96 protein-coding genes, 1 pseudogene and 2 riboswitches are annotated in these 115,343 nt (G+C 63.3%); of the genes and pseudogenes, 56 read left to right on the top strand and 41 right to left on the bottom strand.

What is annotated here, in order from left to right; all coding sequences use genetic code 11:
- Positions 1–5: 5 nt before the first annotated feature.
- Entirely contained in the window at positions 6–1,886 is a 1,881-nt protein-coding gene (gene thiC, locus H040_RS12750) for a phosphomethylpyrimidine synthase ThiC (RefSeq protein WP_027920719.1), read from the bottom strand.
- A 154-nt stretch (positions 1,887–2,040) separates the two neighbouring features.
- Positions 2,041–2,147, bottom strand: a riboswitch (TPP riboswitch).
- A gap of 161 nt (positions 2,148–2,308) precedes the next feature.
- Here thiC and H040_RS12745 point away from each other — a divergent pair.
- Positions 2,309–3,742 carry a TolC family outer membrane protein gene (locus tag H040_RS12745; protein ID WP_079229939.1) on the top strand — a complete coding sequence of 478 codons (1,434 nt, stop codon included), beginning with the start codon at positions 2,309–2,311 and terminating at the stop codon, positions 3,740–3,742.
- Positions 3,743–3,856: 114 nt separating this feature from the next.
- Here the strand turns inward: H040_RS12745 and waaA are convergent, their stop codons facing one another.
- Together waaA and H040_RS12730 are read right to left on the bottom strand one after the other, a co-directional pair.
- Positions 3,857–5,128 carry a lipid IV(A) 3-deoxy-D-manno-octulosonic acid transferase gene (gene waaA, locus H040_RS12735; RefSeq protein ID WP_027920718.1) on the bottom strand — a complete coding sequence of 424 codons (1,272 nt, stop codon included), beginning with the start codon at positions 5,126–5,128 and terminating at the stop codon, positions 3,857–3,859.
- Positions 5,129–5,139: 11 nt separating this feature from the next.
- Entirely contained in the window at positions 5,140–6,030 is an 891-nt protein-coding gene (locus tag H040_RS12730; RefSeq protein WP_027920717.1) for a LysR family transcriptional regulator, read from the bottom strand.
- A gap of 87 nt (positions 6,031–6,117) precedes the next feature.
- Here H040_RS12730 and H040_RS12725 point away from each other — a divergent pair, with 87 nt between their 5' ends.
- The 4 genes from H040_RS12725 to H040_RS12710 are packed head-to-tail and all read left to right on the top strand — an operon-like array spanning position 6,118 to position 9,505.
- A complete protein-coding gene (locus tag H040_RS12725; RefSeq protein ID WP_027920716.1) occupies positions 6,118–6,450 on the top strand; it encodes a DMT family transporter in 333 nt (110 codons plus the stop codon).
- A 46-nt stretch (positions 6,451–6,496) separates the two neighbouring features.
- Entirely contained in the window at positions 6,497–7,672 is a 1,176-nt protein-coding gene (locus tag H040_RS12720; RefSeq protein ID WP_027920715.1) for an NAD(P)/FAD-dependent oxidoreductase, read from the top strand.
- The gene (locus H040_RS12715; RefSeq protein ID WP_027920714.1) at positions 7,669–8,481 is read left to right on the top strand and encodes an aldo/keto reductase; all 813 of its coding nucleotides are present in this window, start codon (positions 7,669–7,671) and stop codon (positions 8,479–8,481) included. The genes H040_RS12720 and H040_RS12715 overlap by 4 nt, the downstream gene beginning before the upstream one ends.
- Positions 8,482–8,536: 55 nt before the next feature.
- Positions 8,537–9,505 (top strand): hypothetical protein, encoded by a 969-nt coding sequence (locus tag H040_RS12710; RefSeq protein WP_027920713.1) that lies wholly within the window; start codon positions 8,537–8,539, stop codon positions 9,503–9,505.
- Positions 9,506–9,538: 33 nt separating this feature from the next.
- Here the strand turns inward: H040_RS12710 and hldE are convergent, their stop codons facing one another.
- The 3 genes from hldE to H040_RS12695 form a co-directional block, all read right to left on the bottom strand.
- Entirely contained in the window at positions 9,539–10,960 is a 1,422-nt protein-coding gene (hldE, locus tag H040_RS12705; RefSeq protein WP_027920712.1) for a bifunctional D-glycero-beta-D-manno-heptose-7-phosphate kinase/D-glycero-beta-D-manno-heptose 1-phosphate adenylyltransferase HldE, read from the bottom strand.
- A gap of 129 nt (positions 10,961–11,089) precedes the next feature.
- The gene (msbA, locus tag H040_RS12700) at positions 11,090–12,898 is read right to left on the bottom strand and encodes a lipid A export permease/ATP-binding protein MsbA (RefSeq protein WP_027920711.1); all 1,809 of its coding nucleotides are present in this window, start codon (positions 12,896–12,898) and stop codon (positions 11,090–11,092) included.
- Between the two features lie 15 nt (positions 12,899–12,913).
- On the bottom strand, positions 12,914–14,089 hold the full coding sequence (locus tag H040_RS12695) for an O-antigen ligase family protein (protein ID WP_027920710.1): 1,176 nt from the start codon (positions 14,087–14,089) through the stop codon (positions 12,914–12,916).
- 103 nt (positions 14,090–14,192) lie between these two features.
- Between H040_RS12695 and H040_RS12690 the strand changes: the two genes are divergently transcribed.
- Positions 14,193–14,798, top strand: a complete 606-nt coding sequence (locus H040_RS12690; RefSeq protein ID WP_027920709.1) for a hypothetical protein — start codon at positions 14,193–14,195, stop codon at positions 14,796–14,798.
- Between the two features lie 2 nt (positions 14,799–14,800).
- On the opposite strand, the gene H040_RS12685 is transcribed toward H040_RS12690, so the two are convergent.
- The 8 genes from H040_RS12685 to putP form a co-directional block, all read right to left on the bottom strand.
- A complete protein-coding gene (locus tag H040_RS12685; protein WP_027920708.1) occupies positions 14,801–15,892 on the bottom strand; it encodes a glycosyltransferase in 1,092 nt (363 codons plus the stop codon).
- 260 nt (positions 15,893–16,152) lie between these two features.
- Entirely contained in the window at positions 16,153–17,109 is a 957-nt protein-coding gene (locus tag H040_RS12680) for a glycosyltransferase family protein (RefSeq protein ID WP_027920707.1), read from the bottom strand.
- A gap of 38 nt (positions 17,110–17,147) precedes the next feature.
- Positions 17,148–18,551, bottom strand: coding sequence for a PIG-L deacetylase family protein (locus tag H040_RS12675; RefSeq protein ID WP_027920706.1), 1,404 nt, complete (start codon positions 18,549–18,551; stop codon positions 17,148–17,150).
- On the bottom strand, positions 18,548–19,444 hold the full coding sequence (locus tag H040_RS12670) for an antimicrobial resistance protein Mig-14 (protein WP_027920705.1): 897 nt from the start codon (positions 19,442–19,444) through the stop codon (positions 18,548–18,550). Before H040_RS12670 ends, H040_RS12675 begins: the two co-directional genes overlap by 4 nt.
- Positions 19,444–20,574, bottom strand: coding sequence for a glycosyltransferase (locus H040_RS12665; protein ID WP_027920704.1), 1,131 nt, complete (start codon positions 20,572–20,574; stop codon positions 19,444–19,446). The genes H040_RS12670 and H040_RS12665 overlap by 1 nt, the downstream gene beginning before the upstream one ends.
- A complete protein-coding gene (locus tag H040_RS12660) occupies positions 20,558–22,315 on the bottom strand; it encodes a carbamoyltransferase family protein (RefSeq protein ID WP_016501928.1) in 1,758 nt (585 codons plus the stop codon). Before H040_RS12660 ends, H040_RS12665 begins: the two co-directional genes overlap by 17 nt.
- A 238-nt stretch (positions 22,316–22,553) precedes the next feature.
- Positions 22,554–23,390 (bottom strand): 23S rRNA (adenine(2030)-N(6))-methyltransferase RlmJ, encoded by an 837-nt coding sequence (locus H040_RS12655; RefSeq protein WP_027920703.1) that lies wholly within the window; start codon positions 23,388–23,390, stop codon positions 22,554–22,556.
- Between the two features lie 183 nt (positions 23,391–23,573).
- On the bottom strand, positions 23,574–25,052 hold the full coding sequence (putP, locus tag H040_RS12650; protein WP_027920702.1) for a sodium/proline symporter PutP: 1,479 nt from the start codon (positions 25,050–25,052) through the stop codon (positions 23,574–23,576).
- A gap of 358 nt (positions 25,053–25,410) precedes the next feature.
- On the opposite strand from putP, the gene putA reads away from it, so the two are divergent.
- The 9 genes from putA (at position 25,411) to yccS (ending at position 41,214) form a co-directional block, all read left to right on the top strand.
- A complete protein-coding gene (putA, locus tag H040_RS12645) occupies positions 25,411–29,364 on the top strand; it encodes a trifunctional transcriptional regulator/proline dehydrogenase/L-glutamate gamma-semialdehyde dehydrogenase (protein WP_027920701.1) in 3,954 nt (1,317 codons plus the stop codon).
- A 197-nt stretch (positions 29,365–29,561) separates the two neighbouring features.
- Positions 29,562–29,777: a hypothetical protein gene (locus H040_RS27280; protein WP_143512521.1), complete on the top strand. Its 216-nt coding sequence runs from the start codon at positions 29,562–29,564 to the stop codon at positions 29,775–29,777.
- Between the two features lie 238 nt (positions 29,778–30,015).
- Positions 30,016–31,818, top strand: coding sequence for an acyl-CoA dehydrogenase (locus H040_RS12640; RefSeq protein WP_027920700.1), 1,803 nt, complete (start codon positions 30,016–30,018; stop codon positions 31,816–31,818).
- A gap of 31 nt (positions 31,819–31,849) precedes the next feature.
- A complete protein-coding gene (locus H040_RS12635; protein ID WP_027920699.1) occupies positions 31,850–33,292 on the top strand; it encodes a TldD/PmbA family protein in 1,443 nt (480 codons plus the stop codon).
- A complete protein-coding gene (locus H040_RS12630; RefSeq protein ID WP_027920698.1) occupies positions 33,292–34,611 on the top strand; it encodes a TldD/PmbA family protein in 1,320 nt (439 codons plus the stop codon). The genes H040_RS12635 and H040_RS12630 overlap by 1 nt, the downstream gene beginning before the upstream one ends.
- Before the next feature lie 109 nt (positions 34,612–34,720).
- Positions 34,721–36,148: a multidrug transporter subunit MdtD gene (mdtD, locus tag H040_RS12625; RefSeq protein WP_027920697.1), complete on the top strand. Its 1,428-nt coding sequence runs from the start codon at positions 34,721–34,723 to the stop codon at positions 36,146–36,148.
- A 112-nt stretch (positions 36,149–36,260) separates the two neighbouring features.
- A complete protein-coding gene (gene dbpA / locus H040_RS12620; protein WP_256208142.1) occupies positions 36,261–37,598 on the top strand; it encodes an ATP-dependent RNA helicase DbpA in 1,338 nt (445 codons plus the stop codon).
- Positions 37,599–37,720: 122 nt separating this feature from the next.
- Complete coding sequence (locus H040_RS12615) at positions 37,721–38,902, top strand: NAD(P)/FAD-dependent oxidoreductase (protein WP_027920695.1); 1,182 nt, start codon at positions 37,721–37,723, stop codon at positions 38,900–38,902.
- Positions 38,903–39,030: 128 nt separating this feature from the next.
- Complete coding sequence (gene yccS / locus H040_RS12610; RefSeq protein WP_027920694.1) at positions 39,031–41,214, top strand: YccS family putative transporter; 2,184 nt, start codon at positions 39,031–39,033, stop codon at positions 41,212–41,214.
- 124 nt (positions 41,215–41,338) lie between these two features.
- Here the strand turns inward: yccS and H040_RS12605 are convergent, their stop codons facing one another.
- The gene (locus H040_RS12605) at positions 41,339–42,076 is read right to left on the bottom strand and encodes a substrate-binding periplasmic protein (protein WP_027920693.1); all 738 of its coding nucleotides are present in this window, start codon (positions 42,074–42,076) and stop codon (positions 41,339–41,341) included.
- 168 nt (positions 42,077–42,244) lie between these two features.
- On the opposite strand from H040_RS12605, the gene H040_RS12600 reads away from it, so the two are divergent.
- Positions 42,245–42,718, top strand: coding sequence for a GNAT family N-acetyltransferase (locus tag H040_RS12600; protein WP_027920692.1), 474 nt, complete (start codon positions 42,245–42,247; stop codon positions 42,716–42,718).
- Here H040_RS12600 and H040_RS12595 read toward each other — a convergent pair.
- From H040_RS12595 to tkt, 9 genes are all read right to left on the bottom strand, one after another.
- Entirely contained in the window at positions 42,693–42,989 is a 297-nt protein-coding gene (locus tag H040_RS12595; protein WP_012312450.1) for a winged helix-turn-helix domain-containing protein, read from the bottom strand. The two genes, H040_RS12600 and H040_RS12595, sit on opposite strands and share 26 nt — an antisense overlap.
- Positions 42,990–43,001: 12 nt before the next feature.
- Positions 43,002–43,502: a M48 metallopeptidase family protein gene (locus H040_RS12590; protein WP_027920691.1), complete on the bottom strand. Its 501-nt coding sequence runs from the start codon at positions 43,500–43,502 to the stop codon at positions 43,002–43,004.
- A gap of 39 nt (positions 43,503–43,541) precedes the next feature.
- Positions 43,542–45,662, bottom strand: coding sequence for a putative bifunctional diguanylate cyclase/phosphodiesterase (locus H040_RS12585; protein WP_027920690.1), 2,121 nt, complete (start codon positions 45,660–45,662; stop codon positions 43,542–43,544).
- Positions 45,663–45,860: 198 nt separating this feature from the next.
- Positions 45,861–46,925 carry a class II fructose-bisphosphate aldolase gene (gene fba / locus H040_RS12580; RefSeq protein ID WP_008093958.1) on the bottom strand — a complete coding sequence of 355 codons (1,065 nt, stop codon included), beginning with the start codon at positions 46,923–46,925 and terminating at the stop codon, positions 45,861–45,863.
- Between the two features lie 100 nt (positions 46,926–47,025).
- A complete protein-coding gene (locus H040_RS12575; protein ID WP_027920689.1) occupies positions 47,026–47,355 on the bottom strand; it encodes an MliC family protein in 330 nt (109 codons plus the stop codon).
- A 76-nt stretch (positions 47,356–47,431) separates the two neighbouring features.
- A complete protein-coding gene (locus H040_RS12570) occupies positions 47,432–47,650 on the bottom strand; it encodes a hypothetical protein (RefSeq protein WP_027920688.1) in 219 nt (72 codons plus the stop codon).
- Positions 47,651–47,682: 32 nt separating this feature from the next.
- Complete coding sequence (locus H040_RS12565) at positions 47,683–48,846, bottom strand: phosphoglycerate kinase (RefSeq protein ID WP_027920687.1); 1,164 nt, start codon at positions 48,844–48,846, stop codon at positions 47,683–47,685.
- A gap of 12 nt (positions 48,847–48,858) precedes the next feature.
- On the bottom strand, positions 48,859–49,920 hold the full coding sequence (epd, locus tag H040_RS12560; RefSeq protein WP_027920686.1) for an erythrose-4-phosphate dehydrogenase: 1,062 nt from the start codon (positions 49,918–49,920) through the stop codon (positions 48,859–48,861).
- Between the two features lie 152 nt (positions 49,921–50,072).
- Positions 50,073–52,070 carry a transketolase gene (gene tkt, locus H040_RS12555; RefSeq protein ID WP_027920685.1) on the bottom strand — a complete coding sequence of 666 codons (1,998 nt, stop codon included), beginning with the start codon at positions 52,068–52,070 and terminating at the stop codon, positions 50,073–50,075.
- Between the two features lie 250 nt (positions 52,071–52,320).
- Between tkt and H040_RS12550 the strand changes: the two genes are divergently transcribed.
- The 4 genes from H040_RS12550 (at position 52,321) to H040_RS12535 (ending at position 56,881) form a co-directional block, all read left to right on the top strand.
- Complete coding sequence (locus tag H040_RS12550) at positions 52,321–53,313, top strand: ArsR/SmtB family transcription factor (protein ID WP_027920684.1); 993 nt, start codon at positions 52,321–52,323, stop codon at positions 53,311–53,313.
- A gap of 19 nt (positions 53,314–53,332) precedes the next feature.
- On the top strand, positions 53,333–54,523 hold the full coding sequence (gene metK / locus H040_RS12545) for a methionine adenosyltransferase (protein ID WP_027920683.1): 1,191 nt from the start codon (positions 53,333–53,335) through the stop codon (positions 54,521–54,523).
- A gap of 142 nt (positions 54,524–54,665) precedes the next feature.
- Positions 54,666–56,357, top strand: coding sequence for an NAD-dependent DNA ligase LigB (ligB, locus tag H040_RS12540; protein ID WP_027920682.1), 1,692 nt, complete (start codon positions 54,666–54,668; stop codon positions 56,355–56,357).
- A 131-nt stretch (positions 56,358–56,488) separates the two neighbouring features.
- Positions 56,489–56,881: a DUF1090 domain-containing protein gene (locus H040_RS12535; RefSeq protein ID WP_027920681.1), complete on the top strand. Its 393-nt coding sequence runs from the start codon at positions 56,489–56,491 to the stop codon at positions 56,879–56,881.
- A 30-nt stretch (positions 56,882–56,911) separates the two neighbouring features.
- Here H040_RS12535 and H040_RS12530 read toward each other — a convergent pair whose 3' ends face one another.
- Complete coding sequence (locus tag H040_RS12530) at positions 56,912–57,358, bottom strand: c-type cytochrome (RefSeq protein ID WP_027920680.1); 447 nt, start codon at positions 57,356–57,358, stop codon at positions 56,912–56,914.
- Positions 57,359–57,477: 119 nt separating this feature from the next.
- Here H040_RS12530 and mltA point away from each other — a divergent pair, with 119 nt between their 5' ends.
- Positions 57,478–58,629, top strand: a complete 1,152-nt coding sequence (gene mltA / locus H040_RS12525) for a murein transglycosylase A (protein ID WP_027920679.1) — start codon at positions 57,478–57,480, stop codon at positions 58,627–58,629.
- Positions 58,630–58,740: 111 nt separating this feature from the next.
- Here mltA and H040_RS12515 read toward each other — a convergent pair whose 3' ends face one another.
- Positions 58,741–59,127: an MAPEG family protein gene (locus tag H040_RS12515; RefSeq protein WP_027920678.1), complete on the bottom strand. Its 387-nt coding sequence runs from the start codon at positions 59,125–59,127 to the stop codon at positions 58,741–58,743.
- A gap of 27 nt (positions 59,128–59,154) precedes the next feature.
- Positions 59,155–59,988: an EamA family transporter gene (locus H040_RS12510; RefSeq protein ID WP_027920677.1), complete on the bottom strand. Its 834-nt coding sequence runs from the start codon at positions 59,986–59,988 to the stop codon at positions 59,155–59,157.
- A 311-nt stretch (positions 59,989–60,299) separates the two neighbouring features.
- Between H040_RS12510 and H040_RS12505 the strand changes: the two genes are divergently transcribed.
- Positions 60,300–61,535 carry a cation:proton antiporter gene (locus H040_RS12505; protein ID WP_027920676.1) on the top strand — a complete coding sequence of 412 codons (1,236 nt, stop codon included), beginning with the start codon at positions 60,300–60,302 and terminating at the stop codon, positions 61,533–61,535.
- 119 nt (positions 61,536–61,654) lie between these two features.
- Here the strand turns inward: H040_RS12505 and H040_RS12500 are convergent, their stop codons facing one another.
- Positions 61,655–62,056, bottom strand: coding sequence for an acyl-CoA thioesterase (locus tag H040_RS12500; protein ID WP_027920675.1), 402 nt, complete (start codon positions 62,054–62,056; stop codon positions 61,655–61,657).
- A gap of 179 nt (positions 62,057–62,235) precedes the next feature.
- Positions 62,236–62,332, top strand: a riboswitch (S-adenosyl-L-homocysteine riboswitch).
- Positions 62,333–62,352: 20 nt separating this feature from the next.
- On the opposite strand from H040_RS12500, the gene ahcY reads away from it, so the two are divergent.
- The 5 genes from ahcY to H040_RS12475 all read left to right on the top strand — a co-directional run bounded on the left by ahcY (position 62,353) and on the right by H040_RS12475 (position 68,889).
- Positions 62,353–63,762 (top strand): adenosylhomocysteinase, encoded by a 1,410-nt coding sequence (gene ahcY, locus H040_RS12495; RefSeq protein WP_027920674.1) that lies wholly within the window; start codon positions 62,353–62,355, stop codon positions 63,760–63,762.
- 136 nt (positions 63,763–63,898) lie between these two features.
- Positions 63,899–64,744 (top strand): methylenetetrahydrofolate reductase [NAD(P)H], encoded by an 846-nt coding sequence (metF, locus tag H040_RS12490; RefSeq protein WP_027920673.1) that lies wholly within the window; start codon positions 63,899–63,901, stop codon positions 64,742–64,744.
- A gap of 94 nt (positions 64,745–64,838) precedes the next feature.
- The gene (locus H040_RS12485; RefSeq protein ID WP_027920672.1) at positions 64,839–65,915 is read left to right on the top strand and encodes a hypothetical protein; all 1,077 of its coding nucleotides are present in this window, start codon (positions 64,839–64,841) and stop codon (positions 65,913–65,915) included.
- Positions 65,916–65,980: 65 nt separating this feature from the next.
- The gene (locus tag H040_RS12480; RefSeq protein WP_027920671.1) at positions 65,981–66,769 is read left to right on the top strand and encodes a substrate-binding periplasmic protein; all 789 of its coding nucleotides are present in this window, start codon (positions 65,981–65,983) and stop codon (positions 66,767–66,769) included.
- 218 nt (positions 66,770–66,987) lie between these two features.
- Positions 66,988–68,889 (top strand): DEAD/DEAH box helicase, encoded by a 1,902-nt coding sequence (locus H040_RS12475; protein WP_027920670.1) that lies wholly within the window; start codon positions 66,988–66,990, stop codon positions 68,887–68,889.
- A gap of 63 nt (positions 68,890–68,952) precedes the next feature.
- Here the strand turns inward: H040_RS12475 and H040_RS12470 are convergent, their stop codons facing one another.
- From H040_RS12470 to H040_RS12460, 3 genes are all read right to left on the bottom strand, one after another.
- Positions 68,953–69,531: a YceI family protein gene (locus H040_RS12470; protein ID WP_027920669.1), complete on the bottom strand. Its 579-nt coding sequence runs from the start codon at positions 69,529–69,531 to the stop codon at positions 68,953–68,955.
- 34 nt (positions 69,532–69,565) lie between these two features.
- Positions 69,566–70,117 (bottom strand): cytochrome b, encoded by a 552-nt coding sequence (locus H040_RS12465; protein WP_027920668.1) that lies wholly within the window; start codon positions 70,115–70,117, stop codon positions 69,566–69,568.
- 268 nt (positions 70,118–70,385) lie between these two features.
- Positions 70,386–72,158: a flavin monoamine oxidase family protein gene (locus H040_RS12460; protein ID WP_027920667.1), complete on the bottom strand. Its 1,773-nt coding sequence runs from the start codon at positions 72,156–72,158 to the stop codon at positions 70,386–70,388.
- 455 nt (positions 72,159–72,613) lie between these two features.
- On the opposite strand from H040_RS12460, the gene H040_RS12455 reads away from it, so the two are divergent.
- On the top strand, positions 72,614–74,020 hold the full coding sequence (locus H040_RS12455) for an adenosylmethionine--8-amino-7-oxononanoate transaminase (RefSeq protein WP_027920666.1): 1,407 nt from the start codon (positions 72,614–72,616) through the stop codon (positions 74,018–74,020).
- Positions 74,021–74,195: 175 nt separating this feature from the next.
- Positions 74,196–74,915: a 16S rRNA (uracil(1498)-N(3))-methyltransferase gene (locus H040_RS12445; RefSeq protein ID WP_027920665.1), complete on the top strand. Its 720-nt coding sequence runs from the start codon at positions 74,196–74,198 to the stop codon at positions 74,913–74,915.
- Here the strand turns inward: H040_RS12445 and trhA are convergent.
- The 7 genes from trhA to H040_RS12405 all read right to left on the bottom strand — a co-directional run bounded on the left by trhA (position 74,912) and on the right by H040_RS12405 (position 84,492).
- Positions 74,912–75,529, bottom strand: coding sequence for a PAQR family membrane homeostasis protein TrhA (trhA, locus tag H040_RS12440; RefSeq protein ID WP_027920664.1), 618 nt, complete (start codon positions 75,527–75,529; stop codon positions 74,912–74,914). The two genes, H040_RS12445 and trhA, sit on opposite strands and share 4 nt — an antisense overlap.
- A gap of 164 nt (positions 75,530–75,693) precedes the next feature.
- Complete coding sequence (locus tag H040_RS12430; RefSeq protein ID WP_027920663.1) at positions 75,694–76,167, bottom strand: chemotaxis protein CheW; 474 nt, start codon at positions 76,165–76,167, stop codon at positions 75,694–75,696.
- Positions 76,160–81,046, bottom strand: a complete 4,887-nt coding sequence (locus tag H040_RS12425; RefSeq protein ID WP_027920662.1) for a hybrid sensor histidine kinase/response regulator — start codon at positions 81,044–81,046, stop codon at positions 76,160–76,162. The genes H040_RS12430 and H040_RS12425 overlap by 8 nt, the downstream gene beginning before the upstream one ends.
- Before the next feature lie 9 nt (positions 81,047–81,055).
- Positions 81,056–83,080 carry a methyl-accepting chemotaxis protein gene (locus tag H040_RS12420; RefSeq protein ID WP_256208141.1) on the bottom strand — a complete coding sequence of 675 codons (2,025 nt, stop codon included), beginning with the start codon at positions 83,078–83,080 and terminating at the stop codon, positions 81,056–81,058.
- A gap of 47 nt (positions 83,081–83,127) precedes the next feature.
- On the bottom strand, positions 83,128–83,682 hold the full coding sequence (locus tag H040_RS12415; protein WP_008094837.1) for a chemotaxis protein CheW: 555 nt from the start codon (positions 83,680–83,682) through the stop codon (positions 83,128–83,130).
- A complete protein-coding gene (gene pilH / locus H040_RS12410; RefSeq protein ID WP_027920660.1) occupies positions 83,679–84,044 on the bottom strand; it encodes a twitching motility response regulator PilH in 366 nt (121 codons plus the stop codon). The genes H040_RS12415 and pilH overlap by 4 nt, the downstream gene beginning before the upstream one ends.
- 46 nt (positions 84,045–84,090) lie before the next feature.
- Positions 84,091–84,492 carry a response regulator gene (locus H040_RS12405; protein ID WP_027920659.1) on the bottom strand — a complete coding sequence of 134 codons (402 nt, stop codon included), beginning with the start codon at positions 84,490–84,492 and terminating at the stop codon, positions 84,091–84,093.
- Between the two features lie 196 nt (positions 84,493–84,688).
- Here H040_RS12405 and gshB point away from each other — a divergent pair, with 196 nt between their 5' ends.
- From gshB to H040_RS12335, 14 genes are all read left to right on the top strand, one after another.
- Positions 84,689–85,642, top strand: a complete 954-nt coding sequence (gene gshB, locus H040_RS12400; RefSeq protein WP_027920658.1) for a glutathione synthase — start codon at positions 84,689–84,691, stop codon at positions 85,640–85,642.
- 91 nt (positions 85,643–85,733) lie between these two features.
- Positions 85,734–86,639, top strand: coding sequence for an energy transducer TonB (locus H040_RS12395; RefSeq protein ID WP_027920657.1), 906 nt, complete (start codon positions 85,734–85,736; stop codon positions 86,637–86,639).
- A 173-nt stretch (positions 86,640–86,812) separates the two neighbouring features.
- Positions 86,813–87,382 carry a YqgE/AlgH family protein gene (locus H040_RS12390; RefSeq protein WP_027920656.1) on the top strand — a complete coding sequence of 190 codons (570 nt, stop codon included), beginning with the start codon at positions 86,813–86,815 and terminating at the stop codon, positions 87,380–87,382.
- A complete protein-coding gene (ruvX, locus tag H040_RS12385) occupies positions 87,382–87,807 on the top strand; it encodes a Holliday junction resolvase RuvX (protein ID WP_023378332.1) in 426 nt (141 codons plus the stop codon). Before H040_RS12390 ends, ruvX begins: the two co-directional genes overlap by 1 nt.
- Before the next feature lie 58 nt (positions 87,808–87,865).
- On the top strand, positions 87,866–88,384 hold the full coding sequence (gene pyrR, locus H040_RS12380) for a bifunctional pyr operon transcriptional regulator/uracil phosphoribosyltransferase PyrR (RefSeq protein ID WP_027920655.1): 519 nt from the start codon (positions 87,866–87,868) through the stop codon (positions 88,382–88,384).
- Between the two features lie 13 nt (positions 88,385–88,397).
- Positions 88,398–89,402, top strand: a complete 1,005-nt coding sequence (locus tag H040_RS12375; protein ID WP_027920654.1) for an aspartate carbamoyltransferase catalytic subunit — start codon at positions 88,398–88,400, stop codon at positions 89,400–89,402.
- On the top strand, positions 89,399–90,670 hold the full coding sequence (locus H040_RS12370) for a dihydroorotase (protein ID WP_027920653.1): 1,272 nt from the start codon (positions 89,399–89,401) through the stop codon (positions 90,668–90,670). The genes H040_RS12375 and H040_RS12370 overlap by 4 nt, the downstream gene beginning before the upstream one ends.
- A 213-nt stretch (positions 90,671–90,883) precedes the next feature.
- Positions 90,884–91,414: an ATP-dependent protease subunit HslV gene (gene hslV / locus H040_RS12365; RefSeq protein WP_027920652.1), complete on the top strand. Its 531-nt coding sequence runs from the start codon at positions 90,884–90,886 to the stop codon at positions 91,412–91,414.
- A gap of 73 nt (positions 91,415–91,487) precedes the next feature.
- Positions 91,488–92,831 (top strand): ATP-dependent protease ATPase subunit HslU, encoded by a 1,344-nt coding sequence (hslU, locus tag H040_RS12360; RefSeq protein WP_027920651.1) that lies wholly within the window; start codon positions 91,488–91,490, stop codon positions 92,829–92,831.
- Between the two features lie 88 nt (positions 92,832–92,919).
- On the top strand, positions 92,920–93,297 hold the full coding sequence (locus tag H040_RS12355; RefSeq protein ID WP_027920650.1) for a gamma-butyrobetaine hydroxylase-like domain-containing protein: 378 nt from the start codon (positions 92,920–92,922) through the stop codon (positions 93,295–93,297).
- Between the two features lie 353 nt (positions 93,298–93,650).
- Positions 93,651–95,330, top strand: a complete 1,680-nt coding sequence (gene phaC, locus H040_RS12350; protein WP_027920649.1) for a class II poly(R)-hydroxyalkanoic acid synthase — start codon at positions 93,651–93,653, stop codon at positions 95,328–95,330.
- Between the two features lie 62 nt (positions 95,331–95,392).
- Positions 95,393–96,244: a poly(3-hydroxyalkanoate) depolymerase gene (gene phaZ / locus H040_RS12345; protein WP_027920648.1), complete on the top strand. Its 852-nt coding sequence runs from the start codon at positions 95,393–95,395 to the stop codon at positions 96,242–96,244.
- A 68-nt stretch (positions 96,245–96,312) separates the two neighbouring features.
- On the top strand, positions 96,313–97,995 hold the full coding sequence (gene phaC, locus H040_RS12340) for a class II poly(R)-hydroxyalkanoic acid synthase (RefSeq protein ID WP_027920647.1): 1,683 nt from the start codon (positions 96,313–96,315) through the stop codon (positions 97,993–97,995).
- 13 nt (positions 97,996–98,008) lie between these two features.
- Positions 98,009–98,623 (top strand): TetR/AcrR family transcriptional regulator, encoded by a 615-nt coding sequence (locus H040_RS12335; protein WP_027920646.1) that lies wholly within the window; start codon positions 98,009–98,011, stop codon positions 98,621–98,623.
- A gap of 131 nt (positions 98,624–98,754) precedes the next feature.
- Here the strand turns inward: H040_RS12335 and H040_RS12330 are convergent, their stop codons facing one another.
- Both H040_RS12330 and H040_RS12325 read right to left on the bottom strand, forming a co-directional pair.
- Complete coding sequence (locus H040_RS12330; protein WP_027920645.1) at positions 98,755–99,525, bottom strand: phasin family protein; 771 nt, start codon at positions 99,523–99,525, stop codon at positions 98,755–98,757.
- A gap of 10 nt (positions 99,526–99,535) precedes the next feature.
- Entirely contained in the window at positions 99,536–99,955 is a 420-nt protein-coding gene (locus H040_RS12325; protein WP_027920644.1) for a phasin family protein, read from the bottom strand.
- 181 nt (positions 99,956–100,136) lie between these two features.
- Between H040_RS12325 and H040_RS12320 the strand changes: the two genes are divergently transcribed.
- Positions 100,137–104,831, top strand: coding sequence for a DUF6543 domain-containing protein (locus H040_RS12320; protein ID WP_027920643.1), 4,695 nt, complete (start codon positions 100,137–100,139; stop codon positions 104,829–104,831).
- Between the two features lie 20 nt (positions 104,832–104,851).
- Here the strand turns inward: H040_RS12320 and H040_RS12315 are convergent, their stop codons facing one another.
- On the bottom strand, positions 104,852–105,127 hold the full coding sequence (locus H040_RS12315; RefSeq protein WP_027920642.1) for a polyhydroxyalkanoic acid system family protein: 276 nt from the start codon (positions 105,125–105,127) through the stop codon (positions 104,852–104,854).
- Between the two features lie 124 nt (positions 105,128–105,251).
- On the opposite strand from H040_RS12315, the gene ubiE reads away from it, so the two are divergent.
- The 12 genes and pseudogenes from ubiE to H040_RS12260 form a co-directional block, all read left to right on the top strand.
- On the top strand, positions 105,252–106,022 hold the full coding sequence (gene ubiE / locus H040_RS12310; RefSeq protein WP_027920641.1) for a bifunctional demethylmenaquinone methyltransferase/2-methoxy-6-polyprenyl-1,4-benzoquinol methylase UbiE: 771 nt from the start codon (positions 105,252–105,254) through the stop codon (positions 106,020–106,022).
- The gene (locus tag H040_RS12305) at positions 106,022–106,645 is read left to right on the top strand and encodes a ubiquinone biosynthesis accessory factor UbiJ (RefSeq protein WP_027920640.1); all 624 of its coding nucleotides are present in this window, start codon (positions 106,022–106,024) and stop codon (positions 106,643–106,645) included. The genes ubiE and H040_RS12305 overlap by 1 nt, the downstream gene beginning before the upstream one ends.
- Complete coding sequence (ubiB, locus tag H040_RS12300) at positions 106,642–108,264, top strand: ubiquinone biosynthesis regulatory protein kinase UbiB (RefSeq protein WP_027920639.1); 1,623 nt, start codon at positions 106,642–106,644, stop codon at positions 108,262–108,264. Before H040_RS12305 ends, ubiB begins: the two co-directional genes overlap by 4 nt.
- 71 nt (positions 108,265–108,335) lie before the next feature.
- Complete coding sequence (gene hisI / locus H040_RS12295; RefSeq protein WP_023378315.1) at positions 108,336–108,728, top strand: phosphoribosyl-AMP cyclohydrolase; 393 nt, start codon at positions 108,336–108,338, stop codon at positions 108,726–108,728.
- A gap of 1 nt (position 108,729) precedes the next feature.
- Complete coding sequence (locus H040_RS12290; protein ID WP_027920638.1) at positions 108,730–109,065, top strand: phosphoribosyl-ATP diphosphatase; 336 nt, start codon at positions 108,730–108,732, stop codon at positions 109,063–109,065.
- A gap of 153 nt (positions 109,066–109,218) precedes the next feature.
- Entirely contained in the window at positions 109,219–109,491 is a 273-nt protein-coding gene (locus H040_RS12285) for a twin-arginine translocase TatA/TatE family subunit (protein ID WP_027920637.1), read from the top strand.
- 3 nt (positions 109,492–109,494) lie between these two features.
- Entirely contained in the window at positions 109,495–109,860 is a 366-nt protein-coding gene (tatB, locus tag H040_RS12280; RefSeq protein WP_027920636.1) for a Sec-independent protein translocase protein TatB, read from the top strand.
- Positions 109,857–110,648, top strand: coding sequence for a twin-arginine translocase subunit TatC (gene tatC, locus H040_RS12275; protein ID WP_027920635.1), 792 nt, complete (start codon positions 109,857–109,859; stop codon positions 110,646–110,648). Before tatB ends, tatC begins: the two co-directional genes overlap by 4 nt.
- Positions 110,645–111,352: a 16S rRNA (uracil(1498)-N(3))-methyltransferase gene (locus H040_RS12270; RefSeq protein ID WP_027920634.1), complete on the top strand. Its 708-nt coding sequence runs from the start codon at positions 110,645–110,647 to the stop codon at positions 111,350–111,352. Before tatC ends, H040_RS12270 begins: the two co-directional genes overlap by 4 nt.
- Before the next feature lie 100 nt (positions 111,353–111,452).
- Positions 111,453–112,514 (top strand): annotated as a pseudogene (locus tag H040_RS28105) (methyl-accepting chemotaxis protein); the annotation flags it as partial.
- Positions 112,497–113,369 (top strand): methyl-accepting chemotaxis protein, encoded by an 873-nt coding sequence (locus tag H040_RS28100; protein ID WP_425313691.1) that lies wholly within the window; start codon positions 112,497–112,499, stop codon positions 113,367–113,369. The pseudogene H040_RS28105 and the gene H040_RS28100, both read left to right, overlap by 18 nt.
- Before the next feature lie 133 nt (positions 113,370–113,502).
- Positions 113,503–115,343 (top strand): HAMP domain-containing methyl-accepting chemotaxis protein (locus H040_RS12260; protein WP_112312835.1); only part of this gene is annotated, 1,841 nt, incomplete at its 3' end.

Raw genomic sequence — 115,343 nt, 5'->3', positions numbered from 1 at the left:
CGTGCTTAGACTTTGTGGTAAAGCTGGCTGCCTTCCTGGCGGAACCGCTCGGCCTGCTCGCGCATGCCTTGCTCGACCGTCACGTCCACGGCCTCGATCTTGGCCGCGTACTCACGCACTTCCTGGGTGATCTTCATCGAGCAGAACTTCGGCCCGCACATCGAGCAGAAGTGCGCGACCTTGGCCGATTCCTTCGGCAAGGTTTCGTCATGGAAGGCGCGCGCGGTATCGGGGTCCAGCCCAAGGTTGAACTGGTCTTCCCAGCGGAATTCGAAACGCGCCTTGGACAAGGCATTGTCGCGAATCTGCGCACCCGGGTGACCTTTGGCGAGGTCCGCAGCATGGGCGGCGATCTTGTAGGTGATGATGCCCGTCTTGACGTCATCCTTGTTCGGCAGGCCCAGGTGCTCCTTGGGCGTGACGTAGCAGAGCATGGCGCAACCGAACCAGCCGATCATTGCCGCACCGATACCCGAGGTGATGTGGTCGTAGCCCGGGGCGATATCGGTGGTCAGCGGGCCGAGGGTGTAGAACGGCGCCTCGTCGCAGCATTCCAGCTGCTTGTCCATGTTCTCCTTGATCAGCTGCATCGGCACGTGGCCGGGGCCTTCGATCATGCACTGCACGTCATGCTTCCAGGCGATCTTGGTCAGCTCCCCGAGGGTTTCCAGCTCACCGAACTGGGCCGCGTCGTTGGCGTCGGCGATCGAACCTGGGCGCAGGCCGTCGCCAAGCGAGAAGCTGACGTCGTAGGCCTTCATGATTTCGCAAATCTCGTCGAAGTGCGTGTACAGGAAGTTTTCCTTGTGATGCGCCAGGCACCACTTGGCCATGATCGAGCCACCGCGGCTTACGATACCGGTGACGCGCTTGGCGGTCAGCGGCACATAGCGCAATAGCACACCGGCGTGGATGGTGAAGTAGTCCACGCCTTGCTCGGCCTGTTCGATCAAGGTGTCGCGGAACAGCTCCCAGGTCAGGTCCTCGGCCACGCCGTTGACCTTTTCCAAGGCTTGGTAGATTGGCACGGTACCGATCGGCACCGGCGAGTTGCGGATGATCCACTCGCGGGTTTCGTGAATGTGCTTGCCGGTGGACAGGTCCATGACGGTGTCCGAGCCCCAGCGAATACCCCAGGTCAGCTTGGCCACTTCTTCCTCGATCGAGGAACCCAGGGCGCTATTGCCAATGTTGCCGTTGATCTTCACCAGGAAGTTGCGGCCGATGATCATCGGCTCCACTTCAGGGTGGTTGATGTTGGCCGGGATGATCGCGCGGCCACGGGCGACTTCCTGGCGAACGAACTCTGGGGTGATTTCTTTCGGAATGTTGGCACCGAAGCTGTGGCCGGCGTGCTGCTCGTTCAGCAGGCCAGCAGCGCGGGCTTCCTGCAGCTTCATGTTCTCGCGGATGGCCACGTATTCCATCTCGGCGGTGATGATGCCCTGGCGGGCATAGTGCATCTGCGAGACGTTGGCGCCAGCCTTGGCACGGCGAGGGTTGCGCACGTGGGCAAAACGCAGCTTGGCCAGCTCCGCATCGTTCAGGCGCTGCTGGCCGAAGTCGGAGCTCAGGCCGCCCAGGCGCTCGGTGTCGCCACGCGCCTCGATCCAGGCCGATCGCACATCGGCCAGGCCCTTGCGCACATCGATGATGACGTTGGGGTCGGTGTACGGGCCGGAGGTGTCGTAGACCAGCACCGGTGCATTGCTTTCGCCACCGAAGTCGGTCGGGGTGTCGTCCAGGCTGATTTCGCGCATGGGTACGCGGATGTCCGGGCGCGAGCCTTCGACATAGACCTTGCGCGAACGCGGGAACGGTTGCACGGACTGCTGATCGACTTGCGCCGATTCGCTGAGGTTGATCGTTTTTTCTTGTTTGGTCATCACAGGCTCTCCAGACGGCTTCCTAGCAGTGGAATGTCGGGGTGAACCTGAACGACGCGGACGCACCCTTGACGGGTGCAGTGCCGGACATGGGGGTGCCTGAAGCTGCATGCAGCTGCGACATTCCCGGACCTGGCACAAGAGGCTCCCCGGGAAGGCGAGCAATCTTGTTCCCTACGCAGGCGCTAACCTGATCAGGTTCAACGGGATCCGCACCTCTGCGATCTCAGCCTTTGCTTCAAGGCACCCCGACAAGAACATGCGCAGTCTAGACTGGAGTGGTCGGCAAAGCCAAGCGGGTAAAACGCAGGGGAGATGAAAGGCGCAACCTATGATTGTTGGCGGGTGCGCATGGCACTACACTGGCCCGTCGCTCGATACTCAACAGTTCAGTAATTAAATTTCGTACAAGGATTGCCTCTATGCTGCGCAAACTTTCACTGGCGATAGCCGTGTCTTGTGCGTCCAACGGAGTGGCCTGGGCAGCGGATTTGCCGACTCCGGTAAAAACCGACCTGGTCAGTGTTTATCAGGAAGCGGTCGACAACAACGCCGATCTTGCAGCCGCCCGTGCCGATTATGGCGCTCAGAAAGAAATCGTGCCGCAGGCCCGTGCCGGCTTGCTGCCAAACCTCTCGGCTGGTGCCGAGATGCTCAATACCCGCACCAAGATCGACCAGCCTTCGGCTACCGCCAACCGCAGCGGCAATACCTGGAGCGCGACCCTCGCGCAGCCGATCTTCCGCGCGGATCGCTGGTTCCAGCTGCAAGCCGCCGAAGCGGTGAACGAACAGGCAGCCTTGCAATTGTCGGCTACCGAGCAAAACCTGATCCTGCAGACCGCGCAGGATTACTTCTCGGTACTGCGCGCCCAGGACAACTTGGCGGCTACCAAGGCCGAGGAAGCGGCCTTCAAGCGCCAGCTGGACCAGTCCAACGAACGTTTCGACGTCGGCCTTTCCGACAAGACCGACGTGCTGCAGTCCCAGGCCAGCTACGATACCGCCCGGGCCAACCGGATCATCGCCGAGCGCCAGGTACAGGACGCGTTCGAGGCCTTGGTCACCCTGACCAACCGCGAATACAGCTCGATCCAGGGTGTGGTCCACACGCTACCGGTGAAAGTGCCAACCCCCAACGATGCCAAGGCCTGGGTAGAAACCGCAGGCCGCCAGAACCTCAATCTGCTGGCCACCAACCACGCCGTTGCCGCCGCCGAAGAAACCCTGCGCCAGCGCAAGGCCGGCCACGCGCCGACCCTCGATGCGGTGGCCAAGTACGAAAAAGGCGACAACGACAGCCTCGGCTTCACCAACCCGTCACCGTTCGGCCAGCGCTACAGCGGAGATGTGGAACAGACCAGCGTCGGCCTGCAGCTGAATATCCCGATCTACAGCGGCGGCCTGACCAGCTCGCAAGTCCGCGAGGCTTATCAGCGCCTGAGCCAGAGCGAACAGCAGCGTGAGAGCCTGCGCCGCCAGGTGGTGGAGAACACCCGCAACCTGCACCGTGCGGTAAACACCGATGTGGAGCAGGTGCAGGCGCGCAAGCAGTCGATCATTTCCAACCAGAGTGCGCTGGAAGCCACTGAAATCGGCTACCAGGTCGGTACCCGCAACATCGTCGACGTGCTCGACGCCCAGCGCCAGCTGTACACCTCGGTGCGTGACTACAACAACAGCCGCTATGACTACATTCTCGACAACCTGAGCCTCAAGCAAGCTGCCGGGACCTTGAGCCCGCAGGACCTGCAGGACCTCAAGCAATATCTGAAACCGGACTACAACCCGGACAAGGACTTCCTGCCACCGGACCTGGCTGCTGCGGCAGCCAAGAACTTCGAGCGCAGGCCTTGAGATGAGCGCTGGATTCTTCGCGGGTAAACCCGCTCCCACAGGTATCACACAGGGCCTGAGGCCAATGGTGAACCTGTAGGAACGGGTTAACCCGCGAAGAAGGCCACACAAAAATCAGCGGATGAGCGCGCCCAGCCCATCCAGCAAGCGCTGCAAGGCGCCCTGGTTGGCCCGCATCACCGCCCTGCCCGCTTCGCCCATGCGCTGCGCATCCTGAGGCAGTTCGATCAAGCGCCGCACCGCTTCGGCCAGCCCGTCGGCATCATCAACCTGCTGCAACGCCCCCGCCTCGCGCAACATGGCGCTGATTTCGAGGAAATTGAACACATGTGGCCCCATGAGCACCGGCAATGCCAGTGCCGCTGGCTCCAATGGGTTATGGCCCCCCGTGGCCACCAGGCTGCCGCCGACAAAGGCGATATCGGCCAAGGCGTAGAGGAAAAGCAGCTCGCCCATGGTGTCGCCGAGCAATACGCGGGTCTGAGCTTCGACCACAGTTCCAACAGAGCGGCGCACAGTGGTGAACTGGGCGGCACACAACGCATGTACCGCATCGAAGCGCTCAGGGTGGCGCGGCACCAAAAGCAATAACGCATCACCATGTACCTGCAGCAGCTTCTGATGCGCCTGCAGGATCAGAGCGTCCTCACCTTCGTGGGTACTGGCGGCGATCCACACCGGGCGCTGCCCTGCGCCCCATTGTTCGCGCAACGCCTTGGCACGCGGCAACAGTTGATCGTCAATTTTCAGGTCGAACTTGATCGAGCCGGTTACCTGCACGCATTCAGCCCGTGCCCCCAGAACACGAAAACGTTGCGCCTCGGTTTCGGTCTGAACCGCAATCAGGCTCATCTCGGCGAGCATTGGGCGGGTCAGGTTGGCGAAACGCGCATAACCACGGGCCGAGCGCTCGGACAACCGGGCGTTGGCCAGGGCTACCGGAATGCCGCGTTTGGCACACTGGTGAATGTGATTGGGCCACAGCTCGGTTTCCATGATGATGCCCAGCCGGGGCTTCACATGATCGAGAAAACGCCCGGCCGCCCACGGCAGGTCGTAGGGCAGGTAGCAATGCTGGACGCGCGGTTCATTGGCGAACATCGCGCGAATGCGCTCGGAGCCGGTCGGGGTCATGCAGGTAAGCGTGATCGGCAAGTCCGGGTAGGCCTTGAGCAGCTCACGTACCATCGGTGCGGCGGCAATGCTTTCGCCGACCGACACCGCATGCACCCAGATCCCTCCTTGGCGCATGGCCGGCAGGTTGCGGGCAAAGCGCTCACCGATGCGCTGGCCGTAGGCCGGCGCCTTGCGCGCGCGCAGGTACAGGCGCAGCGCAACCAGCGGCAGGCCCAGGTGAAACAGCAAGGTATAGAGAGTTCTGTTCATGGCGGCGGAGTTTACCCGATCGCGCGCAGGTGCACCGCAAAGCGCTCGGCCAACCATTGCGCGGCCGGGCCCAGCGGTTCATCGCGGCGCCAGGCCAGTTCCGCCACCAGCGCTGGCGGGCGCCATTCGCTGTCGAGTTCGACCATGTGCGCCTGGTAGGTTGGATACTGCACCACATGCCGCGGCAACCAGGCCCAACCCAGCCCACGCATCAGCAATTCGGCCATGGCATAGAAGCTGTCGGCGCGCCACACGTGCGGGCTTATCGCCTCCCCGCCGGGATAACCACTTTGCTGCGGGGTGATCAGCAATTGCCGGTGCCGAGCCAGTTGCTGACGGGTAACCCGGCCCTCGCGCGCCAGCGGGTGGCCGGCCGCGCACACCGTGACCATTTCCACACTGCCCAGGGCTCGCCGCTCAAGCGCTGCCGGGATGCGCTCGTGATGGAAGAACAGCCCCAGGTCGGCACGCCGCTCGGCCAGCTTGCGCGCCACGTCGCCTTGGGCGCCGCTGGCCAGTTGCACCTCCAGATAGGGATACCGGCTGGCCAGTTCGTCGAGGCTGTCGATCACCGGCTGATAAGGCATGGCCTCATCCTGGGCGACCCTGAGCAGTGCTTCCTGGCCACGCATCAGCGCCAGCGCGCGTCCATCCAGGCGCTCGCACTGACGCAACAGTTCACGGGCATCCTCGAGCAACGCTGTACCGTTTTCGGTCAGTTTCGGCTGCCGCCCGCTACTGCGCTCGAACAGCGTGACACCCAGGTCGGCCTCAAGCAGCGCGATGGCATTGCTGATGGCCGACTGCGCCTTGCGCTGTTCGCGGGCCACTGCGGAAAACGAGCGCAATTCGGCAACACGCAGGAAGGTGCGCAGCTGTTCAAGGTTCCATTGCTCGGCCATAAACCTATCTCCAATTCGGATAGGTAATGACTTTACCGCATCTGGGCAACCGCTAGAATGCCGAGCCAGTTACCGGAGGATCCTGCCATGAACGCCTATACCTATCTCGCCATCGCCATCTGCGCCGAAGTCATCGCCACTGCTTCCATGAAGGCGGTCAAGGGGCTGAGCACGCCGTTGCCGTTGCTGCTGATGGTGGTCGGCTATGGGATCGCGTTCTGGATGCTGACCTTGGTGGTGCGCAGCATTCCGGTGGGCATCGCCTATGCGCTCTGGTCCGGGCTGGGCATCGTGCTGATCAGCCTGGCTGCGCTGGTGGTCTATGGGCAGAAGCTGGATGTGCCGGCAATGCTGGGCATGGCCATGATCGTCGGCGGCGTGGTGGTGATTCAACTGTTCTCCAAGACTGCCGGGCACTGAGGCAGGCTGTATACTTGCCAGCTGTCCCAGTCTTCGAGGTACCGCCATGCCATCCGCCATTTCCACTGACGTGCTGATCGTCGGCGCCGGGGTCGCAGGCCTCTGGCTCAATGCCCGCCTGCGTCGCCTGGGTTACTCGACAGTGCTGGTGGAGCGCGCCAGTCTTGGTGGCGAGCAGACCATCAAGTCCCAGGGCATCATTCACGGCGGTACCAAGTATGCCTTGCACGGCGCACTGACCGGCGCCTCGGAAGCCATCGCCGACATGCCGCGGCGCTGGCGCGAAGCGATCAGTGGCAGCGGCGAGCTGGACCTGACCCGCACCCGCCTGCTTTCGGATGCCCATTACCTGTGGTCGCCAGGCACCCTGGCCGGCAACCTGACCAGCTTCTTCGCCAGCAAGGCCGTGCGTGGCCGGGTCGATCAGGTAAAAGGCGAGCAATTGCCGCCGGCCCTGCAGGACCGCGCCTTCAAAGGCAAGGTCTACCGCTTGGCAGAACTGGTGATCGATGTGCCCAGCCTGCTCGCCAACCTGGCCGAACTGGCCGGTGACAGCCTGCTCGCAGGCGAACATATCGAACCGTTGCGCGAGGGCGACGAACTGGTCGGCCTGCGCGTCGACGCCCGCGAAATCCGCGCCCAGCGCATCGTGCTCAGCGCCGGTGCTGGCACCGCAGAGCTGCTGCATGCCCTGGGCCTGCAGCAACCTGCCATGCAGACCCGGCCATTGCACATGGTCCTGGCCAAGGGGCCAAACCTCAAGCCGCTGTATGCGCACTGCCTGGGCGGTGGACCAAAACCGCGTGTGACCGTCACCACCCACCCTGCCGCAGATGGCCAGTGGGTCTGGTACCTTGGCGGCGATATCGCCGAGGCCGACGGCGTAGCCCGCGAACCCGCCGCGCAGATTGCCGCCGCGCAAAAAGAAATCGCCAGCCTGCTGCCCTGGGTCGATCAAAGCCAGGTGCGCTGGGCGACCCTGCGCGTCGATCGCGCCGAGCCCGCGCAGTCCGGCCTGGTCCGCCCCGACAACGCCTTCCTCGCCGAGCAGCAGCGCCTGCTGGTGGGCTGGCCGACCAAACTCGCATTGGCACCGGACTTCAGTGACCGCGTACTGGCCAGCCTCGAGCGCGATGGTGTGCGCCCGGCGGCACAGGCCGACCTCGCCGGCTTGCCGCGCCCGGCCCTGGGTGTACCCGCCTGGGAGCAACTGCTGCCATGACCTTGCCAACCTTGCATGGCTTGCACCGCCCCCTGGGCAGCACCGGTTTCAAGGTTTCGCCGCTGGGTCTGGGCACGGTCAAGCTGGGCCGCGACCAAGGCGTCAAATACCCCAATGGCTTTACCATTCCCGGTGATGACGAAGCCCGCCTGCTGCTGGCCCAGGCCCGCGAACTGGGTATCAACCTGATCGATACCGCCCCGGCCTATGGGCGCAGTGAAGAGCGCCTTGGGCCGCTGCTGCGCGGCCAGCGTGATGAGTGGGTGATTGTCAGCAAGGTGGGTGAAGAGTTCGAAGACGGCCAGTCCAGCTTCAACTTCAGCGCCGCCCACACCCGCCGCTCGGTGGAGCGCAGCCTGCGCCGCCTGGAAACCGACCGCATCGAGCTGGTGCTGGTGCACTCCGATGGCAATGACTTGGAAATCCTCGAGCAGCAGGAGGTCTACCAGACCCTCGCCGAACTCAAGCAGGAAGGCAAGATTCTCGGTTATGGGCTTTCCGGCAAGACCGTCGCCGGTGGCCTGAAGGCGCTGGAACAAGGCGATTGCGCCATGGTCACCTACAACCTCAACGAGCAGGCAGAACGCCCGGTGCTGGACTACGCTGCCGAACACGGCAAGGCCATTCTGGTGAAGAAGGCGTTGGCCAGCGGGCATATCTGCCTTGCCCCTGGGGTCGACCCGGTGCAGGCAAGCTTCGAGCTACTGTTCGCCCACCCGGGCGTGAGCAGTGCTATCGTCGGCACCATCAACCCGTTGCATCTGGCCCACAATGTGGCCACCGTCGCCCGCATCCTGGGCCGGCATTGAGTTGCCACCCAGCCAAGCTGGGCCTGGAGACTGACCCGACGCAAGGAGGAGCCTCGTGGCGCGTACGCTGATCCGCAAGAACCCGAGCAACTTCAAGACACTGCCGCTGCATGTCGAAGCCACCCCCGAAGGCCTGGTTTACCAGAGCATCGGCATGCCCCTGAACTTCGCCCAAACCCAGCAGCGACGGCGCGCCATCCAGCTTGCCGACCAGCAGCGCTTCGTGGTCGAACTGGCCAACCTGGGTGTTTCCGTGCGCCTGACCCTGCATTGGCAGCACCGTGATTACTGGGTGCTGGTGAGGCAACGTCGCCAGGATCGCGGTGACGTGGTACTGAAGCTGATTTCCGGGTATGTCCCCGCCCAGGAACTCAACCTGCCGCTGCACACCGCCGTCCAGGAAGTAGCTGAAGAATGCTTGCTGGAGACCCCGGAAGGCTGGTTGAGCGGGCGCTTCAACGATACCTGGCTGCCAGCACCCTATGCTGCCGCACTGCATTACCGCGAAGCCTTGCCCTTCGTGCTGACGCCCGAGTCGGGGGCTGCCCGCCCGGTGCACTGCGGCAATCTGATGTTGCTGGAACGGCCACGGGCCTATGTGCACTTGCCGACCGCTTCGCTGCAGTTGATCTACGACATGCGCCTGCAGGTACCCAGGGAAGCCAAGAAACTCAGCCTGTTCCACGTCGATGAGCGGCTGGAAGGCGACCAGCTGGTAGCGCGGCTCAACCGCAAGCGGCCGGATCTGTACCTGATGCCGGTACAGGATGGGCAGCCTTTGGCCGAGCTGTACACGCTGAAAAAAGATGAGCTGGTGCCGGCGAGCACCCGCGGGCTGTACCTGGCCGAGAGCTTTGCCAGGCAGGAAGGCTGGGTGGTGGCCGATGAGCGGATTCGCTGGAAGGACTGGGTCAAGCAGCAGGGGCTGGTGGAGCGCAAGGTGGCGCCGGCTTCGCATCTGCAGCGCTTTGGTGACAAGGCTCGCGCATTGCTGGAGCGCGCCCGCACTTCACTTCACAAGTAACAAGCTGGGGCCGCTTTGCGGCCCAGCAATAGATCAGTTCTTGCGGATCTTCTCGACGATGGCCGTGGTCGAGCTGTTCTCGACCAGCCCCAGTACCTTCACGGTTCCGCCATAGGCCTTGACGATATCGGCACCCACCACCTGGTCGATGCCATAGTCGCCACCCTTGACCAGCACATCCGGCTTGACCTGGCTCAGCAGGTTCTCCGGTGTGCCTTCAGGGAAGCTGATCACCCAGTCCACCGCCCCGAGGCCGGCCAGCACAGCCATGCGCCGATCAACGCTGTTGATCGGACGGCCCGGCCCTTTCAGGCGGCTGACCGACGCATCGTCGTTGACCGCGACGATCAGCCGATCACCCTGCGCCCGCGCCTGCTCCAGATAGGTGACATGCCCGGCGTGCAGAATATCGAAACAGCCGTTGGTGAAGACGATCTTCTCGTTGTGCGCCCGCGCATCGTCGATGGCCAACAGCAGTTGCTCCAGGCCCAGCACACCGCGCTCGGAGCCTTCCTCACGCTGGATCGCCCGGCGCAGCTCCGGGGCGCTGATTGCCGCAGTACCCAGCTTGCCAACCACGATGCCTGCGGCCAGGTTGGCCAGGGCCACGGCGTGCGGCAGGTCTTCGCCTGCAGCAATGGCAGCCGCCAGGGTAGAGATCACGGTATCGCCGGCACCGGTCACATCGAACACTTCGCGCGCCCGGGCTGGCAGGTGCAGCGCAGGCTGAGCGGTGCGCAGCAGGGTCATGCCGTGCTCGCCACGGGTCACCAGCAGCGCCCCAAGGTCCAGGTCCTGCAGCAATTGCAGGCCTTTTGCGACCAGCTCGGCCTCATCGGCGCAACGGCCGACGATGGTCTCGAACTCGCTGAGGTTCGGAGTGATCAGGCTGGCGCCACGGTAGATGGAAAAATCCTTGCCCTTGGGGTCGGCCAGCACCGGGATGCCCTTGGCACGTGCGGCCTGGATCAGGCTCTGGTGGTTCTTCAGCGCGCCCTTGCCATAGTCGGACAGGACCAGGACCTTGACGCCCTCGAGCAACGTGTCGACTTCAGCACCCAGCGACAGCGGGTCGGTGGCGAACGGCTCTTCGAAGTCGATGCGCAGCAATTGCTGGTGACGGCTCATGACCCGCAGCTTGACGATGGTCGGCTGGTGGGCGATGCGCTGGAACACCGAACGCACACCAGCGGCCTGCAGGCTATTGGCGAGGCTGTCGGCAGCTTCGTCCTGGCCGGTGACACCGATCAGCGCGGCTGGCGCGCCAAGGGCGGCGATATTCAAGGCAACGTTGGCCGCGCCGCCGGGGCGATCCTCGATCTGATCGACCTTGACCACCGGTACTGGCGCTTCAGGCGAGATACGCGAAGTACCGCCATGCCAGTAGCGGTCGAGCATGACATCGCCGACCACCAGTACCGGGGCTTGATCGAAACGCGGCATGGACAACTTCATGGGCAACCCATATGAAAATAATGAACAGGGGCAGGATATTAGCACAGGGTAGGCGACGGCTTTACGGCCAGATACACCCTGGAACATTCCCGTGAAAACCGGGGCCGATACGGCCCCGATCAAGGCGGGTCAGGTGATATCGGCCTTGGCCGGCTCATCCAGGCCCATGGCATGCAGCCGGGCATAATGGCCATTGGCTGCGAGCAGTTCGGCATGGGTGCCGCGCTCGACCAGACGGCCCTGGTCCATCACCAGGATCTGGTCGGCCTTCTCGATGGTCGACAGACGGTGCGCGATCACCAGCGTGGTACGGCCCTGCATGACATGATCCAGGGCCGCCTGGATATGCCGCTCGGACTCGGTATCCAGCGCCGAAGTCGCTTCGTCAAGGATCAGCAGCGGTGCATTCTTCAGCAGTGCCCGGGCGATTGCCAGGCGCTGGCGCTGGCCACCTGAGAGCAGCACGCCGTTTTCACCGACTTCGGTGTCGAAGCCTTTTGGCAGGCGGTCGACAAACTCCTTGGCGTAGGCGTCTGCGGCTGCCGCTTCGATATCGGCACGCGGGGCGCCTGCCAGGTCGCCATAGGCAATGTTGTTGGCCACGGTATCGTTGAACAGGGTGACGTGCTGGGTCACCTGGGAAACATGGCGGCGCAGGTTGCGCAGGCGATAGTTCTCGATCTCCACGCCATCGAGCAGGATCTCCCCCTGATCGTGGTGGTAGAAGCGCGGGATCAAGGCCGCCAGGGTCGACTTGCCGCTGCCCGAGCGCCCGACCAGGGCAATCATCTGCCCAGGCTCGGCGACAAAGCTGATATCGCTCAGTACTTCGCGCTCGGTGCCAGGGTAAGTGAAGCTCAGGTTACGCACTTCGAGGCGGCCTGCCACACGGTCCTTCTCGACGGTACCGGTGTCGACCTCAGGCTGCTCGTCCAGTTGCTCGAAAATGCTTTCGGCACCGGCCAGGCCTTTCTGGATGGTCGAACTGACTTCCGACAGCTGGCGGATCGGCTTGGGCAGCAGGCCTGCCGCCGTGATGTAGGCCACCAGGTCACCGGCAGTGGAATCACCCCGCAGGAACAGTACCAGGAACATCAGCGCCGCCATGGCGGTGTAGATCACCAATTGCAGCAGCGGCGTGTACAGCGAGCCGGTCTTGGTCATGTGCAGCTGCTTGTCGGTGTTGCTCTGGCTGGCGTTGCCAAAGCGCTGCTGTTCGTAAGCCTCACCGCCAAAGCTGCGGACCACGCGGTAACCCTGGATGGTCTCGGACGCGACGTGCGTCACATCGCCCATGGCGGACTGGATTTTCTTGCTCTGCTTGCGGAATTTCTTGCTGGCAACGCTGACCATCACTGCGATCACCGGCAGGATGGCGACCATCACCAAGGTCAGGTGCCAGTTCATCCACAGCAGGTAACCGAACAGGAACACTACCGTCAGCCCTTCACGGATAACGACCTTGATCGCATCGGTAGCGGCACCGGTGACCATGGTCACGTTGAAGGTAATCCGCGAAATCAGGTGGCCCGAGTTGTGGTTGTCGAAGTAGCGATTGGGCAGCACCAGCAGCTTGTTGAACAGTTCCACGCGCAGGTCATGCACCAGGCACAGGGAAACCTTGGCCAGGAAATAGTTGCCCAGGAACGAGCCCAGCCCCTGCCATGCCGCGATCAGGATGATCAGCAGCGGCACCGCCTGCAGCAACTGCAGGTCGCGCAGGTAAGGGACGTTGGGAAACAGGACCGCTTCCGGGTTGCTCAGCCCATCGACAAAATATTTGAGAATCCCGGCCAGCATGGGCTGAGTCGAAGCAAAGATCACAAAACCGACAATGCTCAGCAGGAAAATGCCGACATAGGGTTTCACGTAGCTCAGCAGCCGGAAGTAGATCCTCAGGCTGGAGGTGTGCTCCGCCGGTAGCGGTGTTTCGGCCATCATCGAGCTCGCTGTTCAGGTTGAACCGGAAATTTTACCACAGGCGTCATTTTCGGCACGCATCCATGGCAACAACATGACCAGCCCGACTGGCAGCCAGCTGACGAACCACTCAGCCCGTGGCGTCGCGGTGAGGCTGGCAGCGTCGAACTGCATGGCCATGGTCGAGTACACCCAGAGGCAAAGCAGGATCTTGCCAAAGGCAGTGTGGCGAGCACGAATAATCTCCGCCAAGGTGAACAACCACACAGCTATCCACAGCAGCATCCCAGGCAACCCGAGCTCAACTGCAACATGGGTAAACATGTTGTGGGTGTGATCGAACTGCATACCTGCAACCTCAACCCTGTAGTAGGCCCCCAGCCCCAGCCCGCCCCATGGGTGCTCACTGATCATGTGCAGTGCCGAGCGGAAAATTTCAGGGCGGAAGGACGAGCCGCGCAGGGCGATCAGTTCATATACGGCGCAAAACGCCAGCCCTGTGGCCGCCACGGCGAGCAGCGCGATGAGCTGACTGTACCTGTTACGGAACCACAGAGGCGCCAGTATCACGGGAATGACCAGTGCCAGCATCGCGCCACGGCTCTGGCTCAAGGCGACAAATGCACCCAGGCAGGCCAATGCCAACAGCCAGCCCAGGCGCAAGGCGCACTGTCGCGGCCGATCGTAAAGCAGCAGCAACGCAGCTATTCCAACCACATAGGCACCAAGGATCGGGTGTGAAATCTCGCCAATACCTTCCAAGCGCGTAATCAGCGGCATGGCCTGGATGCCATAGAACCTGACAATCGATATCAGCGCGGCAATCGCGAGCAATACAGACCCTATGCGCAGCAACTGACGAATACGGGCCGTCCCCATTTGCCCTATCATTGGGAACGCCAGCAAGAACACCAGAATGTAAACCAGCCGTTTGCCCTCACGCCCGGATTCTTCATTAGTTGACCAGACCAGGCTCAGCGCCCCCCAAGCCAATAGCAACGCCAGCGCCCCCCAAAGCGCCGGCTGTTGCCGCCAGGCATCAGTCAGAATTCGTCTCGCCGACCATGCAATTACCAGAGTAGGCAACCACATGAACACGATCATGCCTTGCTGGTACAGCTTATTGCTGGGAGCCAAGGCAATGGCTGCCAGGAACCAGACAAAACCAATAGCTAGCCAGCCCTTGGCCCAGCTCTTCTGATACAACATCCAAACTCCCCAGTAACGCGAAATGACACCAGACATGGTGCAACAGCTTTATTTTCGGCATTATTGTCAGCCATTTTTGCTTGCAGACGACAAGGCCCTATACATGCAGTGCTCCCGCCTCTCCCAGGTCGACTTCGATCAGCTGACACTTGGAGCCCAGGTGCTAGAGGCAGATAGCCATGGCGCCAAAGTTTACCTGCTCGCAGATGGGAATTTCCTCAAGATATTCCGTAGGAAGCGCCTGATTTCATCTGCGCTGCTCCGACCTTACTCGCAGCGCTTCGTCGACAACGCCGCTCGCCTGAAGCAACTCGGCATCCCTACACTCGAAGTGATCAGCCAGCACAAACTGGATTTGCCCGGCAGAACAGCAGTGCTGTATCGCCCACTGCCGGGACGTACATTGCTGCAGTTATCGCGTGATGCCGGGTTCAGCTGGCATGCCTGGCTGCCCCGGCTTATCGAATTGATCCGTCAATTGCACCGCAGTGGCGTGTACTTCCGGTCGCTGCACCTGGGCAATGTAGTGGTAACACCTGACCAGCGCCTCGGCCTGATCGATGTAGCAGACATGCGTTTTCTGCGCCCGCCATTATCTGCACGGATGATCAGGCGCAATGTGCAACATATGGTGCGATACATCGAGCGAGAGAACCTGGGTGACCGGTTCCCCATCGCCGACTTCCAGGCGGCCCTCCTGGCTCGCTGACTTCACCCACGCAGCAGTTTCTGTGCCCCATCGCAAAACGCCTGCCATGCTGCCTCGGGCGCCAGCGCCTCGCGCTGACGAACGGCCAAGGCCTTTGCGCTAGGTGCATCGCAGCGCTCGATTGCCTTGGCCCAGGCTTCGACATTGCCAACCGGCAGGTAGCAGCCCTCTTGCTGCAACTGCTCACGAAACACTGGCAACTCGCTGCAAACCACCGGCAGATCCGCCATCACGGCTTCTTGTACCACCAGGCCCAGGCCTTCGGCACGCGACGGCACCAGCAGCCAGTCAAACGCCCGGTAGAGTCGCTGCAAATCGTTGTGGTGCCCGCATAGAATCACGCGCCCCGTAAGCCCCAGTTCAGCAACTTGCGCCTGCAAGCTGGCGCGCAGAGGGCCGTCACCGACAATCACCAGGCGCATGTCCGGCTTGCTGGCTGCACCCTTGGCGAATGCCTTGATAAGCGTTTCAAAGCCTTTGCTTTCCACCAGCCGCCCCACTGCTCCAAGCACCTGACCAGAGGTTTGGGGCAGCGCCAGCATCTGACGAGCCTGCTCGCAACTGAGCAACTTCCTGGCGAAAGCCTGCGGGTCGAATGCCATGCGCAGCGTCTGCACGGGACGACCGATGTCCCGCTCAAGCGACCGCGCCAAAGTCTGCGAGACCGCTGCGATACTCAGTCGGTCTGCAGGCAGCTCGTTCAACAAAAGCACATCATTGGCATTCAGCCGGGTCATGCCATGGAACAGCACCTTGGCCTGCAGCTGCGGGATGCGCTGCAGCACTGGCAGCACCAAGCGTGCGACCCCGACGCCGTCGAGCAAGATCACATCAGCTTGGGCCTCTCTCAGGGCCCTGTACAGACGCATGCGCTGCCAGGGCAGCAACAGGCGCCAAAAGCTCTTGCCCTTAAGTACACGCTGCGGCATGTGCCACGCGCGCGCGGGGCTGCGGCCATGGCACAGCTCACCACCGAGCATTAACCAATCACTGATACGGGCGTCAGCTCCCGCATGCGACAGCACCTGTTGGTGAACCTTGTGAATGGACATGTACGGCGAACCGCCTGCCCACATCATGTTGACAATATTCATGGGGGATAGAGCCCCTCTCCCGTGCGAGCCAGGTGGGACTGCAACTTCAATCAACAAGAAATGAAATTTCCATATGGGTAATGGCGCCATCAACCAGCGTCAATGCCAGTCTTACCCTCCACGCAACGTCGGGCAAGCGCCTTTTTCCAGCATAGGCTGGAAATGTTAGACAGATTTGGCACTCTCTTGGACACCCCTGAAATCACGGGTTAGTGCCCAGAATAGCCATGGTTTGAAGCCGTGATCGGCCACGCTTGCGATCAGAAGCCCAGCTTCAGCCGCAAACGTTGCCAACCGGACAACGGCGGGTGGGGCCTGAGCGCCGGGCGCATGTGCTCCACGATGCTCTGCCCGACGGCTGCGAAACTGAAACGCGAAACGGCCAGTTCGCGCCCATTGCTGGCAATCTGCCTAGCCAGTTCGGGATTTTCACGCAAGATACGCAACTTGGCCTGCAGCGTCGGGATGTCGCCATAAAACACGACGTTGTGCATGTCCTGCAGACCCAGCGCGCGGTTCTCTGCTTCGCCCTGGTCGTACGCCAGCAGCACGCAGCCACAGGCCATGGCCTCGAAATTCTTGATCATGTACTCGCCCATACCAACGTCGGCGCTGACAAAGAACTGAATACGGTTGAGTGTGTTGCAGTAGTCCTCACCCGACTTGGTGCGGGTCACCACCAGGTTCTCTACCCGCCCCAGCTCATCCAGCAGCGCCTTGCGCCCGCTGTAGGCGACACTGTTGGTGCTGCCGACGAATGCCAGCTCAATGTCACGCTCACGGCCTTGATCGGCCAGCAGTTGCTCGTCGTAGCCCTTGGGCACGAACACCGCGTCAAAACCTTCCTGGCGCAGGCGCTCGCTGACCATGTAGCCCGAACTGATCACACGTGCCCACGGCAGCTTGCGGTAATGCGCGCTGAACTTGCCGGTGTATTTGCAAGGGATGTAATTCTGGTAGGCGTCGTGCTCCAGAATGACCAGGTTTGGCACCGTACGAATGAAGGCGACCTGACGGATTTCTTGCTTGAAGCGCAGGAAAAAGACAATGCGGTCATAACGTTCGACCTGCACTTCCCGTTTGAAATAACGGCGCAGGTTGCGCTGGTCTTCGCTGGTCAACCAGCGCAGGTCGCATTCACAGTTGGCCGCGACACCATCGTACAGGCGATCGAGGATCGCACGCTGTTCCTTCTGTACTAGAAATAGGACTTTCATTGCTTTCCTTGGGCGCTCTGCGCCATCCCGGTCAGGTTTTACAGCTCACGCCGCCAGAACAATTCGTGCCGGCGCACGGCCTTGCGGAAGAACTCGTTCTCTCCGTAAGGCGACGCTCGGCGCCCTGCCAGCCAGCGCTGCAACAACCGGCGCAGGCGACGCTTGAACGGCGCCCGGGGCTGGAGGTCGTGCATCATGCCCAAGGCCATGGCCTTGTCACGCTGGGTAGCTACATCCAACAGCAACGTGCACGGCGCCCAGGCCTGCTCGGCGCTCAGTTGCGGCGGCAAGGCCACGCCATCGCCGCTGTCGCCCATTGGCCAGCGGTCGTTGTCATGCAGGTGGTTGGCGTAACACAGCAGCGTCTGCGGCTGACAGGCCAGGCCTTGCAAGGCCTCCATGACTGCTGCCTGGGCACAGACATGATCAGGATGCGGATCGAGCTGCGGATGCGGCATGACCAGCACTTCAGGCTTGGCCATTTCCAGCAGGGCCCGCAGATCAGCCAGCAGGTTGTGCCAGGTTGGCTTACCGTCGCGGTCGGCCGGCAGCGGGAACGGGTTGAACTGGCGGAACGGGCGAATATCGACCATGTCCGCTTCGCGGGACGCGGCAGGCTGATCAGGGGCCGCCTGCATGGCGGGCAGCTGCAGGCAGAAATACCCTAACTGCACGCAGCGGGACTCTGGCACGCCAGCCCAACGCGGTACGGCGATACTGTCCCAAGCGCGCAGGCGACCCTTCAAGCGGGCGGCCTCCGGCTTGCCAAGGCCCATCTGCTGATAGTGTTCGGCCTCGATCTCACCCGCAGTCAGGGTCACGACCCAGGTCTCGTCCGCCTGGCTGTACAAGCCATAAGCAGCCAGCTCGGCATCATCGGCATGCGGCGCGATGACCATCACGCGGCGACGCTGCAGCTCGACGCTGGGGGTTATCCACAGCCGTGGCTCACCCTGCAACCGGCAATATCGCCCGCGCAGACGTAGCGTGCCCGCCTGCAAAGGTGCGGCCATCCCGGTGAGGTTGAGGAAGCGCAGCCCATCGACACCGCGTTCGAACGTTTGCCGATCATCAGCTTCGCCGCCGCGCAGCTCTACATGTGGATCGAGGAAACGCCCCAGCCATCCACTTTTCACCCGCACTTCAAGGATCAGGGTCTCATCGCCCTGCAACGCGGTGTCCACCTTGAGCAGCCCATCGTGCAGCACAGCCGGCACTTCGTGGCTCAGTTCGCCGAAGCGGTAGGCGTAATCCTCGCCTGGCGCATAGAACAGGTGGTCGGCGAACCAGGCTTCGTGTGCAGCCCAGAGCAGTGGCAACAGCAACAGCGGCAGCCACCACCAGGTGAAGACGCCCAGCGCCAGCAGCACGGCCAGGCTGGCCAGCAAACCCAGGCGTTTGTTGCGCCGGTGGCGCTTGAGCAACTGCTGCTTGCGACTCACGCCTGGAATACCGGCACAGGGTTGCACCAACGGTCCTTGTACTCCCGGTCGGCACGGCCGAACGAGAAGCGCAGGGGTTTGTTACGCGCACGGGCATCTTCCCAGGCTGCCTGGGTATTGAGGAAGCTCAGCACGCTACCCGGGCTGAAGGCTTTGGTTTCCGGGTCGACGCCGCCGTTGATGTATTCGACGCTGATCCACTCGGGGGCCTCGACGCGATACACCAGTTGAATGGCGATCGGCTTGTCATCGAGCATCAGCACCGAGCCGATCAGCAGTTCACGCAGCCGCTCCAGCACATCGGCCATGCGCTCGGCACCGGTGGCCGGGAAGCCCCAGCGGCGCTGGAACAGGTCGCAGTACATGGCAGCGATGTGCTGCGCGCTGAAGTCGCTGATCGGGCGCACCACGCCACCCGCTTCTTCCAGCAGGCGCAATTCGCGGCGCTGGTTGTAGCGGAACTTCTTCGACAGGTCTTCATGGGCACGAGCCATGGCCAGCTGCTCCTTCTGCACCTTCAGGCCACTGAAACGGCCCTGGTTCAGTTCGGACAGGTAGCGTGCGGCATGGCGCAACGGCGCGCCGGCATCAGCTGCCGCCGGCAGGATGATCTCGGCATTGCCAAGGTCGAACAGGGCCTTCTTGCCCGCACGCTTGAGCACGTCTTTGGACAGCGCCAGATGACGGCCCCAGGTCGCAATGGCCGCGGTCAGCTCACCTGCCTGGTACCAGCCCAGATAACGCACGGGAATCTGCGCCAGATCCGCCAGTTGCTCGACCACCAATGGGTGGGTCGCTACGCTGCCACCAAAGCGCGCCCACGCCTCTGCATAGGCTGCCGCGTCGATGACCCGCCAGCCGCGCTCGCGGATGGCTTGAACATGATTGAGCATCAAGCCTTCCCCACCAACTCACGAACTTGTGGCAACTGCCAGAACGCTTCGCGCACAGCCTGGTCGGAAAAACGCTCGTGCAGGCGCCGCAGCATATGCATGGCACAGGCTTCACGTTGCTGTGCATCCAGCGCTGCCAGGTGCCGCAGCGCCTGCGCCAGTTGCGCGGCATCGGCCAGCGGAAACAGCACGCCAACCCCTTCGACCACTTCGCGTGCACCACCACAAGCCGTGGCCAGCACCGGTACGCCGGCGACCATGGCTTCGAGCAGGACCATACCGAACGGCTCATGGTCGGAACTCAAGGCAAAAACATCGAAGGCCCGGAAATAGCGACGGGCGCCCGCCACCTGGCCGAGAAAGTCCACCTGCCCGGCAATGCCAAGCTCGGCAGCCAGCGCCTTGAGCTCGGCCTCCAGGCGGCCCTTGCCAAGGATGGCCAGGCGTGCGCCAGCAGGCAGGCCAGGCAGTGCCTCGGCAAAGCCACGCAGCAAGGTCGCCTGATCCTTGTCAGGGTGCAGGCGACCGACATTGCCGACCACCCAAGCCTGGGCATCCAGGCCCAACGCCGCACGGGCCTCGGCACGGGGTACCAGGGCAGCTTGCAGGGCGTCGATATCGATACGGTTGTACAGCGTCTGGATTCGTTCGGCAGGCCACTGCGGCAGGCACCGGCGCATGTCGTCACGCACCGCATCCGACACGCCCAGCAGGCTCAGGCGCTTGCTGAACAGGTTGGCGAAAATCCGCCGGCCCTTGCGCTCGTAGTCGCCGAACGCATGGTGCACACCGATCACCGGCAAGCCTGTACCCAGCAGCGCGACATAGATCGGCTTGAAGCGGTGAGCAATGCAGAAGCTGAAATTGCGCTCGGCCGCGATGCGCCGCAGGGCACGAATTGCACCGAGTTTCAGACCACGCACGGCCTTGGAGCTGAATTCGAGAAACAGCACCTCGTCCGACGCACAACCGGCCGCAACCTGCGGGTCGGCGGCGCCAGTGAGGAACACAGTGGTGACCTTGTAGCCGCTGCCCTGGAACAGGCTGGCGTACTGACGGGCGCAGTCGAGGAACGGCCCGTCATAGCCATGGCAGAACTGCAGGATCCGCGCTTCAGAGCGGCTGGTCATAGGCGGCTGCGCCGTCCTTCACGACCAGGATATCTTCCATGATCAGGTACTGCAGGTCCGAACCGAAGAACATGTTCAGCGCATCGGTCGGCGAGCAGATCATCGGCTCGCCACGGCGGTTCAGCGAGGTGTTCAGCGACACACCGTTGCCAGTCAGGTCTTCCAGCGCCTTCATCATGTCGTAGTAACGCGGGTTGTACTCGCGCTTGAGCACCTGGGCTCGCGAAGTACCGTCCTCGTGGACCACTTCCGGCACACGGGTCTTCCACTCTTCAGCCACTTCGAAGGTGAAGGTCATGAACGGCGCCGGGTGGTCGACCTTGATCATCTGCGGGGCGACGGTGTCGAGCATCGACGGGCAGAAAGGTCTCCAGCGCTCGCGGAACTTGATCTGGTGGTTGATGCGGTCAGCCACACCTTCGACGCTCGGGCAGCCAATGATCGAACGGCCACCCAGCGCGCGCGGGCCGAACTCCATGCGGCCCTGGAACCAGGCCACCGGGTTGCCATCGACCATGATCTGGGCGATCTGCTGTGGCATGTTGTCGAGCTTGCGCCATTTCGGCTGGTCCGGGTGACGGGCACAGGCGGCGATCACGTCTTCATTGGAGTACGAAGGGCCGAGGTAGACGTGCTCCATCTTCTCGACCGGTACGCCACGGGCGTGGGACACATAGGCGGCCGCACCGACTGCAGTGCCGGCGTCGCCGGAAGCCGGCTGAACGAACAGCTCTTTCACGTCCGGGCGGGCAATGATCTTCTGGTTGAGCTTGACGTTCAGCGCGCAGCCGCCAGCGAAGGCCAGCTTGCCGGTTTCACGCAGGGTATCGCCCAGGTAGTGGTCGATCATCTGCAGCGCCAGCTTCTCGAACAACGCCTGCATGCTGGCCGCGTAGTGGATGTACGGCTCGTCGGCGATGTCGCCTTCGCGCTTGGGGCCCAGCCATTCGATCAGCTTCGGCGAGAAGTAGAAGCCCTTGCCCTTCTCTTTGTAGCGGCGCAGGCCGATGACGTTGGCGTACTCGGTGTTGATCACCAGTTCGCCGTTTTCAAAGCTGGCCAGGCGGGAGAAGTCGTACTTGCTGGCATCGCCGTAGGGCGCCATGCCCATGACCTTGAACTCGCCATCGAGCATTTCGAAACCGAGGAATTCGGTGATGGCGCCATACAGGCCACCCAACGAGTCCGGATCGAAGAATTCCTTGATCTTGTGGATCTTGCCGTTTTCGCCGTAGCCGAAGAAGGTGGTGGCGTACTCACCCTTGCCGTCGATGCCAAGGATCGCGGTCTTCTCTTTGAAGCCCGAGCAGTGGTAAGCGCTGGAAGCGTGTGCAAGGTGGTGTTCGACCGGCTCGATCTTGACCTTTTTCGGGTCGAAGCCCAGTTGCTCAAGGCACCAGACGATCTTCTTGCGGTAGCGCTTGTAGCGACGGTTGCCCATCAGGATTGCGTCAAGTGCGCGGTCCGGGGCATACCAATAGCGCTTGGCGTAGTGCCAGCGGGCCTTGCCGAACAGGCTGATCGGGGCGAACGGAATGGCCACCACGTCGACGTCGGACGGCTTGATGCCAGCTTGCTCCAGGCAGAATTTCGCCGACTCGTAGGGCATGCGGTTCTTCGCATGCTTGTCACGCACGAAGCGCTCTTCTTCGGCGGCGGCAATCAGTTTGCCGTCGATGTACAGGGCCGCGGAAGGGTCATGGCTAAGGGCGCCGGACAGGCCAAGAATCGTCAATGCCAAGGGATTAGCCTCTTCATTCGGTAGAGATGCGCCAGCGGCCTCATGGGCGGGTGGCGGCTAAAGGGCGAGATTATAACGCAAACATCGCAGGCTGCGCGGCCGTTGTAGGAGCGGCCTCGTGTCGCGAAAGGGCTGCGAAGCAGCCCCGGCAGTTTCTGCTGCGAAGCTGAAGATCCGGGGGCCGCTTCGCGCCCCTTTCGCGACACGAGGCCGCGCCTACAAGGGCTCGCACGGCCGGCTATTCGGCGATCAGCCAGTCCATGCGGAAGCTGCCGGCCGTCTGCGCCAGCTCCTTGGCCAGCCAGGGCAGCAGTTCGCGCAGCTCTTCTTCCAGCCCCCAAGGCGGGTTGGCGATTGCCAGGCCAGAGCCATTGAGGCCCTGCGGGCTATCCTGATGATGCACATACAGCTCGACCCGCAGCAGCTTCGGCGCGCCGGTACTGGTCAGGTCCTGGTAGAAGCGGGTCAGCGAGCGCTGGTCCTTGATCGGGTACCAGATGGCTGCGACGGTCTGGCGCATGCGGCCGATCGCCTCTTTCATCGAGGTGGTGCAGCGCTTGAGCTCGTCGGCCTGCTCGAACGGCGGGTCGATCAGCATGATCGCACGCTTTTCCTGCACGGGCAGCAAAGCCCGCGGCACATGCCAGCCTTCCCCCAGGTGCACGACCACACGCGGGTCTTTCTTCATGTTCTCTTTGAGCAGCGGCCCGTCTTCCGGGTGCTTTTCGTTGAGCAGTGCACGGTCCTGCTCGCGCATCAGGCGGCGGGCCAGCTCGGGCGAACCCGGGTAATAGCGCAGCTTACCATCGGCATTGAGGCGCTTGATGATACGCAGGTAGTCCGCGGCCATGGCCGGGATGTCATCGCGATTCCACAGACGCGCGACCCCCTCGAGGTATTCGCCGGTGCGGGTCGCCTGGTCGCCTTGCAGGTCGTACAGGCCTAGGCCTGCGTGGGTGTCGATGTAGGCGAACGGCTGCTCCTTGCGCGACATCAGGGCGATGAGGCGGGTCAGCACGATGTGTTTGAGGACGTCGGCATGGTTGCCGGCGTGGAAGGCGTGACGATAGTTCATGGCAACTCCTGCGAAGTCGGCAAGTTTACCTTGCCTTGCGGGCGGAGTCAGGTCCGGACTGCTGATCGGCGGCACCTGCTTCGCGGGTAAACCCGCCCCAGGGACTCCACGGCACTCAAGTGCTGCGCAGCTCCTGTGGGAGCGGGTTTACCCGCGAAGCAGGCGCCGCCGATTCAACGGCAATTACTTGTCGGCGTGGTACGCCGCATCAGCGGTTTCGAAGCGCTGCACCATCGCCTGCGACGGGCTGCCCAGCTTGCTCACCACGATGATGGCGATGCTCGCCAGCAAGAAGCCCGGGATGATTTCGTACAAGCCCCAGGTATCGATCTGCTTCCACAGGATCACTGTCAGCGCACCGACCACGATACCGGCCAGCGCACCATTACGGGTCATGCCCTTCCACAGTACCGAGATCAGCACCACTGGCCCGAAGGCAGCACCGAAGCCGGCCCAGGCGTAGGCCACCAGGCCCAGCACGCGGTTTTCCGGGTTGGCAGCCATGGCAATGGCGATCAGGGCGACGGCCAGCACCATCAGGCGGCCGACCCAGACCAGCTCACCCTGCGAAGCGTTCTTGCGCAGGAAGGCCTTGTAGAAGTCCTCGGTCAGGGCACTGGAGCAGACCAGCAGCTGGCAGCTGAGGGTACTCATTACCGCCGCCAGGATGGCCGACAGCAGCACACCGGCGATCCATGGGTTGAACAGGATCTTGGCCAGCTCGATGAACACGCGCTCATGGTTCTCGGTGACCGGGCCCGCCAGGTCAGGGTGTGCCGAGAAGTAGGCGATACCGAAGAAGCCCACGGCGCAGGTGCCGGCCAGGCACAGGATCATCCAGGTCATGGAGATGCGACGGGCGTTGGCAATCGACTTGACCGAGTCGGCGGCCATGAAGCGCGCCAGGATGTGCGGCTGGCCGAAGTAGCCCAGGCCCCAACCCATCAGCGAGATGATGCCAACGAAGGTTGCACCCTTGAGCATGTCGAAGTTGGCCGGATTCTGCGCTTCGATAGCGAGGAAGGTAGTATCGAAGCCACCGGTGGAGATCAGCACGATGACCGGCGTGAGGATCAGTGCAAAGATCATCAGCGAGGCTTGCACGGTATCGGTCCAGCTCACTGCCAGGAAACCGCCGACGAAGGTGTAGGCGATGGTTGCTGCAGCACCGGCCCACAGGGCGGTCTCGTACGGCATGCCGAAAGTGCTTTCGAACAGACGGGCACCGGCAACGATGCCAGAGGCGCAATAGATGGTGAAGAACACCAGGATGACGATCGCCGAGATGATCCGCAGCACGCCACTGCTGTCTTCGAAGCGGCTGGAGAAGTAGTCAGGCAAGGTCAGCGCATCACCATTGTGCTCGGTCTGCACGCGCAGACGGCCGGCGACGAACAACCAGTTCAGGTAAGCGCCGACGGTCAGCCCGATAGCGATCCAGGCTTCGGAGAGGCCGGAAAAGTAGATGGCGCCCGGCAGGCCCATCAGCAGCCAGCCACTCATGTCGGAAGCACCGGCAGAGAGCGCGGTGACCACGCTACCCAGGCTGCGCCCACCGAGGATGTAGTCGGAAAGATTGTTGGTGGAGCGATAGGCCGCGAAGCCGATCAGCACCATTGCCGCGATGTAGATCACGAACGTGATCGTGAGTGGATTGCCCATGCGTGTGCCCTGGCGTTTGTTTTTATCTCATGCGCAACCGCCCTCAAGGCGGTTGCACCCAGGCGGCGAATGCTATGCAACAACGCAAAGTCGGTGCAACCATTTTTCATTTGCAAGTTGCACCCGGCCGTGCCGTTTCGGAAAAGTCCTCCTCCTTGCTTCTTTTTGGAGCAAAAACGACGTTATCCATAAGAAAATGCACCGTAATGGTTTCTTTTTAGCCTGCAAGAAATATCAACAGACGAGTTGCACCTTTTCCTCAAAAAAATCGGGTTGCACCTGGTTGCACCCAAAAACGGCTACAGCTAATCTTGGCGCAGCTTAAGCCACAACCGTGGCAATAATGAGGATAAGAAAATTGGCGACGACCACCCTTGGGGTCAAACTTGACGACCCGACCCGTGAGCGACTCAAAGCAGCTGCGCAGTCCATCGACCGCACGCCGCACTGGTTGATCAAGCAAGCGATCTTCAACTACCTGGAGAAGCTCGAGGGTGGCGCTACCCTGACCGAACTCAACGGTCACGCCAACAACCTGGCCGATGACGCTGGCGAAGTGCAGCCAGACCACGCCCACCAGTGCTTCCTCGAATTTGCCGAAAGCATCCTGCCGCAGTCGGTACTGCGTTCCGCAATCACTGCCGCCTACCGCCGCCCCGAGCAGGAAGTGGTACCTATGCTGCTGGAGCAGGCGCGCCTGAGCGCCCCGTTGGCCGAAGCCACCAACAAGCTGGCGGCCGGCATCGCGGAAAAGCTGCGCAATCAGAAGAGCGCTGGCGGCCGCGCCGGCATCGTTCAGGGCCTCCTCCAGGAGTTTTCCCTGTCGTCCCAGGAAGGCGTTGCCCTGATGTGCCTGGCCGAAGCCCTGCTGCGCATCCCTGACAAAGGCACCCGCGACGCCCTGATCCGCGACAAGATCAGCAACGGCAACTGGCAGCCGCACCTGGGCAACAGCCCGTCGCTGTTCGTCAACGCCGCCACCTGGGGCCTGCTGCTGACCGGCAAACTGGTCTCTACCCACAACGAGGCCGGCCTCACCTCCTCGCTGACCCGCATCATCGGCAAGAGCGGCGAACCGATGATCCGCAAGGGTGTCGACATGGCCATGCGCCTGATGGGTGAGCAGTTCGTGACCGGTGAGACCATCGCCGAAGCCCTGGCCAACGCCAGCCGCTTCGAAGCCAAGGGCTTCCGCTACTCCTACGACATGCTTGGCGAAGCCGCACTGACCGAGCATGACGCACAGAAATACCTGGCGTCCTACGAGCAAGCAATCCACTCGATCGGCAAAGCATCCCATGGCCGCGGCATCTATGAAGGCCCGGGCATCTCGATCAAGCTGTCGGCCCTGCACCCACGCTACAGCCGCGCCCAGTATGAGCGCGTGATGGAAGAGCTGTACCCACGCCTGCTGTCGCTGACCCTGCTGGCCAAGCAGTACGACATCGGCCTGAACATCGACGCCGAGGAAGCCGACCGCCTGGAGCTGTCCCTCGACCTGCTTGAGCGCCTGTGCTTCGAGCCAGCCCTGGCTGGCTGGAACGGTATCGGCTTCGTTATCCAGGCCTACCAGAAGCGCTGCCCTTACGTGATTGACTATGTCATCGACCTGGCCAAGCGCAGCCGCCACCGCCTGATGATCCGCCTGGTAAAAGGCGCCTACTGGGACAGCGAAATCAAGCGCGCCCAGGTCGAAGGCCTGGAAGGCTACCCGGTCTACACCCGCAAGGTGTACACCGACGTGTCCTACGTTGCCTGTGCCCGCAAGCTGCTGGCCGTGCCAGAGGCGATCTACCCGCAATTCGCCACCCACAACGCCCACACGCTGTCGGCCATCTACCACATCGCCGGCCAGAACTACTACCCGGGCCAGTACGAGTTCCAGTGCCTGCACGGCATGGGTGAACCGCTGTACGAACAGGTTGTAGGCAAGATCGCCGATGGCAAGCTGAACCGTCCATGCCGTGTGTACGCCCCTGTCGGTACCCACGAAACCCTGCTGGCCTATCTCGTCCGCCGCCTGCTGGAAAACGGTGCCAACACCTCGTTCGTCAACCGTATCGCCGACCACTCGATCTCCATCCAGGAACTGGTCGCCGACCCGGTAACCAGCATCGAACGCATGGGCGCCCAGGAAGGCAGCATCGGCCTGCCGCACCCACGCATCCCGTTGCCGCGCGACCTCTATGGCAGCGACCGCGCCAACTCGGCCGGCATCGACATGGCCAACGAACACCGCCTGGCGTCGCTGTCCTGCGCCATGCTGGCCACTGCCAACAACGACTGGAAAGCCACCCCGCTGCTGGCCTGCGCCGCCAGCGAAGTTTCTGCCGTACCGGTACTCAACCCGGCGGACCACCGCGACGTGGTCGGCCACGTGCAGGAAGCCACCGTTGCCGACGTCGACAATGCCATCCAGTGCGCGCTGAACGCCGCGCCGATCTGGCAGGCCACCCCACCGGCCGAGCGTGCTGCAATTCTCGAACGCACCGCCGACCTGATGGAAGCCGAAATCCAACCGCTGATGGGCCTGCTCATCCGCGAAGCCGGTAAAACCTTCGCCAACGCCATCGCCGAAGTGCGTGAAGCCGTGGACTTCCTGCGCTACTACGCGGTGCAGGCACGCAACGACTTCAGCAACGACGCCCACCGCCCGCTGGGCCCGGTGGTGTGCATCAGTCCGTGGAACTTCCCACTGGCGATCTTCACCGGCCAGGTGGCCGCAGCCCTGGCTGCCGGCAACCCAGTGCTGGCCAAGCCTGCCGAACAGACCCCGCTGATCGCCGCCCAGGCCGTGCGCCTGCTGCTGGAGGCCGGTATCCCGGAAGGCGTGCTGCAATTGCTGCCAGGCCGCGGCGAAACCGTCGGCGCCGGCTTGGTCGGTGACGAGCGCGTCAAAGGCGTGATGTTCACCGGCTCCACTGAAGTCGCCCGCCTGCTGCAGCGCAACGTCGCTGGCCGACTGGACAACCAGGGCCGGCCGATCCCGCTGATCGCCGAAACCGGCGGCCAGAACGCGATGATCGTCGACTCCTCGGCGCTGACCGAGCAGGTGGTGATCGACGTGGTGTCCTCAGCTTTCGACAGCGCCGGCCAGCGTTGCTCGGCCCTGCGTGTACTGTGCCTGCAGGAAGACTCCGCCGATCGCGTGATCGAAATGCTCAAGGGCGCCATGGCCGAAAGCCGCCTGGGTTGCCCGGACCGCCTGGCCGTGGACATTGGCCCGGTGATCGACGCCGAAGCCAAGGCCGGTATCGAGAAGCACATCCAGGGCATGCGCGAGAAAGGCCGCGCGGTTTACCAAGTCGCAATCGCCGATGCAGCCGAGATCAAGCGTGGCACCTTCGTGATGCCAACCCTGATCGAGCTGGACAGCTTCGACGAGCTCAAGCGTGAGATTTTCGGCCCGGTGCTGCACGTGGTGCGCTACAACCGTCGCAATCTCGATCAGCTGATCGAACAGATCAACGCCTCGGGCTACGGCCTGACCCTCGGCGTGCACACCCGCATCGACGAGACCATCGCCAAGGTGGTGGAAAACGCCAACGCCGGCAACATGTACGTCAACCGCAACATCGTGGGTGCCGTGGTGGGCGTGCAGCCGTTTGGTGGTGAAGGCCTGTCTGGCACCGGCCCGAAAGCCGGCGGCCCGCTGTACCTGTACCGCCTGCTGTCGACCCGCCCGGCCGACGCGATTGGCCGCCACTTCCAGCAACAGGATGGCGAAGGCAAGCCGGACCGCACCCTGCACGATCAGTTGGTCAAACCGCTGCACGGGCTGAAGGCCTGGGCCGAGAGCAATCAGCTGGCCGACCTGGCGGCGCTGTGCGACCAGTTCGCCAGCCAATCGCAAAGCGGCATCGCCCGCCTGCTGCCAGGCCCGACCGGCGAGCGCAACAGCTACACCATCCTGCCGCGCGAGCACGTGCTGTGCCTGGCGGACAACGAAGTCGATCTGCTGGCGCAACTGGCTGCGGTACTGGCCGTCGGCAGCTCGGCGGTGTGGGCTGACAGTGAACCGGGCAAGGCCCTGCGTGCCCGCCTGCCGCGTGAACTGCAGGCCAAGATCAAGCTGGTGGCGGACTGGAACAAGGATGACGTGGCGTTCGACGCCGTGATCCACCATGGCGACTCGGACCAACTGCGCAGCGTGTGCCAGCAGGTGGCCAAGCGTGCCGGTGCGATCGTCGGTGTGCACGGGCTGTCCAGTGGTGATCACCAGATTGCGCTGGAGCGGCTGGTGATTGAGCGCGCGGTGAGTGTGAATACTGCGGCTGCCGGTGGTAACGCCAGCCTGATGACCATTGGCTGAGGCCATGGGTCGTTGATGAAAAGGAGAGCCTCGGCTCTCCTTTTTCATTTCACGCCGCGCTCGCGCTTTGCAGGCGCGCCCCTGCGCATGATCGAGCGACAAGCCTGCCCCGTCAGGCGTGGTTTCCAACTGCGTTGCCAAGCCAACTGAAGCGATTCTCGCCTGGCAACACACCCAAAACCACGGAGTACATGATCATGAAAAAACACTTCTACCTTTTCGCTTTCCAGTCGCCCAATACCGCCACTCGCTATGCACCTGTCACAGTAGGCCTACCCCACCCACGCGTTACAGCAAAGACCGTTGAATGGGCTAAAAAGCAAGTCAGGCCAAGCGGATACGTCACAGTACTGGTCAATGTCTCCTATTTGGGAGAGATGACCGATGAAGAGTTCAATAACGCTGAAAATTGATGCATCAGAGCATTGTCACCTCTCTGATAGAGCGGTTTGCTTAGATGCTGATGGTTGGCAGGGCCGGCGCGGTGCATAAAAAACTGACAGTCCCGTCTCTGCCCCCCCCCAGCACGGCATGGCAAGCACCCGCCCGCCATGCCACCTTCTACACACATATCACTCAAACCTATAAAACTGTCCCACGCTCTCACTGCGGCCCTAGACTCGCCCCAAGCCCGTTCAAGGACCGCCTCCCATGCCCGAGACCCTGCTCAGCCCCCGCAACCTCGCCTTCGAACTCTACGAAGTCCTCGAAGCCGAGGCCCTGACCCAGCGCCCGCGCTTCGCCGACCACAGCCGCGAAACCTTCGACGCGGCATTGGCCACAGCCCGCACCATCGCCGAGAAATTCTTCACCCCGCACAACCGCAAGGCCGACGAAAACGAGCCGCGATACGTAGACGGCCGCGCAGAGCTGATCCCTGAAGTGAAACCCGCCGTAGATGCCTTCCTCGAAGCCGGCTTCCTCAACGCCAACCGCGATTTCGACGTCGGCGGCATGCAATTGCCCAGCCTGGTCTCGCAGGCCTGCTTCGCCCATTTCCAGGCCGCCAACGCTGGCACCACGGCCTACCCGTTCCTGACCATGGGCGCGGCCAACCTGATCGAGAGCTTTGGCACCGACGAGCAGAAGCGCCTTTACCTGCAGCCGATGATCGACGGCCGCTACTTCGGCACCATGGCGTTGACCGAACCACACGCAGGCTCTTCGCTGGCCGATATCCGCACCCGCGCCGAACCCGCCGGCGATGGCACTTATCGCCTCAAAGGCAACAAGATATTCATCTCTGGCGGCGACCACGAGCTGTCGGAGAACATCGTGCACATGGTGCTGGCCAAGCTGCCGGACGCACCGCCTGGCGTTAAAGGTATTTCGCTGTTCATCGTACCGAAGTATCTGGTCAACGACGACGGCAGCCGCGGCCCACGCAACGATATGCTGCTGGCTGGACTGTTCCACAAGATGGGCTGGCGCGGTACCACCTCCACCGCACTGAACTTTGGCGACAACGGCCAGTGCGTCGGCTATCTGGTCGGCCAGCCGCATCAGGGCCTGGCGTGCATGTTCCAGATGATGAACGAGGCGCGCATCGGTGTTGGCATGGGTGCAGTGATGCTCGGTTACGCCGGTTACCTGTATTCGCTGGAATACGCTCGCCAAAGGCCACAAGGCCGCCTGGCGGACAACAAGGACCCGCAAAGCCCGGCCGTGCCGATCATCGAGCACACCGACGTAAAACGCATGCTGCTGGCACAGAAGGCCTATGTCGAAGGCGCCTTCGACCTGGGCTTGTACGCTGCGCGACTGTTCGACGACACCCATACTGCCAGCGACGAGAACGTACGCAAACAGGCCCAGGAGCTGCTCGACCTGCTGACCCCGATCGTCAAGTCCTGGCCCTCGGCCTTCTGCCTCAAGGCCAACGAACTGGCAATCCAGATTCTCGGCGGCCACGGCTACACCCGCGAGTACCCAGTGGAGCAGTACTACCGCGACAACCGCCTGAACCCTATCCACGAAGGCACCGAGGGCATCCAGTCACTTGACTTGCTGGGCCGCAAGCTGGCGCAGAACGACGGTGCAGGCCTCAAGCAACTGATCCGGCTGATCGCCGCCACTGCCGAACGCGCCAGCCATCATCCGGGCCTGGACACCCTGCGCCAACCACTGGAGCAACTGGTCAACCGCCTGCAGTCGGTAACGCTTGCCCTGCTCGGCGACCTGGCCCAGGGCAAGATCGCCGGTGCCTTGGCCAACTCTGCCCTGTATCTCAAGGCCTTCGGCCACTGCGTGATCGGCTGGCGCTGGCTGGAACAAGCCATCCACGCCGAACTAGGCCTGCTCAAGGGCAACCCGGTCGACCGCGATTTCTATCTCGGCAAACTGCAGGCCGCTCGTTATTTCCTGACCTGGGAAATTCCTGGCTGCCATAATGAGCTGGCATTGCTCGAGGCGCGCGACGACACGTGCCTTGCCATGCAAGACGGGTGGTTCTAGGGGGAGCCACCGTGAAAACGGAGGCTTGTGCATGTTCGATTCCAGCGCCCTGCTGCGCCAGCGCTTTGCTGCGCTACGCAGCACGGCCGAGTTGTTTTCCCTGCGCCATGTGAAACAGTCGCACCAGGCGCTTTCGGTTCGCCGCAATGTGGCCGAACCTCCACACTTCAGCCAGGACGAGGGCGCCATGCTCACGGTGCGGGTCAATGGCGTGGAGGCCTATGCGGCCACCGCCGACCTGTCACAGGCCGGCCTGCAGCGGGCACTGGAGCAGGCCGAGGCGCTGGCCCGGCAGGTCGCCCGGCACAGCCTGCTCGACCTGCGCGAGCAGCCGGTGACCAACGCCCGTCACGACCATGTTTCGCCCAATTTTGACCAACCCATGCCAAACCTGGCCGACTGCCTTGGCCTGCTCGCCGCCGAATCGGCCAGCGTGCCGACGGACAGCCGCCTGGTGGACTGGCAGGCCAGCCTGGGCCTGAGCCTGGTCGAGCAGACCTACCTGAACTCAGCCGGCGCAGAATTGCGCCATGCCCAGCGCTTCCTGTTCCCGGGCCTGAGCGTCACCGCCAGCGACGGCCAGGACAGCCAGAGCCGCAGCCTGGGCCGCGACAACTTCGGCCAGCAAGGTGGTTTCGAGATCATCGAACGCTGCGGCCTGGTCGGTGCCGCCCGTCAGGTCGCCGACCAGGCGCTGCAGCTGCTGCTGGCGCCGAACACGCCAAGCGGCCCGCGTGACCTGCTGCTGATGCCCGACCAGATGATGCTGCAGATCCACGAGTCCATCGGCCACCCACTGGAGATGGACCGCATCCTCGGTGACGAGCGCAACTACGCAGGCACCAGCTTCGTCAAAGCCAGTGACTTCGGCCACCTGCAATACGGCTCCCGCCTGCTCAACGTGACGTTCGACCCGACCATTGGCGAAGAACTGGCCAGCTACAGCTTCGATGATGACGGCACAGCAGCCAGCAAGCAGTTCCTGATCCGCGATGGCCTGCTGCTGCGCCCGCTGGGCGGCGCACTGTCGCAGTTTCGCTCGGGCCTGGACGGGGTTGCCAACAGCCGCGCCTGCGGCTGGAACCGCGCGCCGATCGACCGCATGGCCAACCTCAACATCGAGCCCGGCGATCAGCCCCTCGACCAGCTGATCCAGGGCATCGAGCACGGCATCCTGATGCGCACCAACCGTTCGTGGTCCATCGACGACGCACGCAACAAGTTCCAATTCGGCTGCGAGTGGGGCCAGCTGATCGAAAACGGCGAGCTCAAGGGCATCGTCAAGAACCCCAACTACCGCGGCATCTCCGCGCAATTCTGGCGCAACCTGGTGGCGGTCGGCGACCGCAGCACCTTCCAGGTCCTGGGCACGCCCAACTGCGGCAAGGGCGAACCCAACCAGGTGGTGCGGGTCGGGCATGCCTCGCCCGCCTGCGTATTCCGCCAGATCGACGTATTCGGAGGGGACGCCTGATGAAACACCTTTTCCAGACCCTGGTCGCCGCCGTGCAGGATGCCCTGCAACCTGGCGAGCAGTTCACCCTGGGCTTCAGTGCCGAACAGTCGCAGTTCGTGCGCTTCAACCACGCCAAGGTGCGCCAGGCCGGCGAGGTGAGCCAGGCCAGCGCGCAACTGCGGTTGATCCGTGACGGCCGCCAGGCAGAACAGCAGGTGACCCTCAGTGGCGACGCACAACTTGACCTGCAACGCCTGAGCGCAGCCCTGGAGCAGTTGCGCCAGACCCTGCCGCTGCTGGCCATCGACCCGTACCTGCGCCTGGATGACAGCGCCTGGCACAACCTCAGCCAGCAGGATCAACCGCTACCCGAGCTGGACCAGGTACTGGGTCTGCTCGACCGCGAGGCTGGCGACCTGGACCTGGTCGGCATCTACGCCGCCGGCCCGATCTGCCGGGGCTTTGCCAGCTCGTTCGGGGCATTCGGCTGGCACCAGGCCAACAGCTTCAATTTCGACTGGAGCCTGTTCCACAGCAATGGCCAGGCCGTGAAAGCCAACTATGCCGGCCAGCAGTGGAGCGCCGACGATTTCACCGCCCGCCTGCGCCAGGCTCGGGAGCAGCTGGGTTTCCTCGGGCGCCCGGCCGTTACCCTGAAACCTGGCAGCTACCGTGCCTACCTGGCGCCTGCGGCGATGGACGAAATCGCCGGCATGCTCTGCTGGGGCGGCTTCTCCGCGCAGGCACTGGCCACGGGCAACAGTGCCCTGCAGCGCCTGTACAACGGCGATGCGCAACTGCACCCGCTGGTCAGTTTCAGCGAGCAGGTCAGCGGCTCGCTGAGCCCGGCATTCTCCGACGAGGGCTCGCCGCGCCTGGATGTACCGTTGATTCAGCAAGGTAAAGCGTTGCAGCGGCTGGTCAGTGCCCGCAGCGCAGCGGAATTCGAGCTGCTGGCCAATGGTGCCGACAGCTACGAATCGCCCTGCGCGCTGAGCCTGGCGCCGGGCAGCTTGCCCAGCGAGCAGGTCCTTGAGCGGCTGGGCACCGGGCTGTACATCAGCAACCTGTGGTACCTGAACTACTCTGACCTGCCAGCGGCACGCATGACCGGGCTGACCCGCTTCGCCACGTTCTGGGTGGAAAACGGCGAGATCCAGGGGCCGGTGAGCACCATGCGCTTCGATGACAGCCTGTACAGCCTGCTTGGCAGCCAGCTGGAGGACCTGACCCAGGAGCGCGAGATGATCCTGTCGACCAGCACCTACGGGCAGCGTAGTACCGGGTCGAGCCATCTGCCGGGGGCGCTGGTCAAAGGGCTGACCCTGACATTGTGATTGGCATTACCGGCCCTTTCGCGGCTAAAGCCGCTGCTACAGGGGATACGCGATTCCTGTAGGAACGGCTTTAGCCGCGAAAGGGCCAGCACAGACAAAAGAGGACGTCATGCCTGATCGTGCACCGTTGGACCCCGTCACCGCCCGCTGGCTGCCCTGGGTGGTGGCCATCGCTTTCTTCATGCAGTCCCTGGACGGCACCATCCTCAACACTGCCCTGCCGGCCATGGCCCGCTCACTGGCCGAAGACCCGCTGCGCATGCAGGGCGTGATCATCGCCTACATGCTCACCGTGGCCCTGCTGATCCCCGCCTCTGGCTGGATTGCCGACCGCTTCGGTACCAAGCGCATTTTCTTCAGCGCCATCCTGCTGTTCAGCTTCGGCTCGCTGCTGTGTGCCACGGCCAACAGCCTCGGTTTCCTGATTTTCGCCCGCATCGTGCAGGGCCTGGGCGGCGCGCTGATGCTGCCGGTCGGGCGCCTGGTGGTGCTGCGCGCCTACCCGCGTACCGAGCTGGTGAGGATCATGAGCTTCATCACCATCCCCGGCCTGCTCGGCCCGCTGCTGGGCCCGACCCTGGGCGGCTGGCTGGTGGAAATCCTCAGCTGGCACTGGATCTTCCTGCTCAACCTGCCAGTGGGTGCGCTGGGCTGCTATGCGGTATGGAAGTTCATCCCCGACCTGCGCGGGGTCGAGCGCACCCGCTTCGACGGCCCCGGTTTCATCCTGTTCGGCGCCGCGATGGTGCTGATCACCATCGCCATGGAAGGCCTGGGCGAGCTGCACCTGCCACACCTGCGGGTGATGTTGCTGCTGTTCGCCGGCATGGCCTGCCTGGCCGCCTACTGGCTGCGCGCCGGGCGCGACCCAGAGCCGCTGTTCTCGCCCAGCCTGTTCCGCGTGCGTACCTTCGCCATCGGCATCCTCGGCAACCTGTTCTCGCGCCTGGGCAGCGGTGCCCTGCCGTTCCTGGTGCCGTTGCTGCTGCAGGTAGCGCTGGGCTATTCGCCGGCCCAGGCCGGCATGAGCATGATTCCGCTGGCCGCCTCGGCGATGCTCGCCAAGTCCGTCGCCCGGCCACTGATCGAGCGCCTGGGCTACCGCATCGTACTGACCGGCAACACCTTGCTGCTGGGCATCCTGCTGGCCAGCCTGGGCCTGGTCGACGAACAGACGCCCTATGCAGTGCTGCTGGTGCAGCTTGCCCTGCTCGGTGCGGTCAACTCCATGCAGTTCACGGCGATGAACACGGTGACCCTGATCGACCTCGACGACGCCAGCGCCAGCAGCGGCAACAGCCTGCTGTCGGTGGTCGCACAGCTGTCGCTAAGCCTCGGCGTGGCCTGCGCCGGTGCCTTGCTCGGCGGTTTCACCGCGGCGGGCAGTGCCGATGGCGTGGAGACCACCTTGGGCGCGTTCCAGCTGACCTTCGTCACCATCGGGGTGATGGCCATGCTGGCGGCAGCGATCTTCCTGCAACTGTCGCCGACGGACGGAAGGCGTGCCCGTCGTCCGGAACAACACATGGAGTCGTAGGGCGAATGGCCATGAGGCTGGTAGACTGTGCGGCATTTTTCGCTTCGCACCGCAGGCCCGCCTCGTGACCACCGAATCCACCGCCTTTGCCACCTTGCCGCTGTCCTCTGCCATGCTGGCCAACCTGGACGCCCTCGGCTATGCCTCGATGACGCCGATCCAGGCCCAGAGCCTGCCGGTCATCCTGCGCGGCCAGGACCTGATCGCCCAGGCCAAGACCGGCAGCGGCAAGACCGCCGCCTTCGGCATCGGCCTGCTCAACCCGATCAACCCGCGCTACTTCGGCTGCCAGGCGCTGGTGCTGTGCCCCACCCGCGAGCTCGCCGACCAGGTGGCCAAGGAGCTGCGCCGCCTGGCGCGCGCCGAGGACAACATCAAGATCCTCACCCTCTGCGGTGGCGTGTCGCTGGGCCCGCAGATTGCCTCGCTGGAACACGGCGCGCACATCATCGTCGGCACGCCGGGGCGCATCCAGCAACACCTGGACAAAGGCACCCTGGTGCTCGACGGCCTGAACACCCTGGTGCTGGACGAAGCCGACCGCATGCTCGACATGGGTTTCTTCGACGCCATCGCCAACATCATCGGCAAGACCCCGTCGCGCCGCCAGACCCTGCTGTTCTCGGCCACCTACCCGGCCGGCATCGAGCAGCTGGCTGCCGACTTCATGCGCAAGCCGCAACAGGTCAAGGTTGAAAGCCTGCACGCCGACAACCAGATCGAGCAGCGTTTCATCGAGATCGACCCGCAGCAGCGTCTGGATGCGGTCATCCGTGTGCTTGGCCACTACCGCCCGCAATCGTGCGTGGCGTTCTGCTTTACCAAGCAGCAGTGCGAGGACGTGGTTGCCCACCTGACCGCCAAGGGCATCGTCGCCCAGGCCCTGCACGGCGACCTGGAACAACGTGACCGCGACCAGGTGCTGACCATGTTCGCCAACCGCAGCAGCTCGGTGCTGGTGGCCACTGACGTGGCGGCCCGCGGCCTGGATATCGATGGCCTGGACATGGTCATCAACGTCGAGCTGGCACGTGATGCCGAAATCCATGTACACCGCGTGGGCCGTACCGGCCGTGCGGGTGAGAAAGGGGTTGCAGTCAGCCTGGTGGCACCGGCCGAAGGCCACCGTGCCCAGGCCATTGAAGACCTGCAGAAAAGCCCGCTGCGCTGGGACCAGCTGGACAGCCTGAAGAACCAGGGCGGCGCGCCATTGCTGCCGCTGATGAGCACGCTGTGCATCGCCGCCGGGCGCAAGGACAAGCTGCGCCCGGGCGACATCCTGGGTGCGCTGACCGGCGATGCCGGGATCCCGGGCAAGCAGGTGGGCAAGATCGCCATCTTCGATTTCCAGGCCTTCGTTGCCGTGGAGCGGCCGCTGGCCAAGCAGGCCATGCAGCGCTTGAACAGCGGCAAGATCAAGGGCCGGTCCCTTAAAGTCCGCATCATCTAAAAGCTTGGCAAGGTCCCTGTGGGAGCGGGTTTACCCGCGAATGCGATGGTGGGCTCACCGCCGCCTTCGCGGGTAAACCCGCTCCCACAGGGTTCAGCGATTCTTTCAAAAAGGTTTACACCGTGCACTCCACCGACGTGATCATCCTCGGCGCCGGCGCCGCCGGCCTGATGTGCGCCCAGCTCAGCGCCCGCCGTGGCCGCCGGGTGCTGCTGCTCGACCACGCCAACAAGCCCGGCAAGAAGATCCTCATGTCCGGCGGCGGGCGCTGCAACTTCACCAACATGTACACCGAACCGAGCAACTTCCTCTCGCATAACGCGCACTTCTGCAAGTCAGCCCTGGCCCGCTACACCCAGTGGGACTTCATCGAGCTGGTCAGCAAGCACGGCGTGCCGTACCACGAGAAGAAGCTCGGCCAGCTGTTCTGCGACAACAAGGCCAGCGACATCCTCGACATGCTCCTGGCCGAGTGCGACGAGGCCGGTGCCGAGATCCGCATGCACACCAGCATCGAGCAGATCGAGAAGACCGAAGCCGGCTACCTGCTGCAAACCAGTGGCGGCCAGTACGCCTGCCAGTCGCTGGTGATCGCCACCGGCGGCCTGTCGATCCCGACCCTGGGTGCCACCGGCTTTGGTTACCAGGTGGCCCGCCAGTTCGGCCACACCCTGCTGCCGACCCGCGCCGGGCTGGTGCCGTTCACCATCACCGAGCCCCAACTCAAGGCACTGTGCACCGAGCTGTCCGGCACCTCGCTGGATTGCACCGCCAGCTGCAACGGCACCAGTTTCCGCGAGAACCTGCTGTTCACCCACCGCGGCCTCAGTGGCCCGGCGATCCTGCAGATCTCGTCGTTCTGGGAAGCCGGCGACACGGTGGAGATCAACCTGCTGCCGGATCGCGATGCACTGAGCTGGCTGCAGCAGGTGCAGGCCGAGCGCGCCAACGCCGAACTGAAGACCGTGCTTGGCGAGGTGTTCACCCGCAAGCTGGCCAACCTGCTGGCCGAGCAGTGGTTCGAATCCCGGCCGATGAAGCAGTACACCCCGGCGGAACTGGCGCAGATCGCCGAGAAACTGGCGAACTGGCAGGTGGTGCCGGCCGGTACCGAAGGCTACCGCACCGCGGAAGTCACCCTCGGTGGCGTGGACACCCGCGAAGTGTCGTCCAAGACCATGGAATCGCTGAAAAGCCCCGGCCTGTACTTCATTGGCGAAGTGCTCGACGTCACTGGCCACCTGGGCGGTTTCAATTTCCAGTGGGCTTGGGCATCCGCCAACGCCGCTGCGCAGTTCGTGTAGAGTAGAATCCATTCAGCAGCACGGAACGCTTCTTGCTGGCCCGTGCTCAGCGCCGTAACCGGGGCCACTTCGCGCCCCGGTATCCGGTTCTGAAAGGTATTCCTCTGATCACTGCCTAGCGGGCCATCATGTCATCGAGTTCGTTCCGTCAGTCACTGCGTCGCCTGTGGGGCCAAGACAAGTTCAGCTACAGCATCCGGGTCACCATCGCCCTCACCGGCAGCCTGGCCCTGTGCTGGTACCAGAACGAGATGGCCCTGCTGATTCCACTGTTCCTCGGCATCATCGCCAGTGCCCTGGCCGAGACCGATGACAGCTGGCAGGGCCGCCTCAGCGCCCTGGCCGTCACCCTCACCTGCTTTGCCATCGCCGCACTGGCGGTCGAGTTGCTGTTCCCCTACCCGTGGATCTTCGTCATCGCCCTGGCGCTGGCAGCGTTTGGCCTGACCATGCTCGGCGCCCTTGGCGAGCGCTACGGCGCGATTGCTTCGGCAACGCTGATCACTTCGGTGTACACCATGATCGGCGTGGACCAGCGTGGCGGAATGGTCACCGACTTCTGGCACGAGCCGATGCTGCTGGTGGCGGGCGCGGCCTGGTACGGCCTGCTCTCGGTGCTGTGGCAGGCGCTGTTTTCCAACCAGCCGGTGCAGCAGAGCCTGGCCAAGCTGTTTTTCGAACTTGGCAGCTACCTCAAGCTCAAGGCCAGCCTGTTCGAGCCGATCCGCAACCTTGATGTCGAGGCCCAGCGCCTGGCGCTGGCCCAGCAGAATGGCAAAGTGGTGGCGGCGCTCAACGCGGCCAAGGAAATCATCCTCCACAGGGTCGGCAACAGCCAGCCGAACTCCAAGGTCAGCCGCTACCTCAAGCTGTACTTCCTGGCCCAGGACATCCACGAACGGGTCAGCGCCTCGCACTACCCTTACAACGCCCTGAATGAAGCGTTCTTCCACAGCGATGTGATGTTCCGCTGCCAACGCTTGCTGCGCAAACAAGGTGCATCCTGCCAGGAGCTGGCCCGCTCGATCCGCCTGCGCCAGCCTTTCGTGCTGGCCACGGGTTTCGCCGAAGCACTGGAAGACCTCAACGCCTCGCTTGAACACCTGCGCATCCAGAGCAACCCGGCCTGGCGTGGCCTGCTGCGTTCGCTGCGTGCCCTGGCTGCCAACCTGGCGACCCTCGACCGCCTGCTCAGCGCCGCCAGCAACCCCGACAGCCTGGCTGATGCCAGCGACAGCAGCCTGCTGGACCGCTCGCCACGCACCCTGAAGGACGTATGGACGCGTCTGCGTACCCAGCTGACGCCGACCTCGCTACTGTTCCGCCACGCCCTGCGCCTGCCACTGGCGCTGTCCATCGGTTACGGCATGGTGCACCTGATCCACCCGACCCAAGGTTACTGGATCATCCTCACCACACTGTTCGTCTGCCAGCCCAACTATGGCGCCACCCGGCGCAAGCTGGTGCAGCGGATCTTCGGCACTGCAGTTGGCCTGACCGTCGGCTGGGCGCTGTTCGACCTGTTCCCCAACCCTGTCATCCAGTCGCTGTTCGCCGTGGCTGCGGGCGTGGTGTTCTTCGTCAACCGCACCACCCGCTATACCCTGGCCACGGCTGCGATCACGCTGATGGTGCTGTTCTGCTTCAACCAGATCGGCGATGGCTACGGCCTGTTCCTGCCGCGCCTGTTCGATACCTTGGTCGGCAGCCTGATCGCCATCCTCGCGGTATTCCTGTTCCTCCCTGACTGGCAGGGCCGGCGGCTGAACAAGGCGCTGGCCAACACCCTCGCCTGCGCCAGCGTGTACCTGCGCCAGATCATGCAGCAATACGCCCACGGCAAACGCGACGACCTCGCCTACCGCCTGGCCCGGCGCAACGCCCACAACGCCGATGCGGCCCTGTCGACCACTCTGGCCAACATGCTCATGGAGCCGGGGCATTTCCGCAAGGAAGCCGATGTCGGGTTCCGCTTCCTGGTGCTGTCGCATACCTTGCTCAGTTACCTGTCAGGGCTGGGCGCGCATCGCGATACAGCCTTGCCGGCAGAGGTGCAGGAGCAGTTGATCGATGGCGCCGGGCAAAGTGTGGCCAATAGCCTGGACGAAATTGCCAATGGCCTGGCGGCGCGGCTGCCGGTGGCGATTCACAGTGACGCCGAAGAGGCGCTGGCCAACGCCCTGGAGCAGATGCCGGAAGAACTGGATGAGCATCAGCGCTTGGTACAGACGCAGCTGGCGTTGATCTGCCGGCAGCTGGGGCCTTTGCGCACGCTGGCTGCACACCTGATCAAAGAGGCACCGTCAGCCTGAGTTATTCCTGTTCCGGCCTATTCGCGGGAAAACCCGCTCCCACAGGTTCCGCGCTGTCTTCGCCCAGACGCTATCCCCGTGGGAGCGGGTTTACCCGCGAATAGGCCGGAACAGAGAGTCGAGATCAAAAGCCATGCTGGTGTAGCAGCCTTGCATAGCTGCCATCAGCTTTCATCGCCGCGATGGCCTGCTCGAAGCGTTCGACGATCTGCTGGTGATCAGGGTGCTTCAGGCTGACCAGAATATGCAGGGTATTCTCCCCCAGCAGCGGCTCCATCAGCACCACGCCGTCGCGCACCTGCTGCGGCTCGCGCTGCAGGTTGTAGCGCGCCACGTACTCGTCCTCAACTGCCAGGTTTACCCGCCCGGCTGCCAGCATGCGCACGGCGGTCGAGAAATTGCGCACCTCCACCTTATTCAAGCGAGTATCGCCATCAAACGCCGGTGAATAGGCATAGTCGCGTACGACCGCAATGCTGTAAGGATAAAGGTCGGCCTGATGCTTGTAGCGGAACGTGTCGCCCTTGCGCTTGAGCAGGCGAATGCGATTGCTCAGGTAGCCCTCGGAAAACTGCCCGATCTGTTTACGCGCATCGTTATACCAGGCGCTGATCAGCACGTCGTAACGCCCGTCGCCAATGCCCATCAATGCCCGCGCCCACGGCACTTCCTCGTAGCCGCTGGCATACCCGGCGCGGGCCAGTGCCGTGGTGACCAGGCTGGTAGCCAGACCGCCGCCAGGCATCCCGCTGTCAGTGAACGGTGGCCAGTTGTCGGCTACCAGCCGCAGCCTGGCCTGGCCAAATGCAGGTGCTGCCAGGAGCGCACCCAACAAACCTAACGCGCAAAGCAGTGGCCGCATGCAGAGGTCCTTTTGCAGTGGGAGGCACACGCTGTGGAAGGCGAATCGCAGATGAGAGTACACAAAGGCCGCTGTGTGGGGCAGCGGACAATAATGTCATTTAGCCTCTATTTTGGCCGTGACTGGAAAATTTGCGATGATCCGTCATCAATTCCAGGAGTTACCACCATGTCCATCCACTGGCTCTGCAAGCACCACTCCGACCTCGACAAACATGAGCTCTACGCCATTCTGCAACTGCGTACCGCCGTATTCGTGGTCGAACAGCGCTGTGCCTACCAGGAAGTCGATGGCCAGGACCTGGCGGGCGACACCCTGCACCTGATGGGCTGGCAGGATGACAAGCTGGTAGCCTACCTGCGCCTGCTGGACCCGCAGTTGCAGGGTGGCGATGTGGTCATCGGGCGGGTGGTGACTTCACCTGACGCGCGCGAGCTGAAACTCGGGCACCCGCTGCTGATGAAAGGGCTGGAGGCAGCCGGCCACTGCTGGCCTGGGACGCCGGTTTACCTGTCGGCCCAGGCACATCTGCAGGGTTTCTACGCCCGGCACGGTTTCGAGGTGGTGGGCGAGCAATACCTGGAAGACGACATCCCGCATATCGGCATGCGCAAGGTCACGGATACCCCAGTACTTCCCTGATCTGCCGCAGGTGCCGGATGATCCACTGCTTGTCGATCGCTCCCCAGTCATGGATGCGGTAATGCCCGGCATGGTTGCGCGCACCTTCCTGCTGCTCGAACTCGCAGACGATATCCAGGTCGGCGAGCGCGGCGATGGTGTCCTGTGCCGTGCGCCGCGGCATGCCGGTGGCCTCCATCAGCGCCGGCACGCTGGTGGCGGTCTGGCTGTCGATCAACCAGGCCACGTACAGGCGGCGGTAGAAACTGCTCTTGGTCTTGCTCACATCCATGCTGCGTGATCCTTACAGGTTGCCCGGCAACTCCCGATAGGTCAGGTAGACGCGCAGGTCGAATTCCAGTTGGTGGTATGCCGGCTCCATGTGCTGGCAGAGCTGGTAGAACGCCTTGTTGTGATCGCGCTCGCGCAAATGCGCCAGTTCGTGCACCACGATCATGCGCAGGAATTCTGGCGCCGCCTCCTTGAACAGCGAGGCGATACGGATTTCCTTCTTCGCCTTGAGCTTGCCGCCCTGCACCCGCGATACCGCGGTATTGAGCCCCAGGGCCCTGTGGGTCAGGTCCAGGCGATTGTCGAACAGCACCTTGTCCAGGTTTGGCGCGCTGCGCAGGTATTGCTGGCGCAGGTCCTGGGCATAGCCGTACAGCGCCTTGTCGCTCTGCACGTCATGGCGGCCGGGGTAGCGGCGCTGCAGATACTCGCCCAGGCGGTCGCTGTCGATCATCTGCCGCACCTGCTCCTGCAGGTGCGGTGGGTAGGCTTGCAAATAGCGTAATACGGTCATGGCATGGCATTCGGCGTAACGAATGCCGATTCTAGCCAATCACGGCCGCAGCCAGGGAAAAATCGCCGGGAAGCCAGTGGCATCAACTGCCGTCATCGGGTGCGCGACCAGAAAGCCCTGCACGTAAGCGCAACCGTTTGCCTTCAGCCACGCAGCCTGGGCCTGTGTTTCAACACCTTCCGCGATCACGGTGATCCCGTAGTCTGCGCACAGGCCGATGACGCTGCGCACCAACGCCGTATCCGCCGCAGAGTCCGGCAGGCGCGCCACCAGATGGCGGTCCAGTTTCAACGTGTCGATAGGCAGGTCGCGCAACATGCGCAGCGAGCAGTCGCCAGCACCGAAATCGTCCAGTGCCACACGTACGCCCAGCCCGCGCAGGCGATGAATCTGTTTGATCGCCGTGTCGATGTTGTACATCAGCGAGGTCTCGGCCACTTCGACTTCCAGTTGCGCCGGGTCGAGCTGGTAATCCTGAATCACCCGCTGCAGTTCATCGATCAGGCTGGGCATGGAAAACTGCGCGCGGCTCAGGCTGATACCCAACACCAGCTCCGGGGCGAAACACTGGCACCAGGCTTGACGCTGCGCGGCCCCCTGGCGGTAGATCCAGCTGGCCAGGCGGTTGATCAACCGTGCTTCCTCCAGCAAGGGTATGAACAGCCCTGGCGGCACATCGCCAACGCTCGGGTGCTGCCAGCGCAGCAGGGCCTCGAAACCTCGTAGCTTGCCATCGGCAAAGGCCACCTGGGGTTGGTACACGAGGCTGAAATCCTGGACCTCGATGGCATTGCGCACGCTGTCCTCAAGCATCAGCCGTGAGCGGGCGCGGCCGTTTAGTTCCTGATCATAGAAGCGATACTGCTGGCGACCGGCCTGCTTGGCTGCGTACATGGCAGTGTCGGCGGCGCGCAGCAGGCCTTCGACATTGCCGCCACAGTCGGGGTAGGTGGCGATACCGATGCTGACGCCCAAGCACACATCCAGCCCCTCCACCTGCTGCTGGATCGACACCCGCTCAAGCAGCTTCTCGGCATGGCGCCCGGCCTGTTCCGGGTATGGCAAGCCGTCGAACAGCGCGGTGAACTCATCACCGCCCATGCGCGCCAGCAGCGCCTCGCTGCCAAGGCAGTCCTTGATCTGCTCGGCCACCCAGCGCAGCACCCTGTCTCCGGCCTCATGGCCCAACGAGTCATTGATCCGCTTGAAGCCGTCCAGGTCCATGTACATCAGCGCCTGAACCTTGTTCGAGCGCTCGCCGCGCAGTAATACGCCTTCGGCAGCCTGGTAGAACCCGCGGCGGTTGAGCAGCCCGGTCAAGGAGTCGGTCACCGCCTGGTATTCCAGTTGCTGATGCAGGTTGCGCTCCACCGACATGTCCAGCACCGTGACCACCATGGCCTGCTGCTCCGCCGGCAACGGCGCGCATGACAGGGCCACAGGCACCAGCTGCCCACCTGGGAGGCGCAGGTGGGCATCATGGACCCGCACGATCTGCCGCGCGAGGTAGGCGTTGTGGAACTCGGATTCGCTCCACAGGGTGGCGTTGGCCAACTGCAGCAGATCGAGCAGGTTGGCACCCTGCAGTTGCTCGACCGGGGTATGCATCAAGCGCGAGATTGCCGGGTTGGCAAAGCTGATGACGCCCTCGGCATCGACCACCAGGATGCCTTCAGCGGCATTCTCGAGGATCGAGGCATTGAACGCCCGGGCGGCTTCCAGCTCGCACGTCAGCCGCTGCAGCATGCGCCGGTTACGCTGCTGGTCCAGCTGCGCCTGCACCTTGGGCTTGAGTATCTGTGGGTCGAACGGCTTGAACAGATAATCCACAGCACCGCTGGCATAGCCCTTGAGCACGGCAGCATCGGACTGCTCGTTGGCGGTGAGGAAAATGATCGGGGTCAGCCGGGTTCGCTGGCTACCGCGCATCAGGCGCGCCACTTCGAAACCGTCCATTTCGGGCATCTGCACATCGAGCAGCACCAGATCGACCTCGTGCTCAAGCAACGTACCCAGGGCTTCCATCCCCGAGCTTGCGGTCAATACGTGCCAATCGTTGCGCGCCAGCAAGGCCCGCATGCTAATGAGGTTTTCCGGGTAATCGTCGACCACCAGAAGAACCGACTTGCCATCCAGTGGTTGAGGGTAAGCGCCATCCATGCTGCTTCTCTTGTTTGACCGACTTCGACGTGCTATTGGATCCGATTAATACTCTAGACCTGCGGATCCGACAAGCAATGCAATCAGATCGCTATCAGTGAATAAGTTTCACGGTAGCCGACTAACGGTAGCCTTGCAGGATTTCGACGCATAAAAAAACCCGCATCGCTGCGGGTTTTTCAGGGCTGCACCTGTGGATCAGTTGACCTTGGCGGCCAGCTCACCTTTCAGATAGCGCTGGAACATGCCTTCCAGGGAGATCGGCTTGATCTTCGAGGCATTGCCGGCAGTGCCGAAAGCTTCGTAACGGGCGATGCACACGTCACGCATGGCCTTCACGGTTTCACCAAAGAACTTGCGTGGGTCGAACTCGCTTGGGTTCTGAGCCATCAGCCGGCGCATGGCACCCGTGGACGCCAGGCGCAGGTCGGTGTCGATGTTGACCTTGCGCACGCCGTGCTTGATACCTTCGACGATCTCTTCGACCGGTACGCCGTAGGTCTCTTTGATGTCGCCGCCGTACTGGTTGATGATCGCCAGCCACTCTTGCGGTACCGAGGAAGAACCGTGCATCACCAGGTGGGTGTTAGGGATGCGTTTGTGGATTTCCTTGATGCGGTCAATGGCCAGCACGTCGCCGGTAGGTGGCTTGGTGAACTTGTAAGCACCGTGGCTGGTACCGATGGCGATGGCCAGGGCGTCCACCTGGGTCTTCTTGACGAAGTCGGCGGCCTCCTCCGGGTCGGTCAGCATCTGGCTGTGGTCCAGCACGCCTTCGGCACCGATGCCGTCTTCTTCACCGGCCATGCCGGTTTCCAGCGAACCCAGGCAGCCCAGCTCGCCTTCCACCGAAACGCCGCAGGCGTGGGCCATGGCCACGGTCTGCTGGGTAACGCGGACGTTGTACTCGTAGTCGGTCGGGGTCTTGCCGTCTTCGCCGAGCGAGCCGTCCATCATCACCGAGCTGAAGCCCAGCTGGATGGAACGCTGGCATACGTCAGGGCTGGTGCCGTGGTCCTGGTGCATGCACACCGGGATGTGCGGGAATTCTTCGATGGCGGCCAGGATCAGGTGGCGCAGGAACGGGGCACCGGCGTATTTGCGGGCGCCGGCCGAAGCCTGGACGATCACCGGGGAGTCGGTCTTGTCGGCCGCTTCCATGATGGCGCGCATCTGCTCGAGGTTGTTGACGTTGAAAGCCGGAACGCCGTAACCGAACTCGGCGGCGTGGTCCAGCATCTGGCGCATGCTAATGAGTGCCATTGTGTATCTCTCTCCCGACAAGCGTCGTTTGTTTCGTGCAAGCCTGCCGCAGGGGCGGTTGCTGTTCAAGTAGTGTGGGCCGCCTGTGCGGCCCGGCCAGTCACGGTGCCTTGCAGCCCCGCCCAATCAGATCGTTGGTTGCCACCCAGTACACCAGGCCTTCTTCGCCCTTGGTGTGGAAGGCCAGCACGCCATCGCTGTACAGCGCGCCAGAGGCGCCCGGCTCGGACTTGAGCCTATAGACCTGGTCGCCGCCGCCGAGACGTACGTCAACCTGGTCCCGTTGAGCATCAGCGAAGCGCCATAGCACTTCGGTCTGAGTGTCGCAAACCCAGCGGGTCCAGTTGTCCGCCGGGGCGGACGGTGCAGGCTGTATCAGCGAGCATCCTGCCAGTGTCGCCAGGGCCATCGAGGCCAGCAGCGCTTTCATTACATATCCTCTAGATGACCACAGAGCGGTCGCTTGGTTGCCTGCCCCGACGAAACACTCGGTGCCGCTACACGCTTCAAGGGCAACCCGGCGCCTGGCGCTGGTGTTCTTCGTCATACTTTTCCAGGCCTTCCGGGCCTACGCGCTTGTTGATGACCGGCACGGTCTCGGCCTGCCACTCGGACTGGTAGCAACCGCCCTTGGGCGGCTGCGCCGGGTCGGCATCCGACGACGGCCCGCTGGAGCAGGCGCCCAGCAGGCCGGCCAGGATCATCACAGGCAATTGTTTGACCATCAGGCCGCTCCCTTTGCCAGGCGCCACCATTGTCAGGCTTTTGCCCGCTCTTCCAGGATCGCCACGGCTGGCAGCACTTTGCCTTCGACGAACTCGAGGAAAGCACCGCCACCGGTAGAAATGTAGGAGATATCCTTGCTGACGCCATATTTGTCGATAGCGGCCAGGGTGTCGCCACCACCTGCGATGGAAAACGCAGCGCTTTCGGCGATGGCCTTGGCCAGCACCTTGGTGCCGTTGCCGAACTGATCGAACTCGAACACACCGACCGGGCCGTTCCACAGGATGGTCTTCGACGACTTCAGCAGCTCGGCGAAATTGGCGGCGGTCTGCGGGCCGATATCCAGGATCATGTCGTCGGCAGCTACGTCTGCGATGGCCTTGACGGTCGCTTCGGCAGTTTCGGCGAACTCTTTGGCAACCACGACGTCGACCGGCAGCGGCACGCTGACCTTGGCGGCGATGGCTTTGGCGGTTTCGACCAGGTCAGGCTCGTACAGCGACTTGCCAACCGGGTGGCCGGCAGCAGCCAGGAAGGTGTTGGCGATGCCACCACCGACGATCAACTGGTCACAGACGCTGCTCAGGCTGTTCAGCACGTCCAGCTTGGTCGACACCTTGGAGCCGGCGACGATGGCCGCCATTGGCTTGGCCGGGGCCTTCAGGGCCTTGCCCAGCGCGTCCAGCTCGGCCGCCAGCAGTGGGCCGGCGGCCGCGACCTTGGCGAACTTGGCCACGCCATGGGTGGAGCCTTCGGCACGGTGAGCGGTACCGAAGGCGTCCATGACGAACACGTCGCACAGGGCGGCGTACTGCTGTGCCAGCTCGTCGGCGTTTTTCTTCTCGCCCTTGTTGAAGCGCACGTTCTCGAACAGCACCAGGTCACCTGCGTTCACTTGAACGCCGCCCAGGTAGTCGGCAACCAGCGGCACTTCGCGGCCCAGGGCCTTGCTCAGGTAGTCGGCAACCGGCTTGAGGCTGTTCTCGGCAGAGAACTCGCCTTCGGTCGGGCGGCCCAGGTGCGAGCAGACCATTACCGCCGCACCCTTTTCCAGGGCCAGCTTGATGGTCGGCAGCGCTGCCAGGATACGCGCATCGCTGGTTACCACACCGTCCTTCACAGGCACGTTGAGGTCTTCGCGGATCAGTACGCGCTTACCTTGCAGGTCGAGGTCGGTCATCTTCAACACGGTCATGAATGCAGTCCTTCAGGGCTGTTTGCTGCGGGTTGGGTGGACGACGTGCAGATAATGTTCGGCAACGTCGAGCATACGGTTGGCGAACCCCCATTCGTTGTCGAACCAAGCCAGCAAGTTCACCAGGCGAGGGCCTGAAACGCGGGTCTGGCTGGCATCGACGATGGCCGAATGCGGGTCATGGTTGAAATCACAGCTGGCGTGAGGCAGCTCGGTGTAGGCCAAAAGGCCTTTGAGCGGGCCGCTCTGCGCGGCCTCGCGCAGCACCCGGTTGACCTCGGCCGCATGGGTGTCGCGGGCGGTTTGCAGGGTGATGTCCAGGCACGAGACGTTGACGGTCGGCACACGTACCGCTTTGGCCTGGATTCGCCCGGCAAGTTCCGGAAGCAGGCGTTCGATGCCGCGCGCCAGACCAGTGGACACCGGGATCACCGACTGGAAGGCCGAGCGCGTACGGCGCAGGTCTTCGTGGTGATAGGCGTCGATCACCGGCTGGTCGTTCATCGCCGAGTGGATGGTGGTGATCTGCACGTACTCGATGCCGAATGCCTGGTCCAGCACGCGCAGCAGCGGTACGCCGCAGTTGGTGGTGCAGGAGGCATTGGACACCAGGCGTTCGCTGCCGGTCAGGCAATGCTGGTTGATGCCATAGACCACGGTGGCATCGACATCGGCCTCGCTGGCCATAGGTTGCGAGAACAACACGCGCGGCGCGCCGGCATCGAGGAAACGCTGGCCATCGGCGCGGGTGTGATAGACACCAGAGCACTCCAGCACCAGATCGACTCCCAGGTCGGCCCAGTCGATGCCTTCAGGGGTGGCGCTGCGCATGACTTTCACGCAGTCGCCATTGATATGCAGACAATCGCCGTCGACTTTCACCTCGCCGGGGAAACGCCCGTGGGTGGAGTCGAAGCGTGTCAGGTATTCGATGCTGGCCTGATCGGCCAGGTCGTTCAGCGCAACGATCTCGAAACCGGCCTTTGCCCCCCGCTCGAACAGTGCGCGCAGGACACAGCGGCCGATGCGGCCGTAACCGTTGAGTGCAACTTTGTAAGGACGCGGGTGGGGCATTGGTGGCTCGCTAACGCATGATGGCTATTGGGGCCGCGGGCGACCCATCGCGACACAAGGCCGCTCCTGCAAGGTACGGTCTACGCCATACCTTGCAGGAGCGGCCTTGCGTCGCGAAACGAGGGCAACGCCCTCGCCTCGCACAGTCAGAATCAGTCTTCCAGCAGCTCTTCGGCGGTGCCCAGGATGTTTTCCAGGGTGAAGCCGAACTCCTCGAACAGTGCAGCGGCCGGAGCCGACTCACCGTAGGTGGTCATGCCGATGATACGACCTTCCAGGCCGACGTACTTGTACCAGAAGTCAGCGTGGGCAGCTTCGATGGCGATGCGCGCACCGACTTCCAGCGGCAGTACGGACTGCTTGTAGGCGGCGTCCTGGGCGTCGAACACGTTGGTGCTCGGCATCGACACGACGCGGACCTTGCGGCCCCGTTCGGTCAGTTTGTCGAACGCCTGAACGGCCAGGCCCACTTCGGAACCGGTGGCGATCAGAATCAGCTCAGGCTCGCCGGCGCAGTCTTTCAGCACGTAACCGCCACGGCTGATGTCGGCGATCTGCTGGGCGTCGCGGTCCTGGTGCTGCAGGTTCTGACGCGAGAAGATCAGCGCCGATGGGCCGTCCTTGCGCTCCAGGGCGTGCTTCCAGGACACAGCCGATTCGACGGCGTCGGCTGGGCGCCAGGTATCCAGGTTCGGCGTGCTGCGCAGGCTGGTCAGCTGCTCGATCGGCTGGTGAGTCGGACCGTCTTCGCCCAGGCCGATGGAGTCGTGGGTGTAAACGTGGATCACACGCTGCTTCATCAGCGCCGACATACGCACGGCATTGCGGGCGTATTCCATGAACATCAGGAAGGTCGCGCCGTAAGGCACCAGGCCGCCGTGCAGGGCAACGCCGTTCATGATCGCGGTCATGCCGAACTCCCGCACGCCGTAGAACACGTAGTTGCCGCTGGCATCGTTGGCTTCGACGCCCTTGCAACCTTTCCACAGGGTCAGGTTGGAGCCGGCCAGGTCAGCCGAACCGCCGAGGAACTCAGGCAGCATCGGGCCGAAGGCATTGAGTGCGTTCTGGCTGGCCTTGCGGCTGGCGATGGTTTCGCCTTTGGCGGCCACTTCGTTGATGTAGGCCTGGGCCTTCTCGCTGAAGTCGGCCGGCAGCTCGCCGCTTTCACGGCGTTTGAATTCGGCAGCCAGTTCCGGGAAGGCCTTGGCGTACGCGTCGAAACGCTGGTTCCAGTCGGCTTCGGCCTTGGCACCGGCGGCTTTGGCATCCCATTCGGCGTAGATGTCGGCCGGGATTTCGAACGGACCGTGGTTCCAGTTCAGTTCCTTGCGGGCCAGGGCGATTTCGTCGTTGCCCAGCGGTGCACCGTGGCAGTCTTCCTTGCCCTGCTTGTTCGGCGAGCCGAAACCGATGATGGTCTTGCAGCAGATCAGGGTCGGACGGTCGCTCTTGCGCGCGGTGTCGATGGCCATCTTGATTTCGTCGGCATCGTGGCCGTTGACGTTACGGATGACCTGCCAGTTGTACGCTTCGAAACGCGCCGGGGTGTTGTCGGTGAACCAGCCGTGCACTTCGCCATCGATAGAGATGCCGTTGTCGTCGTAGAAGGCGATCAGCTTGTTCAGGCCCAAGGTGCCGGCCAGCGAGGCAACTTCGTGGGAAATGCCTTCCATCATGCAGCCGTCGCCGAGGAACACATACGTGTTGTGGTCGACGATGTTATGGCCGTCACGGTTGAACTGGGCGCCCAGGACCTTCTCAGCCAGAGCAAAGCCCACGGCGTTGGCCAGGCCTTGGCCCAGCGGGCCAGTGGTGGTTTCTACGCCTGGGGTGTAGCCGAACTCGGGGTGGCCCGGGGTGCGGCTGTGCAGCTGGCGGAACGATTTGAGGTCATCGATGGTGACGTCGTAGCCGGTCAGGTGCAGCAGCGAGTAGATCAGCATCGAGCCGTGGCCGTTGGACAGCACGAAGCGGTCACGGTCAGCAAACTTCGGGTTGCTCGGGTTGTGTTTCAGATAGTCGCGCCAAAGCACTTCGGCGATATCCGCCATGCCCATGGGGGCACCTGGGTGGCCGCTGTTGGCCTTTTGCACGGCATCCATGCTGAGGGCACGAATGGCGTTGGCACGTTCACGACGGCTGGGCATCGCTTATCTCCTGGGGCTTGAAAGAGGTGGTGTTACGAAAAAGGCTGCCATTTTCGCCCACTGCGGGGGCCGGGGGCAAACATTAAAGCGGCAAGCGGCAAGCTTTAAGCTGCAAGAAACGCGTGAAACCCGGCGCGAACCGCTCTAAAGCTTGCAGCTTGAAGCGTGAGACTTGCAGCTTGTCGCCAATATCAAAACTTTTTGATATTGATCTTGCGGGGGCAGCCTTGCCTGTCTAGACTGCCGCCCCATGAACCTTCGCGCGCAACCGATCCCTCAGCAAAGCGACACACTGGCCGCCCTGTGCAAGGCCAGTGGCGATGAGCTGCGTCTGAACGTGTTGCGCGCCCTGGCCAGTGATTCGTTCGGCGTGCTGGAGCTGGCGCAGATCTTCGACGTCGGCCAATCGGGCATGAGCCACCATCTCAAGGTGCTGGCCCAGGCCGAGCTGGTGGCCACGCGGCGCGAAGGCAATGCGATCTTCTACCGCCGCGCCCTGCCCGACAGCCAGCGCTTCGGCGGGCGTCTGCACATGGCCCTGCTCGACGAGGTCGACGACCTGACCTTGCCGGAAGATGTGCAGGCGCGTATCGCCCAGGTGCAACAACGCCGCGCCGCCACCAGCCAGGACTTCTTCCTGCGCGTGGAAGAGAAATTCCGCGCCCAGCAAGACCTGATCGCCGGTTTGCCGCAATATCGCGAGAGCCTGCTGGCGCTGCTCGACAAGCTGAACTTCGCGCCGGCCGCCAGCGCGCTGGAAGTCGGTCCTGGCGATGGCGGCTTCCTGCCAGACCTGGCACGGCGCTTTGCCAAGGTCACCGCCCTGGACAACAGCCCGACCATGCTCGAGCTGGCACGGCAGGTCTGCGAACGCGAACGTCTGAGTCATGTAAACCTGCAGTTGGCCGATGCACTGGGTGCAACGGATGTGGAAGCCGACTGCGTTGTGCTGAACATGGTCCTGCACCATTTCAGCGACCCGGCCCTGGCCCTGCGCCAGCTGGCCAAACGGGTGAAGGCGGGCGGCAGCCTGCTGGTCACCGAACTGTGCAGCCATGACCAGGGTTGGGCGCGGGAAGCCTGCGGCGACCTCTGGCTCGGTTTCGAGCAGGACGACCTGGCCCGTTGGGCCACTGCAGCCGGGCTGGCCCCCGGGGACAGCCTCTATGTGGGCTTGCGTAACGGTTTCCAGATCCAGGTCCGCCATTTTCAGCGGACGGCTGGCGACACTCACCATCGGTAAATTTTAGGAACCCGTCGAGATGAGCGAATACTCCCTTTTCACCTCCGAGTCCGTGTCCGAAGGGCATCCGGACAAGATCGCCGACCAGATTTCGGACGCGGTCCTTGATGCCATCATCGCCCAGGACAAATACGCCCGCGTTGCGTGCGAAACCCTGGTCAAGACCGGTGTCGCCATCATCGCCGGCGAAGTCACCACCTCTGCCTGGGTCGACCTGGAAGAGCTGGTGCGCAAAGTCATCATCGACATCGGCTACAACAGCTCCGACGTTGGCTTCGACGGCGCCACCTGCGCGGTGATGAACATCATCGGCAAACAGTCGGTAGACATCGCCCAGGGCGTCGACCGCTCCAAGCCGGAAGACCAGGGTGCGGGCGACCAGGGCCTGATGTTCGGCTACGCCAGCAACGAAACCGACGTGCTGATGCCAGCGCCTATCTGCTTCTCGCACCGTCTGGTCGAGCGCCAGGCCGAAGCACGCAAGTCCGGCCTGCTGCCGTGGCTGCGCCCGGACGCCAAGTCGCAGGTCACCTGCCGCTACGAGAACGGTAAGGTAGTCGGCATCGACGCCATCGTTCTGTCGACCCAGCACAACCCTGAAGTCTCGCAAAAAGACCTGCAGGAAGCGGTGATGGAGCTGATCGTCAAGCACACCCTGCCGGCCGAGCTGCTGCACAAGGGCACCCAGTACCACATCAACCCGACCGGCAACTTCATCATCGGTGGCCCGGTGGGCGACTGCGGCCTGACCGGCCGCAAGATCATCGTCGACTCCTACGGCGGCATGGCCCGTCACGGTGGTGGCGCGTTCTCCGGCAAAGACCCATCCAAGGTCGACCGCTCCGCCGCCTACGCCGGCCGCTACGTGGCCAAGAACATCGTTGCCGCTGGCCTGGCCGAGCGTTGCGAGATCCAGGTGTCCTACGCCATCGGCGTGGCCCAGCCGACCTCCATCTCGATCAACACCTTCGGCACCGGCAAGGTCTCCGACGACAAGATCATCCAGCTGGTGCGCGAGTGCTTCGACCTGCGTCCGTACGCCATCACCAAGATGCTCGACCTGCTGCACCCGATGTACCAGGAAACCGCTGCTTACGGTCACTTCGGCCGCGAACCGCAGCAGAAGACTGTCGGCGACGACACCTTCACCACCTTCACCTGGGAGCGTACCGACCGCGCCCAGTCGCTGCGTGACGCTGCCGACCTGTAATTCTCCTACAGCGGTATATGAAAGCCCCTGCCGAGTGATCGGCAGGGGCTTTTTCATGACATATCGGCTGACAACTGCGCGGCGCAACGCCCGCTCCCGTTACCTAGGCTGAGGCTTCCCCCGCCAAGCAAGGAAGCTGGCAATGCCATTGCTGCTCTTTTTCCTGATTTTTCTGTCGTACAACGCGCAAGCCACTGGCTGCCCGAGCTGGTCGGCCGAACGGGCGCGCGCAGAAGTCACCCGCCTGCGCGAGACGGTTCGCCAGTGGGATGACCATTACCATCGGCTGGGCACGTCCCTGGTGCCCGACGAAGTCTATGACCAGAGCCGAATACGCCTGCTGCATCTGCAAGAGTGCTTCGCGCTGGAGAGCGAGCTGGACTCTTTGGCCAGCGCACGCGGGCCAATTGCCCACCCGATCCGCCACACCGGCGTCGACAAGCTGCCAGACGAACAGGCCGTGACCAAATGGATGGACGGCAAGACAGGTGTCTGGCTGCAACCGAAGGTCGATGGCGTCGCGGTGACCCTGGTCTATCGGCAAGGCAGGCTGGTTCAGCTGCTCAGTCGCGGTGACGGCACCCAGGGCCATGACTGGAGTCGACATATCGACGCGCTCGAAGGCATAACCCGGCACCTGCCAAGCCCGCTGGACCTGACCCTGCAAGGGGAGCTTTACATGCGCCTGGCTGAACATGTGCAAGCGCAGGCCGGCAGCGTCAATGCTCGCGCCACTGTCGCGGGGCTGTTGGCGCGCAAGCAGCTGGACCATGAACAAGGCGCAGACATTGGGCTGTTTGTCTGGGATTGGCCGCATGGGCCGAGCGACCAAGGCGAGCGGGTGGCGCAGCTGGCTACGCTGGGTTTCCCCGACAGTCAACGCTTCAGCGTGGCCATCAACCGTGCTGACGAGGCTGCGCACTGGCGCCAGCACTGGTATCGCACTGCCCTGCCCTTTGCCACGGACGGGGTGATCCTGCGCCAGAACTCACGGCCATCCGCCGAACGCTGGCAGGCCAATGCACCTTACTGGATTGCGGCCTGGAAATACCCCTTTAGCCAAGCGTTGACCGAGGTACGTGACGTGCACTTTCGCATCGGCCGCACGGGCAGAATCACGCCCATCCTGAAGCTGCAACCGGTGCATCTCGACGACCGGCGTGTTGCCCAGGTGAGCCTGGGCTCCCTGGCCCGCTGGCAGGCTCTCGACATTCGTCCTGGAGACCAGGTTGCAATAAGCCTGGCGGGGCTGACCATTCCGCGTTTCGAGCAAGTCGTGCACCGCGCCACCGAGCGCCGCACCGTAACAACGCCTGCGCTGGATCAATACGGCCCCCTGACTTGCTGGCAGGCTGATGAACAGTGCGAAGAACAGTTTGTTGCCCGCCTCACCTGGCTCAGTGGCAAACAAGGCCTGGCCATGCCGGGCACTGGGCCCGCAACCTGGCGACGGCTGGTACAGGCCGGGCTGGTAACGTCGCTGGCAGACTGGCTGGCGCTGGACGCCGAGCGACTGGCTAAGCTACCTGGCATCAGCGAAACCAGCGCCAGGCGCCTGCAACGAAGCTTCGAGGCCGGCCGCAGCAGGCCGTTCGCCCAGTGGGTCAGCGGTCTGGGCGTGCCGATACCACGCAACTCACCGCTCGAAGGCGATTGGGCAGCCCTCGCCAGGCGCTCGGCCGCGCAATGGCAAGCCTTGCCCGGTATGGGTGCAACCCGCGCCAGCCAGTTACAAGCTTTTTTTGCTGAGCAGCCCGTGCAGGCCTTGGCTCAACAGCTGAGTGAACGCGGCATCGAGGGGTTTGCTGATGTTGCCACCCGTGAGAGGCAATGAGTTTTAACAAAATCTGCGGTAGGTAAATGCCACGATTGCCCCAGAAATATCCAACAAGGGTTCCTAAATCGTCAAAAGCAAGGCAGGATTTGCCCCATCTTTTGCTGCCCCGCCCCCTCAAGGAGGCTCTGATGAAATTGATTTCCACCCTGGCTCTGCTGACCACACTTGGACTCGCTGCCGGTGTTGCCCAAGCCGCCCAGCCCGACGCGGGCCTGACCGGTTGCGCCGCCAAGCGCAGTGCCATCGAAAACCAGCTGAAAATCGCCCGCGACCACGGCAACAGCGACCAGGTGGCAGGGCTCGAGGAAGCACTGCGTGGCGTTGACAATTGCACCGACGCCAGCCTGCGCAAAGAGCGCGAGCAGAAAGTGCTCGAGGCTCGTCACGAGGTGGCACAGCGCGAGAAAGACCTGAAAAAGGCCGAGAAAAAAGGCGACGCGGAAAAGATCAACAAGCGCAAGGACAAGCTTGCCGAGTCCCGTAAAGAACTGCAGGAAGCCGTGGACGACCTGGACCGCTGATCTTGCCTGATCGCCTGTTGACCCAGGCGATCAATGATTGCGGAATTCGGTATGGCACGCCTTGCACGCCGCTTCGACCTTGTCCATCGGTGCCTTCAATTGCGCCGCATCCAACGGCTGGGTCCGCGTCACGTCGACCAACTCACCGGTCACGCCCTCGAGTTGCCGGGCAAGGTCATGGAAACGCGCCTGCCGCTCCCACACCTCCGCTCGCGCGCTGCTGTCGCCCTCATCACGCACCTGGGGAAAATGCTGCCACGGCGCGTGGGCCAGGCCATCGAGCTTCAACGCGCCATCGGCGAACTTCACCCCATCGAAAGGCAACCGGCCGCGCAACATGCCACCCATGTCTTCGCTGGTCTTGAGCATGTCCTTGAAAATTGCCTTGCGTTTGCCCAGCGGCGAGTTCGGGTCGACCCGGTCACAGGCAGTCAGGGCAAGGGCAGCGAGCAGTACTACGGTCAATCGCTTGAACATCACGGTCACTTCAGCCTACGCAAAGGGCCGGCCAGTATCGCCGGCCGTCGGGCAAAGACCAATAGCCACATAAATAACAAGGGCGAATCTTCATGTTCGCCAGCCATAGGTACCCACTGATGAAATCTGCCCTGCGCCACTTGGCCTGGACACTCCCGGCACTCGCTTTACTGGTCGGCTGCAACGGCGGCGAGAATGCCAAGCCCGAGCCTCACGCCATCGCCACCTATGCCCCGGTCACCTGGAAAGACCTGCCTGCGGTCAGCGATGAAGACCTGATGGCCGGCTTCTATGCCTGGCGCAGCGGCTGCGAGAAGCTCAAGCGCGACCCGGTGTGGGCCGCCACCTGCGAAGCAGCCGGCAGCAACACGGCCAGCGCCGCCCAGATACGTACCTTCCTCGAACAGAACCTTCAGGTCTATGGCCTGCGTTCCGCCGATAACAACGCCAACGGCCTGATCACCGGTTACTACGAACCCGTCTACCCTGGCAGCCTGAAGCGCACCGAAGCGGCACACGTGGCGGTTTATGGCGTACCCGATGACATGGTCGTGGTCGACCTGGCCAGCGTGTACCCCGAACTCAAGGGCAAGCGCCTGCGTGGCCGCCTGGACGGTCGCGTGCTCAAGCCCTACGACACCGCCGAGGTGATCAGCCGCGAGGGCGTAAAGGCGCCGGTGCTGGCCTGGCTGACCGACCCGATGGACCTGCAGTTCCTGCAGATCCAGGGCTCAGGCCGGGTCCAGCTGGAAGATGGTCGCCAGTTGCGCCTCGGTTATGCCGACCAGAACGGCCACCCCTACCGCCCAATCGGCCGCTGGCTGGTGGAGCAAGGCCAGTTGAAAAAAGAAGACGTGACCATGGGCAGCATCCACGCCTGGGCCATGGCCAACCCTCAGCGTGTGCCGGAACTGCTGGCCAGCAACCCCAGCTACGTCTTTTTCAGTGCCCGCCCGGACAGCAACGAAGGGCCACGCGGCTCGCTGAACGTGCCACTGACAGCCGGCTACAGCGTGGCCATCGACCGCAAGGTGATCCCCCTGGGCAGCTTGCTGTGGCTGTCGACCACACGCCCCGACGGCACGCCGGTGGTGCGCCCGGTGGGTGCTCAGGATACCGGTGGGGCTATTGCTGGCGAGGTGCGTGCGGACCTGTTCTGGGGGACCGGGCCTGAGGCCGGTGAACTGGCGGGCAACATGAAGCAGCAGGGGCAGATCTGGATGCTCTGGCCTAAAGGCAAGCCGCTGCCTGAAGTGCCGAAAGTGCTCTGATATTTGCCGGGTGCTTCGCGGGCAAGCCCGCTCCCACAAGTACTGCACAGGTCTCCAGGCCTGTGGAGACCCTGTGGGAGCGGATTTACCCGCGAATCAGGCGACTCGGTATCAGACCGATACCACGAAGAAGGCCACGATGATCGCCAGCCCGGCAAACCACACCAGCGACCGCAAAGCAGCCCAATCGGCCAGGTAGCAGATGATGTACAGCAAACGGCTGGTGATATACATCACCCCCAGCACATCCTGGGTCACCTGCTCGGCATTGCCGACGATATCCGCCACCAATACCGCCGCAGCAAAGGCCGGGAAGGCCTCGTAGCCATTCTGCTGCGCAGCATGGGCACGCCGTGGCAGGCCCGACAAGGTGTCGAGAAAGGCCCGCGGATCATGATTGTCCTTCAGGCCGAAACGGCCGCTGCTCACCTTGGCAATCAAGGCACACAGCGGATTCAACAGCAGCGCGATCAGGATGCACCACAGGGCAACGGTCATGCTCATGACTCCTTGTTCGAAAATGGGTTAGAGCTTCATCACCAGCATGCCCGCCAGGACCAGCCCGCAAGCTAGGAGTCTCGGCCCGCCAAAAGGTTCTTTGAGGTAGCGCATGCCCAGCAGCACCACCAGGATCACACTCAACTCGCGCAAGGCCGCCGCTTCGGCCACCGAGCCCAGGTGCATGGCCCACAGCACCAGTGCGTAACTGAACAGCACGCAAAAGCCCACCGCCAGCCCCAGCCGCCATTGTGTACGCCAGAACAGCACGAACGGCGCCCGCCGCGCCACGCCGGCCAGCAGCGGGAATGGCCAGGCACTGAGCAGCGTCAACCACACCAGGTAGTCCCAGGGTTTACCCCACAACCGCACCGCCTGGCCGTCGAACCAGGTGTAGCAGCCAATGCACAGGCCGATCAGCGCCACCACCGGCAGCATCGACCAAGGCAACCGCTCGCCCCCGCCACCCTGCCACAACAGGCAAGCCATGCCACACGGGATCAGCAGGATGCCGATGATCTGCTGCTGGCTGAGCGACTCACCGGCAAACGCCAGGGTCAGCCCCAGCACCACCAGCGGCGACAGGCCGCGCATCAGAGGATAGACCAGCCCCAGGTCACCGACCCGATAGGCCTGGATCAGCAGAAACCGGTACACCTGTTCGGCTAGCGCCGACGCCAGCAGCCAAGGCCAGATCCCGGCGGGCGGGAACTCGGTGAAGGCCACGGCGAGCACGGCAAATACCAGCGCCACCACATCCATGCTGGCAATCACCAGCAGGCGCTCGCCGCTGAATTTGATCAGGGTGTTCCAGGTCGCGTGCAGCAGGGCGGCGACCAATACCAGGGAAGTTGCCAGCACGCCTTGGGGTCCTTGTGACGTTTTGAGGGATGAATATATAGCGTTGGGGGGCGAGTTGCCTGTGATGTGTTCGCCGATGGAGATGCAGCGCCCTCGAGACCGAGCGCCGCGCGGGCGGCGCTCGATCTCACAGGCGCTGGAAATGTTGTGGCATGCGCCCGGCCGCCATAATGCCTCCTCTAGCAGTGAATACCCGGAACGATTTCAACAATCCTGGTCAAATCCTGTGTCCCGAGACCCTCGCCAGATCATCAAAGAACTGCCCGAGTCATTCGGGTAACGACTTGGAAGCCATTGTCACAGGAATCGGGATGCTTGAATTAGTTGCCGCGTTTATCTGCCTCACCACCCTCCTCACCTATGTAAATTACCGTTTCATCGGCCTGCCACCCGCCATCGGCGTGATGGTCACGGCATTGCTGTTCTCCCTGATGTTGCAGGGCCTGAGCCTGATCGGCTTTCCTGGCCTGGAAGAACGCGTCGAAGGTCTGATGAACCAGATCGATTTCAACGACCTGCTGATGCACTGGATGCTGGCGTTCTTGCTGTTCGCCGGCGCACTGCACGTCAACCTCAGCGACCTGCGCAGCTACCGCTGGCCGATCGGCCTGCTGGCCACCCTGGGGGTGCTGATCGCCACCGTGGTGATCGGCTACCTGTCGCACTGGGTTTTCGCCCTGTTCGGCTGGCAGGTGCCACTGATCTATTGCCTGCTGTTCGGCGCACTGATCTCCCCGACCGACCCGATCGCCGTGCTGGGTGCACTGCGTACCGCCAACGCCTCCAAACCCCTGAAGACCACCATCGTGGGTGAATCGTTGTTCAACGACGGTACCGCAGTCGTGGTGTTCACCGTGCTGCTGGGCATCATCCAGCTGGGCGAAACACCGAGCGTCTCCGACACCGCCATCCTGTTCGCGCGCGAGGCCATTGGCGGCGTTTTGTTCGGCGGCGTGATCGGCTATGCCACCTACCGCATGATCAAAAGCGTCGAGCAGTACCAGGTCGAGGTGATGCTGACCCTGGCATTGGTGATCGGCGGTTCGGCAATGTGCTACGAGCTGCACGTTTCGGCGCCGATCGCCATGGTGGTCGCCGGCCTGATCATCGGCAACCTGGGGCGCAACCTGGCGATGAACGACATGACCCGCCGCTACATGGACGGTTTCTGGGAACTGATCGACGACATGCTCAATGCCCTGCTGTTCGCCCTGATCGGTCTGGAGCTGTTGCTGCTTCCATTCAACTGGCTGCACCTGGCGGCGGGCGGTGTGCTGGCACTGGCCGTGCTGCTGTCGCGCCTGCTGACCGTGGCGCCGGCGATCGTGCTGTTGCGGCGCTGGCGGCCCGTGCCGAAAGGCACCGTACGGGTACTGACCTGGGGTGGGCTGCGTGGCGGGGTTTCGGTGGCCCTGGCGCTGTCGCTGCCATTGGGCGAGGAACGTGACCTGCTGCTGTCGATCACCTACATCGTGGTGTTGTCATCGATCCTGGTGCAGGGCTTGAGCATTGGCCGGGTGGTGCGCAAGGTCAGCACACAGCCTTGAGAATGCCGGGGCCGCCTTGCGGCCCAATCGCGACGCAAGGCCGCTCCTACAGAAAATTGCAGTCTCCTGTGGAAGCAGCTTTTGTGTCGCGAAAGGGCTGCAAGGCAGCCCCAGAATAGTCACTCGACCGCGGAGTCCGGGAACTGGTCCTGGACATACTTGATCTCGGTCCGCCCATGGGCTGCCGGCAAACCATCATCGCCCAGGTTGACGAAGACCATCTTGTCGACCGTCAGGATGCTCTTGCGGGTGATCTTGTTGCGCACTTCGCACTTGAGGGTGATCGACGTACGGCCAAACTCGGTGGCAGTGATGCCCAATTCAATGATGTCGCCCTGACGCGAAGCACTGACGAAGTTGATCTCCGACATGTACTTGGTCACCACTCGCTGGTTGCCCAGCTGGACGATGGCATAAATTGCCGCTTCTTCGTCGATCCAGCGCAGCAGGCTGCCGCCGAACAGCGTGCCGTTGGGGTTGAGGTCTTCGGGTTTTACCCATTTGCGGGTGTGAAAGTTCATCTGTACTCCTGACCTGCTTGGCTAACGTGAAGTAATGATGGCAGAGCGGCCGCCAGCGCTCCATTGAACATCGACTATCGTCGCGATAAATCGACAGAAAGCCTTGGGTGTGTCACACAGCCGAGGCTATAATCGCTGCCGTTTCACATGGCTGCCCACAGCGGCACCATGCCCGCCACCCACCCGAGGGGCGCTGCAGCAGGGTCACCCTGTCAGGCTCGGATGGGGCGTTGTCCGCTTCTGCGGACGCTTAACGCACAACGGCGCCCATTCGCATACTACGAATGGAGGCTCTCATGAGCGCTGTAAACACGCCTGCAGGTTTTACCGATTTCAAAGTCGCCGACATCTCCCTGGCCGCCTGGGGCCGTCGCGAAACCATCATCGCCGAATCGGAAATGCCTGCCCTGATGGGCCTGCGTCGCAAGTACCTCGCTGAGCAGCCGCTCAAGGGTGCGAAGATTCTGGGTTGCATCCACATGACCATTCAGACTGCCGTGCTGATCGAAACCCTGGTTGCCCTGGGTGCCGAAGTGCGTTGGTCGTCCTGCAACATCTTCTCCACCCAGGACCAGGCCGCTGCCTCCATCGCTGCCGCCGGCATTCCTGTTTTCGCCTGGAAAGGTGAAACCGAGGAAGAGTACGAGTGGTGCCTGGAGCAGACCATCCTCAAGGATGGCCAGCCATGGGACGCCAACATGATCCTCGACGACGGCGGCGACCTGACCGAGCTGCTGCACAAGAAATACCCGGCCGTCCTGGACCGCGTTCACGGTGTCACCGAAGAAACCACCACTGGCGTGCACCGCCTGCTGGACATGCTGGCCAAAGGCGAGCTGAAAGTCCCGGCGATCAACGTCAACGACTCGGTCACCAAGAGCAAGAACGACAACAAGTACGGCTGCCGTCACAGCCTGAACGATGCCATCAAGCGCGGCACCGACCACCTGCTGTCGGGCAAGCAGGCACTGGTGATCGGCTACGGTGACGTGGGCAAGGGTTCGGCCCAGTCCCTGCGCCAGGAAGGCATGATCGTCAAGGTCACCGAAGTTGACCCGATTTGCGCCATGCAGGCCTGCATGGACGGTTTCGAGCTGGTCTCGCCGTTCATCGACGGTATCAACGACGGCACCGAAGCCAGCATCGACAAGGCACTGCTGGGCAAGATCGACCTGATCGTCACCACCACCGGTAACGTCAACGTCTGCGACGCCAACATGCTCAAGGCCCTGAAGAAGCGCGCCGTGGTCTGCAACATCGGCCACTTCGACAACGAAATCGACACCGCCTTCATGCGCAAGAACTGGGCATGGGAAGAGGTCAAGCCACAGGTGCACAAGATCCACCGTACCGGCGCTGGCGACTTCGACCCGCAGAACGACGACTACCTGATCCTGCTGGCCGAAGGCCGCCTGGTGAACCTGGGTAACGCCACTGGCCACCCAAGCCGCATCATGGACGGTTCGTTCGCCAACCAGGTGCTGGCGCAGATCTTCCTGTTCAAGCAGAAGTACGCTGACCTGTCGGCCGAGAAGAAAGCCGAACGCCTGACCGTTGAAGTGCTGCCGAAGAAACTCGACGAAGAAGTGGCCCTGGAAATGGTCCGCGGCTTCGGTGGCGTGGTCACCCAGCTGACCAAGCAGCAGGCCGACTACATCGGTGTGACCGTCGAAGGCCCGTTCAAGCCGCACGCCTACCGCTACTAAGCGGCAAGCGCCAGGCGGCAAACCGCCTGGCGCTTGTAGTCGTTTAATCTTGATCGATGCCCAAGCCAGGCCGGCCCACACCGCCCTGGCTTTTACTTGCAGCTTGCGGCCCAGGCTTGCAGCTGAGGAAACAGAGATGTCACAAGAACGCCGCTACAGTTTCGAATTCTTCCCGACCAAGACCGATGCCGGTCACGAAAAGCTGATGGGCGTTGCCCGCCAGCTGGCTGCCTATAACCCGGACTTCTTCTCCTGCACCTATGGTGCCGGGGGCTCCACCCGCGATCGCACGCTGAACACCGTGCTGCAGCTGGAAAACGAAGTTAAGGTCCCAGCCGCTCCGCACCTGTCATGCGTCGGCGACACCAAGGACGAGCTGCGCGCCTTGCTGGCCGAGTACAAGGCTGCCGGCATCAAGCGTATCGTCGCCCTGCGTGGCGACCTGCCTTCCGGCATGGGCATGGCCAGTGGTGAACTGCGTTATGCCAGCGACCTGGTCGAGTTCATCCGCCAGGAAACCGGCGATCACTTCCACCTGGAAGTTGCCGCCTATCCGGAAATGCACCCACAAGCGCGCAACTTCGAGGTCGACCTGGGCAACTTCGTGCACAAGGTCAAGGCCGGTGCCGACAGTGCCATTACTCAGTACTTCTTCAACGCCGACAGCTACTTCTACTTCGTCGAACGCGCACAGAAGATGGGTGTGGACATCCCTGTGGTTCCCGGCATCATGCCGATCACCAACTACAGCAAACTGGCACGCTTCTCCGATGCCTGCGGCGCCGAGATCCCGCGCTGGATCCGCAAGCAACTGGAAGCCTATGCCGACGATACCGCCAGCATCCAGGCCTTTGGCGAAGAAGTCATCACCCGCATGTGCGAGCAACTGCTGCAAGGCGGCGCACCGGGCCTGCACTTCTATACCCTTAACCAGGCCGAAGCGAGCCTGGCGATCTGGAACAACCTGAAGCTGCCACGCTGAAACTTTTTGGCACCAACAGATTCAGAAACAATTAAGGCTTTAGTCGTAGACTAGAGCCTTAATTATTCACAGGCTCTGACAGGTGTCGTCTGCAATGCAACATTTCTTGCCATCACGCCCCCAGCTCGTGTACCTGGCATTCGGCCCGGCCACCTATCACCAGGAAGCCTGTTTCAGCATCGTCAGCGCCCTTGCGCATCTGGGAAACAGTGCCAACCCGGCCATCGACATCCAGGTCTATACCGACAATGCCGAGCCGTACGGCAAACTGCCGGTGGCCGTCCATCTGCTAGACGAAGCTACCCGCAAGGCCTGGAACCAGCCCCACGGCTATCACTTCCGCAGCAAGCACGTGCTGATGCGCCAAGTGCTACAGCAGCATCCTCAAGCCGTGCTGATCGACACCGATACTTTCTTCCGAAAGTCGCCGCTGCATCTGTTCCAGCGGGTCAAACCCGGCACACTGTTGTGCAACGCCATCGGCGCGCGCTACGGCGAGAATCAGAAGTGCCTGTTGTACACAAACCTGCTTGGCATTCTCGAATCACGCGGCCTGGCTGACTGCCAGATGCCACTGGTCAACTCGGGCGTGATCGGGCTGTGCACCGAGGACACCGATGTCCTGGACCGCTCCATTGCCATGATGGACGAGTTCTACCCGTTGGCCCGCACCGCCTACACCCTGGAAGAGTTCTGCCTTGCGGTGGCGGCTTACCGCAAGATGGAGCTTGCCGAATGCACCGACGTCATTCACCACTACTGGAGCCGCAAAGCCCAGTTCCGCGCCAAGATCCAGGCCTGGCTGCGTAAACACGGCGATGACCCACTGGGCGAGGCGGCGCTGGCCGATGTGGTATTGGTCAACGACCAACTGCCACGCCCACCCACCCTGCAACGTCTGGGTTACAAGGCCTTGAGCCTGACCATGCCCAGCCGGGAGCGGCAGTTCGTGCGCGAACTGCTATATGGCTGCTACCCCTACCCCAACGAGTTCGATCGCGCCTGTGCTTCGGCCTGGTGGGACAAGGCACTGGAAAACCTCAACGAACGCTACGGGCGCATCGAACCCGAGCAGTTGCGCCAGTGCTTGCGCCACCCGAGCCTGCGCCTGTCACTGGGCGGCCGACGCAAGGATATCGAGGCACACCTGCTGCGTTCTTCCCATCGCTGATGGCTGCCACCCGGGGGGGGCTATCTTCACTGGCCTTGCCTCTGGTGAGCGCGTAATCTCGCGCCATGCCACACATCGTCCACCTGCTGTGCATCCTGCTGCTCGCCTGCCTGAGCCCGATGGCGCTGGGCGAGCGGCTGCGCCTGGTCAGCGACGACTGGGCACCGTATGTGTATCGCGATGGCGGCCGGGTCAGGGGGATAGATTACGAAGTCACCACCGAAGTGTTCCGCCGCCTGGGTGTCGAGGTGGACTGGCAATTCCTGCCGTGGAAGCGTTGCCTGGCCTTGGTGGAGCAGGGGCTGGCTGACGGGGTGATGGACGTTTTTCAAGTCGAGTCGCGCAAAACGTACCTGGTCTACCCGGCTGAGCCCATGTCCAATGTCGAGTTCGTGCTGTATCAGGCCAGCGACCGGCGCCATGCCATCCACCAGCTGAATGACCTTGCCGGCCTGACCGTCGGCACTTCGCCGGGTTACGCCTACGACAAGGCATTCAACGAATCTGCGGATTTCCGCCGCGAAACCGCGCCGAGCCACGAAGCCAACTTCGGCAAGCTCATCCGCGGGCGCATCGATCTGCTGATCACCGACCGCCTGGTCGGGCGGTACCTGCGCCAGCAGCTTGGCCTCGAACAGCAGGTCGAAGAGCTGCCCCTGGTCATCAGCAGTCAGCCGCAATACCTGGGCCTTGCACGCAAACCGGGCCGCGAACAACTGGCACTGGCGTTTACCGAGGAGCTGCGCCGCTTCAAGCAGGAACCGGCATTCGAGGCGATTATCGAACACTACATCGGCGACGCTGGCGATCTTGTCGGCGCCGTTGAGCAGCAGGAAAGCAGCACGCTGCGCTAGCTCTGTTATACTCGGGCCTTCCCGCCCGGCTCACGCCCGGACGCTCGGCCTCGCAACAGGCATCCCGATCGGCATTGACGCACCTTTGCGTCCACCCTCCGCTTCCCGGATGTGCAGTGAAAGCCCAGCTGGACCGGACGCGATCGCATCCCTTAGATGCCCGTCGCGCCAGGCAGAACATCCCAACGGGCCCAGCCCCCACGAGAACAGGATTGCCCATGTCCTTTGCTTCCCTCGGTCTCTCCGAGGCTCTTGTCCGCGCTATCGAGGCAGCGGGCTACACCCAGCCAACCCCGGTGCAACAGCGGGCCATTCCCGCCGTGTTGCAAGGCCGCGACCTGATGGTTGCCGCACAGACCGGTACTGGTAAGACCGGCGGCTTCGCCTTGCCGATCCTCGAGCGCCTGTTCCCGGCCGGCCACCCTGACAAATCCCAGCGGCACGGCCCACGCCAGCCACGCGTGCTGGTCCTGACCCCGACCCGCGAACTCGCCGCCCAGGTTCACGACAGCTTCAAGGTGTACGCCCGCGACCTGCCACTGGTCAGCGCCTGCATCTTCGGCGGTGTCGGCATGAACCCGCAGATCCAGGCCATTGCCAAGGGTGTCGACGTGCTCGTCGCCTGCCCGGGGCGCTTGCTCGACCTGGCCGGCCAAGGCAAGGTCGACCTGGCCCACGTGGAAATCCTGGTCCTCGACGAAGCTGACCGCATGCTCGACATGGGCTTCATCCATGACGTCAAGAAGGTCCTCGCCCGCCTGCCGGCCAAGCGCCAGAACCTGCTGTTCTCGGCAACCTTCTCCAAGGACATCACCGACCTGGCCGACAAGCTCCTGCACAACCCGGAGCGCATCGAGGTCACCCCGCCGAACACCACGGTCGAGCGTATCGAACAGCGCGTCTACCGCTTGCCGGCCAGCCACAAGCGCGCCTTGCTGGCGCACCTGATCACGCTGGGTGCCTGGGAGCAGGTACTGGTGTTCACCCGCACCAAGCACGGCGCCAACCGCCTGGCTGAGTACCTGGAAAAGCACGGCCTGACCGCCGCCGCTATCCACGGTAACAAGAGCCAGAACGCCCGCACCAAGGCACTGGCCGATTTCAAGGCCAACAGCGTGCGCGTGCTGGTGGCCACCGACATCGCCGCCCGTGGTCTGGACATCGATCAGCTGCCCCATGTGGTCAACTTCGAGCTGCCGAACGTCGAGGAAGACTACGTGCACCGCATCGGCCGTACCGGCCGTGCCGGGCGCTCGGGCGAAGCCATCTCCATGGTCGCGCCGGATGAAGAGAAGCTGCTCAAGAGCATCGAGCGGGTCACCAAGCAGAAGATCCCCGATGGCGACTGGATGGGCTTCGATGCCAGCCAGGTAGAGGCCGAAAAGCCTGAGGTGCGCGAGCGCCAGCAGAACAGCGGCCGCGGCGGTCGCAATCAGCAGCAGGCCCGTGGTGAAGGCGGCAAAGACGCCAATGGTGGCCGCAAGGACAAGGGCAAGGACAAAGGAAAGGCCAAGCAGCAGGCTGCGGACAAGCCGGCCGACAAGGAAAAGTCCGGCGACAGGCAGCAAGCGCGCAAGCCGCGTGACAAGAAGCCGCGCCAGCAGCAACAGGCCAGCAACACCCCTGCACCGAAAGTACCTGCCGACCGTGATCCGGAAGAGTTCCTGGACGACGAGATCGACAACTTCGGTAACCGCGCCGACTACGTCAGCCCTTACCAGAACGGTAAAGGCCAAGGCCGCAACCGCCGTCCAGGCGGCGCAGGTCAAGGCCAGGGCCAAAGCCAAGGCAGCGGCCAGCGCAGCAACAACGGCGGTGGCCAAGGCCAGGGCCGCAATGCGGGCGGACAACAGCGCAGCGCCAGCGGCGACAAGCGTCCGCGCAACAACAATGGTGGCGGTGCCCGTCGCGACAACAATGGCGGTGGCCGTAACCGCTCGGCTGGCCGTGACGATGCCTCTCGCCAGGAGCCGGCAGTACGCAGCACGCGCGAACAGCACCAGCCGGTGATCATCCGCAAGGAATCCAAGCTCGATCGTTACCCAACGCCCGAGCAACTGGACGACCTGCCGAGCCGCCCTCGCGGTGAGCGTCCTGCACTGCTCACCCGCAAGGGCTGAGCCGAGCATCAGGCATAAAAAAACGCCGCCTAATGGGCGGCGTTTTTATTGCCTGAGCAATGTTTACTTCTGCTTCACGCCTTCGACACTGATGTCCAGGTCCAGGGTCTGCGAAGTCGGGCCTGGGCCTTTGATACCGAAGTCGTTCAGGTTCAGGGTGGTGGTAGCGTTGAAGCCAGCGCGCTCGCCGCCCCACGGGTCTTTGCCCTCACCGTTGAAGGTAGCCTTGAAGGTTACCGGCTTGGTCACGCCGTGCAGGGTCAGGTCGCCGGTCACGTCTGCAGTCTTGGCACCGGTCGATTTGACGGCGGTGGAGACGAACTTGGCATCCGGGTATTTGCTGACGTCCAGGAAGTCCTTGCTGGCGATGTGCTTGTCGCGCTCGGCATGGTTCGACCAGACACTGGCGGTCTTCAGGTCGACGTTGATCTTGCTGGCCTCAGGCTTGGCGCTGTCCCAGGAGAAGTCGCCGCTGAAGTCCTTGAACGTACCGTGGATGAAGCTGTAGCCCAGGTGGCTGATCTTCCAGTCGACGAACGCGTGCTGGCCTTCCTTGTCGATCTTGTACTCGGCGGCCATGGCCTGGCCGGCGGAGAACAGAGCGGTACCGAGCGCCAGAGCGGCAAAAGTCTTTTTCAACATCCTTACTTCCTTCCTTTGCAATTGAGGTTGAGAGTCAAGCTTTGCGGCCCAGCATGCGGGTCAGGGTCGCGTCACGGTCGATGAAATGGTGTTTCAGGGCGGCCAGGGCGTGCAGCACGGCGAAGATCACCAGGCCCCATGCCAGCCACAAATGAATGACGCCAGCCAGGTCCGCCTGATCAGGCAGGTCACTGATCAGCGCCGGCACGTCGAACAGGCCGAATACCGGGATGCCGACACCGTCGGCAGTGGAAATCAGGTATCCGGCGATCATTACCGCAAACAGCCCCAGGTACAGTGCCAGATGCCCCAGCTTGGCCGCCACGCGAGTGAGTGCCCCGTGGTTGGCCGGCGCCGGTGGTGGCGGGCTGATGAGGCGCCAGACCACGCGCAACAACATCACCGCCAGCAATACCAGGCCGATGCTCTTGTGCAGGTCAGGGCCGGCCTTGCGCCAAGGGTCGTAGTAGTCGAGACCGACCATCCACAGCCCCAGGCCGAACAGGCCGAAAACTGCCAAGGCAACGCCCCAGTGCAGGACGATGCTGACCACGCCATAGCGAGAAGGTGAATTGCGCAGTTGCATGATGACGTGGTTCCCCGTGAAAGCTGTGCACAGACTAACGCGTAACGTATCGAATAAAAGATTAAAAAATTGCTTTGGATTATCGAGAAATCCGATATTTAGTGTGCGAGTTTCCTATTAAGGAAACATTAACAATAGTCGGAGAGTTAGACGTTTCCAGTACCGGCCTCTTCGAGGGCAAGCCCGCTTCCACCTGTACGGCGCACGTCTTGAGATAGGCGCAGCACTTGTGGAAGCAGGTTAACCCGCGAAGAAGCCGGAGCAGGAATCAACCTGCTTTGGCCTGGCTATCGGTCACAGGCTTCTTGGCAGGCGCGGACTTGGCCGTGGCCTTTTTTGTCTCGACCGCCTTTTGCGCCTGCTTGGCCGCAGGCTTGGCTGCGGGCTTGTGCGCCGGTGCGTGCTTGGCGGGTGCAGCTTTGGTCGCGGCGGGCTTGGCCGGTTCTTCCTTGGCAACTTCTGCAGGTGCAGGGGTAGCAGGGGCGGCTGCAGGAGCAGGCGCCGGTGCGACTTCCTCGACCTTGGCAGTGGGTGCTGCCTTCACTTCAGGCTTGTCAGCGCCACCAAACAGGCGCGAGAAGAACCCGCCGCTGTCTTTCTTCGCCACCGCTGCGCCCGCCGTCGCCGCTGCCGCAACGGTTGCGGCCTTGGCCGGGTCGAATGACTTGCCAGCGAGCAGGTCCTGCACCTGGCTGGCAGCGCGCTGGCCACTGCGCAGAGCCCCTTCGAGGGTACCCGGATAGAGCGCATCGGTGTGCTCACCGGCAAAGGTGATGCGCTGCACCGGGCGTTCCCACAGGCGCCAGTACTTGCTGATCTGCCCCGGGCCATAAGCCAGATAAGCACCACCGGTGCCGGCATCGACGCTGTAACGCTTGACCTCGTAACCGGTGAATGCGCCACGGGCCTGTGGATAGAAGGCATGCAGGCGGATCAGGACCTGATCGACCATCTGCTTGTCGCCAAAGGCCTGCAGCAGGCGCGCATTGTCGCCCGACAGGTTGATCACCACATTGGCGCCGCCCTTGAGCGCCGGCTCGATCCACAGCATGCCGAGGCCGGCGTTACTGAAGATCTCGCCCGACATGCGCGCGCGGCTTTCCCATACAGGCTGCTTGAACTTGAGCATCAGCTGGTCGCGCCAGCCATAGTTGGTGCCTCTGAGGGCTGCCACATGCTGAGTGTCCAGGCCAGGGGTGATCTGGATCTTGGCAAGCGCCCGCAACGGCACCGCCATCACCAGGTAATCGGCCTTGTAGTCCGTGCTACCGACCTTGACCGTGACACCGTCTTTGTCCTGCACGATCGCAGAGACCGGCGAGCTGGTCTTGATAGTCTTGAGCTGCTTGACGAATGCCTGGGCCATCACCGGGCTGCCGCCAGGCAGCCGCGCGGCACGCAGATCGCGGTCGCTGACCCCACGGTAGACGCGGTTCTGCTGGGCGAAATAGAGCAGCGACAGGCGCGATGGCTCGTCGTAACGGGTACGGATCTGCTGGTTGATCAGCTGACGCGCGGTGGACGGCAGTTGCAGCTTGTCGAGCCAGGTGGCCACGTTTATCTGGTCGAGGGCGAACAGGGTGCTGGTCGCCTGCGGGTTGAGCGGGTCGTCGATCGAGCGGGCAAGGTCGTCGAGGGTCTTCTCGTAGCGTTTGAGCGCCTCGGCGGTAGCGGGTTGCTTGGTGGCCAGGTCGGTGCCGCTGAAGTACTCACCGTCGATCAGGTAACCCGGTGTACGCACGAACTCTGGCGCGGGCAGTGTTTCAAGCTTGAAACGGTCAAGGTACTGGTTGAGCACCGGCTGAGCCTTGGCGTTGCCAATCCACTCGCTGGTGGCCAGGCCCGAACGCCCACCCATGCCCGACTTGGCCTCCAGCAGGGTGACCTGCCAGCCTTTGTTCTGCAGCTCGTAGGCCGCGGTCAGCCCTGCCAGGCCGCCACCGACCACGATTGCCGACGGTGTCTTGTCCTTTGCCAGCGCGGCGCCGCTGGACACACCGATCAATACCAACGCGCACAGGCGCACCCAAGCAGCAGCCATGTCGGCGAACTCCCAGTTGAAATTGCAGGGATGAGAAGAGGCAGGCATGCCCCGAGAGACGATGCGCTAAGAATACGTCAGGTATTCGGACCCTGCCAGCACAGCGACATCAAGTGCCTTTGGCAACTGGCATTTTTGTCACTCGCCTGGCCTCTGGCCACTAGGTGGAGCTGACGGAGATAGCTGAAAAACCGACAAAAGGAACGGCACAACGACCTTTGAGGAGCATTTTGCCGATTTCAGGTTGGGCCCGGTTTCCACACGGCCCTATCATCAGGACATCGACGGCCCATTTCGGCGCCTGACCATTTCCACATCACAGGCCGGCACCGTCCACATCCGCAAGCTGCAACGGACCCGCACCAGCCCTCATTGACCACTAGCGGTTGTCCTGCCCCCTGGCTTTGCTTAGGCTTACGCGGTCAAAGCAGGCAGCAAAGCCAGGAGAAGCGCCGATGGGCCTCAACGATCAGTGGATGCAACGCGACCTCAAGGTCCTGTGGCACCCCTGCACCCAGATGAAAGACCACGAGCAACTGCCGCTGATCCCAATCAGACGTGGTGAAGGCGTATGGCTTGAAGACTTCGATGGCAAGCGCTACCTGGATGCCGTGAGCAGCTGGTGGGTCAACGTGTTCGGCCACGCCAACCCGCGCATCAACCAGCGCATCAAGGACCAGGTCGACCAGCTGGAACACGTGATCCTCGCTGGTTTCAGCCACCAGCCGGTAATCGAGCTGTCCGAGCGCCTGGTAGCCATGACACCGGCCGGCCTGGACCGGGTGTTCTATGCCGACAATGGCTCGTCGTGCATCGAAGTGGCGCTGAAGATGAGCTTCCATTACTGGCAGAACATCGGCAAACCGGCAAAAAAGCGCTTTGTCACGCTGACCAACAGCTACCACGGCGAAACCATTGCCGCGATGTCGGTGGGTGACGTGCCACTGTTCACCGAAACCTACAAGGCACTGCTGCTCGACACCCTCAAGGTGCCAAGCCCGGACTGCTACCTGCGCCCCGAGGGCATGGGCTGGGAAGAGCACTCGCGCAACATGTTTGCTGCGATGGAGCAGACCCTCGCCGAGCACCACGAAACCCTCTCGGCGGTGATCATCGAACCGCTGATCCAGGGCGCCGGTGGCATGCGCATGTATCACCCGGTGTACCTCAAGCTGCTGCGCGAAGCCTGCGACCGCTATGACGTGCACCTGATCCACGACGAGATCGCCGTCGGTTTCGGCCGTACCGGCACCCTGTTCGCCTGTGAGCAGGCCGGCATCCGCCCAGACTTCCTGTGCCTGTCCAAGGCCTTGACCGGTGGCTACCTGCCGCTGGCTGCCTGCCTGACTACCGAGAAGGTGTATCAGGCGTTCTACGACGATTACCCTACCCTGCGCGCGTTCCTTCACTCGCACAGCTACACCGGCAACCCGCTTGCCTGCGCCGCAGCCCTGGCGACGCTGGACATCTTTGAACAGGACAACGTGATCGAGGCCAACAAGGCCTTGGCCACGCGCATGGCCAGCGCCACTGCGCACCTTGCCGATCATGCCCACGTCGCCGAAATTCGCCAGACCGGCATGGCCCTGGCCATCGAGATGGTCCAGGACAAGGCCACCAAGGCCGCCTATCCGTGGCAGGAGCGCCGTGGCCTGAAAGTGTTCGAACACGCCCTGACCCGCGGCGCCCTGTTGCGCCCGTTGGGCAGCGTGGTGTACTTCCTGCCGCCGTACGTGATCACCCCGGAGCAGATCGACTTCCTGGCCGAAGTGGCCAGCGAAGGCATCGACATCGCCACCCGCAACAGCGTCAGCGTTGCCGTACCGGCCAACTTCCACCCCGACTTCCGCGACCCAGGCTGAGTCCCGGCACCTGCGCCATCCTCTGTAGGAGCGGCCTTGTGTCGCGAAAGGGCCGCAAAGCGGCCCCGGCAAGTTTTGCTGCGAAACTGAAAACCTGGGGCCGCTTTGCAGCCCTTTCGCGACACAAGGCCGCGCCTACAGGGGACGATGTCCCTTCCCTATTCCGAGCTGAACCATGAGACTGTCCCGCTTCTTCATCGACGCCCCCCTGAGCCTTGGCGAGCATGACTTGCCCGAAGCCCAGGCCCACTACATCGGCCGCGTCCTGCGCATGGCCCCCGGCGACGCCGTGCAACTGTTCGACGGCAGTGGCCAGGAATTTCTCGGCCAGTTGCTCGAGGTCGGCAAGAAGACCGTGCGTGTCAGCCTCGATCAGGCCCTCGCCGGCCAACCCGACTCGCCGCTGCACGTGCATCTCGGCCAGGGCCTGTCCCGTGGCGAGCGCATGGACTGGGCAATCCAGAAGGCCACCGAGCTTGGCGCCAATGCAATCACCCCGATCGTCAGCGAACGCTGTGAAGTGCGCCTGAAAGATGAGCGTGCCGACAAGCGCCTGGCCCACTGGCGCCAGGTGGCGATCAGTGCCTGTGAACAATGCGGCCGTTCGACCCTGCCGGTCATTCACCCGCCAGTGACCTTGGCCGAGTGGCTCAAGGGCAGCGACGCCGACCTCAAGCTGGTCCTGCACCCGGTCGCCGAGCCGCTGACCAGCCACGACAAGCCGGCAACGCTGGCCTTCCTGATCGGCCCGGAAGGCGGCCTGAGCGACGCGGAAGTCGAGCAGGCCAAGGCCGCTGGCTTCCATGCTGCACGCCTCGGCCCGCGGGTCTTGCGCACCGAGACCGCGCCAGTGGTGGCGCTGTCGGTGGCGCAGCAGTTGTGGGGCGATTTCTAACGCACGTACAGCGACACCGCCACGAAGTGCATGAGGCTGCCGGCAATCACGAACAGGTGCCAGATGCCGTGCCAGTGGCGGAAGCGGCTGTCGAAGGCGAAGAAGATGATGCCGACGGTATAGAACACGCCGCCGGCCGCCAGCCAGGCGAAGCCCGCAGTACCGAGGCTTTGCAGCAATGGCTTGACCGCCACCAGCACGATCCAGCCCATCACTGCATAAATGATGATCGACAGGATGCGCGCCTCCGAGCGCGGCTTGATCTCCTGCAACATGCCGATCACCGCCAGCCCCCAGACCACGCCGAACAGGCTCCAGCCCCAGGGCCCACGCAGGCTGACCAGGCAAAATGGCGTGTAGCTGCCAGCGATCAACAGGTAGATCGACAGGTGATCGAGCTTGCGCATGATCACCTTCGCCCGCCCGCGGGTGCTGTGGTAGAGCGTGGAAATGCTGTAGAGCAACAGCAAGGTGCTGCCGTAGATGGAGAAGCTGACGATCTTCCAGGGGTCGCCCTGCAGGCCCGCGACGACGATCAGCCAGATGCCACCGATACAGGCCAGGACAGCACCGACCAGGTGGGTCCAGGCATTGAAGCGTTCACCGTAGTACATGCAAACATAGACCTCCTGATCCGAGCTGGGTTCCTATTCCGGCCCTTTCGCGGCAGTTCGACGCCTCGCTAAACCCTCACCCAAAGGAATTGCACAGGCTTCAAAGGCAGTGCAATTCCTGTGGGAGCGGGTTCACCCGCGAAAGGGCCATCAGCCCGTGCATCCTACCCAAGGGCAGGTTGCAGTTCCGCGTCACGCACCAACCGTTCCAGCCCGACCAGGTCCGGCACCCGCGCCACTTGTTCCCCCACCTGCACGGCGGCCAGCTCCAGGCTGCCCAGCGGCACATCCACATAGTTGAGCTGGTTGTCGAGCTTGCACGAGCGGGGGATGTCCTGCAGCAGCACCGCCAGATAGCGCAGGCCGGTATCCCCCAGCGCATTAAGCACCACGATCCGCGCGCGCTCGCCGCACGGTGTTTCACCACCACAGGCTGCCTCGAAGCCGATCAACGGCAAATGTTGCTGGCGCCAGTCGATCCAGCCCAGGTGCCAGGCTGGGTCGCCCGGATCGCACACCAGGTTACGCTGGCCGATCAGCTCGACCACTGCGACGTTGGGCAACACCAAGGTGCGGTCGCCCAACGGCAACAGCAGGCCGGTAAGGCTGCTGCGCTGCCCTGCAATCAGTTCAAGCATGGCGATGGCTCCAGTGGGCGATGCTCTGCAGCAGCACCGACTCCTGATAAGGTTTGCCCAGGTAATCGTTGACGCCAATGGCCATGGCCCGGTCGCGATGCTTCTGCCCGGTGCGTGAAGTGATCATGATGATCGGCAGGTCTTTCAGGCGCTCGTCGCGGCGAATTCGGGTGGCCACTTCGAAACCGTCCATACGCGGCATCTCGATGTCCAGCAACAGCACGTCCGGCCGGTGCTCTTCCAGCAGGGCCATGGCATCGACACCATCCTTGGCGGTCATCACGTTCATGCCATGGCGCTCCAGTAGCCGGCTGGTGACCTTGCGCACGGTGACCGAGTCGTCCACCACCATCACCAGCGTAGCCCTTCGCGGTGCCGGGCCGAACAAGGTGCGCTGCACCCCACTGCCACCGGGCAGGCGTGCCAGCCGCCGCTGCTGGCCGCGCAGCTGCCCCAGCAGGTCAAGGATCAGCACCACCCGGCCATCACCGAGCAAGGTCGCACCCGAGAGCCCCGCCACCGCGGCAAACTGCGGGCCGAGGCTCTTGACCACGATTTCACGGCTCGGCGACAGGCTGTCCACCTGGATAGCGAACGACTGCTCCTGGGAATGCACAAGCAACACCGGCAACGGCACGCTCTGCCCCAGCAGCACGGGGCGCGGCAGACCTTGCAGCAGCTCGCCCAGGTAACGCAAAGCGTACTCATGGCCGCCGTAGACATATCGCGGGGTATCCAGTTGGTAACAGGCGGCCAGTTCAGCCGGCGGTACACGCACAATGCCCTCGATGGTGTTGAGCGGAATGGCGTACTGCTCTTCGCCCAGGTGCACCATCAAGGCGCGGTTGATCGACACGGTGAACGGCAAGCGGATCAGGAAGCGTGCGCCCTTGCCCAAGGCCGACTCGATGGTCATCGAACCGCCCAGTTGCTTGACCTCTTCATGCACCACGTCCATGCCCAGGCCGCGCCCGGAAATCTGGGTGATCTTCTCGGCCGTGGAAAAGCCCGGGCGCAGGATGAATTGCAGGATCTCGTGGTCGCTCAGCTGTGCCTGTGGGTCCAGCAGGCCGCGTTTGATCGCCTTGCGCCGCACTGCTTCCAACGGTACACCGGCGCCATCGTCGGTCATCTCGATGACGATGTCGGCGCCTTCATGCAGCAGGTTCAGGTGAATGGTGCCCTGCTCCGGCTTGCCCGCGGCCAGGCGTACCTCACGGGCTTCCAGGCCATGGTCGACAGCATTGCGCAGCATGTGCTCCAAGGGCGCGACCATGCGTTCGAGCACGCTGCGGTCCAGCTCGCCCTCGGCATTGCCGACCACCAGCTCGACTTGCTTGCCCAGCTCGCTGGCCACCTGGCGCACCACCCGCTGCAAGCGCGGCACCAGGCGTTCGAATGGCACCATCAGGGTCGCGGTCAGGCCTTCCTGCAACTGGCTGTTCACGCGCGCCTGTTGCTGCAGCAGGCTATACGCCTCCTGGGCACGCTGGGTCAGGGTTTCCTTGAGGTCGAGCAGGTCGGAGGCCGACTCGAACAGTGCCCGCGACAATTGCTGCAACTGTGAATGGCGGTCCATTTCCAGCGGGTCGAAGTCTTCGTAGGCGTCCCCCTCGAACGCCTGCCGGCTACTGATCCGCCCCTGTGTCTCGATGTCCAGGCGCAGCAGCTGGTCGCGCATGCGCTCCAGCGTGGTTTCCATCTCGTTGAGGGCGAACTGGGCGTCATTGACCTGCTGTTCGATACGGCCGCGAATGATCGAATGCTCGCCGGCCAGGTTGCCCAGGTCGTCGAGCAGTTCGGCGTCGACCTTGACCATGTCGCCAGGCGCCCGCTCCGGTGCCGCGGCCGGTGTTTCGGCCGGAGCGGTGTCGGCCTGGGCCTGGCCGGCAGCACTGTCGGTCAGGGCGGCGCTGCTGAAGTTGCGAATGTAGTCGATCAGCGCGGTAGCGGCGTGCAACGGCTGGCCCAGGCGCACCGCGTCGAGCATGTGCGCCAGGCGGTCATGGCAGTTCTGCAGCAGCGCGAACAGCGGCCCGCTCGGCGGCAAACGCCCGGCGGCGAGCAGTTCGTAGAGAAATTCCAGTTCATGGGCCAGGTCGCCGATGGCGGTAATCTCGACCATGCGCGCACCACCCTTGAGGGTGTGCAGGTCACGCAACAGGTTCTCCACCTCCACGCCGTTGCGCGGGTCAGCCTGCCAGCGTGCCAGGGCAGCGGCGGCGCTTTCGACGATGTCCGAGCTTTCTTCAAGGAAGACTTCCAGCAGCTCCTTGTCGCCCGGGCTTTCTGCCTCATCGGCCAGCTCCGGCAAATCAGACAGAGGCGTAACGGTGTCGCGGCTCACCAGGCCAGTAGCATCCGGCGCCAGGGCGCCATCCAGCAGACCGCGCAAGGCATCGACGCAATCAGGTCGCGGGCTGACGTCCTGCCCTGCAGCCACCTCGTCGAGCATGTCCAGCATGGCTTCATGGGCTTGCTGCGCAACGGCGAAGAAGCGCGGGCTGGCGCCCAGGCTGCCCTCCTCCACGGCGCCGTAGAGGTCGAGCAGCGCCTCGCAGACTGCATCCATCTGCCACAGGTCGGCCAGGTGCGCGGCGTGGCCAAGGCTGGTCAGCTCATCGAGCAAGGTATCCAGTGGTTCGCGCTGCCCTGGCTGCTGCTGCCAGCGCGACAGCAAAGATTCGGCATCCAGCAGGGTATCCATGGCCTGGACCAGGAAGCTGGCGATCAACTGTGGGTCGCGCTTGCCATGGCGGGGCTGTTGGTGTTCGGCATGCAGACTGGCCAGGCGCAAATCCACCGCTTCGCCAACCTGCTCGATCAATTGGGCCGCCCCCGGGATGGCGGCCAGCGGCGCACTGCCAAGCTGCCCCAAGCCCTGCTGGAACAGGCCATGAGCCGTTTGCAGCCATTGCATCTCCGCCGCCTGCAACGGTAGCTGGTGGCCCCGGTACTCGCGTACCAGGCGGTCAAAGGCGGTGGCCAGTTCGGCGATCGGCATGACCCCGGCCATGGCTGCACTGCCCTTGAGGGTGTGCAGGGCGCGTTGCAGGCTGTCGCTGACTTCGCTGCCCTGGTCGCCTGCGCCCTGCAGGAAGCCTTCGAGGCTAGCCAGGTGGCCCTGGGCTTCGTTGCGGAAGATATCCAGCAGTTGCGGGTCGAGGCCATCGATGTCGGCGCTGACGGGCGTGTCATTCTCGGCCAGGGCGTGCAGGTGACTCGCCAGCTGTTCGATCTCGGTCAACTGCGGTAACTGGCCAGCGGCAAAATCGGCCAGCAGGTCCGGCAGGTGGACGAATACCTGCTGCAGCGCAACTGCGCCCTCCGGGGTCAGGGCGATGCGCCCCTCCAGTACCCGGTTGAGCAGGTGCTCCCCTCCCCAGGCCAGCTCGGCCACCGCCTCGGCATGCACCATGCGCCCGCTGCCCTTGAGCGTGTGCAGGTCACGGCGCACTTCGATCAGGGCATCGCGCAGACGGTTGTCGGCACGCCAGCGCAACCAGTGCCGCTCGATCTCAGGCAACAATTCGCCGGCTTCTTCGAGAAACACCTCACGCAATTCATCATCGACGCCATCACTGCCGTCCTGCGCGTCGGCCGGGCCCGCATGGGTGCACTGCACGCCCAGTGCCGTCAGGCTGGCACGGGCCATGTCGAGGAACGGCTGGGCATCGGCCAGTGGGTCGGCGACCCTCCATTGCAGGTAGCACTCGGCGGCGCTGAGGGCGTCGGCCAGGTGGGCCAGTTCATCCGCCGGCGGCTCCACGTCCAGGTGTTGCAGCCAACCTTGCACATAGCCCGCGCACCCTGCCAAGACCTCGGCGGCATCTGGCAGCATCAGCATCGCCAGGGCGCCGCGCACCTGTTGCAAAAGGCCCGGAAGCGGCTGCAGGCGTTGCCTCGGCCAGCCGGACTCCAGGCAATCGCCGATCAGGTCCTTGGCCTGCTGCAACACCGATAGCGACTCATTCAGCACCAGCTGGCGGATCTCAGCCAGGTCGGAACCGGGCAGGCCGCCTTGCCCGCTTTCTTCCGGCAGGACCATGCCGTTGAGCGTGGCCTCCACATACAACAGGGCACCGGCCACATCCATCGATACCGCGTCGTCTACCTCGCGTTCGCCCTGGGCCAGGTTCTGCAGCGCCAGCACCTGGTCGATGATCACCCGCCGGGGTTGCTGGAAGCCCAGAACTGCCAGGGTGTCGGCCACATGCCGCAGGGGCGCGAGCAGCGCCTCCAGGTCTTCATTGTGTTGGCGGTCGCCGCGCACGAACTGGTCCAGCCGTTCCTTGATCCGTACCAGGTCGTCACACAATGCGCTGACCACCGAGCGCAAGGCATCGCGCCCGGGCCCGGCCTGCATCTGTTCGCGCCAGTTGCCCAGCGACAGGTCGAGGTTGGCCAGGTCATCGGAGCCGGCAAAGCGCTGCGCGGCGCCGCTGATCAAGCTGGCCTGAGCCAAGGGCTCGACGCCACGGCAGGCGCGCAGCTGGTTGAGCAGCGGCAGCATCACCAGTGGCAGGTCATGACGCGCACCGCGCAACCGTTCCAGGTAGGACGGCAGTTGCTCCAGGCCGCGGAACAGCGGCCCCAGGCAGTCACCGCGGGGGCTCACCTGGCCCTCGGCCAAGGCCTTGGCCAGCCACTCCAACTCTTCGGCCAAGCGCGTGGCACCGCGCAGCTCAAGCATGCGCAGGCAGCCATGTACCTGGTGCAGGTTATCCACCACGAAGGCCAGCATCGACAAATCGTTGGTTTCACCGGCAAAGCGCTCCAGGGCCTGACGGGCCTGGCTCAGGCAATCGAAGATGGCGGCGCGGGTCCAGGCCAAGGCTACGGTATCGTGGCGCTCGGGGCTTGTGGCGGCAGGAGCCATGGCTTTTCCTCAGCGGCGCTCGGCGGGTGCCGGCAGGGTGAAACCAGAGACCGAGCGGCGCATCTCGCTGGCCATCCGTGCCAGGTGGCGGATGCTGTCGGCGGTGGCGCCGGAACCGGCGGAGGTCTGTGCGGTGATCTGCTGGATCACCGCCATGGTGTGGGAAATCTGCCCGGCAGACGATGTCTGCAACTGGGCTGCGTCAGAGATGCTGTGGATAAGTTCGGCGAGGTTCTGCGATACACCTTCGATCTCGGCCAGCGCCACACCAGCATCCTGGGCCAGGCGCGCACCGCGCACCACCTCGGCGGTGGTCTGCTCCATGGAGATCACCGCCTCGTTGGTGTCCGCCTGAATGGTCCGCACCAGCGCTTCGATCTGACGGGTCGCCGAGGACGAGCGCTCGGCCAGGCGCTGCACTTCGTCGGCGACCACGGCAAAGCCACGGCCAGCTTCACCCGCCAACGAGGCCTGAATCGCCGCATTCAGCGCGAGGATATTGGTCTGGTCGGCAATATCATCGATCAGGCTGACAATGTCGCCAATTTCCTGGGAAGACTCGCCCAGGCGCTTGATTCGCTTGGCGGTGTCCTGAATCTGCTCACGGATATTGTCCATGCCGTTGATGGTGTTGTGCACCACCTCGTTACCCTTGTTGGCGATTGCCACCGAGCGCTCGGCGACCTTGGCCGACTCATAGGCATGTGCGGAAACCCGGTCGATCGATTCGACCATGTCACCGACTGCTTCCGACGCCTCGCTGATCTGTTCGGCCTGGTGCTCCGAGGCCTTGGCCAGCTGGCGAGCGGTGTTCTGCGTGTCCTGCACGGCAGCCGCAACCTGCTCGGCACTGTGGTTGATGGTGGCCACCAGATCGCGCAGCTGATCGACGGAGTAGTTGATCGAGTCGGCGATGGCACCGGTGAAATCTTCGGTCACCGAGACGGTGACGGTCAGGTCGCCGTCGGCCAGCTCTTCGATCTCATCCAGCAAGCGCATGATCGCTTGCTGGTTACGCTCGTTCTTTTCTGCGGTTTCATGCAACTGGCGGTGGGTAGTGCGTACCATCACCAAGCCGATCAGGATGATCGATGCCAGCGCCAGCAGGCCCAGCGCGTAACCACCTACGGTATCCAGGGTGCGGCCACTGGCCAGGTTTTCGAAACCGTTGGCCAGGTGCGAGGCCTCATCGAGCAAGGTCTGCGACAGACTGAAGATGTTGCCGGCCGCTTCGCGTACGCGGAACAGCTCGGGCGAGGTTTCGAGGATTTCATCGACGGAACCGGCCACGAACTGGAACAACTCGGCAATTTCTGCCAGGCGGGCGCGGGCGTCTGCGTCCTCGACGCGGGTCACCTGGATGGCCGGGTTGCCGCCCAGCATGCCCTCGAGCACCTGGCCGAAGCGGCTGGCATCGCGGCCGAAGGTATCGGCAGCCTGCGCCGCCGTGTCATCGCCAGCCAGTACCGTGTTGACCGACCCGAGAATACGCTCGGCCAGCAGCAACTGGCGCTGGGCTACCACCACCTGGTTGGCCGGGGCGCCGCTTTGCAGCAGGATCTCGACCACTTTCTCGTACTCGACCTGCAGCTGCGGCACGGTTTCGGCGAGGGTCGCCGCCACCTGGTGCAGCGACAGCACGGTCTGTTCGCTGGCAAGAATGGTGTCGGTGTTCTTGCGCAGGTTTTCCCAGTCCTGGCGCACGGCTTCCATTTCATCGCGCACCGCAGCGGGCGCCGCAGGCAGGCCGGTGGACTTGTCGCCTTCGCGCAGGTAGCTCCAGCGCCGCTCGAAATCGTTGCGCGCATCCGACAGCAGCTTGAATGCCAGGGCCTTGCCCGCCGCCGCCTCGGTGGCATTCTTGGCGATGCGCTGGGACAACACCCGCAACTCGCCGGCATGGCCGATGTACTGCTTGTCGTGATTGGCCTGGGTGTTGAGGTAGGCGAAGTTGGCGAACAACAGGATGATCGACAGAATCAGGATCACGAACAGCACGGTGATCTGCACGATGCTGCGTGTGCGTGGGGTCATGCTGGCGGGGGCGACTGGGGTGGCCGGCTTGTTCACGTTCGAAAGTCCTATAGCGCCACGTCAAGAAAGCCCGGCGCCTGGGCCAGGGCGAAGGGGCTGAAGATCGCCCAGTTGCGTTCCCGCGGGAAGTGCCCCTGCACGAAGCGGGCGGCAGCTCGCAGCAGCGGCTGCGGTGGCGACAGCTCCAGGCTGCTCAGGGCGAAATGCTGCAGGCCCAGCACCTCGTCGACCAGCAGGCCCACGAACAGGTCCTCATGGTCCAGTACCAGCACCCGCCGCTGCTTGCCTGGCGCAGCAGGGCCAAGGCCGAAGAAGCTGCTGAGGTCCATCACCGGCAACAGCCGGCCACGCAGGTTGGCAACGCCACACACCCACGGCTGCACACCAGGCACACGGCTGCTGCGCGGCTCGCGCAGCACCTCGGCGACCTCACCCATGGGGGCGACGAACCACTGCCCGGCGATACGAAAGCCGATGCCGCTCCATTGCTGCAGGCGGGTATCCTGCGGTGGCTGGTCGGCCACCAGCAGGCGGCAGCGCCGGTCGATGTCCAGCAACAGCTCGAAGGCAGTCAGCGACGCCCCCTGCGGGCGGGTGGTCAAGCGCCCAGTACTTCTTTGAGCTTGGCGATCAACGCGTCTTCTTCCACAGGTTTGGTCAGGAAGTCGCGGGCGCCCTGGCGCGTGGCCCAGATACGGTCGGTATCCTGGTCCTTGGTGGTTACCACCACCACGGGGATGGCGCTGGTTTCCGGGTCCTTGCTGAGCTGGCGGGTGGCCTGGAAGCCGTTCATGCCAGGCATGACGATGTCCATCAGCACCGCATCCGGCTTCTCCTGGCGGGCCAGGGCCACACCGTCGGCACCGTTGTTGGCCTTGAGCACCTGGTGACCGTGCTTTTCCAGCCATTCGGTCAATCTGTACATCTCTGTCGGCGAGTCGTCGACAATCAGAACTCGGGCCATGCTGTTTCCCCATCAGGAAATTGAAGGCCGCGCCAGCGCGGCGCGGTCAGGGTGCGGGTTGTTCGGGCACGGCGAAACCAGGTACATGGGCCCTGATCGCGTCGAGCAGTTCTTCCTTGCTGAATGGTTTGGTCAGGAACTGGTCGGAACCGACCACCCGGCCGCGGGCCTTGTCGAACAGGCCGTCGCGAGACGACAGGAGAATCACCGGGATGTCCTTGAAGGCACTGTTGTGCTTGATCACCGCACAGGTCTGATAACCGTCCAGACGGGGCATCAGCACATCGACGAAGATGATCTGTGGCTGGTGATCGATGATCTTGGCCAGGGCATCGAAGCCGTCACTGGCGGTGATCACCTCGCAGCCCGCTTCGCCGAGCAACATCTGCGCGGTGCGGCGGATCGTGCGGGAATCGTCGATCACCATCACCTTCAGGGGCTGTTCCATAAGTCGCGCTACCATCGCTGCACAGTGTGGGCAGCAAGCCACTGATGGCTTGCAGCTTGAAGCTGAGGGCATTTTTAGCACACTCCGGGGGCCCGTTCCATCTGCCGCCCCCTTGACCCAGGGCGCTCACAGCGCCACCCTGAGCCACTTTTCCATCGATTCACCGCGGCCACGGGCCGCCAAGAGGAACCACCCCATGAGCGTTCGCCTCGGCATTGTCATGGACCCGATCGCGTCCATCTCCTACAAGAAGGACAGCTCGCTGGCCATGTTGCTGGCCGCCCAGGCCCGCGGCTGGGAACTGTTCTACATGGAGCAGCGCGACCTGTACCAGGCGCAGGGCAAGGCCCGCGCCCGCATGCGCCCGCTGAACGTGTTCGCCGACCCGGCGCGCTGGTTCGAGCTGGGTGACGAGCAGGACAGCCCGCTGGCCGACCTGGACGTGATCCTGATGCGCAAGGACCCGCCGTTCGACATGGAGTTCGTCTACAGCACCTACCTGCTGGAACAGGCCGAGGCCGAAGGCGTACTGGTGGTCAACCGCCCGCAGAGCCTGCGCGACTGCAACGAAAAACTGTTCGCTACGCTGTTCCCGCAGTGCACGCCGCCGACCCTGGTCAGCCGTCGCCCGGACATCATCCGCCAGTTCGCCGCCGAGCACGGTGACGTGATCCTCAAGCCGCTGGACGGCATGGGCGGCACCTCGATCTTCCGCCACCGGGCAGGTGACCCCAACCTGTCAGTGATTCTGGAAACCCTGACCGCACTGGGCGCCCAGCAGATCATGGCGCAGGCTTACCTGCCGGCGATCAAGGACGGCGACAAGCGCATCCTGATGATCGACGGCGAGCCGGTCGACTACTGCCTGGCGCGCATTCCGGCCAGCGGCGAGACGCGCGGCAACCTGGCCGCCGGTGGCCGCGGCGAAGCCCGCCCGCTGAGCGAGCGCGACCGCTGGATCGCCGCCCAGGTCGGCCCGACCCTGCGCGAAAAGGGCCTGCTATTCGTGGGCCTGGACGTGATCGGCGACTATCTCACCGAAATCAACGTCACCAGCCCCACCTGCATCCGCGAGATCGACGCCGCCTTCAACACCGATATCGGTGGCAAGCTGATGGATGCCATTGATCGCAAGCTCAAGGCGCGCTGACCGCCGACGCGAAGCAAATGCGCGGAGTGGGGTATGATGCCGGTCCTTTTCGACTGACCTGCTGCCCCGCCCTGCGGTTGCTGGATACCTGATGACGCTGCCTGCCGACATCCCCGCCGATTTGCTGCCACCGCGCATTCGCCCGGTGGACCGGCTTGGTTTTACCCTGTTCCTGGCTGCCCTGGTGCACCTGGCGCTGATCCTTGGCGTCGGCTTTACCGTGGTCAAACCGGCTGAAATCCGCCAGACCATGGACATCACCCTGGCCACCTTCAAAAGCGAGAAAGCGCCAAAGAAGGCTGATTACCAGGCTCAGGACAACCAACAGGGCAGCGGCACCCTGGAAAAGAAAGCGGTCCCCACCACCACCGAGGTGGCGCCGTTCCAGGACAGCAAGATCAACAAGGTCACTCCCCCCCCTGCGGCCAAACCCGAAGTAGCCCCACCGCCCACGCCAGAGAAGTCCGCGGTGGCGACCAAGGCCCAGAAAGCGCAGAAGGTCGAGCCCAAACCGAAGGAAAGCAAGCCACAGCCCAAGCCGGCGGCGGCCACGCCAGACTTCGACAGCTCGCAGCTGTCGAGCCAGATCGCCAGCCTGGAGGCGGAGCTTTCCAACGAACAGCAGATGTACGCCAAGCGCCCGCGCATTCACCGCCTGAATGCAGCTTCGACCATGCGCGACAAGGGCGCCTGGTACAAGGAAGAGTGGCGCAAGAAGGTCGAGCGGGTCGGTAACCTGAACTACCCCGACGAGGCACGCCGGCAGCAGATCTACGGCAATTTGCGGATGATGGTGTCGATCAACCGCGATGGCTCGCTGTATGAGGTGCTGGTGCTGGAGTCGTCCGGGCAGCCTGTACTGGACCAGGCGGCGCAGCGCATCGTGCGGCTCGCGGCGCCATTTGCGCCGTTTACCGGGGACCTGGCCGAGTTCGACCGGCTGGAGATCATCCGCACCTGGCGCTTTGCCCGCGGCGACCGCCTGTCCAGTAACTGATCTGAAATTGGCGGGGCCGCTTAGCGGCCCTTTCGCGACACAAGGCCGCTCCTCCAGAAACCGCGCGAGCCCTGTGGGAGCGGCCTTGTGTCGCGCAAGGGCTGCACAGCAGCCCCAAAACAGCCAAGCCGAGCACCTTGTCAGCCTCGCCACCTGGCGCCACACTATCCCCCATGAAAACCCTCAGCCCGAGCTACCTCAAGCATCAGTTCCTGATCGCCATGCCGCACATGGCTGATCCGAACTTTGCCCAGACCCTCACGTACATCGTCGAGCACAATGCCAATGGCGCCATGGGCCTGGTGGTCAACCGACCACAGGAGCTGAACCTGGCCGACATTCTCGAGCAATTGCGCCCGAACGAGGTACCTCCAGCCAGCACCTTGCAGGTCCCCATCTACCAGGGTGGCCCGGTGCAGACCGACCGCGGTTTTGTCCTGCACAGCGGCGAATGCAGCTATCAGGCTACCGTCGAGCTGCAAGGCCTGTCGCTGTCCACCTCGCAGGACGTGCTGTTCGCCATCGCCGAAGGCGCCGGGCCACAAAAAAGCTTGATCACGCTCGGTTATGCCGGCTGGGAAGCGGGCCAGCTGGAAGCTGAACTGGCCGATAACGCCTGGCTCAACTGCCCGTTCGACCCGGACATCCTCTTCGCCATGGCCAGCGAACAGCGCCTGGGCGCTGCAGCCCGCAGCCTGGGCATCAACCTCAGCCTGCTGACCAGCCAGGCGGGGCACGCCTGATGGCCGAGCTACGTCTATTGTTGGGGTTCGACTACGGCAGCAAACAGATCGGTGTGGCCGTCGGCCAGGTGATTACCGGCCAGGCCCGCGAGCTTTGCGTGCTCAAGGCGCAAAACGGCGTACCGGACTGGAATCAGGTTGAGAAGCTGATCAAGGAATGGAAGCCCGATGCCATTGTCGTCGGCCTGCCGCTGAACATGGATGGCACGCCCAGCGACATGAGCGAGCGCGCCGAAAAGTTTGCCCGCCGCCTCAATGGCCGCTTCAACCTGCCGGTGCACACGCACGATGAACGCCTGACCACCTTCGAAGCCAAGGGCGAGCAGATGGCCCGTGGCGGCCGCCACGGCAGCTACCGTGACAACCCGGTCGACGCCATTGCCGCAGCCCTGCTGCTGCAAGGCTGGCTGGAGGCCAATACCTGATCTTTCCGCGTTTACGTCGGGGCAATCACAACGCCCCCGGCGCCCCAGGAGATACGCAATGAGCCTACCCAATCCCGCCGACCTGATCCGGCAGATGGCTGTCGACCTTCGCGCCCATCTGGCCCGCCGCGCCATCACCGAGCCGCGCTTCATCGGCATCCGCACTGGCGGTGTCTGGGTTGCCCAGGCCCTGCAGCAGGAAATGGCCGACCAGTCCCCACTCGGCACCCTGGACGTGTCGTTCTATCGCGATGACTTCAGCCAGAACGGCCTGCACCCACAGGTGCGCCCGTCGGAGCTGCCGTTCGAGGTCGAAGGCCAGCACCTGGTGCTGATCGACGATGTGCTGATGAGCGGTCGCACCATCCGCGCCGCACTCAACGAACTGTTCGATTACGGCCGCCCGGCCAGTGTTACCCTGGTCTGCCTGCTCGACCTGGATGCCGGTGAACTGCCCATCCGCCCCAATGTGCTCGGCGCCACCCTGTCGCTGGCTGCCCATGAACGGGTAAAATTGACCGGCCCCGCACCGCTCGCCCTCGAGCGCCAGGACCTCGCCACTGCTTCTGCCCTTTAAGAGTCCCCTCGCGATGACGCCAATCGACGCCAAGCGCCCGCTGCAGCTCAATGATCAGGGCCAGCTACGCCATTTCCTCTCGCTCGACGGTTTGCCCCGCGAACTGCTCACCGAGATCCTCGACACCGCCGACTCGTTCCTTGAAGTCGGCGCCCGGGCCGTGAAGAAAGTCCCGTTGCTGCGCGGCAAGACCGTGTGCAACGTGTTCTTCGAGAACTCGACCCGTACCCGCACCACCTTCGAACTGGCTGCCCAGCGCCTGTCGGCCGACGTGATCAGCCTGAACGTGTCGACGTCCTCGACCAGCAAGGGCGAGACGCTGTTCGACACCCTGCGCAACCTCGAAGCCATGGCCGCCGACATGTTCGTCGTGCGCCACTCCGATTCCGGCGCCGCGCACTTCATCGCCGAGCACGTGTGCCCGGACGTCGCCGTGATCAACGGCGGTGACGGCCGCCACGCGCACCCGACCCAGGGCATGCTCGACATGCTGACCATCCGTCGCCACAAGGGCAGCTTCGAGAACCTCTCGGTAGCGATCGTCGGCGACATCCTGCACTCGCGCGTGGCCCGCTCCGACATGCTCGCGCTCAAAGCACTGGGCTGCCCGGACATCCGCGTGATCGGCCCGAAAACCCTGATCCCGATTGGCATCGAGCAATACGGCGTGAAGGTCTACACCGACCTCGCCGAAGGCCTGAAAGACGTCGACGTGGTGATCATGCTGCGCCTGCAGCGTGAGCGCATGGCGGGCGGCCTGCTGCCCAGCGAAGGCGAGTTCTACCGCCTGTTCGGCCTGACCACCGCGCGCCTGGCCGGCGCCAAGCCCGATGCCATCGTCATGCACCCAGGCCCGATCAACCGCGGGGTGGAGATCGAATCGGCGGTGGCCGACGGCAAACACTCGGTGATTCTCAACCAGGTCACCTACGGCATCGCCGTGCGCATGGCCGTGCTGTCCATGGCCATGAGCGGGCAGAACGCGCAACGTCAATTCGACCAGGAGAACGCCCTGTGACCATCAGTATTCTTGGCGCCCGGGTCATCGACCCTGTCAGCGGCCTGGACCAGGTCACCGACCTGCACCTGGACGGCGGGCGCATTGCCGCCATCGGTGCCGCCCCGGCCGGCTTCAGCGCCAGCCGCACCATCGCCGCTGACGGCCTGATCGCCGCGCCCGGCCTGGTCGACCTCGGCGTCTCCCTGCGCGAGCCGGGCTACAGCCGCAAGGGCTCCATCGCCAGTGAAACCCGCGCCGCCGTGGCCGGTGGCGTCACCAGCCTGTGCTGCCCGCCGCAGACCAAGCCGGTGCTGGACACCTCGGCAGTGGCCGAGCTGATCCTCGACCGCGCCCGCGAAGCCGCCAACAGCAAGGTCTACCCAATCGGCGCCCTGACCAAGGGCCTTGAAGGCGAACAGCTGGCTGAACTGGTTGCCCTGCGCGACACCGGCTGCGTGGCCTTTGGCAATGGCCTGAAAGAAATCCCCAACAACCGTACCCTGGCCCGAGCCCTGGAATACGCCGCCACCTTCGACCTGACCGTGGTGTTCCACTCCCAGGACCGCGACCTGGCCCAGGGCGGCCTGGCACATGAGGGCGCCATGGCCAGCTTCCTCGGCCTGCCCGGCATTCCCGAGACCGCCGAAACCGTGGCCCTGGCGCGCAACCTGCTGCTGGTGGAACAGACCGGCGTGCGTGCGCACTTCACCCAGATCACCAGCGCCCGTGGTGCACGACTGATCGAGCAGGCCCAGCAGCTGGGCCTGCCGGTGACGGCAGACGTGGCGCTGTACCAGCTGATCCTCACCGACGAATCGCTGCGCGAGTTCTCCAGCCTGTACCACGTGCAGCCGCCACTGCGCACCGCTGCCGACCGCGACGGCCTGCGCGCAGCGGTGAAATCGGGGGTCATTCAGGCGATCTCGAGCCACCACCAGCCCCATGAGCGCGATGCCAAGCTGGCACCGTTCGGCGCCACCGAACCGGGCATCAGCAGCGTCGAACTGCTGCTGCCGCTGGCAATGACCCTGGTCGAGGACGGCCTGCTCGACCTGCCAACCCTGCTCGCCCGCCTGAGCAGCGGCCCGGCCAAGGCCATGCGCCTGCCGGCCGGCGAACTGAAAGTCGGCGGCGCGGCCGACCTGGTGCTGTTCGATCCCAAGGCCTCGACGATTGCCGGTGAGCAATGGCTGTCGCGCGGCGAAAACTGCCCATTCATCGGCCACTACCTGCCGGCTGCCGTGCGTTATACCTTGGTCGATGGGCACCTCTGCCACGAGGCCTGAGTAGGGCCCTTCGCGGGTAAACCCGCTCCCACAGGGACCCTGCTGCCCTCAGGCGCAGCACTATACCTGTGGGAGCGGGTTTACCCGCGAAGGAAGCAACGCAGATATTCCTGCCAAGCGCGACCATTCATCCCCCGCGGTTGAAATCTTCCTCCCCACCCCCATATGAGTCTGCATCAGGCAATTTTGCCCCGCTGCGTGGAGACTCTCCCCTTGACCACCATCGTTTCTGTCCGCCGTAACGGCAAAGTCGTCATGGGCGGCGACGGCCAGGTATCCCTCGGCAACACCGTAATGAAAGGCAACGCCAAGAAGGTCCGTCGCCTGTACAACGGCGAAGTGATCGCCGGTTTCGCCGGTGCTACCGCCGATGCATTCACCCTGTTCGAGCGCTTCGAAGCCCAACTGCAGAAACATTCCGGTCACCTGGTGCGTGCAGCTGTCGAGCTGGCCAAAGAGTGGCGTACCGACCGCTCCCTGAGCCGCCTGGAAGCCATGCTGGCCGTAGCCAACAAAGACGCATCGCTGATCATCACCGGCAACGGTGACGTGGTCGAGCCGGAAGACGGCCTGATCGCCATGGGTTCCGGTGGTGGCTATGCCCAGGCCGCGGCCCGCGCCCTGCTGAACAAGACCGACCTGTCGGCCCGGGAAATCACCGAGGCTGCCCTGAACATCGCCGGTGACATCTGCGTGTTCACCAACCACAACCTGACCATCGAGGAGCAGGACCTGGCCGAGTGATCAGCTGTTCTGGCGTCCCGCTCGTAGCGGGACTTTTCCACGCCGAACACTCCGCCTCAGGACCGTATTGATCATGTCCATGACCCCCCGCGAGATCGTCCACGAACTCAACCGCCACATCATCGGCCAGGACGACGCCAAGCGCGCCGTTGCCATCGCCCTGCGCAACCGCTGGCGGCGGATGCAGCTCCCCGCCGAGCTGCGTGCCGAAGTGACGCCGAAGAACATCCTGATGATCGGCCCGACCGGCGTCGGCAAGACCGAAATCGCCCGCCGCCTGGCCAAGCTGGCCAACGCGCCGTTCCTCAAGGTCGAAGCGACCAAGTTCACCGAAGTCGGCTACGTCGGCCGCGACGTCGAGTCGATCATCCGTGACCTGGCCGATGCCGCGCTGAAAATGCTGCGCGAGCAGGAAATCGTCCGCGTACGCCACCGTGCCGAAGACGCCGCCGAAGACCGCATCCTCGACGCCCTGCTGCCGCAGGCGCGGGTCAGCAGCTTCAGCGAGGAAGCCGCGCAGACCAGCACCGATTCCAACACCCGCCAGCTGTTCCGCAAGCGCCTGCGCGAAGGCCAGCTGGACGACAAGGAAATCGAGATCGAAGTCGCCGAGAACATGGGCGTCGAAATCGCCGCGCCACCCGGCATGGAAGAGATGACCAACCAGCTGCAAAGCCTGTTCGCCAACATGGGCAAGGGCAAGCGCAAGACCCGCAAGCTGAAGGTCAAGGAAGCACTGAAGATGGTGCGTGACGAAGAAGCCAGCCGCCTGGTCAACGAGGAAGAACTCAAGGGCAAGGCCCTGGAAGCAGTCGAGCAGCACGGCATCGTGTTCATCGACGAAATCGACAAGGTGGCCAAGCGTGGCAATGTCGGCGGCGCCGATGTATCCCGCGAGGGCGTGCAGCGCGACCTGCTGCCGCTGATCGAAGGCTGTACCGTCAACACCAAGCTGGGCATGGTCAAGACCGACCACATCCTGTTCATCGCCTCCGGTGCGTTCCACCTGAGCAAGCCAAGCGACCTTGTGCCAGAGCTGCAAGGCCGCCTGCCGATTCGTGTAGAGCTCAAGGCGCTGACCCCGGAAGACTTCGAGCGCATCCTCCAAGAGCCGCACGCCTCGCTGACCGAGCAGTACAGTGCGCTGCTGAAGACCGAAGGCCTGAACATCGAGTTCGCCGCCGACGGTATCAAGCGCCTGGCCGAAATCGCCTACCAGGTCAACGAGAAGACCGAGAACATCGGTGCTCGCCGCCTGCACACCCTGCTCGAGCGCCTGCTCGAAGAGGTGTCGTTCAGTGCCGGTGACCTGGCCAGCACCCACGACGAAGCACCGATTCTCATCGATGCGGCGTATGTGAATGGCCACCTGGGTGAGCTGGCACAGAACGAAGACCTGTCGCGCTACATCCTGTAAGACCGCAGGGGGCCGCTTTGCGGCCCCCTTGCACAATGGCCTGAATCACTCGAAGCTTGCACCATCAGCTCTCAAGAGACTCCAGACCATGGCTCGCCTGCCCACCGCCATCAACCTGCACAAAGCCTCCAAGACCCTCAGCCTCACCTACGCCCCCGGCGAGGTCTATCAGCTACCCGCCGAATTCCTGCGTGTGCACTCGCCTTCCGCCGAAGTCCAGGGGCACGGCAATCCCATCCTGCAATTTGGCAAGATCAACGTCGGCCTGGCCGGCCTGGAACCTGCTGGCCAATATGCACTGAAATTGACCTTCGACGACGGCCATGACAGCGGCCTGTTCACCTGGGAGTACCTCGAGCAACTGTGCCTGCGCCAGGAGCAGCTATGGGCCGAGTACCTCGATGAGCTGCACAAGGCCGGCAAGTCCCGCGACCCGGCCGAATCGGTGGTCAAACTCATGCTCTAGCTCAAGCTTCCCAGGCTTTAGAGCGCATTTTCTAATCTCATCTGTTTGAATGCCTTACAGACAACTCTTCAACGGGTTGTCTTGCGCATTACATGAAAGTCGGGTAACCAATGGAGCTGGCAAGTTCCCTGCATCGCCTTCAGGGCAATCAGGCACTGGCCGGTATGTAGAGGTCGCGAGCGAAAGCAGGCTGTCTTCACACGCAGAATCCCCCGCAGCTCATCGCCGAATGCATCCGGCCCGCAGCACCGCTGTTCCTTATCACTGGTCACCCGAGTAGTGGTACCGGGCTGTCCGCTGTGCATTGCGCCACAGCAATCCGGTACTCGTCTCAGGACAACGGAGCGTCGTAGATGAGTAACAAGAACAACGATGAGTTGCAGCGGCAAGCCTCGGAAAACACCCTGGGGCTGAACCCGGTCATCGGCATCCGCCGCAAGGACCTGCTGAGCTCTGCGCGTACCGTGCTGCGTCAGGCCCTGCGCCAACCGCTGCACAGTGCCAAACATGTGGCGCACTTCGGCCTTGAGCTGAAGAACGTGCTGCTGGGCAAGTCCAACCTCGCCCCGGAAGGCGACGACCGTCGCTTCCAGGACCCGGCCTGGAGCAACAACCCGCTTTACCGCCGTTACCTGCAGACTTACCTGGCCTGGCGCAAGGAGCTGCAGGAGTGGATCGGCAACAGCGACCTGTCGCCCCAGGACATCAGCCGTGGCCAGTTCGTCATCAACCTGATGACCGAAGCCATGGCGCCGACCAACACCCTGTCCAACCCGGCGGCGGTCAAGCGCTTCTTCGAAACCGGCGGCAAGAGCCTGCTGGACGGCCTGTCCAACCTGGCCAAGGACGTGGTCAACAACGGCGGCATGCCCAGCCAGGTCAACATGGACGCGTTCGAGGTCGGCAAGAACCTCGGCACCAGCGAAGGCGCCGTGGTCTACCGCAACGATGTGCTGGAGCTGATCCAGTACAGCCCCATCACCGAGCAGGTGCATGCCCGCCCGCTGCTGGTGGTGCCCCCGCAGATCAACAAGTTCTACGTCTTCGACCTGAGCCCGGAAAAGAGCCTGGCGCGCTTCTGCCTGCGTTCGCAGCAACAGACCTTCATCATCAGCTGGCGCAACCCGACCAAGGCCCAGCGTGAATGGGGCCTGTCGACCTACATCGATGCCCTCAAGGAAGCGGTCGACGCGGTACTGGCGATCACCGGCAGCAAGGACCTGAACATGCTCGGCGCCTGCTCCGGTGGCATCACCTGCACCGCTCTGGTCGGCCACTACGCCGCGCTGGGCGAGCAGAAAGTCAACGCCCTGACCCTGCTGGTCAGCGTGCTGGACACCACCATGGACACCGAGGTCGCGCTGTTCGTCGATGAGCAGACGCTCGAGGCTGCCAAGCGCCACTCCTACCAGTCCGGGGTGCTTGAAGGCAGCGACATGGCCAAGGTGTTCGCCTGGATGCGGCCCAACGACCTGATCTGGAACTACTGGGTCAACAACTACCTGCTCGGCAACGAGCCACCGGTGTTCGACATCCTGTTCTGGAACAACGACACCACGCGCTTGCCCGCCGCCTTCCACGGCGACCTGATCGAGCTGTTCAAGAACAACCCGCTGATCCGCCCGGATGCCCTGGAAGTGTGCGGCACTGCCATCGACCTGAAGAAAGTCCAGTGCGACATCTTCAGCGTCGCCGGCACCTCCGACCATATCACCCCGTGGCAGTCGTGCTACCGCTCGGCGCACCTGTTCGGCGGCAAGATCGAGTTCGTGCTGTCCAACAGCGGCCACATCCAGAGCATTCTCAACCCGCCAGGCAACCCCAAGGCCCGCTTCATGACCGGCGCCGACCGCCCGGGCGACCCGGTGGCCTGGCAGGAGAACGCCGAAAAGCATGCCGACTCCTGGTGGCTGTACTGGCAAACCTGGCTGGGCGAACGCGCCGGCGAGCTGAAAAAGGCCCCGACGCGCCTGGGCAACCGCGCGTATGCCGCCGGCGAGGCTGCACCGGGGACTTACGTCCACGAGCGTTGAGTCGCAATGCCGTGGCGCGCGGAGCGTGCCACGGTGCATTATCAAGCCACAGAGCCACGCGCATGCCGCTACCCTACATATTCCGCACCGTCGAGCTGGACGACCAATCCATCCGTACCGCGGTGCGCCCGGGCAAGCCGCACCTGACGCCGCTGCTGATCTTCAACGGCATCGGCGCCAACCTGGAGCTGGTGTTCCCGTTCATCGAGGCACTGGACCCGGACCTGGAAGTCATCGCCTTCGACGTCCCCGGTGTGGGTGGTTCGTCCACCCCGCGCCACCCTTACCGCTTTCCCGGCCTGGCCAAGCTGACCGCACGCATGCTCGACTACCTGGACTACGGCCAGGTCAATGTCATCGGCGTGTCCTGGGGCGGCGCCCTGGCCCAGCAGTTTGCCCATGACTACCCCGAGCGCTGCAAGAAGCTGGTGCTGGCAGCCACCGCTGCAGGTGCAGTGATGGTGCCGGGCAAGCCCAAGGTGCTGTGGATGATGGCCAGCCCAAGGCGCTACGTGCAGCCATCGCATGTCATCCGTATCGCGCCGATGATCTATGGCGGCGGTTTCCGCCGCGACCCGGAGCTGGCCATGCACCATGCGGCCAAGGTGCGCTCGGGCGGCAAGCTGGGCTACTACTGGCAGCTGTTTGCCGGGCTGGGCTGGACCAGCATTCACTGGCTGCACAAGATCCAGCAGCCAACCCTGGTGCTGGCCGGCGACGACGACCCGCTGATCCCGCTGATCAACATGCGCCTGCTGGCCTGGCGAATTCCCAATGCCCAGCTACACATTATCGACGACGGTCATCTGTTCCTGATCACCCGGGCCGAGGCAGTCGCCCCCATTATCATGAAGTTTCTCCAGCAAGAACGTCAGCGCGCGGTCATGCATCCCAGTCCGGCCTCTGGTGGCTGAATTGTTGCTTGCTGTTGCAAGAGCACAACTGATGAGTACGACCGTGGCCTGACAAGGGAGTTGTTGCCATGAAAGAAAAGCCGGCCAAAGGAACGTCAACGCTCCCCGCCACCAGCATGAATGTGCAGAACGCCATCCTTGGCGTGCGCGGTCGCGACCTGATTTCCACCTTGCGCAGCGTAGGCCGCCATGGCTTGCTCAACCCGCTGCACACCGCCCGCCACCTGGTGGCCCTGGGCGGCCAGCTGGGCCGGGTGATGCTCGGCGACACGCCCTATCAGCCGAGCGCGCGTGATGCACGTTTCAGCGATCCTACGTGGAGCCAGAACCCGTTCTACCGGCGCGGCCTGCAGGCCTACCTGGCCTGGCAGAAACAGACCCGCCTGTGGATCGAGGAAAGCCACCTGGACGACGATGACCGGGCCCGTGCGCATTTTCTGTTCAACCTGATCAACGACGCCCTGGCACCGAGCAACTCGCTGCTCAACCCGCTGGCGGTCAAGGAACTGTTCAACACCGGCGGGCAGAGCCTGGTGCGGGGCGTTGCTCACTTGCTCGACGACTTGCGCCACAACGACGGCCTGCCGCGTCAGGTCGATGAGCGCGCCTTCGAAGTCGGCGGCAATCTGGCTGCCACCCCCGGCGCCGTGGTGTTTCGCAACGAACTGCTGGAGCTGATCCAGTACAAGCCGATGAGCGAAAAACAACATGCCCGGCCTGTGCTGGTGGTGCCGCCACAGATCAACAAGTTCTACATCTTCGACCTGCAACCGACCAACAGCTTCGTCCAGTTCATGCTGAAGAACGGCCTGCAGGTGTTCATGGTCAGCTGGCGCAACCCCGACCCACGCCACCGTGAGTGGGGCCTTTCGAGTTATGTACAGGCGCTGGAAGAAGCGCTCAACGCCTGCCGCAGCATCAGCGGTAACCGCGACCCGAACCTGATGGGGGCCTGCGCCGGCGGGCTGACCATGGCCGCGCTGCAGGGCCATCTGCAAGCCAAGCACCAGCTGCGCCGGATACGTAGCGCCACTTACCTGGTCAGCCTGCTCGACAGCAAGTTCGACAGCCCTGCAAGCCTGTTCGCCGACGAGCAGACCATCGAGGCGGCCAAGCGTCGCTCGTACCAGCGCGGCGTGCTGGACGGCGGCGAGGTGGCACGGATCTTTGCCTGGATGCGGCCCAACGACTTGATCTGGAATTACTGGGTCAACAACTACCTGCTCGGCAAGACCCCGCCGGCCTTCGACATTCTCTACTGGAACGCCGACAGCACACGCCTGCCAGCCGCCCTGCATGGCGACCTGCTGGACTTCTTCAAGGTCAACCCGCTGACCCACCCCGCAGGCCTGGAGGTGTGCGGCACACCGATCGATCTCAAGCAGGTCGACCTCGACAGCTTCACCGTGGCTGGCAGCAACGATCACATCACGCCATGGGACGCGGTATATCGCTCGGCCTTGCTGCTCGGTGGCGACCGGCAGTTCGTGCTGGCCAACAGCGGGCACATCCAGAGCATCATCAACCCACCCGGCAACCCCAAGGCGTATTACCTGGAGAACCCCAAGCTCTCGAGCGACCCACGCGCCTGGTTCCATGACGCACAGCGCCGCGACGGCAGCTGGTGGCCGCTGTGGCTGGAGTGGATCACGCCACGTTCCGGCCCGCTCAAGGCACCACGCACGGAGCTGGGCAACGCGACCTATCCACCGCTGGGCCCTGCGCCAGGCACCTATGTCCTGACCCGATGAGCAAGCCGACTGGATGAAGACCCGCGACCGTATCCTTGAATGCGCCCTGCAGCTGTTCAACTCACAGGGCGAACCGAATGTATCGACACTGGAGATCGCCAACGAACTGGGCATCAGCCCGGGCAACCTGTACTACCACTTCCATGGCAAGGAACCCTTGATTCACGGGCTGTTCGACCGCTTCGAGGAAGCGCTGATGCCGTTGCTCGACCCACCCCTGGAGGTGCGCCTGGAGGCCGAGGATTACTGGCTGTTCCTGCACCTGATCGTCGAGCGCATGGCGCAGTACCGTTTTCTGTTCCAGGACCTGTCCAACCTGACCGGGCGCCTGCCCAAGCTGGCACGGGGCATGCGCAGCCTGATCAATGCGCTCAAGCGTACGCTGGCGGCACTGCTGGCCAGCCTCAAGGGCCAGGGGCAAGTGGTCAGTGGGACGCAAGCGTTGGGGCAACTGGTGGAACAGATCACCCTGACCTTGATGTTCTCCCTGGACTACCAGCGGGTGCTGGGGCGCGAGGGCGATGTGGGGATCGTGGTGTATCAGGTGATGATGCTGGTGGCGCCGCATCTGCAGGAGCAGGCACGGGCCGCTGCCGAGGAGTTGGCAGTGCGGTATCTGGAGGGGTAAGCCAGTAGGAGATGTATTGCTGCACCGCCGCCTTCGCGGGTAAACCCGCTCCTACAAGGGACAGCGCTGATGCTTGATCCGGCGCTATATCTGTGGGAGCGGGTTTACCCGCGAAGGGCGTTACACCGCTATCAGAGCAGAGACCCGGTGCTGGCCGGAGCCGAAGGCGGGTTGCTAGCCGGGGCCGCAGTAGGCGCCGGTGCTGCGGTAGCGGCCGGAGCGGCACTGGCCACCGGTGCTGCCGGCTTGGCGGCCGCTGGTTTGGCCGGGGCCTTCTTCACTGCTGGCTTCTTCGCTGCGGCAGGCTTGGCTGCAACAGGCTTGGCAGCCGGTTTTGCCGCTGCCTTGGCCGCTGGTTTGGCAGCAGGCTTGGCCGCTGCAGTTTTAGCTGCAGGTTTAGCCGCCGCCGTTTTAGCTGCTGGCTTGGCCAATGGCTTGGCCGCTGCCTTGCTCGCCGCCGGCTTGGCCGCTGCGGAACGCGAGGAGATCGGGGTGACCGAGGCGCCGGTCAGCTTCTCGATCTGCTTGGTCAAGCTGTCGACCTGCTGGTGCAGGGCCTTGATCTCGTTGCGGCTCGGTACGCCCAGACGCGAGATGGCGCTGTTCAGGCGCTTGTCGAAGGCCTCTTCGAGTTCGCTCCACTTGCCCAGTGCACGGTCCTTCACGCCAGACACACGCGACGTGGTCGAGGACTTGGCGCTTTCTGCCACGTCTTCAGCGGTTTTCTTGGCTTGCTTCTCGGCCTTCTCGCCATCCTTCACCAGCGAGTCGAACAGCTTCGGCCCGTCCTGGTCGACCTTCGAATAGATACCCAGCCCCGCCAGCCAGATCTTACGGGAGTACTTCTCGATCCCGCCGATCCAGGAGCTGCCTTCTTTGTCGGAATTCTTCTTGCCAGCCATCCTGCTCTCCTTATGGTTTGTGCGCGACGCGCTCGAGCAGCTCATGCAGCTGTTCAAGCTTGATGGACAACGCCTCAACGTCATGTTTAGACGGAATGCCAAGGCGATTCAAGGCGCGACCTACCCGTGCGTCGAAAGCTTTTTCGATCTTGTCGAGTTGAATTTCGACCTTGCCACGTACACGACTGACTTCTTGGGTCGCTTCGTCGATCTGGTTGTTGGCGGCATCCAGCTCTTTGTCGATGCGCTTCTTGCCGCGTTTCTCGACACCTTCACCGGCCTTCACCAGTTCCTGAAAGTAGTCGGAACCTTCCTGACCGACCCGCGCATAAGCGCCGATGCCCGCCAGCCAGATCTTGCGCGCGTAGCCGCGCACCTCGCCCAAGGTGCTCTGGGCTTCGTCTTTCTTCTTCACATTCACTTTGGCCATGTTCTGTACCTCATGCTCATGAGTGGAGGGAGGAACCGCCCATGGAGGTTGGGCTTGTGCACAAGGTAGGGAAGAAAATTAGAAACCTCACCCTAAGGTGTTGCTTGCCCTATTCATCTACCGCGGGCAGCGCGCACCGACACGCTAGCGTCGTCACCTCCACTTGACCGGAGCCGATGCCATGACCGAAACCCCCACCGCCCGCGAAGAAACGTTCAAGCAAAAGGTCGCAGCCTGTTTCGCAGAACGCCCGAAGCTGCGCGATGTTCTGTCCCACGAAGGGTTCAAGGTGCTCATCGACCATTACCCATGGATAAGCAGTAACCACCCTCAGCTGACATCGCTCGATGACTTCGTCATCCTCCCCTCTCTGGACGGTGTTACTGCGCAGCGTGCGCTGCTGGATGTGCTGCTGGATCACCTCCTCGCAGGCAGCCGCCTTCAGTTGACCGCCGCGGACCTGCCAAGCATCGCCCCACCTCGGGTGTTTCACGCACAGGAGCAAGGTACGGACAAGGCCAGACATCCCGAGATCACCTTGGACCTGGCCAGGCTCAACGACGGCCTGGAGAGCCTGCTGGGTGCATGGCTGGAGCAGTTCCAGCACGCCCAGATCGGTTTCTGGAACGGCCTCGACGAAGCCAGCCAAGTCAGTCGCATGCGCTGGCTTGAGCACACCATCCAGGCCGCACTGCTCTGCAACCTGCAAAATCAGGGGCTGGACGCAGCTGGCAGGGCCACCCTGTACGCCCTGCTCGCCGATATTCCCGAAGGCATTTCCATCTGTGCGGTGAATGTGAACCTGACGACAGCGGGCAACAACCTGCCTGTGACCCTGCCGGATCTGCTGCTGTCCACGACCCAAGGTCCGCAAGGACGGCTCCTGTGGTGCAAGCCAGGTGGCAAGGTTCGCAGCTTTACCGACCTGCCGGCCTTTACCCGCGCACTCAAGGAAGAACTGGCGCAGCGCTATCAGTTCGATGGACTGACCTGGGGCCAGACTGCTGTTGTGGGAAACCCATTTGCCTTCCAGGCCAGGCAGCTGCTCAACACGCTGCTCGACAACATCAGGCGTTTGCGTCTTGGGCACCTGACCTCGATCAGCGACCTGCAGAACCAGCTACACCAGCTGACTGACCCAAGCGCGTACTTCCTCAACCAGGCACACGCGGCACAAGGCCTGCCCAGTGTCGGCCTGCCGGCCTGGCTATCCACCGCTGATGCCAGCAGCCGCTACGCCTACCACACGGCATTGCTCGAGCTTGCCGCACGCCAGGGGCAGTCCAAGGGTTCGACATCACTCGGCGATATCGACGACCTCCAGCGCTATGCCAACCGCCGCCTGCGCGAGGAACTGCAAAGCCGCTACCCGACAGTCGCGCAGCATGACCCCGACCAGGTACTCATCAGCGTTTCACAGGCCATCATCGGCAGCAGCGTCCAAGGCTCGCAGTCGCTGCACGTGCGAGACGAAAGCCTGACCGACCTGGCCATCTCCCGATTGCACCTGGGCGCTGGCGAAGTGATGACCGGAGTCACCGTTCCCGGCGGCGTAAACACCGACGCATGGTTGAGCCTCGAACAGATCAGGGCATTGATTCACGAAGTCGACGTCGGCGGCCAGTACCCTCATTACCTGGAGGCTATCGTCGCTGTTGAACCACGCAGGCAAGAGCGGATCCGCCAACACGCCAGGGAATGGCGAGGCAACCTGCTATTCAGTACCCTCAAGGCCAACATCCAGGGGCAGCTGAGCGAACCCGCGAGCAATGCGCTGCTGGCGTTCTGCCAAGGCAGTAATGATGCCCAGCCACTGCATATCGCCCCCCTGGCTTTTCTGTGTGCCCCCGGCACTTCGGTCAGTGACAGAGCCCACGGCATGTTCTTGATCAAGCTTCCCGCCAGCCATGGCTGGGTGCTGTACCGACCGTTCTATGCCGACCAGAATCTGCTGCAGTTCACCGATCTCGATCAGATGATGGTCGCCATCCGCCGCGACGGTGAGTTGCAGCAAAGCACCCTGGAATGGCTGAATGACGACGTACGCGAGGTCTACGCGAACGGCGGCTTCACTCACCCCCACCTGCACCCGAGGCTGGAAGCGCTGGCCGGCCTGCTGGGCGGTGAAAGCCTGGTGGTGGACAAGCTCATCGAGCAACTCAGGCAACCGGTCGCAGCCCAATTCGCCCCTTGGTCGACCGACCTGGACACCCACCTGTTCGAAGCCAGAATCGAAGCTATGCGCCTGGCCGCGTTGCGCAGCAGCCTGTCCAACGCGCAAGAGAAATCGGCATTGGTCAGCCAGGTTGCAGGGTCACTCTTCAACACCGTCAGCCTGCTTTGGCACGGCCCCCTGGCCAGCCTGACGTGGCTGATACTGGCGCTCTCGGCCGCCAAGGATGACCTGTCGGCGCTGGCCAACGGGACCGACGAAGCACGGATTGTGGCAGCGACCGACCTTCTGACCGACCTGGCCATGCTCCTGGCCCACCGCAATGCGCCCACTGTCGCCGATCACCCGTCGGCGCCGCCACTTCGCTTCGTCGAACCGTCCGAACCGGAAATTACCAGCGAAGAAACGCCGGCGCAGGAACAAAGCCCCACACCTGTGCGGCTTTACAGCTGGCACGACAACCAGCGCGTGGGCAACCTGTCACCGTCAGCTCGACAAGCGCTGATCGGGCTTCAGGCCAGTCGCTCGCTGGAGGGGCTGACGCCCCTATCCAGGGGACGCCTGCGTGGTCTGTATGAAATCGCCGGCCGCCATTTCGTGAAGCTGCAAGGGGCGGCATACGAGGTACAGGAGACCTGGGGCGGCATACAGATTGTCGGCCCCGAGCAAAGCAATGACGAGTGGGTTTCACACTGGCAGGGCGCGCCCGACAACTATCACATCGTTGGCCGTGAACGCAGCCGAGGCCCTTGGCTGGCACGCTGGAATGGCGAGTGGGCAATCAACCTGAAGCTCGCTGGAGGCATGCCCAGGACCAGCAAGTCAATCAATGCTGAAAACCAACAGCGTTATAACCAACTGCGCGAAACCGCTTCGCGCAATATCGAAGAGCTAGCGAAGCTGAAGCCCTTGCTGGAGCGCAACCGCCAGCGACTCACCGACTATGATGATCTTGCCACGGACTACAGCCTGGCGCTCCTGGCCCTGCCGGCGCAAGCACGTACAAACCCGCCAGCGGCACTGTTGTTGCAAAAACAGGAGCTGCTGGCCCGACGCAGGCAACTTGTCACCGAGCTCAGGGCTTCGGCCCTCTTCCTGGAGAAGCAGGGCGCAGTGCTGGAAGCAAACGTGCGCACCTACATGGAACTGACTGAACCACGCTTCCTCCGGCTCGACGCCACCGGCACCAACGCCAGGCGGTACAGCACGTGGCTCGAGGCCGCCATCGAAAACGACATAGTGTTGTGCCGCCGCCTGCTGGAACAGGTCGACCATGAACAACTGGTCACGCAGGCCAATAAGCTGCACCGATTGCCGCAGGGTCCCGAGCAGCTACAACGCTATGTCGACTATCGAACCTGCGTGCAAAATTCACTCCAGGCCACGCGCCGACTGCTCGTGGTCAGCCAGCGGCTGGACCGGGCCATACCGGAAGCACTGGAAAACCCCAAGGTCGACTATGTGGACAAAGCCGGCAAACTCGACCGGGTCATCAAGCAGCGTACCTACTCGACGCTGGTAATACGCGCGCAGCTACTCAGCGACCTGGCCTACCTCACCGTGGACAAAACTGTGCTGACGCCTGAAGCGGCCGACAACCTGCTGCCATTGCGGGAGGTACTCAGCAACAACGAATTGAGCCGTACGATCTGGAGCCACGATGGCCTGGCCATGGCCGAGGTATCTCCCGAGGACAAGACCGAGGTGCTGGACGACGTCTTGCGCAGGTATCGCGCGATCCTCGACAAGGCCCACTACATGCAATCTTTCAGCGATCCGGCGCTGGACCGGACAATCCTGGATGAGTACATCACCGAGTTGAACACATTGGTCAACACGACCGAGGCGCAACTGAGCACTGCGCTGGCCGACCTTGATAAAGGTATCCTGCCACCGCCGCCACGGGCACTGCACCGTGCCACGCCAGGCAGGCGTACGGTGATCCGGGTAGGGCACCGCCCGGCGCTGGTGGAGGCACAAGGCGACCACGCCGTCCAACGCAACCCGATCAACCAGCAACCGGCGGGCAATTACGAACGCAGCGGTAACGAATGGCACGAACAGACCGCCCGACCGCGTGCCGCCGAGCCCGACTTGGCGCAACTTCGCCAGGATGCCAGGCAGCTGTTGGCGCAGGTCGATGAGAAAATCGCCTTCGCGGCACGCTATGCAGACCAGCCCAATAGCCTGAATGACTTCCTGGACTGGCCGATCAACGACATGGAGGAGTTGTCACAGCGATTGGCCGGCATCGACAGCGACCTGGTCAGCCAGCTGCGCCAGGCGGTGGCAAGGGTCGGCGAACGGAAGCAGCAACTGCTCACCAACGCCTACCTGAACACCCGACATCCAGACAGCACCGCCTTGCGCTATCTGCTGGAGCAGCGGCGAGTCTCGATTGCACCGAGCGTCATCCGCAGGCCGCTTCGCCACGCCAACGACTACCTCGATGTGTATGAGATCAGGGACACACAAGCACCGCGTGCAGTGCTGTGGGAAGCACACTTCCACTACCGTAGCCCGGATGCCAAAGCCCATGACTTCGTCAAAGGGCACCTCAAATTCCGGGCCCCCCGTGAAAAAGGCCGAGACGCCAGCCTGGAACTGGCGCCCAACGCCAAGGAACGTATCGCCATCTACCGGGGCGACCTGCGCCTGGCCCAGATCGCAGACATCATTCCGTTCCCGCCTGCATCACGGTAGACGCCAAATGGCGGCAACCTTCACGCCAGTGCCTTGTCCAGCGCCCGCTCGATCTCGCTCTTGATGGTGCCGCCCATCATGGACAGCATCATGCCGAGTTTCAGTTCGACGCGGATGCTGTCCTCGCCAATGTGCACGCTGCCGTTGGCGCCGCTGCGTGCCACATCGACCCGGTCACCGTTCCAGGTGGCCTTGAGGTCGTATTCGCGGCTGAGCTTGTCGACCAGCGCTTCGGCCTTGGCGCGGGCGGCATCGCGGCCGAGGGAGTGTTTGCGTTCGACGCTGATCTGGGTCATGCGGGTGTTCCTGGGTATGTAGACATAATCTGCATTATGCCCGCCCCTGCCCCAAGGCACACCCCGCCAAGACAAATCCGCCCGTTCGCCCTAGAATGGCGGTAATTTTTTCCGGTGAAGCGATATGAACGACCAGCGCAAAGGCGACCACGCCGAACCCACCACCCATTTCGGCTACCAGGACGTCCCTGAAAGCCAGAAGGCGAAGAAAGTCGCCGAAGTGTTCCACTCTGTGGCCGCCAAGTACGACCTGATGAACGACGTGCTCTCCGGCGGCATGCACCGCCTGTGGAAGCGGTTCACCATCGAGCTGTCGGGCGTGCGCGCCGGCAACCGCGTGCTGGACATCGCTGGCGGCACCGGCGACCTCGCCGCCAAGTTCTCGCGCCTGGTCGGCCCGACGGGCCAGGTGGTGCTCGCCGACATCAATGATTCGATGCTCAAGGTCGGCCGTGACCGCCTGCTCGACCGCGGCGTGGCTGGCAACATCGAGTTCGTCCAGGCCGACGCCGAAAAGCTGCCGTTCCCGGACAACCACTTCGACTGCGTGACCATCGCCTTCGGCCTGCGCAACGTCACCCACAAGGACCAAGCCATCCGCTCGATGCTGCGCGTGCTCAAGCCGGGCGGGCGCCTGTTGATCCTGGAGTTCTCCAAACCGACCAACAAGCTGATGTCCAAGGCCTACGATGCCTACTCGTTCGCCTTCATGCCGCTGGCCGGCAAGCTGATCACCAATGACTCCGAGAGCTACCGTTACCTCGCCGAGTCGATCCGCATGCACCCCGACCAGGAAACCCTGAAAAGCATGATGGTCGAGGCCGGTTTCGACCGCGTCACCTACCACAACATGACCAGCGGTATCGTTGCCGTGCACCGGGGAATCAAGCCCTGATGCTGCTGGCCGGGCTGCTCGCCAGTGTCGAACATGGCCTGAACCGCGTCCTGCGCATGGACAGCACGGCTCTGCCGCGCCTGGCCGCGCTTGAGGGCAAGGTCATCGAGATCGACTGCCGCCAACCGGCCCTGCAGGTGTTCATCCTGCCCGATGAAGAAGGCCTGATGCTTGCCGCCCACTGGGAGGGCGAGGTCGACTGCAGCCTGCGCGCCCCAGCCGGCAGCCTGGTGCAACTGGCCGTGGCCAGGGACAAGACTGCCGTGTTGCACAGCCCGCAGGTCGAACTGCATGGTGACAGCGCCGTGCTGCTCGACCTGTTCGGCGTGCTGCAGGACCTGGAGCTGGACTGGGAACACGAACTGCAGCGCTGGCTTGGCCCGGTCGCCACGGCAATGCTCGCCGGCCACATCCGCCTGCGCGCACGCTGGACCCGCCAAGGCCTGGCACGGTTCAGCCAGAACCTGTCGGAATACCTGGCCGAGGAATCACGCACCCTGGTGGGCCAGCGTGAAGCCGAAGCCGCTTTCAGCCAGCTCGACACCCTCAAGCTCGATATCGAACGCCTCGAGGCGCGCCTGCTGCGCCTCTCCCGATCCCTTGATACCAGCGATAACGCATGAAGCTGCTCGCCGTCCGCCGTCTTTTTCGCATCCAGCGCGTGGTAATCCGCTACCGTCTCGATGACCTGTTGTTCGATCAGCCCCTGCTGCCCTGGTGGCTGGCCAGCCTGCGCCTGCTGATGCCATGGCGCTGGCTGCCGCGCAAACCCTCCGAACTCAGCCGTGGTGCACGCCTGCGCCTGGCGCTGCAGGACCTGGGGCCGATCTTCATCAAGTTCGGCCAGTTGCTGTCCACGCGCCGCGACCTGCTGCCCACCGACATCGCCGACGAGCTGATGCTGCTGCAGGACCGCGTACCGCCGTTCGACCCGAAACAAGCCGTGGCGATGATCGAAGATCAGCTCGGCGCCAAGGTTGGCGAAGTGTTCAGCCGCTTCGACGTCGAGCCGCTGGCCTCGGCCTCGGTGGCCCAGGTGCATGCCGCCCGCCTCAAAAGCGGCGAAGAGGTCGTGGTCAAGGTGGTACGCCCGGGCCTGAAGCCGGTCATCGCCCAGGACCTGGCCTGGCTGTTCCTCATCGCCAAGGCCGCCGAGCGCGCCTCGGCCGACGCTCGCCGCCTGCACCCTGTGGAAATCGTCGGCGACTACGAAAAGACCATCTACGACGAGCTCGACCTGCTGCGCGAGGCGGCCAACGCCAGCCAGCTGCGGCGTAATTTCGAAGGTTCCGAGCTGATGTACGTGCCCCAGGTGTACTGGGACCTGTGCCGGCCGAAAGTGCTGGTAATGGAGCGGATCTACGGCGTGCCGGTGACCGACATGGCGACCTTGGCCGACCAGCGTACCGACATGAAGATGCTGGCCGAGCGTGGTGTCGAGGTGTTCTTTACCCAGGTGTTCCGCGACAGCTTCTTCCACGCCGACATGCACCCGGGCAACATCTTCGTCAGCACAGTCAAGCCGTGGAGCCCGCAGTACATCGCCATCGACTGCGGCATCGTCGGCAGCCTCACTGCCGAGGACCAGGACTACCTGGCGCGCAACCTGATCGCTTTCTTCAAGCGCGACTACCGCCGTGTCGCCCAGTTGCACATCGACTCGGGCTGGGTACCGGCACATACCAAGGTCAATGAGTTCGAAGCGGCAATTCGTACCGTGTGCGAGCCGATCTTCGAAAAACCGTTAAAGGATATTTCCTTCGGCCAGGTGCTGATGCGCCTGTTCCAGACCGCACGGCGCTTCAACATGGAAGTCCAGCCACAGCTGGTACTGCTGCAGAAGACCCTGCTCAACATCGAAGGCCTCGGCCGTCAGCTGTACCCGGACCTGGACCTGTGGAGCACCGCCAAGCCGTTCCTGGAACGCTGGATGCGCGAGCGCATGAGCCCCAAGGCCGTGTTCGGCAACATCCATGGGCAGGTCGAGCAGCTGCCGCACCTGGCCGGCATGGCCCGCGACCTGCTTGAGCGCCTGTCGCAGCCGCATCTGAAAGACCCGCACCTGCCGGAACGCCGTCGCCAAGGCGACCGCTGGGCGCTGCGCCTGCTCGGTGCCGGCTTGCTCGGTGGCGGTGCGGTACTGGCCACCGGTGCCGCCAACGCTGCCAGCCTGGCTGCCCCGGCCGCCTGGCCAGCCTGGCTGATGCTGGCTGCAGGCCTTTACCTGATCGTGCGCCAATAGCCAGCCGCGCTGCTGGCTGGCACACTAGCGCAAAGGGCCCGGTACAGGACGGGCCCGCTTTGGAGTCGACGATGAAAGACTGGCTGGACGAGATCAAGTGGAACAGCGATGGCCTGGTACCGGCGATCGCGCAGGACCACAAGACCGGACGCGTGCTGATGATGGCCTGGATGAACCGCGAATCGTTGGCGCTGACTGCCGCCGAACAACGCGCCATCTACTGGTCGCGTTCCCGTGGCAAGCTGTGGCGCAAGGGCGAAGAGTCTGGCCATGTGCAAAAGCTGCATGAAATGCGCCTGGACTGCGATGCCGACGTGATCATCCTGATGGTCGAACAACTGGGCCATATCGCTTGCCATACTGGCCGTGAAAGCTGCTTCTACCGCGTCTACGAAGACGGCCAGTGGAAAACCGTCGACCCGGTTCTGAAAGACCCGCATGCCATCTACAGCGCAGGACACTGACATGAGCGACACCCTAAACCGCCTGGCCGAAGTGCTCGAAGCGCGCAAAAACGCAGCGCCCGACAGCTCCTACGTGGCCAGCCTGTACCACAAGGGCCTGAACAAGATCCTCGAAAAGCTCGGCGAAGAGTCGGTGGAGACCATTATCGCGGCCAAAGACGCCGCCGTGAGCAAGGATTGCAGTGATGTCATCTATGAAACCGCAGACTTGTGGTTCCATAGCCTGGTCATGCTCAGCGCGCTGGGCCAGCACCCACAGGCCGTGCTAGATGAACTGGAGCGCCGCTTTGGCTTGTCCGGGCATGATGAGAAGGCGGCACGGCAGCCATCTGCCTGATGTATTTCTGGGGGCGCTGTGCGCTCCTTTCGCCACGCAAGGCTGCTCCCACAAGGGACCGGCGTAACGCGGACCTTGTGGGAGCGGCCGTGTGGCGCGAAAGGGCTGCAAAGCAGCACCAGAAGGTTCACTGACAATTTTCAGGAGTACGAAATGGGTATTTTTGACTGGAAACACTGGATCGTCCTGCTGGTCGTCGTGGTCCTGGTGTTCGGCACCAAGAAACTGAAGAACTTCGGCAGTGACCTGGGCGAATCGATCAAGGGCTTCCGCAAGGCCATGAACGACGAAGAAAACAAGCCGGCCGAACAGGCCCCTCCGCCAGCCCAGCCTGTCCCCCCCGTGCAGAACACTGCCCAGCAACCACAGGGCCACACCATCGAGGGCCAGGCCCAGCCGGTCCAAGAGCCGCAGCGGAAAGACTGACCCATGTTCGGCATCAGCTTCAGCGAGCTGCTGCTCGTCGGCCTGGTCGCCCTGTTGGTGCTCGGCCCCGAGCGCCTGCCTGGCGCCGCGCGTACCGCGGGGCTGTGGATCGGGCGCCTGAAACGCAGCTTCAATGCAATCAAGAGGGAGGTCGAGCGCGAAATCGGCGCCGACGACATCCGCCGCCAGTTGCATAACGAGCACATCTTGCAGATGGAAGAGGAAGCCAAGCGCATCCTCAACCCGCAGATGCCGCCGGCACAGCCGCCAGTCGCCACGCAGCCTGCCGCTGCGCAAACGCCGGCACCGGCAGCGCCGACCACCACGCCTGAACCGCCCGAACAGCCCCAACCGCCGCGAGCCCCATGAGCGAAAATCCGGAACACGACCAGCCAATGCCGCTGGTCTCGCACCTGACCGAACTGCGTACCCGCCTGCTGCGCTGCGTGGGGGTCATCTTCCTGATCTTTGCCGGGCTGTTTTCCTTCGCCCAGCAGATCTACACCTTGGTGTCGGCGCCGCTGCGCGAGCACTTGCCAGCCAATGCGACGATGATCGCCACCGACGTGGCCTCGCCGTTCCTGACGCCGTTCAAGCTGACCATGATCGTTTCGCTGTTCCTGGCGATCCCGTTCATTCTTCAGCAGATCTGGGGCTTCATCGCGCCAGGCCTGTACCGCCATGAAAAACGCATCGCCATTCCGTTGCTGGTGTCGAGCATCCTGCTGTTCTACGCCGGCATGGCCTTCGCCTATTTCCTGGTGTTCCCACTGATGTTCAAGTTCTTCGCCGCTGCCACCCCGGCAGGCGTGGCGATGATGACCGACATCGCCAATTACCTCGACTTCGTCATGACACTGTTCTTTGCCTTCGGTGTCGCTTTCGAGATCCCGGTGGCTGTGGTGCTGCTGGTGTGGATCGGCGTGGTCGACGTGAAGTACCTGAAAAAGGTCCGCCCGTACGTGATCATCGGCTGCTTCGTGGTCGGCATGATCCTCACCCCGCCGGACATCTTCTCGCAAACCCTGCTCGCAGTGCCGATGTGGCTGCTGTTCGAGATTGGCGTGCTGTGCGGCAGCCTGATCCGCAAGCGCAGCCATGCCGACGACGAAGCCACCAACGACCACAACGACCAGCCGCCAGCGACCCAGCCGTGAACCTGTTACTCCTTGAAGAGGCCGATTTCGTCTCGGCCGACCGCGTCGTCCTCGCTGATCGGCGTTTCACCCACATGCAGGATATTCACCGCGTCGCGGTGGGCGACACCCTGCGCGTGGGCCGCATCAACGGCCTGATGGGCAAGGCCACGGTGCAGCGCCTGGAAAAACACGAAGCCGAACTGGAAGTCACTTTCGACCAGCAGCCGCCGGCCAAGCTGCCGCTGACTCTGGTGCTGGCCGTGCCGCGACCGAAGATGCTGCGTCGGCTGTTCCAGACCGTGGCGACCCTGGGTGTGCCGCGGCTGATCCTGGTCAACAGCTACAAGGTCGAGAAAAGCTTCTGGCAAACGCCTTTTCTCAACCCTGAAACCATTCGCGAGAACCTCATTCTCGGCCTGGAGCAGGCCCGTGACACGGTGCTGCCCGAGGTGATCATCGAGAAGCGCTTCAAACCGTTCGTCGAAGACCGCCTGCCTGCCATCGCCGATGGCACCCTCGGCCTCGTCGGCCACCCGGGCCCCTACCCGGCCTGCCCACGCGCGGTCGAAGGGCCAGTCACCCTGGCGATCGGGCCCGAAGGTGGCTGGATCCCCTACGAAGTGGAGTTGCTCGGCAAGGCTGGCCTGGCACCCGTTCAGCTGGGTGATCGCATTTTGCGTGTGGAAACTGCTGTAACTGCCTTGCTCTCAAGGATTTTCTGACGAGCGGGTCAACTTCTCCCTATCAAGTTTCCCCGGCGCAAGCCGATGGTGTTGGCAACACTACAATAATCAGTGCTGCCACACTGCCGGGGAGTCGAACATGTACCAATGGTTTTCCCAATCGCTGGGCAATGTAAGCGTCAATCGCAAATTGGGGCTGGGCTTTGGCCTGGTGTTGTTACTGACCCTGGCCATCACCTTCACCGGTTGGCAGGGCCTGGACAGCGTCACCGAGCGCGGCGACAAGCTGGGCAACATTTCGGTGATCCACCAGTACACTCAGGAGCTGCGCATCGCCCGCCAGCACTACCAGCGTGACCGCAACGATGCGGCCATCGCAGAGCTGGAAAAGGCCCTGGGCAACCTCGAACGCCAGATCACCTTCATGCTCGGGCAAATCGAGCAACCCACTGACCGCCAGCGCCTGCAACAGCAACAAGCTGCCGTCAGCCAATACCTGCAGGCCTTCAACGACCTCAAGCAAACCGCTCAACGCCGCGACGCCGCTCGCGGCGTACTGGGTGACAGCGCCGACAAGGCCGTCGAGCTGATCAACCGGGTGCAACAGCGCCTGCTGCAGGGCGGCGATATCACCCAGTACCAAAATGCCGTGGAAGTCAGTGCACTGGTGCAACAGGCTCGCTTCCAGGTGCGCGGCTACACCTACAGCGGCAACGCCGAGTACCAGCAGACTGCACTGAAGGCCATCGACCAGGCCCTCACCGAACTCAAGGCACTGCCCGCCAGGTTGCCGGCCGAATACGCTGCCAGCCTTGACGATTCGGCCACAGCACTGGCCGCCTACCGCGACGCCGTAAACCAGTTCGCCACGGCCCAAGGCGCCAGCGAACAGGCGCTGCAACGCATGACCGATCAAGGGTCGGTACTGCTGCAGACCAGCGAGGCGATGACCATTTCGCAGACCGAAGTACGCGATGCCGGTACGCGCCAGGCGAAGATCATGCTGGGCAGTGCTACCGCACTGGCCTTGGTGCTGGGCCTGCTCGCAGCCTGGGCCATCACCCGGCAGATCATCATTCCCCTGCGACAGACCTTGGCTGCCGCCGAGCGCGTGGCCAACGGCGACTTGCGCCAGGACCTGCATTCGACCCGCCGCGACGAACTCGGCCAGCTTCAAGCCAGCATGCAGCGCATGACCCAAGGCCTGCGCGAGCTGATCGGCGGCATAGGCGATGGCGTGACACAGATCGCCAGCGCCGCAGAAGAGCTGTCGGCAGTAACCGAGCAGACCAGCGCCGGGGTCAACAATCAAAAGGTCGAGACCGATCAGGTAGCGACCGCGATGAACGAAATGGCGGCCACCGTGCATGAAGTGGCGCGTAATGCCGAGCAGGCCTCGGAAGCCGCCGCCATGGCCGACCAGCAGGCACGCGAGGGTGATCGTGTGGTCAGCGAGGCGGTCGCGCAAATCGAGCGCCTGGCCGGCGAGGTGGTCAACTCCAGCGAAGCGATGAACCAGCTCAAGGCTGAGAGCGACAAGATCGGCAGTGTGCTCGACGTGATCAAGTCGGTGGCCCAGCAGACCAACTTGCTGGCACTCAATGCCGCCATCGAAGCGGCACGTGCAGGTGAAGCCGGGCGTGGCTTTGCGGTGGTGGCTGACGAGGTACGCAGCCTGGCCCAGCGCACCCAGCAGTCCACAGAAGAAATCGAAGAACTGATCGCCGGCCTGCAAAGCGGCACCCAGCGCGTGGCCAGCGTGATGGACGCCAGCCGTCAGCTGACCGACAGCAGCGTCGAATTGACCCGCCGCGCCGGCAGTTCGCTGGAAACCATCACCCACACGGTTTCGTCGATCCAGGCCATGAACCAGCAGATCGCCACTGCGGCGGAGCAGCAGAGTGCTACTGCCGAAGAGATCAACCGCAGCGTGATGAATGTTCGGGATATTTCCGACCAGACTTCCGCTGCAAGTGAGGAGACAGCCAGCTCCAGCGTCGAGCTGGCTCGGCTGGGTACTCACCTGCAAGGGCTGGTTGGGCGGTTCAGACTTTGATACCTCACTGTCTGCGCTGAATTTTCCTACATAAGTTTCAGGTCAAGTCCTACAGGCCCTCCGCCGATTGGCAGGGATGAGATGCCGGCACTACGCCAGCACCCCATCCCTACCAACTGGACGGAGACCCGCCATGTTCGGCTACCTCAATCACAGGCTCGGCAACATCAGTGTCGGCGCCAAGCTCGCCTTGGGCTTCGCCGTAGTCCTCGCGCTCACTCTGGCCACCACGGTCAGCGGCTGGCGCGCCCTGGACGACGCCATCAGCCGCTCGGAACAACTCAGTGAAATCGGCCGGATCAATGAACTGGTCAAAGACCTGCGCGCCGAGCGCATCACCTATCGAGTACTGGCCGACGACGCCAGCAGGGCGCAGATCGCCGGTATTCTGCAGCAACTGGATGCCCTGCTGACCACCCTTGAGCAGCGCAGCAGCGTCGATGAGTCACGCCAGATGCTGACCCAGAAACTGCAGCTACTGCAGCGCCTGCGCGAGAACTTCGCAGCGCTGCAGCGCACCGTCGAGGAGCGTCGAGCGCTTCGCACAGGCATGCAGGAGCAAGAGCAGAAACTGAACGACGTCATCGACGCCCTGCAGACCCAGACCCTGCTCAAGATGCCTGCTGACAGCCAGGGCGGCGTGCTTGGCCTGATGGATACCCTGAGCCGCCAGGTCGACACCGCCAACCAGCAGAGCCTGGTGCCAGCCTACACCTTCGTGCCGCTCACGGACTTCGCCAAAGTCGGCGATACCGCCTTGAACTCCGCCGATGCCAGTCTCAGCCAGTTGCTCAAGGGTCTTGCCCCGCTAGGCCTGCCACGCACGCTGACAGAACAGCCAGGCATCGAGCTGGGCAAGTACCGCACCAGCCTTGAGCAGTATCGCCGCACGGCACTGCAAGTCGAACAGCTTCAGAACGATATGGAGCAGATGGGCAACGAGCTCAGGGCGGCCAGCCTGGAACTGGCCGAAAGGAAGGTAGAGCAACGCGACAACGAGGCCATCGCCGCCCGCTCCTTGCTCACCAGCGTGGCACTGCTGGCCTTGGTCGTGGGTATCGTCGCTGGCTGGCTGATCACCCAGCAGATCACTCAACCGCTGCGCCAGACACTGGCATTGGCCGCGCGTATTGCCAAAGGTGACCTGAGCCAGCTCGAGCCAGTGCAGCGCCGCGACGAAATGGGGCAGTTGCAGACCCGCATGGGCGAGATGACCGTGAGCCTGCGCGAGCTGATCGGCGGGATCGACCAAGGGGTCGGCCAGCTTTCCCTGGCCGCCTCGCAGCTGGCAGCCAGCAGTGAGGACACCAAGCTGCGCATCAACCAGCAGCGCGAGGAGACCGACCAGGTAGCCACCGCCATGAACCAGATGAGCGCCACGGTACAGGAGGTTGCGCAGAATGCTGAACACGCCTCGTTGGCGGCGACAAACGCCGACCAGCAGGCGCAACTGGGTGACCAGGTGGTGGCCGAAGCCATCGGCCGCATCGAACAGCTGGCGCGGCAGATGGACGATTGCCTGGGCGCCATGCAGCACCTGGCCAGCGAAAGCCAGCGCATCGGCAGCATCCTCGATGTGATCAAGTCAGTGTCGGAGCAGACCAACCTGCTGGCATTGAACGCGGCCATCGAAGCCGCCAGGGCGGGCGAAGCGGGCCGAGGTTTTGCCGTGGTCGCCGACGAGGTGCGCGGGCTGGCGCAGCGCACCCAGCAGTCCACTGAGGAAATCGAGCAACTGATCAACAGCCTGCACAGCGGCACCGACGAGGTCACCCGCCTGCTCGACGACAGCAAGCAGCTGACCGAACAGAGCGTCGATCTGAGCCGCAGGGCCGGGCAGGCCCTGGCGCAGATTACCGACACGGTTTCGAGCATACAGGGGATGAACCAGCAGATTGCCACGGCCAGCGAGGAACAGAGCGTGGTGGCCGAGCAAATCAACCGAAGTGTGCTGAATGTGCGAGATGTGTCTGA

The organism is Pseudomonas sp. URMO17WK12:I7 (assembly GCF_003269045.1).
Lineage (GTDB): Bacteria > Pseudomonadota > Gammaproteobacteria > Pseudomonadales > Pseudomonadaceae > Aquipseudomonas > Aquipseudomonas putida_J.
Note: the sequence above shows the minus strand (reverse complement) of the source record. Positions and strands in the feature narration are given on the sequence as shown.

What these genes read in the sequence shown, in the direction of transcription:
- metF (WP_027920673.1), top strand. Translation starts at nt 63,899, where the DNA reads ATGTCACAAGAACGCCGCTACAGTTTCGAATTCTTCCCGACCAAGACC.
- H040_RS12405 (WP_027920659.1), bottom strand. Translation starts at nt 84,492, where the DNA reads ATGGAACAGCCCCTGAAGGTGATGGTGATCGACGATTCCCGCACGATC.
- H040_RS12670 (WP_027920705.1), bottom strand. Translation starts at nt 19,444, where the DNA reads ATGCTCAATCATGTTCAAGCCATCCGCGAGCGCGGCTGGCGGGTCATC.
- H040_RS12655 (WP_027920703.1), bottom strand. Translation starts at nt 23,390, where the DNA reads ATGAACTATCGTCACGCCTTCCACGCCGGCAACCATGCCGACGTCCTC.
- H040_RS12530 (WP_027920680.1), bottom strand. Translation starts at nt 57,358, where the DNA reads ATGTTCAAGCGATTGACCGTAGTACTGCTCGCTGCCCTTGCCCTGACT.
- H040_RS12445 (WP_027920665.1), top strand. Translation starts at nt 74,196, where the DNA reads ATGAGACTGTCCCGCTTCTTCATCGACGCCCCCCTGAGCCTTGGCGAG.
- tatB (WP_027920636.1), top strand. Translation starts at nt 109,495, where the DNA reads ATGTTCGGCATCAGCTTCAGCGAGCTGCTGCTCGTCGGCCTGGTCGCC.
- H040_RS12390 (WP_027920656.1), top strand. Translation starts at nt 86,813, where the DNA reads ATGAAAACCCTCAGCCCGAGCTACCTCAAGCATCAGTTCCTGATCGCC.
- H040_RS12505 (WP_027920676.1), top strand. Translation starts at nt 60,300, where the DNA reads ATGCTTGAATTAGTTGCCGCGTTTATCTGCCTCACCACCCTCCTCACC.
- H040_RS12285 (WP_027920637.1), top strand. Translation starts at nt 109,219, where the DNA reads ATGGGTATTTTTGACTGGAAACACTGGATCGTCCTGCTGGTCGTCGTG.
- ahcY (WP_027920674.1), top strand. Translation starts at nt 62,353, where the DNA reads ATGAGCGCTGTAAACACGCCTGCAGGTTTTACCGATTTCAAAGTCGCC.
- msbA (WP_027920711.1), bottom strand. Translation starts at nt 12,898, where the DNA reads ATGGCCGAAACACCGCTACCGGCGGAGCACACCTCCAGCCTGAGGATC.
- ruvX (WP_023378332.1), top strand. Translation starts at nt 87,382, where the DNA reads ATGGCCGAGCTACGTCTATTGTTGGGGTTCGACTACGGCAGCAAACAG.
- H040_RS12590 (WP_027920691.1), bottom strand. Translation starts at nt 43,502, where the DNA reads ATGACCGTATTACGCTATTTGCAAGCCTACCCACCGCACCTGCAGGAG.
- H040_RS12745 (WP_079229939.1), top strand. Translation starts at nt 2,309, where the DNA reads ATGCTGCGCAAACTTTCACTGGCGATAGCCGTGTCTTGTGCGTCCAAC.
- H040_RS12730 (WP_027920717.1), bottom strand. Translation starts at nt 6,030, where the DNA reads ATGGCCGAGCAATGGAACCTTGAACAGCTGCGCACCTTCCTGCGTGTT.
- ubiE (WP_027920641.1), top strand. Translation starts at nt 105,252, where the DNA reads ATGAACGACCAGCGCAAAGGCGACCACGCCGAACCCACCACCCATTTC.
- H040_RS12585 (WP_027920690.1), bottom strand. Translation starts at nt 45,662, where the DNA reads ATGGATGGCGCTTACCCTCAACCACTGGATGGCAAGTCGGTTCTTCTG.
- H040_RS12430 (WP_027920663.1), bottom strand. Translation starts at nt 76,167, where the DNA reads ATGCTTGAACTGATTGCAGGGCAGCGCAGCAGCCTTACCGGCCTGCTG.
- ligB (WP_027920682.1), top strand. Translation starts at nt 54,666, where the DNA reads ATGCCATTGCTGCTCTTTTTCCTGATTTTTCTGTCGTACAACGCGCAA.
- H040_RS12375 (WP_027920654.1), top strand. Translation starts at nt 88,398, where the DNA reads ATGACGCCAATCGACGCCAAGCGCCCGCTGCAGCTCAATGATCAGGGC.
- hslU (WP_027920651.1), top strand. Translation starts at nt 91,488, where the DNA reads ATGTCCATGACCCCCCGCGAGATCGTCCACGAACTCAACCGCCACATC.
- H040_RS12640 (WP_027920700.1), top strand. Translation starts at nt 30,016, where the DNA reads ATGCCCGAGACCCTGCTCAGCCCCCGCAACCTCGCCTTCGAACTCTAC.
- H040_RS12480 (WP_027920671.1), top strand. Translation starts at nt 65,981, where the DNA reads ATGCCACACATCGTCCACCTGCTGTGCATCCTGCTGCTCGCCTGCCTG.
- H040_RS12695 (WP_027920710.1), bottom strand. Translation starts at nt 14,089, where the DNA reads ATGTTGTATCAGAAGAGCTGGGCCAAGGGCTGGCTAGCTATTGGTTTT.
- H040_RS28100 (WP_425313691.1), top strand. Translation starts at nt 112,497, where the DNA reads ATGCAGCGCATGACCCAAGGCCTGCGCGAGCTGATCGGCGGCATAGGC.
- dbpA (WP_256208142.1), top strand. Translation starts at nt 36,261, where the DNA reads ATGCTGGCCAACCTGGACGCCCTCGGCTATGCCTCGATGACGCCGATC.
- H040_RS12395 (WP_027920657.1), top strand. Translation starts at nt 85,734, where the DNA reads ATGACGCTGCCTGCCGACATCCCCGCCGATTTGCTGCCACCGCGCATT.
- H040_RS12680 (WP_027920707.1), bottom strand. Translation starts at nt 17,109, where the DNA reads ATGAAAGTCCTATTTCTAGTACAGAAGGAACAGCGTGCGATCCTCGAT.
- H040_RS27280 (WP_143512521.1), top strand. Translation starts at nt 29,562, where the DNA reads ATGAAAAAACACTTCTACCTTTTCGCTTTCCAGTCGCCCAATACCGCC.
- H040_RS12600 (WP_027920692.1), top strand. Translation starts at nt 42,245, where the DNA reads ATGTCCATCCACTGGCTCTGCAAGCACCACTCCGACCTCGACAAACAT.
- yccS (WP_027920694.1), top strand. Translation starts at nt 39,031, where the DNA reads ATGTCATCGAGTTCGTTCCGTCAGTCACTGCGTCGCCTGTGGGGCCAA.
- H040_RS12685 (WP_027920708.1), bottom strand. Translation starts at nt 15,892, where the DNA reads ATGAATATTGTCAACATGATGTGGGCAGGCGGTTCGCCGTACATGTCC.
- H040_RS12605 (WP_027920693.1), bottom strand. Translation starts at nt 42,076, where the DNA reads ATGCGGCCACTGCTTTGCGCGTTAGGTTTGTTGGGTGCGCTCCTGGCA.
- H040_RS12455 (WP_027920666.1), top strand. Translation starts at nt 72,614, where the DNA reads ATGGGCCTCAACGATCAGTGGATGCAACGCGACCTCAAGGTCCTGTGG.
- H040_RS12290 (WP_027920638.1), top strand. Translation starts at nt 108,730, where the DNA reads ATGAGCGACACCCTAAACCGCCTGGCCGAAGTGCTCGAAGCGCGCAAA.
- H040_RS12575 (WP_027920689.1), bottom strand. Translation starts at nt 47,355, where the DNA reads ATGAAAGCGCTGCTGGCCTCGATGGCCCTGGCGACACTGGCAGGATGC.
- fba (WP_008093958.1), bottom strand. Translation starts at nt 46,925, where the DNA reads ATGGCACTCATTAGCATGCGCCAGATGCTGGACCACGCCGCCGAGTTC.
- H040_RS12305 (WP_027920640.1), top strand. Translation starts at nt 106,022, where the DNA reads ATGCTGCTGGCCGGGCTGCTCGCCAGTGTCGAACATGGCCTGAACCGC.
- H040_RS12355 (WP_027920650.1), top strand. Translation starts at nt 92,920, where the DNA reads ATGGCTCGCCTGCCCACCGCCATCAACCTGCACAAAGCCTCCAAGACC.
- tatC (WP_027920635.1), top strand. Translation starts at nt 109,857, where the DNA reads ATGAGCGAAAATCCGGAACACGACCAGCCAATGCCGCTGGTCTCGCAC.
- H040_RS12465 (WP_027920668.1), bottom strand. Translation starts at nt 70,117, where the DNA reads ATGCAACTGCGCAATTCACCTTCTCGCTATGGCGTGGTCAGCATCGTC.
- H040_RS12665 (WP_027920704.1), bottom strand. Translation starts at nt 20,574, where the DNA reads ATGACCAGCCGCTCTGAAGCGCGGATCCTGCAGTTCTGCCATGGCTAT.
- H040_RS12470 (WP_027920669.1), bottom strand. Translation starts at nt 69,531, where the DNA reads ATGTTGAAAAAGACTTTTGCCGCTCTGGCGCTCGGTACCGCTCTGTTC.
- H040_RS12715 (WP_027920714.1), top strand. Translation starts at nt 7,669, where the DNA reads ATGACCTTGCCAACCTTGCATGGCTTGCACCGCCCCCTGGGCAGCACC.
- ubiB (WP_027920639.1), top strand. Translation starts at nt 106,642, where the DNA reads ATGAAGCTGCTCGCCGTCCGCCGTCTTTTTCGCATCCAGCGCGTGGTA.
- H040_RS12335 (WP_027920646.1), top strand. Translation starts at nt 98,009, where the DNA reads ATGAAGACCCGCGACCGTATCCTTGAATGCGCCCTGCAGCTGTTCAAC.
- putP (WP_027920702.1), bottom strand. Translation starts at nt 25,052, where the DNA reads ATGGGCAATCCACTCACGATCACGTTCGTGATCTACATCGCGGCAATG.
- waaA (WP_027920718.1), bottom strand. Translation starts at nt 5,128, where the DNA reads ATGAACAGAACTCTCTATACCTTGCTGTTTCACCTGGGCCTGCCGCTG.
- H040_RS12320 (WP_027920643.1), top strand. Translation starts at nt 100,137, where the DNA reads ATGACCGAAACCCCCACCGCCCGCGAAGAAACGTTCAAGCAAAAGGTC.
- H040_RS12475 (WP_027920670.1), top strand. Translation starts at nt 66,988, where the DNA reads ATGTCCTTTGCTTCCCTCGGTCTCTCCGAGGCTCTTGTCCGCGCTATC.
- H040_RS12485 (WP_027920672.1), top strand. Translation starts at nt 64,839, where the DNA reads ATGCAACATTTCTTGCCATCACGCCCCCAGCTCGTGTACCTGGCATTC.
- H040_RS12460 (WP_027920667.1), bottom strand. Translation starts at nt 72,158, where the DNA reads ATGGCTGCTGCTTGGGTGCGCCTGTGCGCGTTGGTATTGATCGGTGTG.
- pilH (WP_027920660.1), bottom strand. Translation starts at nt 84,044, where the DNA reads ATGGCCCGAGTTCTGATTGTCGACGACTCGCCGACAGAGATGTACAGA.
- H040_RS12535 (WP_027920681.1), top strand. Translation starts at nt 56,489, where the DNA reads ATGAAATTGATTTCCACCCTGGCTCTGCTGACCACACTTGGACTCGCT.
- H040_RS12325 (WP_027920644.1), bottom strand. Translation starts at nt 99,955, where the DNA reads ATGGCCAAAGTGAATGTGAAGAAGAAAGACGAAGCCCAGAGCACCTTG.
- H040_RS12720 (WP_027920715.1), top strand. Translation starts at nt 6,497, where the DNA reads ATGCCATCCGCCATTTCCACTGACGTGCTGATCGTCGGCGCCGGGGTC.
- phaC (WP_027920649.1), top strand. Translation starts at nt 93,651, where the DNA reads ATGAGTAACAAGAACAACGATGAGTTGCAGCGGCAAGCCTCGGAAAAC.
- hldE (WP_027920712.1), bottom strand. Translation starts at nt 10,960, where the DNA reads ATGAAGTTGTCCATGCCGCGTTTCGATCAAGCCCCGGTACTGGTGGTC.
- H040_RS12635 (WP_027920699.1), top strand. Translation starts at nt 31,850, where the DNA reads ATGTTCGATTCCAGCGCCCTGCTGCGCCAGCGCTTTGCTGCGCTACGC.
- H040_RS12630 (WP_027920698.1), top strand. Translation starts at nt 33,292, where the DNA reads ATGAAACACCTTTTCCAGACCCTGGTCGCCGCCGTGCAGGATGCCCTG.
- H040_RS12425 (WP_027920662.1), bottom strand. Translation starts at nt 81,046, where the DNA reads ATGGCTCCTGCCGCCACAAGCCCCGAGCGCCACGATACCGTAGCCTTG.
- H040_RS12330 (WP_027920645.1), bottom strand. Translation starts at nt 99,525, where the DNA reads ATGGCTGGCAAGAAGAATTCCGACAAAGAAGGCAGCTCCTGGATCGGC.
- H040_RS12550 (WP_027920684.1), top strand. Translation starts at nt 52,321, where the DNA reads ATGAACCTTCGCGCGCAACCGATCCCTCAGCAAAGCGACACACTGGCC.
- hisI (WP_023378315.1), top strand. Translation starts at nt 108,336, where the DNA reads ATGAAAGACTGGCTGGACGAGATCAAGTGGAACAGCGATGGCCTGGTA.
- H040_RS12315 (WP_027920642.1), bottom strand. Translation starts at nt 105,127, where the DNA reads ATGACCCAGATCAGCGTCGAACGCAAACACTCCCTCGGCCGCGATGCC.
- phaC (WP_027920647.1), top strand. Translation starts at nt 96,313, where the DNA reads ATGAAAGAAAAGCCGGCCAAAGGAACGTCAACGCTCCCCGCCACCAGC.
- trhA (WP_027920664.1), bottom strand. Translation starts at nt 75,529, where the DNA reads ATGTACTACGGTGAACGCTTCAATGCCTGGACCCACCTGGTCGGTGCT.
- H040_RS12725 (WP_027920716.1), top strand. Translation starts at nt 6,118, where the DNA reads ATGAACGCCTATACCTATCTCGCCATCGCCATCTGCGCCGAAGTCATC.
- H040_RS12595 (WP_012312450.1), bottom strand. Translation starts at nt 42,989, where the DNA reads ATGGATGTGAGCAAGACCAAGAGCAGTTTCTACCGCCGCCTGTACGTG.
- H040_RS12565 (WP_027920687.1), bottom strand. Translation starts at nt 48,846, where the DNA reads ATGACCGTGTTGAAGATGACCGACCTCGACCTGCAAGGTAAGCGCGTA.
- tkt (WP_027920685.1), bottom strand. Translation starts at nt 52,070, where the DNA reads ATGCCCAGCCGTCGTGAACGTGCCAACGCCATTCGTGCCCTCAGCATG.
- thiC (WP_027920719.1), bottom strand. Translation starts at nt 1,886, where the DNA reads ATGACCAAACAAGAAAAAACGATCAACCTCAGCGAATCGGCGCAAGTC.
- H040_RS12515 (WP_027920678.1), bottom strand. Translation starts at nt 59,127, where the DNA reads ATGACCGTTGCCCTGTGGTGCATCCTGATCGCGCTGCTGTTGAATCCG.
- mdtD (WP_027920697.1), top strand. Translation starts at nt 34,721, where the DNA reads ATGCCTGATCGTGCACCGTTGGACCCCGTCACCGCCCGCTGGCTGCCC.
- H040_RS12420 (WP_256208141.1), bottom strand. Translation starts at nt 83,080, where the DNA reads ATGACCCCACGCACACGCAGCATCGTGCAGATCACCGTGCTGTTCGTG.
- epd (WP_027920686.1), bottom strand. Translation starts at nt 49,920, where the DNA reads ATGCCCCACCCGCGTCCTTACAAAGTTGCACTCAACGGTTACGGCCGC.
- gshB (WP_027920658.1), top strand. Translation starts at nt 84,689, where the DNA reads ATGAGCGTTCGCCTCGGCATTGTCATGGACCCGATCGCGTCCATCTCC.
- pyrR (WP_027920655.1), top strand. Translation starts at nt 87,866, where the DNA reads ATGAGCCTACCCAATCCCGCCGACCTGATCCGGCAGATGGCTGTCGAC.
- H040_RS12500 (WP_027920675.1), bottom strand. Translation starts at nt 62,056, where the DNA reads ATGAACTTTCACACCCGCAAATGGGTAAAACCCGAAGACCTCAACCCC.
- H040_RS12570 (WP_027920688.1), bottom strand. Translation starts at nt 47,650, where the DNA reads ATGGTCAAACAATTGCCTGTGATGATCCTGGCCGGCCTGCTGGGCGCC.
- phaZ (WP_027920648.1), top strand. Translation starts at nt 95,393, where the DNA reads ATGCCGCTACCCTACATATTCCGCACCGTCGAGCTGGACGACCAATCC.
- metK (WP_027920683.1), top strand. Translation starts at nt 53,333, where the DNA reads ATGAGCGAATACTCCCTTTTCACCTCCGAGTCCGTGTCCGAAGGGCAT.
- mltA (WP_027920679.1), top strand. Translation starts at nt 57,478, where the DNA reads ATGAAATCTGCCCTGCGCCACTTGGCCTGGACACTCCCGGCACTCGCT.
- H040_RS12690 (WP_027920709.1), top strand. Translation starts at nt 14,193, where the DNA reads ATGCAGTGCTCCCGCCTCTCCCAGGTCGACTTCGATCAGCTGACACTT.